The sequence below is a fragment of the Kinneretia sp. DJ1R-11 genome, assembly GCF_025717595.1.
Lineage (GTDB): Bacteria > Pseudomonadota > Gammaproteobacteria > Burkholderiales > Burkholderiaceae_C > Paucibacter_A.
Genome location: NZ_JAJIRR010000001.1, coordinates 340,540 through 455,882 on the forward strand (window position 1 = coordinate 340,540; position 115,343 = coordinate 455,882).

Genomic DNA, 115,343 nt, shown 5'->3' on the forward strand with positions numbered 1-115,343 from the left:
TGCGCGAGCAGCCACGCATCTCCACGCCCTTCTCGGCCAGCAAGGCGCCGATATGGGGCAGGAAGTCCGAGGCGCTCTCGGCATGGACCAGCAGGGATTCGGTGGCATTGCAGGGGCTGTACTTCTGGGTCTTGGCGTTCATGACCACGGTCAGGGCCAGGTCGAAGTCCACCTCGGCATCGACATAGCAATGACAGTTGCCATCGAGGTGCTTGATGACGGGAACCTTGGACTCGGCGCTGATGCGCTCGATCAAGCCCTTGCCGCCGCGCGGGATGATCACGTCGACATGCTGGGGCGCCGTGATCAACAGGCCCACCGCGGCGCGGTCGGTGCTGGCAATCAGCTGCACGCCCTCGGCCGGCAGGCCGGCTTCGCGCAGCGCGGCCGCCACCAACTCGGCCAGGGCCAGATTGGAATGAATCGCCTCGGAACCGCCGCGCAGGATGCAGGCATTGCCGCTCTTGATGGCCAGGGAGGCGGCCTCGATGGTGACATTGGGCCGGCTCTCGTAAATCATGCCGAACACACCCAGGGGCACGCGCATCTGGCCGACGCTGATGCCGCTGGGGCGGCGTTTGAGGCCGCTGATCTCGCCGACCGGGTCGGGCATGGCGGCGATCTGCTCGCAGCCCTGGGCCACAGTCTCGATCACCTCGGGGCTCAGCTTCAGGCGGTCCAGCATGGGGCCGTCCAGGCCGGCCGCGGCGGCTGCCTTCAAATCACGGGCGTTGGCGGCGGCCAAGGCAGGCCCGGCATTGCGCAGGCGCCGGGCCAGGCTCAGCAAGGCCTGGTTTTTGGCGGCGGTGGAGGCCGCAGCCATCAGGCGCGAAGCCTGACGGGCAGCCTGGCCCACGGTGTTCATATAGGCAGGCAGATCCTTGGCGGCCAAGGCGGCCAGAGGGGAAACAGTGGGTGTCGAGCTCATCCACTCATTCTCCGCGATGTGTTCGCAAGCCCCACGAAGGCGGCCTTCGACAGTCCCCATGCCATTGCTCACGGGTTGAGAAATCGCCAGGCGCACAAGGGTTGCACCTGATTGCCGAGGGCTTGAGATCACCGCCGGTTTGACGCCACCGTTCATCCCGCTGACCTGCAGATGGTCGCTTCGAACTGGAAGTTCATCGCGGCGCGCTGTCGCTTCTGCGGCGGACTTTCTACAGTGACTCCATCGACTTTCCACCCCGTGCCGGAGTCGGCACACAGCGCAGCAAAAGGCCCACACCATGAAGCACTTCAACACCGCACGCACCCTCACCGCCGCCAGCCTGCTGGCACTCGCCGCCTTCGGCGCGCAGGCCGCCGTGCCGAGCAGCGAAGAGAACGGCCCGGTCCGCCAGGTCTGCCCTCAGATCGACAGCAAGATGCAGCAAGCCCTGGACCGCGGCGTTCAGAAGCTCAACAACGGCACCCTGGCCCGCGTCGAATTCACCGTCAAGGGCGACAAGATCAGCCAGGTGCGCCAGCAGAATGTCCCGACCGAGATGCGCCGACAGGTGTACCAAGCCATGCGAGAACTCAAATGCCAGAGCAATGGCGAACAGGCGCTGGCCTTCAATCTCAATTTGCTGCCGAACTGAGCAACGGCAAATCCAAGACGCTGAGCTAATGAATTAGCCTGGCGCCTTGATCAATACACTAGAACTGGACATGGGCGGTCGAACCGCCATCGACATACCAGTTGGCGCCGGCCACAAAGCTGGCCGCCGGGCTGGAGACAAAGCAGGCCACCCGGGCGATTTCGTCCGGGCGGGCCAGCCGCTGCAGCGGGTTGCGTTGCAGCACCCGCGCATAGAGCTCGGGCTCCTGCTCCTGGACACGACCCCAGAGGCCACCTGCCACCCAGGTATCTCCCGGCGAGACCGTGTTGACACGCACCTCCGGCAGAACGCGTGCCGATAGCGATTTCATGTAATGCGCCAGGGCCGCCTTGGCGGCGCCATACGCCGCGGAGTTCGGTGCCGCCAGCGACCCGGCCTTGGACCCGATATAGGTGAGGGCGCCATGCTTGGAACGACGCAGCAGCGGCAGGGCGGCTTCGGCACAGCGCACGGTCGCACGCAGATCCACGTCCAGCGCTTGCGACCAGTCGCTCGACAGGGCGCTGACATTGAGCACCAGGATGTCCAGCGTGCCCAATTCTTCCAGCCAGGCCTCAAAGGCCCCGGGCTGGCAGACATCGAGTGCTCGGGCCTGCAGCGTGCCGGGCAGACCGGCCGATTGCAGCTCGGCCAGACAGGCCTGCAAACGCTCCGGCTGACGGGCACAGAAGGCCACCTCGCAGCCCTCGGCCGCGAGGGCACGCACGATGGCGGCGCCAATACCTGCCGATCCACCGGTCACCACGGCCCTCAAGCCTTTCAGTCCCAGATCCATGCGCACTCCCCAGCTTCAAATGCCGCGGCATGCGGCCTGCTGGCGCCATTCTGTGCCAGGTCGCGAGCCCGCCGGTACGCGCAGCGCACCAAGCCGCTTGCGCGGTTCGCAGCACTCAACTACATTTGTAGTACGACATCTGTAGTAGAGACCAAGTCCATGTCCGAAGACAAAAGCGAACTGAGCCTGAGCGAGCTGCAGCTGAGCCTGATGCGCGTGCTCTGGCAGCGCGGCCAGGCCAGCACGGCCGAGGTGGCCGAAGCCTTGCGCGCCGAAGGCCGGCCCCTGGCCCACACCACCGTGGCCACCTTGCTGCAGCGCCTGGAAAAACGCGGCCTGCTGGCCTGCGATCGCGATGCCCGCGCTTTGGTCTACCGCCCCTGCGTGTCCGAACCCGAGGTGCAGAAGTCCATGGTCAGCGGCCTGCTGTCCAGCCTGTTCGCCGGCAAGGCCAGCGCCCTGCTCAGCCATCTGCTGAAAGCCGGCGACATCGCCGACGAGGACATGGCACAAATGCGCCGCCTGCTGGCCAAGAGCAGCCCTGCCAAGAACAGCAAGGATGGCGGCCATGACTGAGCCCCTCAGCTTCAACGGCCCCCTGCTGCTGGCCGGCCTCAGCAGCGGCCTGCTCAACTACCTGCTGCACAGCAGCCTGCTGCTGTCCGGTGCCTGGCTGATCGAGCGCAGCGCCCACCTGCGGCCGCGCCTGGCCTCGCATCGCGAGACGTTGTGGCGCCTGGCTTTCTTCGGCCCGGTGCTGACGGCCGGCCTGGCCACGCTGCTGAGTTGGAGCCCGGCGCCGGCTCCGCCGGAGGCCGCGCCGCCTGCGCTTGCGAGCACTCAGATCAAAGACCTAGCCCTCCTTGCTCCGCGCGAGGTGCCGTCTGCCACACCGGTACGTGAACTCGCGCCCACCGCAAACCCGGTGATTCACGTGCAGAAGCCGCCGCAAGCACCACGCCAGCGACTGCAACTGGCCCCCGATGCCAGCGCCGCCGTGGCTGCCCTGGCGGCGGCCTGGGCGCTGTTGGCCGGGCTGGGCCTGCTGGCCACCGGCCTGGCCTGGTGGCGGCTGCGTGTGCTGGCTCGCCGTCTGCCGCGCCTGGACGATGCCGATCTGCACGGCTGCCTGCAGACGCTGGCCCGGTCCGCTGGCCTGCCGACCCCGCCTCTGCGGCTCAGCCGCGCTGAGTGGTCCAGCCCCCTGATCGCACCGGGCGGCGCCATCTGCCTGCCCGCCTGGGCCCTGCAGCTGCCTCACGCCCAACGCGAGGCCGTGCTGGCCCATGAACTGGCGCATTTGCGTCGGCGCGACCCTGCCTGGCGCCTGGCCGCCCAGTTGCTGAACCAGCTGGCCTGGCTGCAGCCCCTGAACCGCCTGGCCCTGAGCCGGCTCGACGCCCTGGCCGAACAAGCCTGCGACGCCTGGGCCACCGCCCGACCCAGCGATGCCGCCCGCGAGCAGGCGCGCCGCGCCTTGGCGGAAAGCCTGTACCGCTGTGCCCAAGAGCTGCAGCAGGCAGCGCGCCCGGCGCGGCGCCTGCAGCTGCTGAGCCGGATGGCGGCCACCGGCCGCTCGCCCCTGCTGGCCCGCATCGAAGCATTGATGAAACCTGCCCCCACCCCGCAAGGAGACCCAATCATGAGCCCCAACCCTGAGCCCTCCACCGCCCTGCCCCCACCCGAACTCTGGCGCAAGCGCCTGCTGGTCGGCGGCCTGACGCTGTGCGTCCTGGCCCTGCCCTTGCTGGGTGTGGGCCACAGCCAGCCCCTGGATTTGAGCCGCCTGCAGCACCTGGGCGAGCAATTCGAGCTGCATCTGGGCGTGGGCTCGACGTCCAGCATCCGCATCCGCAACAGCAGCGCCTCGCAGAGTCTGGACATCCGCCTCAGCGGCCAGATGCGCTTCAACGCCGACCAGACCGAGCTCGAAAGCCTCAGCAAGGGCCGACTGGTGATCGACGAGCAGCGCAGCGGCTGGCACCGGCGCGCGGTCTACGAACCCGGCGAGAAAGGCGGGGCACCGCGCCTGAGCTACAGCCTGGACGGCAAGGAGCAGGCGTTGGATGCTGAAGGCCAGGCCTGGCTACGCGAACGCATGGCCCTGGCCGGCGAGAGCCTGGAAGGCAGCGACAAGCGCATCCAGAACCTGCTGGCGCAAGGCGGGGTGACGCGCGTGCTGGCCGACATCCAGGCGCCGAACATCGAAGACCATCGCCGCCGCAGCCGCGTCCAGGCCCTGCTCAAGCAAGGCCCGCAGAGCGAGAGCACCTTGCAAGCCCTGATCCGTGTCAATGAAGGCATGGACTCGGATTTCGAACGTCGCCAGCTGCTGCAAAGCCTGATCGAGAAGCAGACCTTGAGCCCGGCCCTGCAAGTCCAGTTGCTGCAAAGCCTGCACAACTTGAGCTCGGACTTCGAACGCCGCCAGGTGCTGGAGACCCTGTCCGCCACGCTCAGCGCGGAGCCTGCCACGCTGCAGGCCTGGCTGCAGGCGGTGGACGGCATGGACTCGGACTTTGAAAAGCGCAGCGCCATCGTCGACATCGTCGAGCGGCAGTCGCCCGCGAGTGGCCTGCCCACCTTGGCCGCAGCCCTGCAGGCCAGCCTCAGCCTGAGTTCTGACTTCGAGCACCGCAGCGCCCTGGAGGCCGTGGCCCAGAAGCTGCCGCGTCAGGCTGCGCTGGACGCGCCCGCCGAGGCGGCGCTCAAGGCCTACAGCGAATCGGCCCGCCGCATCGGCAGCGACTTCGAACGCCGCATGGCCTTGAGCGCCCTGCTGGAAGCCGGCGTGCACCAGAAGGCCGCGCTGCTGGGCCTACTCGATGCGACACGCAGCATCGGCTCCGATTTCGACCGGGCTGAATTGCTCAGCGCCTTGGCAGCGCACTTGCCGGCCGATGCCGAGCTGGTGGCCAGTTATCGCCAGGCAGCCCGAGGCCTGAGCGAACATGAGCGTGGCAAGGCAGAGGCCGCACTCGACCCGGTGGTGGACCGTCTGGCCAAGGCCGTGCCCGCCCCCGCCGCCCCAGCTGCTGCCAGCACGCACCTCAAGCCGCCCAGCCCGCCGCGCCCGCCGGCCGCCCCCTCGCTGCCCTGAGGCAGGCGCCTCAAGCTTGGATGCGCTGCAACAGCGCCAGCCACAGCGGCGCCGTCAGCACAAAGACCAGGGTCGAGACCACCACGGCCGCGGTGGTCTCGCCCTCCTGGCAGCGGTAACGCTGGGCAAAGATCAGGGCGTTGGAGCCGGTCGGCAGGGCCGCCATCATGACGATGACGCCCAGCGGCATGCCGGCCAGGCCGAGGCCCCAATGCGCGAACACCAGCACCAGGGCCGGGAGCAGGAGCAGCTTGGCTGCCACCAGGCCGAGCACCGCGCGCCAGGTCCGTGGCCAGCCCAGATAGGCCAGGGACATGCCGATCAGGGTGAGGCACAGCGGCACCACGGCCGTGCCCAACATCTGCAGCACTTCGTCCAGCACCGCAGGCAGGCGCAGACCGAGGGCATTCCAGCCCAGGCCCGCCAACACCGGCAGCACCACCGGGTGAATGACCGTGTTGCGCACCGTGTTGAGCAGCAGCGCGCCCAGACCCGTGGGCGCTTGCTGGCTGCGTGCGCGCGCCAGATCCAGTTCCACCAGCAGGGTCAGCACGGTCAAGATGCTCAGCGCATGCAGGCTGACCACCGTGATGTGAATGGCCAGGCCGGCCTCGCCGAAGACACCGGCCGCCAAAGGCACGCCGACCTGCAAGGTATTGCCGAAGGTGGCGGTGATGGCCTGCACACTGGGCACGGCCGGGCCCTTCACGGCCGCACCGCGCCAGCGCTGGAAAGCATAGATCGCCACCAGCAAACCCAGCACCGGCAGGAAAAACGCTGCCAGGGTCAGCCAGGGCAGGCTTGCAAAGTCCACCCGCGCCGTGGTGCGGAACAGCAGGGCCGGCACGAAGATGTAGAAGGCGACATTCGACAGCACCCGGGCCGGGTCACCGCCGCTGCCGCCGGCGTCGGCATCGCCGAGCCAGCGCATGCGACCGACAAACCAGCCAATGGCCACCGCGATCAAAATCGCCAGCAGCTTGTTGAAAACGATCCAGCTCATGGTGGCCGAGTATGCCGCCGCTGGCCGCAGCCTCGCCCGGGCCCTTCAGCCTGAGAACTCCGTCAGTGGGTGGTCGGCAAGTCCAACTCGAACTCGAAGACGCTGCCGTGGCCCAGTTCGCTGTGCACGCGGATCTCACCGCCCATCTCCCGCACCAGCTGCTGGCTGATGGACAGACCCAGGCCCGTGCCACCCAGGCAACGCGCGTCTTCCGCGACCTGCTCAAAGGGCTGGAACAGGCGGTCCAGCATGCGCGCGGCGATGCCGATGCCGGTGTCGTGGACAGCAAAGCCGATGCGGACGCTGTGGTCCTGCGTCGAACGCAGGCGCACTTGCAGGCCGAAACTGCCGGTGTCGGTGAACTTGACGGCGTTGGAGAGCAAATTCATCAGCACCTGGCGCAGACGCTGTCCATCGACGAGCACGCGCGCGGGCAGTTGGGCGGCCACATCGACATCGAAGACCAGACCCTTTTGCTCGGCGCGCAAGCGCACGCTGTCTCCCACCATGTCCAGCAATGCGCGCAGATCCACCGAACTCGGTTGCAGGCGGACCTTGCCGGCCTCGATGCTGGCCATGTCCAGCACATCGGTGATCAGGCTGAGCAAATGCTCGCCGGCATCGCGGATCTGCCCCACCTTGGCCAGTTGCGCGGTGCTGAGGCTGTTGTCCATCTGCAGCAACTGGCCAAAGCCGAGGATGGCGTTCAGGGGCGTGCGGAACTCATGGCTCATGGTGGCCAGAAAACGGCTCTTGCTCTGGCTGGCGCTTTCGGCGCGCAGCTTGGCCTCGCTGAGCTCACGGGTGCGCTCGGTCACCACGTCCTCCAAGTGATCGCGGTAATGGGTGAGTTCCTGTTCGGCGATGCGGCGCTGGGTGATGTCGCTGACCATGCCTTCGATGCGCAGGCCTTGACTGCCGCCACCGGGCACCACATGGATGCTCAGCTCCACCCACAGCTGACGGCCCTCATTGGTGGCAACCAGCATGGGCACCTGCTGCAGCAGGCGGTGGCGCTGCAGGGCCATGGCGATGCGTTTGAACTCCTGCGCCTCGATTTGCACCAGGCTGCGCAAGCGTCGGCCGACGCTCAGGGCCTTGGCCGGCGTGCTGAAACCCAACATCTGGGCCAGGGCACGGTTGAGGCTGAGCAAGCGGCCGCGAGCGTCGGATTGGAAAATGCCTTCGGTGGCGTTCTCGAACAAGCTGCGGAAACGTTCTTCACTCAGTTGCAAGCCCTCGGACGAGGCCTGCAGGCGTGCGCTCATGAGGTTGAACTGCTCGGTCAGCAAGCCGATCTCGTCGCTCCGCTCGACCTCGGTGCTGGCGCCCAGCTGACCCTCGGCGACCTGGCGCGCCATCTGGCCCAGCCTTTGCACGGGGCGCTTGACCAGGCGGTAGACCAGCACAAAGCTGGCCACCAGAACCGCCGCCAACATGGCCGCCAGCAGGCTGGCGACAAAGCGACGCATCTGCGCCACCTGGGCGTGGACACGCTCGCGACTGAGCACCAGGGTGGCCTGGGCGACCACGGTGGGCGCCACATCGGGCGCCGCTTGGTAGCTGACGTCGAACTGCCGCCGCAGGGGGTCAAGCGCCGCCTCGCTGCGCTGCCGGCGCATGGGCTCAGAGTTGACGCCGACCGGGCGCAGCTCGATGGCATGAACTTCGGGGTCGGCCATCACCGCATCGAGCAGATGCTTGATGGCGATGTTGTCGAGATTCCAGATCGGCCCGGCAAAACCCAGGGCGACCAGGCTGGCCATGCGTTCCTGGCGTTGCGCCAGCGCCTGGTTGAGCTCCTGCTCCTCGCGCGCGGTCCAGTACCAACCCAGACCCAGGGCCAGCAGCCCTGCAGCCAGCGCAATGCCCAAGACCAGCCGAGACTGGATGCCGAAGCTCACTCGCACAGGGGCCATGCATTCACTCCTGACCAAGGCCGAACCGAGACCCTGCGCTGCACGCTCCCAAGCGTGCAGGCTGAGCCTAACTCAACTGCTCTGCGCATCAGCATAGCGCCTTTGCCTTGGCGCGCAGGAGAGGGGCGGCCCCAGGGGCCGCACGCACAAGTTGCAGAACCCGGCCTGTTCAGGCGCTCTTCTTGGCCGCAGCCTTTTTGGCCGGAGCCTTCTTGGCGGCCACTTTCTTGGCCGCGACCTTCTTGGCAGGCGCGGCGGCCTCGCTGGCGGCCGGCTTGGCCGCAGCGCGGGCCGGCGCACCCGGCTTGGCTGCGCGCGGCTCGAACTCGAACATCACCTTGCCGGCCTTGGCATCAAAAGCCAGGAAGGCCTTGAACTTGCGCCGGGTCTTGTTGGAGACGAAGTTCTCGAGCAGCGCGGTCTTGCCCTCGCTGAGCAGCTTTTGCATCTGGCTGATCTCGATGGGCTGCTGCAGGATGATCTTGCCGCTCTTGAAGTCGCAGGTGATGGCGGCGCCGACGGCATGCTCGCAGACGTAGTTGCTGCCATGCTCGAAGACCCGCCCCTGGCACTTGGGGCAGGCGCCCAGCGAGGTCTGGGCGCTGAAGTCCACCGCCTCGCCATCGCCCTCGCCGTTCTTGCCGTCGTCGCCGAAGTCGAACTCGAGCTTCCAGTTCTGGATCTCCTCGTCGAAGACCAGAGCCAGCTCGGCGGTGAAGGGCCAGCCGGCCTTGGAGCGGAAACCTTCCAGCGGGCCGATCTTCTTGTCGGCCAGGAACTGTTCCACCTCATGCAACTCGAAGCTGCGGCCACCGGGGATCTTGCCGATGGAGAAGCCGCAGCCCTCCGAGGCGCCATCCTTGCCGGTGCAGGTGAAGCGGCGGTAGTTCTCCTTGACCACGCCGCTGCACTTCGGGCAGGGCGTCTTCAGCGTGGCGTAATCGCCGGGGATGGTGTCACGATCGTATTCCTTGGCTTTTTGCACCACGCGCTCGGTCATGGCGGCGATCTTGGCCATGAACTCGTCGCGGTTCAGGCGCCCCTTTTCCATCTCGGAGAGCTGGAACTCCCAGTCGCCGGTCAGCTCGGGCTTGGTCAAGTCCTTGATGTCCAGGCCACGCAGCAGGGTCATCAGTTGGAAGGCCTTGGCCGTGGGGATCAGCTCGCGGCCATCGCGCAGCATGTATTTTTCGGTCAGCAGACCTTCGATGGTGGCGGCGCGGGTCGCTGGTGTGCCCAGGCCCTTTTCGGTCATGGCCGCGCGCAGCTCTTCGTCGTCGATCAATTTGCCGGCGCCTTCCATGGCCGAGAGCAGGGTCGCTTCGGTGTAGCGGGCCGGCGGCTTGGTGGCCAGGCTCTTCACATCGACCGACTCGGTACGCACCACCTCGCCCGGGGCCACGGCCACCAGATTGGCGTCATCTTCCTGCGCCTCCTTGCCGTACACAGCCAGCCAGCCCGGCTTGACCAGCACCTTGCCATTGGTCTGGAAGTTCAACTCCTTGCCCGCCGCCTTGACGGTGCTGATGCGGGTGGTGACCAGGAACTCGGCCGGCGGGAAAAACACGGCCAGGAAGCGCTTGACCACCAGGTCGTAGAGCTTGGCTTCGATGTCGGTCAAGCTCTTGGGCGCTTGCAGGGTCGGGATGATGGCGAAGTGATCCGAGACCTTGCTGTTGTCGAAGACTTTCTTGGTCGGCTTGATATAGCCCTCGTTGAGCGCCTTGCGGGCGTGGCCGGCCAGCTCGCGCAGCGGGCCGGGCAGGTCCTCGCTGGCGATCATCTCGGCAGTCTGCTTGGCCACGGCCAGATAGTCCTCGGGCAGGAAGCGCGAGTCGGTCCGGGGGTAGGTCAGCACCTTGTGCTTTTCGTACAGGGCTTGGGCCAGGGACAGCGTGGTCTTGGCCGAAAAACCGAAGCGCGAGTTGGCCTCACGCTGCAAGGTGGTCAGGTCGTAAAGGCCGCCACAGCTGCTGGTGGTGGGCTTGCTCTCCTCGCGCACGTTGGCCGGCTGGCCCTGGGCGGCGGCGGCGATGGCGTCGGCATCGGCGCGGTTCCAGATGCGGTCGGCGCGCGCTTCGGCGTCCTCGCCCTTCTTCCAGCTCGGGTCAAACCACTTGCCTTCGTACTGGCCGGCCTGGGCATCGAAAGTGCCGCGCACTTCCCAGTAGTCACGCGCCACATGCTTGCGGATCTTTTCTTCGCGCTCGACGACGATGGACAGGGTCGGCGTCTGCACCCGGCCCACGGTGGTCAGGAAGAAGCCGCCGTCGCGCGAGTTGAAAGCCGTCATGGCCCGCGTGCCATTGATGCCGACCAACCAGTCGGCCTCGGAGCGGCAGCGCGCGGCATCGGCCAGCGGCATCATCTGCGCATCGCTCTTGAGTTTGTCAAAGCCATCGCGGATCGCTTGCGGCGTCATCGACTGCAGCCACAGGCGCTCGACCGGCTTGTTGATCGCGGCCTTGGCCGTGCCGGCGTATTGCACGATCAGGCGGAAGATCAGCTCACCCTCGCGGCCCGCGTCACAGGCGTTGATCAGGTGGGTCACATCTTTGCGTCGGATCAGCTTGACCAGGGCATTCAGGCGGCCCTTGACCTTGTCGATGGGGTTGAGGTCGAAGTGCGGCGGGATCACGGGCAGATTGGCAAAGCTCCACTTGCCGCGCTTGACGTCGAACTCCTCCGGCGCCTTGATCTCCACCAGATGGCCGACCGCCGAGCTGACCACGAAGTCCTCGCTCTCGAAGTATTCATCGTGCTTGTCGAACTTCCCGGCCTTGGGGGTCAGGGCGCGGACGATGTCCTGCGCCACGGAGGGCTTCTCGGCAATGATCAGTGTCTTGCTCATGATGGTGATGAACTTCTCTACTCGTGTATTTCGACGCCGGCCGGAGCACCTGGCTCCGGCCTGCCTACAATCCGGCCTCGCGCACGCCCATGCACGTACATGCACGCGCGCACACCCATGAATTCAATGTAACCACAACTTCCGATGACGCAAGCCGCCCGCAAAAAGTCTGCCCCGGCCCCGGCCGTACTTGCCAAGCCCAGCGGCAAGGGTCGGCGCATCCAGGTCAGACATTCGGGCGTCCATGGGCGCGGAGTCTATGCGCTGGCGCCGATCAAGGCCGGCGAAGTCATCATCGAATACACGGGTGAGCTCATCAGTTGGGACGAGGCCATGGAGCGCCACCCCCACGATCCCAAGCAGCCCAACCACACGTTTTACTTCCATATCGAGGACGGCCGCGTCATCGACGCCCTCTACGGCGGCAACAGCTCGCGCTGGATCAACCACTCCTGCGAGCCCAATTGCGAGACCGACGAAAGCAATGGCCGGGTTTTCATCAAGGCCCTGCAAGACCTGTCCCCCGGTGAAGAGTTGTTTTACGACTACGGTTTGACCATCGACGAGCGCTACACGCCGAAGCTGAAGAAAGAGTTCGCCTGCTACTGCGGCAGCCCCTTCTGCCGTGGCACCATGCTGGCGCCTAAACGCTGAGTTATGTCGCTGAGTTATGTCCCGCCGCCCATGAACCCCACTGACAGCCCGCACCAAGACTGGCAAGCCGAGGCCCTCTGGCAAGTCCTGACCCCCTTGCTGCCCGGCATCAGCATCGAAGTGCTGGCCCGCACGGCCTCGACCAACAGCGCCTTGCTGGAAAGGGTGCGCCAGCAAACCCAACAAGGCAGCGAAGCGCGCTATGGCCGGCGCGCCCACGACATGCTGCCCTGCCTGCTGGTGGCCGAGCACCAAACTCATGGCCGCGGCCGCCAAGGCCGGGCCTGGCTGTCCAGCCCCGGCGCCTCGCTGACCTTCTCTCTGGGTCTGCCCATGGAGCTGAGCGACTGGTCGGGGCTGTCCCTGGCCATCGGTTGTGCCATCGCCGACGCGCTCGAGCCCGCCGCGGCCTTGGGCGGGCAAGCACTTCCGCGCCTGCAGCTGAAGTGGCCCAATGACCTCTGGCTCGATGGCCGCAAGCTCGGCGGCATCCTGATCGAAACCGTGCCGGCCGGTGCACAGCGCATGGCCATCATCGGTGTGGGCCTGAACATCCACAGCTTGGCCGCGGCCGAAGACGGCCACGGCAGCTCGGCCTTCAACACCGGCTTTGCGGCGTTGGAAGAGCTGGACCCCAGCCTCGACGCGCCGGCCGTGCTGGCGCGCATCGCGCCGGCCATGGCGCGCTGTCTGGTCGATTTTCCACACGGCGGCTTTGCCGGCTGGCTGACGGCCTACGCGCGGCGCGACCTGACCCTGGGCCAGGCCGTCAGCGCCGGCAGCCTGGAAGGGCTGTCGCGCGGCGTGAGCGCCGACGGCTGCCTGCTGCTGGAGACCGCACAAGGCCTGCAAAGCGTCAGTGCCGGCGAAGTCAGCCTGCGCCTGTCCAGCCCATCTTCCCCTTCAACCCTGACGACCTGAAGCCACACGCCTGCCCACACCATGCTGCGCGCCCTGCTTGCCCTCCTGCTGATCCTGAACGCCCTGTTCTTCTCCTGGACGCGCGGCTGGCTGGACGGCGTGGTCGGCGTCAAGGCCACGGGCGACCGCGAGCCGCATCGCCTGGCGGCACAACAGACGCCCGAACGCATCGAGTTGCTCAGCGCGCAGGCGGCCAAGTCCTTGCAGCAGCGCGCCTGCGTCGAGCTGGGGCCTCTGGAAGGCGATGCGGCCCTGCTGGCCGCACAGAACGTGTTGGCCGGCGCCGGCGTGCCGGCCAGCGAATGGCAGGCCCTGCACAATGAACAAGCCGGCATCTGGGCGGTGACCACGACCCGATTTGCCAGCAAAGACCTGCAGACCCGCAAGGAAGAAGTGCTGAAGAAGGCAAAAATCAGCTACGAGCCACTGAGCGGCGTGCCGGCCGAGATGCCGGCCCTGCTGCTGAGCCGTCATGCCAGCGAGAAGGCCGCCGCCCTGCAAATGGAGCGCCTGTCGCAGCGCACCATCAAAGCCTTGCAGGTCCTTCAGTTGCAGGCACCACTGAAACGCCACAGCCTGGTCTTTGCCCAGGCCGACGGCGCGCGCCGGGCCCAACTGCGCAGCCTGAAGAGCCCGGCCCTGGCGGCCGGCTTCAAGAACTGCAATGCGGCCGCCCTGGCTGCGGTCACCGCCGCTTCGGCTGCATCGGCCACTGCACCCGCTCCTCCGACCAGCGGCGGACGCTGAACTGAGCCAGGCCCTGAGGCCACGCTCAATCCTCCACTGTCCTCGTCAGCGAGGGCGCTGCGGGCCCGCCCGCAAGGCCCAAGCGGCCAGAGCCAGCAGACCCAACCACCAGACACTGAAGGCGCCACCGCCGCCACCGCCCGAATTGCTACCCGGGGTCGGCGTGACGACGACCGGCGCGGCGGCCACCGCAAAGCTCTGGCTGACCGGCGCGGCCGCAGCGAAGCTGCTGTTGCCAGCCTGGCTGGCCGTCAGCGTGCACGTGCCCACCGCCAAGAGCGACACGCTGTTGCCACTGACGCTGCAGACCGCCGTGCTGCCGGAGCTGTAGCTGACGGGCAAGCCGGAGCTGGCCGTCGCTGCCAAAGCCGGCGCGGCGGTGCCCAAGACCTGGTTGGCGATGGCGGGGAAGCTGAGGGTCTGCGGTGCCAGCGCCACATTGAAGCTGCGCGCCACATCGGCGGCGGCCTGGTAGCTGCTGTTGCCGGCCTGCTTGGCAAGCACCGTGCACACGCCTGAGCTGAGCAGACTCAGGGTCGTGCCGCTGACCGAGCAGACGGTGGGCGTGCTGCTCTCGAAGCTGACCGCCAAACCCGAGCTGGCCGTGGCACTGAGCGCCGGCGCCGCCGTGCCCATCTGCTGGTCGGCCAGCGCCGGGAAGCTCAGGGTCTGAGCGGCCGGACCGACCGTGAAGCTGCGGCTGAGCGAGGGCGCAGCCGCAAACACCGCGTTGCCGGGCTGGCTGGCCAGCACGGAGCAGATGCCGCCGGCCAGCAAGCTCAAGCTGCTGCCGCTGACCGAGCACACGGCCGGCGTGCTGCTGCTGAAACTGACCGCCAGGCCGGAGCTGGCCGTGGCCAGCAGCGAGCCAGGGGGCTGACCGAACACCAGGCCGGTCGGGGCCGTGAAGCTGATCGTCTGCGCAGCGCTGCCTAGCGCCGTGACACTGATGCTGCGCGTCAGGCTGTGGACCGTGCCGAGATCATCGGTCAGCTGCACGCTCACGCTGAAGCTGCCGGCGCCGCTGGGGGTCAAGGTCACCGTCTGCGTGCTGGCGCCCGAGCTGAAGCCGCTGACGATGCCGCCGCCGGCGCTCAAGCTCCAGGCGGCGCTGGCGATGCTGCGACCGCTGCCCAGCGTGCTGCCGCTGACGCTCAGGCTGAGCGCTTGGCCGGCCAGCGGTGCTGCCGGATTGCTGCTGATCTGCAGCGCTGCGCCGTTGGCGGCACGCGCTGCGGCCACGGCCGCGCCGGCGTCCAGCATGCCGGCACCGCAGGTGCTGGTCGTGCAATAACACTCATCCTGGGCGGTGGCGGTGGGCGCCGTGCATTGGGGAATGCCGGCGGTGCCGCCGCTGGTGGCAAAGGGCCGCGCGGTGCTGCGCAAGGCGCTCAGCACCTCGGCCGGCGTCATGCTCGGCCGCACCGACAGCATCAGGGCCACCGTGCCGGCCACCACCGGGGTCGAGAAGCTCGTGCCCACGGAAGCGCCGTTGTTGGTGTAGGACGAGTCCCCGACCACCGGCGTGGTGGTGCCGCTGTTGGTGGTGCTGAACATGGGGTAGAGGCAGGCGCCCGTCAAATTGACGCAGTTGCCGCCCGGCGCAGCAATGCCGACCTCGGGGCCGATGCTGGAGAAGCCCACCTTGCTGCCGACATGGCGCAGGCCGGTGACCGTGATCACGCCGGGGCAGTTGCCGGGCAGGCCGACGGCCAGGCCCTCGCTGTTGCCGGCGGCGACCACGATGCTGGCGCCGCGCGCCGTGACCTGGTTGATGGCGTCGCGGTAAAGCCCACCCGTGCCCGTGCTGCCACAGGCGCCGCTGCCGCCCAGGCTCATGTTCAGGACCTTGGCGACATTGGGATTGGCGGGCAGGCCCGGCACCGCGATGCCGGCCGACCATTTCATGGCAGCGATGATGTCGGAGTCATAGCCCCCGCATTTGCCCAGCACCCGCACTGGCAGGATCTTCACCCCCCAGGCGACACCGGCCATGCCCACATTGTTGTTGGCCGTGGCGGCGATCAGGCCGGCGACGCGCGTGCCATGCCAGGAGCTGTTGCCGATGTCCGTGGCGTCACAGGCGCTGCCCAGGGTGCCGCCGTTGATGTCGGCCTGGCTGACCCAATCGCCAGGGTCGGAGGCGTCGGCATCGGCGCCGTCGCCGTCATTGGCCGTCGCTGTGGCCTGGCTGGACGAGGAGCTCAGGCCCACCATGTCGTAGCCGCCGACGATCTGCCCGGCCAGCTCGGGGTGGTCTTTGCGGATGCCGGTGTCCAGCACGGCGACGATGATGCCGCTGTGGCCAGTGTTGATGTCCCAGGCGGCCGGCGCATTGATGCTGGACACCACCTCGCCGGGCACCGAGCTCGGCGTTTTCAGATACCACTGGCCGACGCTGGGGCCGCTGGGCAGGGCGGTGCTGTAGAACGGATCGTTCGGCACACGGGTGTGGCGGCGGCGTTGATCCACCACCGCCAACTCGACTTCCGAATCCAGCGCCAGTTGCTGGGCCAGCGCCGCCGAACTGATGCCGCTGGCAACGATGACATGGGTGCGCTCATCGAGGCTGCGCAGGGCGCGCAAACCCTGGCGGGTGCGCGAATTGAGGCCGCTGCGCATGCCCAGACCGGTGGCCCGGGTCTGCGCCACATCCTGGGCCGCTGCGCGGCTCATGGAGACCGACAGGGCCTTGGCGCGCACGCTGGCGGCGGCCGGCTTGAAACGAACGATCACGCGCGCCTGGGCTTCGTTGCTGGAGGCTGGCAATGTCGCCGCCAGGCTTTGCGCCGGCGCGCTGGGCGCCCAGATGCCGGCCAGCAAGATCAGGCTCAGGCCGAGCGTTGAGAGTTTCATCAAGGGCAAGCTCCAAGGCCGGGAAAGTCAAATGAAGAAGGCGGCCAGCCAGCAGTTTAGGGCGGGCAGTGCGGGGCAATCGTAAAGAATAGATTCCTGCAGCCCCGCTTGTCGACACATGGGAAAGCGGCAGCCGGCGCGCCGATCGGGCGCAAAAAAAAGGGCCTTGCTGTTGGCAAGGCCCTTTCCCTTGTGTCATGGCGAGCTGCACCGAAGTGCAGCCCCCCTCGCGCCCGCTTTACTTGGCGATCACGCGCACCATCTCGAGCACCTTGTTCGAGTAGCCCCACTCGTTGTCGTACCAGGCCACCAGCTTGACGAAGGTGCTGTCCAGAGCGATGCCGGCGTCGGCGTCGAAGATGGAGGTGCGGGCATCACCGCGGAAGTCGGTCGCCACGACCTTCTCTTCGGTGTAGCCCAGCACGCCCTTCAATGCGCCTTCCGACTGGGCCTTGAACTCGGCGCAGATGTCCTTGTAGGACGCTTCGCTGTTCAGCTCCACAGTCAGGTCCACCACCGACACGTCGGAGGTCGGCACGCGGAAGCTCATGCCGGTCAGCTTCTTGTTCAGCTCGGGGATCACCACGCCCACGGCCTTGGCAGCGCCCGTGCTCGAAGGAATGATGTTTTCCAGGATGCCGCGGCCGCCGCGCCAGTCTTTATTAGACGGGCCGTCAACGGTCTTCTGCGTCGCGGTGGCCGCGTGCACGGTGGTCATCAGGCCGCGCTTGATGCCCCACTTGTCGTTCAGCACCTTGGCCAAGGGGGCCAGACAGTTGGTGGTGCACGAAGCGTTGGAGATGATGGCTTGGCCGGCGTAGGTGTTGTGGTTCACACCGAACACGAACATCGGCGTGTCGTCCTTCGACGGAGCCGAGAACACCACCTTCTTGGCGCCCGCAGCCAGGTGCTTCTCGCCCGAGGCCTTGTCCAGGAACAAGCCCGTGGCTTCGACGACGATGTCGGCGCCGACTTCGTTCCACTTCAGGTTGGCGGGGTCACGCTCTTGGGTCAGGCGGATGGCCTTGCCGTTGACGACCAGGGTGTTGCCGTCCACCGAGACTTCACCGTCGAACTTGCCGTGCACGCTGTCGTACTTGAGCATGTAGGCGAGGTAATCGGGCTCGAGCAGGTCGTTGATGCCGACCACTTCGATTTCCTTGAAGTTGGCGATGGCTGCGCGGAACACCATGCGGCCGATGCGGCCGAAGCCGTTGATACCGATCTTGATCGTCATGTCAGTCTCCTAGAGAAAAAACAAAAAAACTCAAAACAAAGAAATCAAAAAGGGGTGCTCACGGCACCCCTTGTCATCACTTGCCGCTCTTTTTCACTTTCAGCTTGGCCACACCCAGCGCCACCTTGACGGTGTCGGCCACGTTCTCAGCGGTGAAGCCGAAGTGCTTGAACAGCACCGGGGCCGGGGCCGATTCGCCGTAGCTGTCGATGCCGACGACCGCGGCGCAGCCGTACTTCCACCAGCCGTCGGTCACGCCCATTTCCACGGCGATGCGCGGCAGGCCGTCCGGCAGCACGGACTTCTTGTAGGCCAGGTCCTGGCGGTCGAAGACATTGGTCGAGGGCATGGAGACCACGCGCACGCCGATGCCGTCCAGGGCCAGGATTTCCTGGGCGCGCATGGCCAGCTGCACTTCCGAGCCGGTGGCGATGATGACGGCACGGGCCTTCTTGCTCTTGATGCCGACGGTGGCCGGCTCGGCCAGCACATAGCCGCCCTTGGCAATGTCGTCGACCGCGGTCTTGGGCGCGTAGGGCAGGTTCTGGCGCGACAGGGCCAGCACGCTGGGGCGTTGGGCGTTGCCGATGGCCATGGTCCAGGCGACCACGGTTTCGGTGGTGTCGGCCGGGCGCCAGACGTCCAGGCCCGGGATCAGGCGCAGCGAGGCGACATGCTCGATCGACTGGTGGGTCGGGCCGTCTTCGCCGAGGCCAATGGAGTCGTGGGTGAACACATGGATGACGCGCTGCTTCATCAGCGCGGCCATGCGGATGGCGTTGCGGCTGTAGTCGCTGAAGGTCAGGAAGGTGCCCCCGTACGGGATGTAGCCGCCGTGCAGGGCCACGCCGTTCATGATGGCGGCCATGCCGAACTCGCGCACGCCGTAGTTGATGTGGCGGCCGCCGTTGCTGCTGCCATCGGCCTCGACGCGGAAGGCCGGGGTCGATTTCGTGTTGGTCAGGTTGGAGCCGGTCAGGTCGGCCGAGCCGCCCAGCAGCTCAGGCAAGGCGGCGGTGAAGGCTTCCAGCGCCAGCTGGCTGGCCTTGCGGCTGGCCACGGTCTCGGCCTTGCCATGGGCCGCGACGACGGCGTCGACGGCGGTCTGGGCGAAGTTGGCGGGCAGCACGCCGGCCATGCGGCGCTGGAACTCAGCGGCCAGCTCAGGATGGGCGGTGGCGTAGGCGTCGAAACGCTCGTCCCAGCTGCTTTCCAGTGCGGCACCGGCGGCCTTGGCGTCCCAGTCGGCGTACACCTCTTGCGGGATCACGAAGGGCTCATGCGCCCAGCCCAGCTGCTCGCGGGTCAGCTTGATTTCCTCGTTACCGAGCGGCTCGCCGTGGGCCTTGGCGGTGTTAGCGCGGTTCGGCGAGCCCTTGCCGATGTGGGTCTTGGCGATCACCAGGGTCGGCTTGACGCTGCTCTTCTTGGCTTCGGCAATGGCCGCATCGACGGCGTCGACATCATGGCCGTCGACCGGGCCGACCACGTTCCAGCCATAGGCTTCGAAACGCTGGGCGGTGTTGTCGGCGAACCAGGGTGCGACCTGGCCGTCGATCGAGATGCCGTTGTCGTCGTAAATGGCGATCAGCTTGTTCAGCTTCCAGGCGCCGGCCAGCGAAGCGGCTTCGTGGCTGATGCCCTCCATCAGGCAGCCATCACCCAGGAACACATAGGTGTGGTGATCGACGATCTGGTGCTCGTCGATATTGAATTCCTTGGCCAGCATCTTCTCGGCCAGGGCCAGACCGACGGCATTGGTGATGCCCTGACCCAGCGGGCCGGTGGTCGTTTCCACGCCCGGGGTGATGCCCACTTCCGGGTGACCCGGGGTCTTGCTGTGCAGCTGGCGGAAGGCCTTGAGCTCTTCGATCGGCAGCGCGTAGCCCGACAGGTGCAGCAGGGCGTAGATCAACATCGAACCGTGGCCGTTGGACAGCACGAAACGGTCGCGGTTGGCCCATTGCGGGTTGACCGGGTTGTGACGCAGATGGCGGCTCCACAGGGCCACGGCGATGTCAGCCATGCCCATGGGGGCGCCCGGGTGGCCCGAATTGGCTTGCTGCACGGCGTCCATGGCCAGTGCGCGAATGGCGTTGGCCATCAAGGTGGGGTTGCGAGCAGCGGTAGTTGCCATGTGCGTGCGGAAGTGAAGTTGCGGGGTAATCCCGGATTTTACTTGGCCGCTGCGCTTCCGGCGCTGGCGACCGTTCTCGCATGCGCATGGATCGCGCGCCGGCGGCGGTCGGACCATGAGCCGAAGGGATCAGATGCCAGGACGCCAGGGCGACATGGCCGCCACTTAGGCTGCGCGTGCTTGTGTGGGTCTGGTGTGACTTTGTTGGCAGCTCGTTCAGCCAACGCAATGATCGCGGATGGCCACGCAAACCCGAGATCCACCCACCCATCCGTCCTGGAGCATGTCCATGAATTTCCGCGTCAACACCATGAGCAGCCTCGTCGCTGCCGCCCTCGCCACGCTGTCGGTCGCTGCCAGCGCCCAGACTTACAACGGCAGCCTGACCCAAGGCGTCAGCAGCTCGCAATCGTCCTATGTCCAGGGCGCCACCGGCTTCAACATCACTTCCCTGCTGACTGCTGGCGACAGCATTGGCGGCTATCGCATGTCCGGCCTGCCGGACGGTCTGGGCGCTTTTGACAACGGCAACGGCACTTTCACCGTGCTGATGAACCATGAAATCGGCTCCGGCGCCGGTATCACCCGCGCCCACGGCGGCGCTGGCGCTTTCGTGTCGCAATGGGTCATCAACAAGAGCACCCTGGCCGTCCAGTCCGGTGGTGATTTGATCCAGCGCGTCTACGGCTGGGACGCCGCTTCGCAGTCCACCGGTGCCCAAGTGAGCGGCGCCGCCCTGTCCTTCCAGCGCTTTTGCTCGGCCGACCTGGCCGCCACCTCGGCCTTCAGCTACAACGGCTATGGCACCACCAGCCGCATCCTGCTGAACGGTGAAGAAGTCGGCAGCAGCGCCAACAGCCGCGCCATGGCCCATGTCGCCACCGGCGCCGATGCCGGCAGCAGCTTCGTGCTGGGCAAGTTCAATCTGGCCACCAACGGCAGCGGACTGAACCACTACTCGGCCTACGAAAACCTGGCCGCCAACCCCTTCGCCCAGATGAAGACCGTGGTGGTCGGCCAGAACGACGGCGGCACCGGCATCTCCAGCAACGCTGTGGCCGTCTACGTCGGTACCAAGACCAATGTCGGTAGCGATGTCGACCGCGCCGGCCTGACCAATGGCGTGATGAAGTACGTCAATGTCGCCGGCAATGCCAGCGAAATCGCCGACACCACCACCCGCGCCACCAATATCGCCAATGGCAGCCGCTTCACACTGAGCGCCACCGCCTCGACCACGTTCTCCCGCCCCGAAGACGGCGCCTGGGACAGCCGTGCCGGCAAGGAAAACATCTACTACTTCGTCACCACCGACCGCCTGGACACCACCGAGCTGGCTACCGGCACGCAAATCGGTGCGACCCGCCTGTGGCGCATGACCTTTGACGACATCGCCAACCCCGACGCCGGTGGCAAGCTGGACATCCTGGTGGACGGCAGCAAGATGACCGGCGGCCTGGGCAACAGCCGCGCCAATATGTTCGACAACATGTCGGTCAACAAGGACGGCACCATCACGATGCTGGAAGACACCGGCGGCGCCGACCACAACGGCAAGATCTGGGAGTACGACCTGAACACGGGTGCCCTGAAGATCGTCGCCAAGGCCGACACCACCCGCTTCGGCGATGTGGTCAACGGCGTGTTCACAGGCCCGGCCACCGGCAAGACCACACCCAACGGCAGCACCGGCTACCACACCAACGACGAAGAGACTTCGGGCGTCATCGACGTGACCGATCTCTTTGACGCCACCGGTACCAGCGGCAAGAAGTACCAGTTGTTCGTCACCCAGGACCATGCCAGTGCCGCCGGCCTGGACGCCGCTGGCCTGCTCAATGGCGGCAATCCGGCCGGCATCGTCGAAGGCGGCCAGTTGCAGCTGGCGGTCAGTGACATCACCGCGGCCGTGCCGGAACCGACGACCTATGCCCTGATGTTGGGCGGCCTGGGCCTGCTGGGCTTTGTTGCCCGCCGCAAGTCGGCCCGTTGATGCCCGCTTGAATGCCAGGAACAGGTGGTCGGCCCAGCGGCAGACCACCTGTCTCCCGGCTTTTTCTGCGCCTGAGCCGAGCGGCTTCGCTCGGCTCGGGCGTTCGCTTTTTCCGCCCGCCCGCATCCCATGACCCCGTCTTTGCAGCTTCGCCACGTCGAGCCCCTGTTTTTCTCGCCCTTGCTGAGCTTCGAGCTGAGCGCGGCAGGTCCGCTCAATGCCGGCCTGCTGAGCGAAGCCCTGGCCCGCCGCGAGGCCTCGCCGGGCCTGCAGCGCAGCAATCTGGAGGGCTGGCATTCAGAGGACGATTTCTTCGAGCGCCAGGAGCCCGCCTGTCTGGTCTTGCGGGCGCACATCCTCGAGGCGGTGCGCAAGGCCACTCTCCAGCTCTCGCCCGATTTTGATTTCCAGCAGATGGGCATTCAGGCGGAAGGCTGGATCAACATCCTCCCGCCAGGCGGCATGAACGCACCGCACGCGCATCCGGACTGGGTCTGGTCGGGCTGCTACTACGTGCACACGCCAGAGGCCCCAGGCCGCAGCGGCAGTTTGGAGTTCCTTGATGCCCGCACCCATGTGCGCGCCCTGAGCATTGAAGGCGCGACCTGCTCCGCAGGCAGCTACCGAGTGCAGCCGCGCGCTGGCGAATTGCTGCTGTTCCCGTCTCACCTCAAGCACTGGGTGGCGCCGAATCGCAGCGAGGAGTCGCGCGTGTCCATCGCCTTCAACGCCCGTTTCGCCCGCCGCCGCTGAACCCATCCCGCACAGGCTGGCCCCGGTTTGCGGGGGTTGGCCGGCACTGACAAGAAGCCGTCACATGCCCCAGGCAAGGTGAGCACCAAGCCCCCACATTCCCGGAGATCTCTCATGCCCCTTCGCTTCACCCTTCTGGCCGGCCTGATGGCCCTGGCCTTCAGCGCCAGCGACGCCGCCCAGGCAGGCAGCGCCAACCAGTACGACATGACCATCCTGGTGGCCAACGATGCCAAGTACAAACCGACCGTGATGGTCGACCCCGACTTGCTCAACCCCTGGGGCATCGCCTTGCGCCCTCCCGGTGCCGGCGGTCACATCTGGGTCAGCAACGCGGGCAGCGGCACCACCACCACCTACATCGGTGACGTCGGCGGCCAGCCGCTGTTCCAGGACGGCTTGAAGCGCATCCCCATCAGCCTGGCGCCGGGCGTCGAGGCCTACACGCCGCAAGTGACCGGCCAGGTCTACAACGCAGCCAGCGATATCGCCGGCCAGCCGACCGAGTTCCGCGTCAGCGGCAGTGCCACCAACTGGAACACCGGCGCACCGGCCGGATCCATCACAGGCTCGGCCAAATTCGTGTTCGTGACCCTGGACGGCACCATCAATGCCTGGCGCGCCGGCACCAACCCTGGCATGGACGAGGCCGTGGTGGTCAAGGACTTCTCGGGCGGCTGGGCTGCGGCCAATGGCTACACCTACACACCCAACTTCACCGGCGTGGCCATGAGCACGGCGGCTTTCCGGATCGATGCGCAAGGCAGCAAGGTGGCGGACAACCGCCTCTACGCCACCGACTTTGCCAACAATCGCATCATGACCTTCGACAACCAGTGGAACGACATCAGCGCACAAGTCCACTTCGAACGTCCGGCCGATCTGCAAAACGATTTCATGCCCTTCAACATCCAGGACATCGGCGGTCGTCTCTACGTGGCCTATGCCGCCAGTGAGTACGACCCGCTGATGCCCAGCGAGCCGGTGCGGGCCCCCGGCCATGGCCGCGTGATCGCCTACGACCGCGACGGCCACATCGTCCAGGACTTCAAGGACCAGTTGGACATGAACGCGCCCTGGGGCCTGGCCCTGGCGCCTGAGAGCTTCGGCGCCTTCGGCGGCAAGCTGCTGGTCGCCAATTTCGGTGATGGCAGCGTGGCCGCGCTCGACCCGGTCACCGGCGCCACCTTGGGCAAGCTCAAAGACGTCGATGGCAAAACCATCTTCATCGACGGCCTCTGGGGCCTGACATTTGGCAACGGCGTGAGCCTAGGCGATGCCAATGCCCTTTATTTCACCGCCGGCCCCAATCTGGAAGAAGACGGCATCCTGGGCAAACTCACCGTCAGCGCCGTGCCGGAGCCTGGCACCTACGTGCTGATGCTGGGGGGCCTGGGCCTGCTGGGCGGCCTGGCCCGTCGCCGCGCTCGCACCTGAGTCGCCCCCGCCTCAGAATGGACAGGCCCGGGCAATCCCGGGTTTTTCGAGCCTGCGCACTCAAGTTCGCTGATCGCCCAGCCGATACCTTCGTTCAAGCACCTTTGTTGTAAGGGTGTTGCCTCCTTTCCGAAAGGACGAACGATGAGCAAACTTCGCGCAGTCTCACTGCTTGGCCCCACCATCGCACTCGCCCTGGCGACGAGCGCCGCTCAAGCGGTGGACTTCAGCTACTCCGGCTTCGGCAACATCACGGCCGGCAAGGTCATCAGTGCCGGCGGCATTGACATCGGCTACCCAGACGGCACGCAGTGGAACTGCCCCTGCTTGATCGCCGATTTCTCACACGGCTCGGTCTACGAGCAGAAATGGTCGCTGGCGCCCGAGTCGCGAGTCGGCATCCAGGGCAACTGGACGTTCACCCCCGACCTGTCCTTCACCGCCCAGGGCGTCGCACGCCATGCAGCGCAGAAAGCCAAGGCCGACCTGGAATGGGCCTACCTGTCCTACAACCTGACACCGCAGCTGACCGTGCAGTTAGGCCGCAAGCGCCTGCCACTGTTCTTCTACTCCGACTACCAGGACGTCAGCTACGCCTACAGCTGGGTGCGTGTGCCTCCTGATGTCTATGGCTGGGCGGTCGTTAACTACAACGGCGCCAACCTGACCTACCGCGGCGATGTCGCAGGCTGGGCGGTCAAGTCCACCGCCTACGCCGGTAGCGAGCACACCAAAAAGAACCCGATCGCCAAGCTGGAAACCGCCTCGCCCTCGGACATCAACTGGGACAGCATGTGGGGTGTGGACCTGGAGATCAATCGCGACTGGTTCACCGCCCGTCTGGCACTGAACAAGTCCAAACAGCAGCAATTCCGTGATGGCGTGCAGACCTCGCCCAACCCGGCGAACGGCACACATTCACCGCAGACCTTTGCGGCCCTGTCCTTCGTCATCGACAAGGACAACTGGCTGCTGCGCAGCGAGATTTCCTACATCGACCGCTCGCCGGCACGCGGCAGCTACCGCGGCCGCATGTTCGGCGCCGGCTACCGCATCGACAAGTTCACGCCCATGATCACGGTCAGCCAGCTGAAGGCCTACAACTCGGCCTTCACCACCTTGGCCGAGAAAGACGCCATGACCAGCTTGAGCTTGCGCTACGACTTGACCGACACCAGTTCGATCAAGGCGCAGTACGACCGCAGCCGCTGGGACCTGCTGGACGGCACCGATGTCCGTCGCAAGCTGGTGACCGTGTCCTATGACTTTGTCTTCTGAACGGGGGCAAGCCATGATGAACACACAACAAGCAACGCTGCGCTTCGCTCGCCTCTTGCTGGCTGGCCTTGCAGCCCTGGCCCTGGCCGGCGCCGCACAAGCCGACATCGCCGTCATCGTCCACCCGAGCAATGCCACGGCACTCGATGACGAGCAGATCAGCAAGATCTTCCTGGGTCAGACCAAGACTTTCTCCGGCGGCGGCGAGGCCGTGCCGGTGGACCAGAAGGAAGGCGCCACGCGCGAGGACTTCGGCAACAAGGTGTTGAAGAAGAACCCGTCCCAACTCAAGGCCTTGTGGGCGCGCCAGATCTTCACCGGCGGTGCCAAGCCGCCGCGCGAGATGGGCGGTGACGACGAGGTGCTCAAATTCGTCGCGAGCACGCCCGGTGCCATCGGCTATGTCGATGCCGGCAAGGCCAACTCCAGCGTCAAGGTCGTCAAACGCTGAACGCGGGCGCAGACGGCCCTTGTGCCGGCTGCGCGGCCGGCGCCCGCCATGGGCGCCGCGCCTGAATTACGCATATTTCACGTTTTTATCATTTGAAAATGTGCGGTCGCCCGGATTCAGGCGCAAGCTCACGTCATGTATTGCCCCAATCCCCAGCCCGGCGCTTGCCGAGGGGCCGCGGGGCTGAGAGGGGCAGCCATGAATGACGAGGTAGCAAGCCCACCCACCATCCTGCTGGTGGACGACGAGCCGTCCATCCTGAGCGCCTTGCGGCGCTTGCTGCGGCCTCAGGGTTACAAGATCTTGATGGCCGAAGGCGGGGCCGCTGGCTTGGCCTTGATGGCGCTGGAACCCGTGGACCTGGTGGTCTCCGACATGCGCATGCCCGAGATGGACGGCGTGCAATTTCTGGAGCAGGTGCGTGAAGGCTGGCCGGGGACGGTGCGCATCTTGCTGACCGGCTACGCGGACATCAGCTCCACCATCGCTGCGATCAACCGTGGCGCCATCCACCGCTACATCTCCAAGCCCTGGGACGACAACGACATCCTGCTGGCCATCGGTGACGGCCTGCAAAGGCACAAGCTGGAACAGGAAAACCAGCGCCTGGCCCAGCTGACCCAGGTCCAGAACGAGCAGCTGCAAGACATGAATCTGCAGCTGCAGGACAGCAATGCCCAGCTGCACAGCGTCAATGATCAGCTCCAAGATGCCAACGGCCAGCTGGCCTCGGTCAACCAGGAGCTGCAAGACAGCAACGGCCAGCTCGGCAAAGCCAACGAGCAGTTGGCCGGCGTCAATGAAGAGCTAGAGAAGCGCGTGCAGGAGCGCACGCAAGAGCTTCAGCAGGCGCACGACGAGCTCAGCCGCTCCCATGCCGAGATGGCCCTGGCCCACGAGAAGCTGCAACAAGCCCATCTGCAGTTGGAAGAAAACTTCGCCTTGTCGATCAGCGTGTTCGCCGGCCTGCTGGAGCTGCGTGACGGCAGCGTCAGCGGCCACGGCCGGCGCGTCGCCACCCTGGCGGGCCGCATTGCCGAAGCCATGAACCTGGGTCCGGCCGAGGTGCTGGACATCCACAACGCCGGATTGCTGCACGAAGTAGGGAAGATCGGCCTGCCCGATGAACTGCTGCGCAAGACCGTATCGCTGATGAACGGCAGCGAGTTCGAGCTCTACAAACGCCACCCGCTGCAGGCCCAGGCGGCCTTGATGCCCTTGGCCCGTCTGCACCAAAGTGCTTTGCTGATCCGCTCGCAGCATGAACGCATCGACGGCAAGGGCTATCCCGACGGCCTGACCGGCATCGAAGTGCCACTGGGCTCCCAGATCATCAACATCGCCAGCACCTTTGAATCCTTGATCGCCGGCCGCCTGGCCGAGAAGGTCTTTTCCACCGATGACGCTTGCAAGGCCATTCATGAAAACGGCGAGCAGCACTATGACCCGGAGGTGCTGGCCGCCTTCGATGCCGTGCAAGCCGCACTCGCCCTGGAGAGCGCGGCCGACCAGGAGCTGAGCGCATCCGAGCTGCGCGGCGGCATGGTGCTGGCGCGAGATCTGCTCAGCCCGCATGGCAGCTTGCTGCTGCCAGCCGGCCATGTCTTCAGCAGTGCTTTGATCAAGCAGGTGCAGCTGATGGACCAGCGCGAGCGCCTGAGCCTGAGCTTCTTCATCAAGAAGCCGCAGGATCCGCGCCAAGCGGCTAAGAAAGCGCAACATGCTTGAGTTCGACACCCCACCGCGGGCGCCCGGCGGCCTGGCCCTGGCCTTGCAAGCCGCCCTGGGCGGCGCCACCGAGCTGCCGCCGCCGCCCGACATCCTGGACCCCAGCTGCACCGCTGCCTTGCAGGCGGTGAGCGCGCCCCTGCTCGTGCACGACGGCGTCCACATCGTCTTTGCCAACGCCGCCCTGCAACGCCTGTTCGGCTACAGCCTGGCCGAACTCTGCGTGGTGCCCCACTACGCCTGGGCCAGCGAAGCCAGCATGGAGTCGGTCAAAGCCTATGGCGCGCGCTGCCTGGACCTGAGGGAAGACCTGCCGGCGCTCGAGTGCGAGGCGCTGACCGCCAATGGTTCGGTGCGGCATCTCGAAATCAGCGCCAGCCGCATTGCCGGCCCGCATGGCCCCTTGGCCCTGATCACTTGCACCGACCTCAGCGATATGCGCCATGTGCAGAACAGCCTGTTCGAAGTCGGCCGGGTCATGCACCAGATCCTGGACAACAACCCGGTGGCCACCTTTGTGCTCGACGCGACGCACCAGGTCACCCACTGGAATGCCGCCTGCGTGCAGCTGACCGGCATCGAGGCCGCAACCATGGTGGGCAGTCAGACGCCCTGGCGCGCCTTTGTTCAAGAGCCGCGGGCGCTGCTGGTCGACCTGATCGTCGACGGCCGCACCGCCGACGAAGGCCCGCGGCTGTACGGCGACACCATCCGTCCTTCGCCACTGATTCCCGGCGCCTTCGAAATGGAGGACTTCTTCCCGCAGTTCGGCGAACATGGGCGCTGGATCTTCTGCACCGCGGCGCCGCTCTACGACACCCAAGGCAAGATCGTCGGCGCCATCGAGACCATGATGGACGTGAGCCGCCGTCATGCCGCCGAGAACGAGCTCAAGCGCCACCGGCAGGAGCTGGAAACCCTGGTGGCCGACCGAAGCGCCGAACTGCTGCGCAGCCACAAGGAGCTCGACGCCTTTCTGGAGAACGCCTCGGTCGGCATTCTCTGCACCAGCAAGCGCCAGATCCTGCGCAGCAACCGCAAGTTCGCGCAGATGTTCGAAATGGAAGGCATGAGCAATGCGGAGATGGCCCAGGCGCATTTCCTGGGCAATGCCGCGGCTTACCAAGAGCTGCGCGCCATCGCCGTACCGACTCTGAGCGCCGGTCAGTCCTTGACCCACGAGATGGAACTACGCACCCACAGCGGCCAGCCCCTGTGGATTCAAATGATCGCCTATGCCGGCAGCCCCGAGGACCCGGAAACCGGCGTCTGGTGGCTGCTTCAGGACCGCAGCGAGGTCATGCGCGCGCAGCGCGAGCTGGTCAACAACTACCGCCAGATCCAGCAAGCCAATTCCCGGCTCGAGGACGCGCAGAACCAGCTGCTGCAGTCAGAGAAGATGGCCTCGATCGGCCAGCTGGCCGCCGGCGTCGCCCACGAGATCAACAACCCGGTCGGCTTTGTCGCATCCAATCTGGGCACCTTGCGCCGCTATGTGGAGTCCTTGCTGCAGCTCAACGGCCTGTTCGAATGCGTGGACCTGCAAGGCCTGCCGGCCGACTTGCGCGAGCAGATCGCGCGCCTGCGCCAAGACGCAGACTTCGAGTTCATCCACGAAGACCTGCCCCAGCTCTTGCGCGAAAGCGACGAAGGCCTGGTGCGGGTCAAAAAGATCGTGCAGGACCTCAAAGACTTCTCTCGTGTCGACCACGCCGACTGGCAGGAGGCCGACCTCAACCAAGGCCTGGAGTCCACCCTCAATGTGGTCTGGCACGAGATCAAATACAAGGTCGAGGTCGAGCGCGACTATGGCCCGCTGCCACCCGTGCGCTGCCTGGCCGCCCAACTCAACCAGGTCTTCCTGAACCTGATCGTCAATGCCGCCCACGCCATGCCCGAGCGCGGCCGCCTCAAGCTCACCAGCACCGCCTCTGAAGGCTGGGTCTGCGTCAGTGTGCGCGACAACGGCAGCGGCATGAGCCCTGAGGTGCTGCGCCGCATCTTCGACCCGTTTTACACAACCAAGCCGGTGGGCCAGGGCACGGGCCTGGGCCTGTCGCTGTCCTTCTCCATCGTCAAGAAGCATGGCGGGCGCATCGAAGTGGAATCCGAGCTTGGCGTGGGCAGCTGCTTCAAGGTGTGGATACCGGTACAGGGGCCGAGTGAGGAGGGTGGGGGGCGCTGAGGTGAGCGGGGCAAGATGAATCAATGCCCGAGCTGCCTGCTGCGCAGTCAGATCCGGCACACAAGGAACCCGCTTAGTCAGTTGGTGCCCGAGCTGTCCGCTACGCGGCCAGGTCCGGCACACAAGGGCATAAGATTCCCTCATGCGAGCCATCATCCTCGCGGCCGGGCGCGGTGAGCGCATGCGGCCGCTGACCGACACCACCCCAAAACCGCTGCTCCTGGTCCAGGGCAAACCGCTGATCGTCTGGCATATCGAAGCCTTGGCGGCAGGCGGCGTGCGGGACATCGTCATCAACACGGCCTGGCTCAGCGAGCAGTTCCCGGCCACCTTGGGCGACGGCAGCCGCTATGGCGTGCGCCTGCATTTCAGCGATGAATCGCGCGAGCCGGGCGGCGCGCTCGAGACGGCCGGTGGCATTCGCAAGGCCTTGCCCTTGCTGCGCGACGGTGGAGCAGAGAGCTTCTGGGTCGCTTCGGCCGATGTCTTCGTGCCGGGCTTTCGATTCGACGCCGAAGCAGCGGCCCGTTTCGCAGCCGACCCGCAACTCGACGGTCACCTCTGGATGGTGGCCAACAGCCCCCACCACCCGAGTGGCGACTTCGCCATCGACGCCCAAGGTCTGGCCCTGAGCGAGCGCCACGGCGCCGCGCCGGACCAGCCACGCCTGACCTGGTCCTGCCTGGGACTGTTCAAGGCACGCCTGTTCGACGGCCTGCCTCTGGGCCAGGCCGTGCGCCTGCGCCATTGCCTGGAAGACGCCATCGGCCGCCAGGCCCTGGCGGCCGAGCCCTACCACGGCGCCTGGACCGATGTCGGCACGCCCGAGCGCCTGGCCCGGCTGAACCAGACTCCCTGAACACCCCCTGAGCGCGGCCCCTTGATTCGCGGTGGATGCGGACTTGCCCGCATCACGCAAACCCTGGCCTCGGTCAGAATCAGCGTGCAACTTCCGCTGAGACGCCCGTGTCCACCCTAACAACAGCCGGTTCGCCGGGCCGCAACACCGCCTTGATGTTTCTGAGGTTCAGCGCCGCCGCCCTGCTGCTGGCCTTGCTCTTGCTGCTGGTGCAGGCGCCACCAACTTGGGCGGCCCTGGCCGTGCTGGCCGCTCTGCTGGCCCTGCTGCCCTCGCTGCGCCGCCCCCAGCACAGCGACCGCGAGCGGCAGCTGCTGGAAGCGATCGAGGCCATGCCAGCCGGCTTCGACCTCTGGGACGCCGATGACCGCCTGCTGATGTGCAACCGGCGTGTGCGCGAGGACTACGCCCAGGTGGCCGAGCATCTGGTCGAGGGCCGCCACTTTGAAGATGTGGTGCGCCAGTCCCTGCAGGCCGGCTATGTCACCGAGGCGCGCGGGCGCGAAGAGGCCTGGCTGGCCGAGCGACTGGCCGGTCGAGGCCAGCAGTCGGGCCCGCGCTTGCAACAGTTCGGCGAACGCTGGCTGCACCTCTATGAGCAGCGCACCACCTCGGGTCTGCTCGTCTGCATCCGCCTCGACGTGACCGAGCTGGTCAAGACCCAGCAGGCCCTGGCCCAAGCCCAGGCCGCCGCGCACAGCGAGCGCCAGCTGCTCGAGCGGGCCATCGACGCCATGCCGGCCGGCATCGAAATCTACGACGAACAGGACCGTCTGCTGCTGGCCAACCGTCGCGTGGTCGGCTGGATGCCGCACCTCGATTACGAACACATGCGCGGCCAGAGCTTTGCCCACATGCTGGCGCTGACCCGCGAGGCCGGCGCCCTGCCCCTGGAAGCCCTGGGCGACGAAGACGCCTGGATCGCGACGCGCCTGGCCGGGCGCGGCCGCAACGAGCAGGCCCAGCTGCAGCAACTGGCCAATGGCATCTGGCTGCGCCTCACCGAGACCCTGACGCCCGAAGGCTATCTGGTCGCCGTGCGTCAAGACGTCAGCGACCTGCTGCTCAAGGAGCGCGAGCTGCAGGCCAGCCAGGCCCAGTTGCAGGCCATCATCATGACGGCAGGCGTGGCCATCGTCACCATCGACGCCCAGGGTCATATGCTCAGCTGCAACCCGGCCGTGGAGCGCCTGTTCGGCCACCGCGCCGAGGAGATGCTGGGCCAGAACGTGTCCCTGCTGATGGACGAACCCGACCGAGGCTCCCACGACCACTACCTGAGCCGCCGTGAAGGCAGCGAGGGCGCGCGCGAGCTGCCCCTGCTGGGTCGGACACGCGAATTCAATGCCCTGCACAAAAGCGGCCGGGCGCTGACCGTGCAAGTCTCGGTGTCCGAGGTCAAGGGCCCGCAGGGCAAACTCTATGTCGGCGTGATCAACGATCTGACCGAGCGCAAGCAGTTCGAGATCGAGCTGCAACATGCCAACGAGCAGCTGCTGCGCCTGTCCACCACCGATGCACTGACCGAGCTGGCCAACCGTCGCCTGCTGATGCAGAAGCTCGAGGAAGAATGGCGGCGCGGCCTGCGCCTGGGTACGCCGCTGAGCCTGCTGCTGATCGACGTCGACCATTTCAAGCTCTACAACGACCACTACGGCCACCAGGCCGGCGACGCCTGCCTGATCCGCGTGGCCGAGGCCTTGCGCACCAGCGCTGGCCGGCCCACCGATGTGGTGGCGCGTTATGGCGGCGAAGAGTTCGTGCTGCTGCTGGCGCAGACCGATTCCGTCGGCGCCCTGGCCGTGGCCGAGCGCTGCCGCAAGGAGATTGCTCGGGCCGCGATCGAGCATGAGGTCTCGCCATTGGGCCCCGAGCTGACCATCAGCATCGGCGTGATCAGCGCCGTGCCCCTGCGCGGCGGCTCGGCCTCACAGTGGTTGGCGCAAGCCGATCTGGCGCTCTACCAGGCCAAGGCACAGGGCCGCAACCGCGCCGTGTCGGCGCCCATGTTCAGTCCGATCTGAGCGCCGAGCTGACACGCAGCACGCCCTCGTCTTGCAGCCAGTCGGCGGCCGCGCGTTCGCGCAAGTGCTGGGCCGTGCCGCGGCTCGCCTGCAGCACACCCATCCAGCCGTCGCGGCCACCGCGCTTGACGGCGTAGAGCATGGCATCGGCCACGTCGACGGTGCGGTTCCAGTCCAACGCCCGCGGATGCTGCTGCGAAATCGGGAAGCAGGCAAAGCCGATGGAGCAGGTCTTGTGCAGGACCAGACCGTCCGCATCGAGCACAAACGGTTGCTCGGCCACCAGGGCGCGCATGCGCTCTGCCAGCTCCGGCGCATGGCTGCGCGGGCTGCCGCGGGCGACGATCAGGAATTCCTCGCCGCCCCAGCGCACCAGGTAGTCGGTGTCGCGGAAGACCTGGCGCAGGCGGTCGCGCATCTGCTTCAGCATGCGGTCGCCGGCGGCGTGGCCGAAGCGGTCGTTGATGTCCTTGAAGTGGTCGATATCGATCAGAAAGAAAATCAGGTCGGCATCCTCGGGCAGCGGACCGCCCTGCCGGGCTTGCGCCTCATGGCGGCGCAAGGTCAGGGCGACATCGGCCTCGATGTGCTGGGCCAGGAAGCGCCGGTTGCGCAGGCCGGTCAGCGGGTCGGACAAGCTCAGGTCCTCCAGCGCCAGCGACTTCTCCTCCAGCGCTCGCGACTTTTCCTGCAGCGCGGCCGACAAGTCCTCAAGCTCGGCCGTGCGCTCGCGCACGCGCTGCTCCAGCCCCAGCTGGCGGCGCTCCAGAAAGCCGGTGCGCCAGCGCACCAGGGCATAGAGCAGGCCGGCGCCGCCCAGCGCCAGCGCCAGGCGAGACCACCAGGTCTGCCACCAGGCCGGATGGACTTGGATCGGAATGGCCAGCTCATGGGGACTCCACAAGCCGCTGCGGTTGCTGGCCCGCACGCGAAGCAGATAGCGGCCGGGACTGAGGTTGCTGTAGCTGGCCAAGCGCTGGGTGGCGCTGGTGTTGATCCAGCTGCTGTCATAGCCTTCGAGTTGGTAGGCATAGCGGACCCGACCCGGGTCGCTGTAGTCCAGGGCCGCGAATTCCAGGCTGAAGCTGCGCTGCCGCGGCATCAGATGCAGGCCCTGAGGCGCCAGCACACCGGCATTGACCCGCTCGCCATTGATGCGCAGCTCGCTGGCCACCACCGGCGGCTGGTAGGCCCAGGCTTCGAAACGTTCAGGGTCCACCACCATCAGGCCGCGGCCAGCGCCGAACAGAAAGCGGCCATCCTGCATGCGTACATAGGAGCGGAACCAACTGGTGCCGGCATCGGCGCCGTCGGCCGGGGTCAGCTCGTAGAGATGGTCGCGGTTGGGGTCGTAGATGTAGTTCTGGCTCCAAATGCGGCCCCGTTCGTCATCCAGCAGATTGGCACCGAAGGCTCGGCCGCCAATGCCTTTGCGCTCGCTGATGGCGTCGAAACTGGCCTGGCGGCCGTCCCAACTGGTCATCTGATGCAGGCCGGTGGCGGTGTCCACCCAGAGGCGTTGACGGCGGTCGATCAGGAGGCCGGTGACGATGCCATTGCGCAGGCCCTGGCCGGCCACCGTGGGCACGCTCTGAAATTCACGCGCGCCGGCCGGGCGCAGGAACAGGCCGGCCTCGCCGCCCACCCAGAGCGCGCCGTCCTCGGCCTCGACGATGGCGTTGAGTTCGCCCCTGAGCGCCGCGCCGCCGGCCAGGTGGTGGCGCAGCGCCGGCCCCTGGCCGCCCAGCAGCTGGTACAGGCCGTCCTGGGTGCCAACCCAGAGGTCGCCGTTGCGGGCAAGCACCGTGCGCCTCAAGCGCCCATGGGCCACATCCAGGCTCTGCAAAAGGCGCCCCTGCGCGTCGACACGCAGCAGCTGTGAGTCCACGCCCACCCAGACCGTGCCGTCCCGAGCCCGTGCCAGAGTGGAGACCCGCACAGGCTCATCCGCCCGGCGCTTGAGCGCGCTGCGCAGATCGATCTGCCGGTGCAAGCGCAGCTGGGCATCGAGCACCCCCAGGCCCTGAGCCGTGGTACCGACCCAGACCTCGCCCCCGTCCAGCTCCAGCAAGGCGCGGGCGCTCGGGTCTTCGAAGACAGCATCGCCATGCTCGTCGAGCTTGCGCACGCCGATGCTGAGCTGGTCGGCATCGTGGCGCTGCAGGCCGCCACCAAAGCCACCGACCCACATCCAGCCGCCCCGGTCGAGCAGCAGGCAGCGCACCTCGTTGCCACCGAGGCTGCTGGGGTTGCGAGGGTTGTGGCGCAGGATTTGCTGCAGGCGACCATCAGCGGCGCGCAGCTCCACACCACCGGCTCGGCCCACCCAAATCAGGCCCGGGCTTGCCTGGGTCAGGGCATAGACCGCGCCGCGCGGGCCGTTCTGCTCCAGCACGCTGACGCGTCGGCTGCCGGGGTCCACCAGGGCCAGATCGCCTTGCTGCGTGCCGACCCAGATCTGCCCGTCCTCGGCCTGGGCCAGTCGCAGCACGATGGGCTGGGCCGGTCTGGCACTGCCCGCGCGGGCCCGTGTTGGCAGAGGCACGGGCTCGAACTGCTCGCTGCCAGCCGCCTTGCGCGCCAGGCCACCAAGACCACCGACCCAGAGCGTGCCCTCGCGGTCCAGCAGCAGGGCTTGCACGCTGTTGTCGGGCAGACTGCCGGCCCGCCCGGGCTCGTGGCGGTAATGCACAAAGCTTTGGCGCGCCGGGTCGAAACGGCTCAGGCCATGGAGCGCCGTGCCCAGCCAGAGCTGCCCGTCGGGCGCCTCGGCCAGGGCCAGCACGGTGCCCTCGGGCACACTGCGGTCGGGCTGCGCCGGCTGGTGGCTGTAAAGCTGGGTGCGCTCGCTGGCAGGGTCGTGAACCGCCAGGCCACCGGAATCACTGCCGATCCACAGGCGCCCATCTCGCCCCACCAGCAGCACCCGCACAAAGCCGAGACTGCGGTGGCCGCCCTCGGCCGCAGTGTCCAGCTGCAGCTGGCGAAAGCTGTAGCCGTCGAAACGCAAGAGTCCGGCGGCCGAGCCCACCCACAAAAAGCCCTGACGGTCCTGCGCCAGGGCCGACAGCACATTGTTGGGAATGACGCCGTTCTGGCCGACGGCTTCGAATCGCAAGGCCAGCTCAGCAGGGCCGCGGCCGGAGGTGGCCATGGCCGGCGCCGGCGCGGCTCGCGCCAGGCCAAGCAGCAGCCAGGCCAGGCCGAGAATGAAGCAAAAACAAAAAGGTCGAGAAGGGCTTCGCATCACGCCCGATGGTAGGACAAGGACGCGGGTGGCCGGGCGCGGAACAGCGCTGCCCGGCCCGCGCTGATCAACGTGCCAGCGGCTGGGTGATGGCGTCGATACGCGCCAGCACCTCGGGCGTGAGCTTGGGCGTCAGCGCCAGGGCGCCCAGGTTGTCCTGCAATTGGGACAGCTTGCTGGCGCCGAGGATGACGGTGCTGACCTGCGGGTTGCGGTTCGCCCAGGCGATGGCCAGCTGGGCCACATTGCCGCCCAGGTCGGCCGCCACCTTCTCCAGCTCGGCCACAGCCTTGTTCTTGGCCGCATCCTGCAGCTGCTCGCGCATCCAGGCCATGTTTTCAAGGGCGCCGCGGCTGCCATCGGGAATGCCGGCCTTGTACTTTCCGGTCAGCAGACCCGAGGCCAGCGGGCTCCAGGTGGTCAGGCCCAGACCGATGTCTTGGTAGAGGCGGGCATATTCCTGCTCGACACGCTGGCGGTGAAAGAGGTTGTACTGCGGCTGCTCCATCACCGGCTTGTGCAGATGGTGACGCTCGGCAATCTCCCAGGCGGCGCGGATGTCGGCGGCCGACCATTCGCTGGTGCCCCAATACAAGGCCTTGCCCTGGGTGATCATGTCGCTCATGGCATGCACGGTTTCCTCGATCGGCGTGTGCGGGTCGGGGCGATGGCAGTAGACCAGGTCGATGAAATCCAGCTGCATGCGCGTGAGCGCGCCGTCGATGGCCTGCATCAGGTATTTGCGGTTGAGCGTGTCCTTGCGATTGACCGTGTTCTTGCCTTCGCCGCTCAAGCCCCAGAAGAACTTGGTCGAGACCACATACTGCAGGCGCGGCCATTTCAAGGCCTTGAAGGCCTCGCCCATCACCCGCTCGCTCTGCCCTTGGGCGTAGACCTCGGCGTTGTCGAAGAAGTTGACGCCGGCATCAAAGGCGGCAGCGAGCATCTCGGTGGCGGACTTGGTGTCGACCTGGTTGTGGTACGTGACCCAGGAACCCAGGGACAACTCTGAAACTTGCAGGCCGCTGCGGCCCAATCGACGGTATTGCATGGTGGTGTTCGCCTGTTTGTATTCACTGCGGCTAAAAGTGCAGAGTAACCGAGAGCGCCACAGGCCAGCGCTCAGCTCAGCGATACCCCCACAAGGCCGGCCCGGAGCGACCAGGCACTCGACGGTGAAGTCCTTGCCTAGGCTCACACGAGTCGCCTAGGCGACAGCTCGTGTCGCACAGATGTCACCGTGCATACGCACACTGCGCCGCTTGCCCCATCTACCCTGGCCTTGAAGCCGGCGCACTTCCATGAGTTCTCCCAGCAAACTGCACAATTTCTTCCACTCCGCGGCGACACCCGCGGATGACACAGCCGATGCCGGCCGACGCAGCTTTGTGCGCGGCTCGGTCGCGCTGGCGGCTGGCGCAGCCGGCCTGGGAGCGCTGGGCCTGAGCGGCTGCGGTGGCGGCGACCTGGCGGTGATTCCGGTCAGCTTCAGCCACGGCGTGGCCAGCGGCGACCCGCAAGCCGAACGCGTGATCCTGTGGACCCGTGTGCGCGCCAAGGACAGCGCCGATCTGCGTGACCTGGACGTGCACTGGGAAGTGGCCAGCGACGCCGACTTCAAGACCATCGTCGCCTCGGGCGATGCCCAGGCCGCTGCGGCCCGCGACTACACGGTCAAGGTTGACGCCACCGGCCTGCAAGCCGGCCAGAAGTATTTCTACCGTTTCAGCTGCGAGAGCCAGTACTCGCCGGTCGGTCGCACCAAGACCCTGCCCACCGGAGCCTCGGTCAGCCAGGTGAAGCTGGCGGTGTTCTCCTGCGCCAACTACCCGGCCGGCTACTTCAATGTCTATGCCGAGGCAGCCAAGCGCGAGGACATCGATGTGGCCGTCCATCTGGGCGACTACATCTACGAATACGGCCGCGGCGGCTATGCCAGCGAACAGGCCAAGACCTTGGGTCGTGAAGTTGAGCCCGCGGGCGAGATCATCGCCTTGAACGATTACCGCCGCCGCTACGCGCAGTACCGCGACGACGGCGACCTGCAGCGCCTGCACGCCAACGTGCCCATGATCGCCATCTGGGACGATCATGAGGTTTGCAACGACGCTTGGACCGATGGCGCCGAAAACCACCAGCCCGCCACCGAGGGCGACTACGCCAAGCGCAAGGCCGCAGCCATCCAGGCCTATCACGAGTGGATGCCGATCCGCAGCCAGCAAAGCGCCGAGCTGATCTACCGCAGCTTCGCCTTCGGCAATCTGCTGTCCCTGCATATGCTGGACACGCGCTTGATCGGCCGCGAAGAACCGCTGGATTACGCCAAGTACACCAGCGCCAGCGGCTTCAATGCCAGCGCCTTCGGCGCCGATCTGGCCAAGCCCAACCGCCAGCTGCTGGGCACCACCCAGACCGGCTGGCTGCAGCAACAGCTGAGCGCCTCCAGCGCCACCTGGCAGGTGCTGGGCCAGCAGGTGCTGATGGGCCGCATGAACATCCCCGCGCCCATCTTGTTCGAAGCCAACAACCCAGGCAGTGGCGTCAGCGTCTCGGCCTACGGCGCCATCGTCGCCAAGGCCCAGAGCAACCCAGCCAGCCTGAATGCGCAGGAGCGCGCCATCCTGGCCCAGCCCAGCATCCCCTACAACCTCGACGCCTGGGACGGCTATGCCGCCGCACGCGAGACTGTGCTCGCCACCGCGCGTCAGCTCAACAAGAACCTGGTCGTACTGGCCGGCGACACCCACAACGCCTGGGCCAGCGATCTGCAGGACATGGCCGGCAACCAGGTCGGCGTGGAGTTCGCCACCAGCTCGGTCACCTCGCCCGGCTTCGAGGTCTATCTGCCCAAGGAGAACCCGGCCCAGCTGGCCGGCGCCCTGACGCAGCTGATCGGCCCGCTGGAATACGCCGACACCTCGCGCCGCGGCTTCATGGTCTTGACCGTCACGGCTCAGGAATGCCGCTCGGACTGGGTCTTCGTCAGCACCATCACCAGCCGCGACTACACGGCCAGCGTAGGCAAGTCGCTCAAGGTCTTGCCGGGCCAAGGCCAGCGGAAGTTGACGGCGGTCTGAGCGCGGCGGCCCGCTCGCAGCCGCACCTGGCTTGCTGTGAACCCGCAATGCCACGCCGTGATTCACAGCGCATGGCGGGTTTCGGCACGAAGCGGAAATTCAATTGCAACCACAGAGGCACGGAGGCACAGAGCAAAAACCAATTCGGCTTTGTATTTCTCTGTGCCTCTGTGCCTCCGTGGTTGCCTTTTGTATTCGGCTGCTTTGTGCCGCTTGCAGCCGAATGCCAAGCATGGCTCGCTATAGTCCCAGCTTGACCGCTCTCGCCAGGCTCTGACGCCATGCCTTCCACCTCTCCCGACTCCGCCCTCACAGCGAGCCAAGCACCACTGCGCCTGGCCATCATCGGCGCCGGCCCGGCCGGCCTGAGCCTGGCCTTGCTGGCGGCGCAGCGTCTGCCGCAAGCGCAGATCACGCTGTTCGATGCGCGGCCGCTGGACAAAGATGTGTCGGGCGACCCGCGCACCCTGGCACTGGCCCTGGGCAGCGTGCAGCTGCTGCAGCGCCTGCAGGCCTGGGATGCCGACGCGGCGCAGGCAATTCTGGAAGTCAGCGTCAGCCAAGCGCCGCCCACACTGAACTACCCCTTGTTCGGCGCCAGCCAGGAGCCCGAGGTGCGGCTGAGCGCGACCGAGCAAGGGGTCAGCCTGCTCGGCGCCGTGCTCAGCTACGGCCAGTTGGTGGCGCCCATGCAAGCACGCTGGCAGGCCCGCGTGCAGGCCGAACCCACCCGCCTCTTCAGCCGCTTCGGCACGCCTGTGCAAGGCCTCAAGCCGCTGGCGCCCGGCGTCGAGGTCGATGCCGGCGTGGCGGAAAGTTTCGACCTGGCCGTGGTGGCCGAAGGCGGCGTGTTCGCCGAGCAGGCGCGCAAGGCCGTTTCGCACGATTACCAGCAGAACGCCTGGGTCGGCAGCGTCATCCTGGCCGAGGACAGCCCGCCGGGCCTGGCCTTCGAGCGCTTCACCCGCAACGGCCCGCTGGCCCTGCTGCCCCTGCGCCCGCGCGACGGGCAGCGCCGCGCGGCCCTGGTCTGGTGCATGCCCCAGGCCGACGACGACATCGCCTCGCTCAGCGACGCGCAGCGCTTGGCCGTGATCCAGAGCCTGCTGCCGGCGCGCGTGGGCACGCTGCAAGGCATCAGCCCGCTCAAATGCTTTGCCCTGGGCCTGAATGCCGAGCGCAGCCTGGTCGAGGGTCAGGTCGTGCGCATCGGCAATGCCGCCCAGACCCTGCACCCGGTGGCTGGCCAGGGCCTGAACCTGGGCCTGCGCGATGCCTATGCCTTGGTCGACGCCCTGGTGAAGGGCCAGGCGCGATCGAGCGCCCCCGATGTAGCCGCGCTCTGGGTCAGCCAGGCTCTGCGCCGCGTCGAGTGGCAGCGCGCGCCCGACCGCTGGAGCATGATCGCCGCCACCGATTTCCTGGCCCGGACCTTTGCCTGGCGATGGCCCGGCCTGCCGGCCGCGCGCGGCTTGGCGCTGGCAGCGCTGCAGATGGCGCCGCCGCTGAAGCGGGCCGTGGCGCGGCAGATGATGTTCGGGCGGCGCTGAGCGCCTGCTCCTGCCCCCATTTCACAGACCGCTGGAAATCACCGTTATTGATTCAGTTTGGCGCCTGCCCCCCGCGCTGGCCCGACGGAATCCCTTGCGGCACAGCCCTTCCTGTAAGAGCTTGCAGGCGGGTTAACACGCAAATGCCATGGAAACCCTCAGCCGGGAGGCAGAGGAGCCTGCCGATACTTTGCGGCAGGCGCACAAGCTGTTGGAGTGTGCGCATCGACGGCCCTGCCCATCGGGCGCGGCCACTTTCTTTGCTCCTCAGCTTGTGAGAACTCCCACCATGAAGAAGACCACCTGCCCCCACGTATTGGCCCTCAAAGCCTCGGCCACCCTGGCGCTGGCCCTGAGCCTGCTGCCCGCTGGCGCTGCCACGGTGAACAACACCTACATCCAAAACTCGGCCAACGAGATTCGCGGCCAGCTCGGCGGCTACGCCCGGCCCACGGTGTACGTGAACCAGCGCGCCTGCGGTGAACCCTCGCCCAACGCCATGGCTTGCGGCCCCTACACCATCAGCGTCGGCACCTCCTTTCTGCAAGGTCAGGAGAACAACTACGGCAACTACGTGGCCAAGTTCATCCTGGCTCATGAGTGGGGTCACTCGATCCAGTTCACTCGCGGCATCAACAAACGCGCGCCCATGCAAGAGTTGCAGGCCGATTGTGTCGGCGGCACCTTCGCCAAGTACGCCCAGACCACCCTGCGCTATCCCAGCTTCATCGAGTCGGCCGTGCGCTCGGCGCGCAATGCCGCGGACTATGCAGAGCACGGCACGCCCTCGCAACGCGACTACTACTCGCGCTACGGCTACGCCAACGGCCTGGGCGCCTGCTTGAACAATATCTGATGAAAACGGCCATGACCGCCACACGCTGGGGCATGGCCGTCGCCCTGCTGGCCACCGGACTGTTTGCCTGGTGGCAGTGGGACGAGGCCGCCACCGAACAGCAACGCTTGGCTGCCGAGCAGGCAAAAGAGAAAGCCGACTTGGCCGCAGCGCAAGCTGGCCAGCCGGCCTACGGCCTGCGTGATCTGTTCACCGCAGTCGACCAGCCGCTGCCACGCGGCCCGGCCGCCAGCGCTGCCACAAGCAGCAGCAATCCCTGGCAGCTGGCGCAAGCCTCCACGGCCATGGCCGAGACGGGTGGCAGCGAAGCCCCCGAGCTCAGCCCCGAGGACCGGGCCTTGAACGAACAGCTGCGCCGCTTGGGCTACCAAATCGACGAGCGCTACTACCGCATGCCGCTGGGCCAGCTGCGCCAGGCTGCCGCCGCCAAGGATGTGCAGGCCCTGACCCATCTGGCCGAGCGCTATTTGTTTGCCCTCGACGGCAAACCGCAAGAGGCCGAGCATGAGCCCGGCTTCCCCTACCGCGAGGCGGCGCGCAGCGCACTGACCGAGGCCTATTTGCGCGGCAATCGGCACGCTGCGGCCATGATCTCCGAGACCTTTCTGCTGGAGAAAAAGCCGCTCGACGCGGCCGCCTGGAACCTGATCGCCCGCCGCGCGGGCGATGAGCTCAGCGCCGACTGGTTCCTCAAGACCCAGGACTATCTGCAGCTCGGTGATGCCGGCCGCCAGCAAGCGGCCGAGAAGGCCGAGGCGCTCTGGGCGCAGCTAGAAAGCCGCAAGAAGAACGGCGCTTGAGCCGTCCTTACCAAGAACCCGTATTCGGCATGGACGCCCAGGGCTCGGCCGGTGCCAGCGCCGGGCCGTCCTGCAGCAGCTCCACCGAGATGCCGTCGGGCGAGCGCACAAAAGCCATGCGGCCGTCGCGTGGCGGGCGCAGCACGGTCACGCCATGGTCGGCCAGGCGCTGGCAGGCGGCGTAGATGTCGGGCACGGCAAAGGCCAGGTGGCCGAAGTTCCGGCCGCCGCTGTAGACCTCGCCCTGGCCATTCGCGTCGGGCCAGTTGTAGGTCAGTTCGACCTGGGGCTGGTACTTGCCGGCCTCGTCGCCCGGGGCTGCGAGGTAGAGCAGGGTGAAGCGGCCGGCTTCGTGCTCGCTGCGGCGCATCTCAACCAGGCCCAGGGCATCGCGGTAAAACTTCAGCGAGGCGTCGAGGTCGGTCACGCGGACCATGGTGTGCAGATATTTCATCATTGAGGACTTTTCGCATCGACAGTGGCAAGGGCTGCGATTGTCGCGGCTGCCCGGCCGGCTTGCGGGTCTGGGGTCTTGGCGCCGTCCACGCCCAGGAGCAAGGCCAGCGGTGCCGGCAGCACCCGGCGAGCCAGGCCATAGACCAGCGCGCACAGCATCCAGGTCATCAGCACCAGCATCAACCCTTCGAGCAAGGGCGTCAGTTGCAAGGGTGCGAGCAACTGCGTCAGCAGCACGATCACCGTCTGGTGCAAGATGTAGACGCAGAACACGGCGGCACCCAAGCGCCGACGCCAGGCCGAATCGGCATTGAGGTGCAGGTAAGCAAAGCCGCAGGCCGCCGCCGTGGACCACCACTGCATCAGGCCCCAGACGCCTCGCATCAGCACCCGCAAGGTCTCGGGCGGTGTGGCGCCGTCGTAGGCGTCGAAGTACACCAGCAACAAGGCCCAGGCCGCCAAGGCGCCGACCAGGGCCGGCCAGCGCACGGCACTCAGACGCGCCCAGAAGGCCGAACCGGCGTGAGAGGCCAGCATGCCCAGCAGGAAGAGGCTCAGGTATTGGGCGTGGTTGTACCAGTCCCACTTCAGATTGTGGGTGGACGGAAAAGCGAGCGCCAGCTGGCGAGCCAAGATCAGTGGCACGGCCAGACCCAGCAGCAAGCCCCAGGGGCCCAGAGCAGCCAGGCGCCGGCCGCACTGCGCCAAGACGGCGGGTGCCTGGTGCAGCAGCAGCCAGCCGATCAGGCCGTAGACCCAAAGGTAGGGCAGGAACCAGAGGTGGTTCCAGGTGGGCAGACTCAGGCATTGCCGGCTGCCTTCTTCGATGCGGCAAAAGCCCTCATAGCCCTGCAGATACTGCTGCATGAATTCGAAGTAACTGCCCGAGTAGGCCAGCTTCTGCACCACCTCAAAATAGCTCTGCGGCGGCACGATGACGAGCATGCCAAACACCAAGGGCAAGAGCAGACGCGCACTGCGACGGCGCAGCAAGCGGGCCGGCGTGTGGCCCTGCGCCTGCGCGCGCACCCAGGCCTGGGCCAGAGCCGCTCCGCCGATGAAGAACAGCAGGCCCAGGCGCCAGGGCGCGCTCAACAGCATCAGCGGCTCCAGCGTAGAACTGGCCGCCGGGCTTTTGACATGCCAGCCCCAAGTCACGTAGTACATGCCCACGTGGTAGGGCACGAGCAGGCCAAAGGCGAGGATGCGCAGCCAGTCGAGGAAAAAAAGGCGGGGGTTATGTGTAGCTTGTTTCATGCCGCCAGCATCGCTGCCCGCCCTGCCCCGGCCAAGCGATCTGGGGCGAACCGAGTCAGGCCCGTGGCGAAGTGGAATGCCCATTCACCATTCACCATTCACCATTCACCATTCACCATTCACCTGTTCACCCATTCACCTGTTCACCCCCCACCCACCTTTGCCACAATCCGCCCGTCAACCCGGAGACTTTCACCCATGAAACTGCGTCGCCTTGCCATCGCCCTGTGCTGCAGCCTGAGCCTCACCGCTGCGGCCGTAGCCCAGATCAAGATCGGCCAGACCGCGGGCTTCAGCGGTCCGGTGGCGGCTGGGGTCAAAGAGACCACCGAAGGCGCCAAGCTCTACCTGAACGCCATCAACGCCGCCGGCGGCATCAATGGCCAGGCCATCGAGCTGATCTCGCTGGACGACAAGTTCGAACCCACGCTGGCCGCCGAGAACGCCAAGAAGCTGATCGATCAAGGCGTGCTGGCCCTGTTCCTGAATCGCGGCACGCCACACAGCCAGGCCATCCTGCCCCTGCTGGCCGAACACAAGCTGGCCCTGGTCGCGCCCTCGACCGGCGCCATGCTGCTGCACAAGCCGGTCAACCCCTATGTCTTCAATGTGCGCGCCACCTACCAGCGTGAGGCCGAGCGCTCGATCCAGCATCTGGTCGGCATGGGTATCAGCCGCATCGCCTTGGTCCAGGTGGACGACAGCTTCGGCGCCGATGCGGCCACCGGCGCACTCAAGGGCTTGCAGACCGCCAAGTTGCAGCCCTTGGCGCATTTGAAGTTCCCGCGCGAGAAGCCGGACATGACGGCAGTGGTGGCCCAGCTGGTCAAAGCCGATGCCCAGGCCCTGCTCTTCATCGGCGCCGGTGCGGCCGTGGCCGACGGCGTCAAGGCCTTGCGCGCCGCGGGCTCCGGGGCACAGGTCGTGACCCTGTCCAACAATGCCTCTTCGGGCTTCGTCAAGCAGCTGGACACACTCGGCCGCGGCATTATCGTCAGCCAGGTATTCCCGTCCGAGCGCTCGCTGAACACGCCCATGATCCGCGAGGCTCAGGAGCTGGCCAAGGCGGCCGGCCTGAAAGAACTCACGCCCTCCAATGTCGAGGGCTTCGCCGCCGCCAAGGTGCTGGTGGCCGGCCTGCGCAGGGCCGGCAAAGACCTCAATCGCGCCGGCCTGCTGCGCGCGCTCGACGGCCTCGGCAAGATCGATCTCGGCGGACTCGAACTGCGCTTCAGCAGCAGCGATCACACGGGCATGGACTATGCCGATTTGGCCATCATCGGACCCGACGGAAAGTTTTGGCGCTAGGCCGCCAGCTCAGCCTTCACCGCCGCGCCAACCACACCCCTGCCACCGCCACCCCCATGCCGGCCAGCGCCAGGCCATGCAGAGTTTCGCCAAACAAGGCCCAGGCGAACACGGCCGTGGTGGGCGGCACCAGGTAGAAGAGGCTGGCCACATGGACGGCGCTGCCCTGGCGGATCAGCACATTGAGCAGGCTGACCGCGCCCAGCGAGAGCACCAGCACCAACCAGCCCAGGGCAAAGAAGAACTGCCCGCTCCAGTGCACCTGCAGGCTCTCGCCGCCGGCCCAAGCCGCCAGCAAGGTCAAGAACAAGCAAGGCAGGAACTGGATCAGTGAGCCGGTGCGCAGGTCAAAGGCCGGGCAGAAACGTTTTTGATAGAGCGTGCCAGCCGTGATGCCCAGCAGGGCTACAAACGCCGGCAAAAGCATGGCCAGCAAGGCGGCGCCGCCGAGACCTGCCGCCACCTTGTGCGCCAGCACCAGGCTCACGCCAGTCAGGCCCAAGAGCAAACCCAGCCACTGCGCCGGCCGCACCCGCTCGCCGAGAAGCAGGCCGGCACCCAGCGCCGTCAGAAGCGGCTGCAGGCCCACCAGCAAAGCCGTGATGCCAGCGGGCAAGCCATGGCCTATGGCCATGAACACGCCGCCCAAATACACGCCATGGACCAGCAGGCCGGACACCGCGATATGGCCCCAGGCCCGGCTGCCCCGCGCCGGCCAGGGCGCCCGCGTCCACAGCACGATGGCGCCCATCAGCAGCAACACCAAGGCATAGCGCAGACTCAGAAACGTCAGCGGCTGCGCATCAGGCAGGCCGTACTTGGCGCCAATGAAACCCGTGCTCCAAAGGGCGACGAAGAGCCAGGGGTAAAGCTGGGGAAAGAAGCGCGTGGCAACAGGCATGAGGCAGTATCGCTGTCATAGGCGGAGCCGACGCGAAGCGGTCGGGCGGGCGGGCATCAAGACGCAGATCACCTCACCGCGTCCCGCATCCATGTTCTTCACACATCAACCCGCTGCTCATACCGGGACGCTGGCTTGTGCGGTTATGGGCGGCAAGCGGCGCAACATGGCGGAGGCTGGCGACCCACAGGAGGCTTTTTGGCTGGCAGCTGACAGCAAGTAATAAGGTCCGTCGGACTTGAACAAGGTCGGTCGAGCATGGTTGGCGACGCGCCCCTTGCCTTGGGGTCGTTGTCGGCATCATTGGGTGGCAGTTCGTTCGCGCTCGCCGACATCGCAGCGGAGCCGCCGGTCTCGATCCATTGCAGGCCCATTCGTCGCGGGCGGCAACAAAGTGCCCGGAGCGGAAGTTCAAGCTCAAGAGCGGTAACCGATGAGGCAGCGGAAACTTTTGTGTGACCGCATTCCAAAAAGGACAGTGGGTTTAAATTTGCCAGCCCATTTCTGGGCCATCAAAGCTCAGCGGATACACGGGGACTTCGCTCATTCCGGCAACCCTGCCTTACGCCACTCGGGAAGGTAGTGTTCGTTGTAATACTTGACGTAGGCGGGCGACTCGGAGCCGTCAATTTTTTCAAATCCGATACCGGTATTTTGACTAGTTTTAATAAGTCGTTTGTATTCGTCGACGTACTGCCTCGCTTTGTCCATTTGCCCCAAATTTGCGTAAGCCATGGCGAGATTTGAAAAGCCAAAATTATATGTCGGATCAATATCAATCGCCCTTTGCCCCCAGGCAATTGCTGCGGCATTATCCCCAAGCATCAGGAAACAGCGCGACATATTTACATTAATATTGTAATAGGGTGCTTTCGGATAAAGGGATATTGCCTTTTCTAGAAGTTCAATTGCCGCCTTGGGTTGCCCGTCATAGAAATACCATATGGCCAAATTATTGTAGCTCTGGGGATTTTTGGGTGCGAGCTTTAAGGCCACCTCGTAATAACGCAACATTTCGGCATTGTCATTGTCGATTGAATTGGCAACACGCGCCAGCGCGGAGTAAATATCCGGCAATTGAGGGTCGATAGTCTTGCCCTTTAGAGCGAGTGCTTTAGCCTCCATATAAATGTGCGGAAATCTAGGGCTCTTTTCGTCGAGAAAGTTGTCCGCATAGGTGGCCAAAAGGTACGCCAGCTGGGCTGTTGCAACGGCGTTGTCTGGCTCCAGCTTGATGATGGCGCGCAACAAGGTTTCACGCTGATTAAAGGTGTCTTCACTTAGCGGTTTTAGCTCCAAGCCGCGTTGTCGCATATTCAGATCAGCCACCTTCGGGCTACTCTTGCGCTTTTCACTTTCTCTAGCCGCCACAATCACCATCTCAATGCCGATGCTATTGCCAATGCGCGCGGTCACTAGGTCTTGCAGTTCGAAAAGATTGGTCGTTTCGCCCTCGAATACTTCATTCCATAACTGCTTGCCGCTTTGTGTGTCCGCCAATTGCGCGCTGATACGCAATTTGTCACCGCTGGCTACCACGCTGCCTTGCAGCACAAAGCGTACACCTGCGTCTTTGCCCACCTGGGCCACAGTGAGATTCTTCTCCTTGTAAGTGAAGGCCGTGGCGGTGGGCACTACAAATGCATCACGAATGCGGCTCAAGTCAGCGCTGATACTGCTAGTCAGGGCGTCTGCAATATAGCCTTTGCTTGCGTCACCGGTCTGGTTGGTGAAGGGCAGCACGAGAATGGACAGCGGATTAATCGCATCGGCATTCTGCGTGGGAGTGCTTTGAACCGTTGGCGTGGCTGCGATGGCTTTATAGGTCGTGTACCAGCCCACAAAACCACTGAGCACGGCGCCGACACCGGCGATAGCAACGATGGGCCCTTTGAAGCGGGCAAGCCCGCGTGCCAAGGCAGTTAGTACGGACCGCGCACGCTCGCGAACTTGTCCGGCCCCTGACGGAGGTGTCGGTGAAACCATCCCTGAAGCCCTTGTCTTGTTGTGCTGGGCATTCTAGTGAGGACCGGCTTTTGCGGTGGTGCTCACATCGGATCGTTTGCAAATTCAGCGCGAAACCCGAGTGTGTAAATTACCCAAACTGAACTGTTATCCAAGGCATGGCAGCAAAAGGCAGGTTTGGCTCACTCAGATTGAACGCTACTGAGCAATCCGCAGCCGCCGTTCAAAAAGTGAACATAGCTGCTGGCCGGCGAACTTCAGCTTTGGGCACTTTGCTGCCATCTAGTCTGTACTGAAGGGCCTTGCCTTGTGGCCGGGACCAGGTCCTGCCGCGGCCACGGGACGCTGCCTTCAGTCGCTACCGCACCCGACGGACCTTATTTGTTGCCGAGGGTTCACGGTGGTCGATTCGGTGGTTTCCGACGGACTTTGCTCCGCATCGGACACCCAACAAAATCAAGCTCTTGGAAGCGCCGACTCCGACCGACCTCATGACTTGAAGTCACAGCCATGGCCTTTGGCTGGCCGGCAGGCGACGCCGATACTGCCGCCCATGCGCCTCCCCCTGCTTTTCTCTATGTCCAGCCACCCTTCCAAGCCCCTCGTGCCTGCAGCCCTGAGCCTGCTGCTGCTGTTCGGCAGCGGCAGCAATCAGGCCGCCGCCGCAGAGCCGATGCCGCCTGCCGCCGCCGCGATCGAGCCCTTCATCGCCCGCTACAGCCAGGTCCATCGCGAGCTCGGACTGGGTGGCGAGATGGAGCTGTCCTTCCTGAAAAGCCTCAACAAGATCGACAAGGAGACCGATCTGCCCGCGCAACGCCAGCAACTGCTGGCCTTGAACCAGGCGCTGCACGCCCTGGAACGGCCCGCCGCCACCACTTGCCAGCGCCTGCAGCTGGAGCAAATCGACTTCGAGTTGGACCTGCATCTGCACAAGCTCCAGGTGCTGGAGCGTTTCCGGGCACTGGGCAGCGGCGCGCAGCTGTCGGAGCAAGGACTGGCGCAGAGTGCGCTGGGCAAGGACTGGTACCGCTGGTTGCGCAAGGCCTGGTTGACGCAAGAGCGCAGCGCCTCGGACCTGATGGCCATGGGCCGCGCCGAGCTGGTGCGGGCGCAGGGCCGCTATCGCGTGCTGCAGGCGCGCATGGGCTATGCCGGACGCGATGCGGACTTCACTGCCTATCTGGCCGGCCCGGACTTCCGCTACCCCGAGGGCGCCACGCCGCAGGCCGATTACGAGGCACGCCAGGCCATCGTCGAGCGCCATATGGCCAAGCTCTTTCCGGACACCGGCATCACCGGCCCGGCGATCAAGGCCTCCACCTTGGGCGCGGCGCTGCCAGTCGATGGCTATTACGAACCGGACGAAGCGACCTTCTATTTCAACAAGGCACGCGAAGGCTATGGCCGCCGCAATGTCGACTGGCTGCTGCTGCACGAGAGCACGCCGGGCCACCACTACCAAAGCCGTTATGCCCAAGCAGGGCGCGGTTGCCCGCTGGGCCTGCCCCATGGCTTTTACTCCGCATTTGCCGAAGGCTGGGGCGCTTACGTCGAGGAGTACGGCGCCGAGCTGGGCCTGTTCCAGCAGGACGGCGATGCGCTCGGCGCGGTCGAATGGGACTTGGTGCGATCCATACGCGTGGTGCTCGATGTCGGCCTGAACGAGCTGGGCTGGAGCGAGGCCGAGGCGCAGGCCTTCTGGCGCGAGCAGCTGCCCATGCTGCCGGCCCTGGCCGAGCGCGAGATCCGGCGCGTGCGCCAGTGGCCGGCCCAAGCCATCACCTACAAGCAGGGTGCAGTGCTGTTGCGCCAGCTGCGCAGCGAGATGCAGGGGCGCGATGGCGCGCGCTTTGACATCCGCGAGTTCCATGACCGCGTGCTCAAGCATGGGCCGCTGCCCCTGTCGCTGCTGCGCGAGCGGGTGCTGGCTGCGCCTGAGGCTCCAGCCCTAAGCTCGAGCCGCGGCGCAAAATAGCGCCCATGAATGACAAGCGACTGCAACAGGATCTGCAACGCCTCTACGGCAGCCACGCCACGGCCCTGAGCGCGCCGCCCCGCGCGGCCGCTCTGGAATTGGCCAGGCCGGCCGATTGGAGCGCGCTGGGCGCCGTCTGGCGCGGCGTGCAAAGCGATCTGGGCCTGCCGGCTCCGGCGATTGCGGTCAACGGCCACGACGGCTTCCAGCTCTGGTTTGCACTGGCCGAAGTCGGCATGGCCGCGCAGGCCGCCGAGCTCTTGCCTGCGCTGTGCCGCGCCTATCTGCCCGAGCTGCGCCCGACGCGGCTGAGCCTGTGGTCCGCCGCCATGGCCACGGCTGCCCCCGCGCTGCCGCCTCAGCGGCAACAACCGGTCGCGGGTGAGCAGTGGTCGGCCTTTGTGGCCCCCGATCTGGCACCGGTCTTCAGCGACGAGCCCTGGCTGGACACCGAGCCTGGCCCCGAGGCGCAGGCCGAAGTGCTGGGCCGCCTTGTTTGCATCAGCCCGGCCCAACTTGCGGCGGCTTTGGAGCAGTTGGGCGCCAGGGCCGGTAGCACGGCGCCCCCACCAACGCCGAGCGCCCAGCCGGCACGGCCTATGGCTCCCGTGGGGCTCGCAACACAAGGTGCCGATGAAACCGACCCGCGCCGTTTTCTGCTGGGCGTGATGAACGACGAAGGCGTGGCGATGGCGCTGCGCATCGAAGCGGCCAAGGCCCTGCTGTCAGCACCGGCGAAGCCGTAGCCTGCTTTTCTTCTGCAAGCGGCACATGGCAGCCTTCTTGTTCTCCCTCGTGAGGCCCTGCAGTCCGGGCCGCCGCCGGGCTCATGGTTCCGGGGTCGGCCCTGGCGGGCCGACTGCCTTGCGCTGCTCGCGCCTCGGGGCTGGCGCATAACTCACTTCACTCACTGCGTTCGTTCCGTTCAGACAGACGCGCCAAGTCAGAGCTTGAAGCGCGCGGGTACGCGCGCGCCCCGAGCCGCTGCGCTGCTCAGCCCTTCACAAATCGCCCGGCAGCGGCCCGAACTGCAGGGCGCTTGCATCGCGAACGATGTGCCCCTCGTCGGTGGAACACGCCATCTTCGGAGGTGGCTCGGCCCGCCGACGGGCGATTTGTGCGCGGCCGAGAGCGCAACGGAGCGGATCAGGCGCGCGCTGAAGCTTGCTTCAAGCGCGCCTCAAGCACTGACTCGGCGCCAATGTTTGACCACAGTGAGCGCAGCGAACGGAGGGAGCTTGGCGCCGCTGAGCCGCGCAGTGAGCAGCGAGGAGAGCCGGCTCGCAGAGCCGACCCGGGCACCATGAGCACGGCGGCGGGCCGAGTCACCGCAGCGCGGAAACCAGACCATCGAATTCAAGCTTGGTTCCGTCGGCAGCCATCAGCTGCCTGCACACCCCAAAAGAAAAGGGCGCCGTCAAATGACGGGCGCCCTTGTCTCATCGCAGGGTCCGGCCGAAGCCGGATCCTTTTTGTCTTACTTACTTCTTGACGTTCACAGCGTCTTTGAGTGCCTTGCCCGGGGTGAACTTGGGCACGGTGGCAGCGGCGATTTCCAGCGCTTCACCAGTGGCGGGGTTCTTGCCGGTGCGGGCAGCGCGCTCGCTGACCTTGAAGTTGCCAAAGCCGAGGATGGCCACGGCATCGCCGGCCACCAGGGCTTCGGTGATCGAGCCGAGCGCAGCGTCCAGGGCCGAAGCGGCTTGGGCGCGGGTCAGGCTTGCCTTGGTGGCGATGCTTTCGATCAATTCACTTTTGTTCATCAGATATCCAGTGGGTGCGGAAAAGAAAATCCCATTGCGGGGAGCGCGATTATCGTTGTGTCCGAGGCTGCGGCCGCCACAAGCCCCGAAAACAGGCGCTTGAGGCCTCGCAAAGGCTCGCTTTGCTTGCAATTGCTGACACTTTTCCCGCCTCAAGCGAGCTGCGCGCGGTGGCTGCGCGAGACCCGCAGGCGCGCGCCCGAGCGCATCAACAGCTCGGCCTCACCGCGCGGCAAGGCCGTCAGGCCCAGCACATGAGCCGGGTTGATGGCATGGCTGCGATGCACGCGCAGGAAGCGGCCTTGCACACTGGCATGGGCCAGAAAGTCAGCCAGGGTGCAGCGGTCGAGATGGGCGGCCGGAGGGGCATGCAACTCGATGTAGTTGTCGGCCGCGGCCACCCATTCGACATCAGCCAGCGGCAGCTTGAACAAGCCCGCGCCGCCCCGCTGCGGCACCAGCCAGTGGCCGGGCACCGGCTGGATTTGCTGCAAGGCGCTGAGCCAAGCCTGACGTGGAACTTCAGCGGACACCGGCGCTTGCGCCCGCCTTCGCTGCAGCAGGCGCTGCACGCTCTCGGCCAAGCGCTCAGGCGTGAAAGGCTTGAGCAGATAGTCCACCGCATGCAGATCAAAGGCACGCACGGCATGCTGATCAAAGGCAGTGCAGAAGACGCAGAGCGTGCCCTCGGGCAAGTCCAGGGCCAGCTCCAGGCCGCTGCGGCCCGGCATCTGGATGTCGAGAAATACAGCATCGGGGCGCAGGGCCTGCACCAGGCGAAGGGCTGCTTCGGCATCGCCGGCTTCCTCGGCCAAGAGGCTGATGCCGGGCTGGGTGGCCAGCAGGCGGCGCAGCTTGGCGCGCGCCGGCGGTTCGTCGTCGACGATCAGAACGCGCAGCGGCGCCGGCCCGCCTGGCGCTTCCACGCTCATGCGCGCTGCTCCGGCAACTCGAGGTCCAGCACCGTGCCGCCGGCGCCATCGGCGGCCAAGTTCACGCGCGCGGCCTCGCCGTAGAGCACGCGCAGACGTTCGCGGGTGTTGGCCAGACCGACCGCGCCCTCGCGTTCGAAGGCCGCCGGCGCCCGGCCGCTGTTGTGCACGCGCAGGCACAGGCGGCCCGCGCGCAGCTCGGCGCTGAGCCGCAGCCGCACCGGCCCGGCGCTGTGCGCCACATCATGGGTGATGGCGTTTTCGACCGGTGCGATCAGCAAGAGGCTGGGCAAGAGGCAGGCCCGCGCCGCCTCGCTGGCCTCGATCTCCACCTGCAGGCGTTCGCCAAAGCGCGCCTGCATGATGGCCAGATAGGGCTGGATCAAGTCCAGCTCCTGGGCCAGGCTGTGACGGCCGTTTTCCTGGGCGTTCAAGGCCTGGCGCAGCAGGGCCGCCAGATCGCAGACGATGCGGTCGGCGCGCGCCACGTCCTCATACATCACCGAGGAAATCAGGTTCAGGGTGTTGAACAGAAAGTGCGGCTGGATCTGCTCGGCCAGGCGCGTCAGCCGGGCCTCGGCCAGCTCGGTCTGCAGGCGCAGCAGGTCTTGCTCGCGCTGGCGGCTGGCCTCGTGCAGCTGCAGGCCATGGCAGAGGCCGACGATGAAGCCATAGCTGACGACATCCTTGCCGGCCTCGTAGATCACGATATCGCCCGGGCTGCCGGGCTCATAGGCCACGCCCGTCAGCGCGTACACGGCAAAGCGCAGGCCAAACATGCCGCCCACATGCAGGGCGGTGTAGCCGAGCGCACCGCCCAGATGCAGGGCCAGCGCCGGCGGCCACCCGGGCAGGCGCAGGCTGCGCGCATGCAGACGGTAGATCAGCGGCGCCAGCAAAGCCGTGCACAGGGTCGAGCTCAGCTCCCAGAGAAATGGCTCCCAGGGGTGCTGCCCGCCATGGGCCCGGTACTGCTGCAGCTCGGACAGGCTGTGCAGCAGGCCCACGGCCAACATCACGGCGGCAAAGCCCAGGCTGAAACGGCGCTGGGCGGCGGCGGGCGAGAAGGAAAAAGAAGGAGAGGGAGAGGAGCTCAAGGGCATGGCGACACCTTAGCGCAGCCGGCCTCCGCCCAGCACCTTCCCTGCGCCATTTCGCCCCAGCGCAGACTCAGCTCAGCCCAAAGCCGGCGCGGCGCCCTCACCTTGCACGCCGAGCACGCCCTCGGCGACCAGGGCCTCGATGGCCGCGTCCTCATAGCCCAGGCCGCGCAAAAGTTCGCGGCTGTGCTGCCCCAAACGCGGCGGGTCGCGGCGCAGGCCCAGGCGTTCGCCGTCCAGGCTCAGGGGCAGCAAGGGCACGCGTGTCGCGCGGCCATCGGGCAGGGTCATGGGCGCCAGGCCGCCGGTGGCGAGCAGATGCGGGTCGTCCATCAGCTGCTCGGGCCGGGTGATGGGCGCAAAGGGCAGGCCGGCCGCTTCGAACACGGCCGCGATCTCGCCCGCAGTGCGCGGCTGCAGGCGGCGGCGCAGCTCGGGGATCAACCAGGCACGCTCCAGCACGCGCAGATTGTTCGTCAGCAGGCGCGGGTCGGCCTGCAGATCGGCAAAGCCAAAAGCCTGGCAAAAAGTGGCCCACTGCGTGTCGCCGACCACGGCCAGAAAGATCTGCTCGCCATCGGCCACGGCGAACACGTCGTAAACACCCCAGGGCGAGATGCGCTCCGGCATGGGCGCGGCCGCCTTGCCGGTAACGGCGAACTGCATCATGTGCTGGGCGACCAGGAAGATGTTGTTCTCGAACAGGCTGGCCTGCACCTGCTGGCCGCGGCCGGTCTGCTGACGCTGCTGCAGCGCCGCCAGCACGCCGATGGCGCCGAACATGCCGCCCATGATGTCGTTGACGCTGCTGCCGGCGCGCAGCGGGTCGCCCGGGCGGCCGGTCATATAGGCCAGGCCGCCCATCATCTGCACCACCTCGTCGAGCGCGGTGCGGTGCTCGTAGGGGCCGGGCAGAAAGCCTTTGTGCGAGACGTAGATCAGGCGCGGGTTGAGGCGGCTCAGGGCCTCATAGCCCAGGCCCAGGCGCTCCATGGTGCCGCTGCGGAAGTTCTCGCTGAAGGCATCGGCGCCGGCCACCAGCTTGAGCACGATTTCCAGGCCGCGCGGGTCCTTGACGTCGAGGCTGAGGCTGAGCTTGTTGCGGTTGAACAGGGGGTAGAAGCCGGCGCCCGAGCCGAGCAGCTGGCGCGTGCTGTCGCCATCCAGGGGCTCGACCTTGATCACCTCGGCGCCCAGATCGGCCAGCACCATGCCGCAGGTCGGGCCCATGACCATATGGGTGAACTCGATCACGCGCAGGCCGGCCAGCGGCAGGCCCGGGGCATCGGACACAGAGAGCGTATTGATCATCATCATCGGCCGGCCCGGCAGAGGCGGCTGAGCAAGGGAGGCAAGAAGGAAGCAGTGGCGCGCATTGTCGCAAGCGGCCCCCTCTTCATCGCCCAGTCTGGCTTCGCGTCGCAGCAGCTGTCGATTCGTCGAATCAGGGCCAGACGCCACGGCCGCGGCCGGCACCATGGCGGCACCTTGGTTTCTTCATCTCCCACCGCCATCTAGGAGCCCCGCCATGACCCCGCAACAAGACCTCAGCGCCGGCCGCCGCAGCTTGGAAGTCCAGCGCGAAGAATTCAGCCGCCGCCGCGGCCTGGCCATGCCCCTGGCCGGCACCCTGGCCTGGTCGGTGATCGGCCTGGTCGGCTGGCTGGGCACGCCCTTCCAGGCAGTGATGACGCTTTACTTCGCCACCGGCTCGATCTTCTACCTGGGCATGGGCTTGTCGCGCCTGACCGGCGAGAACTTCTTCGCCAAAGGCCGGCCCAAGAACGAGTTCGATCGCCTCTTCATGTCCGGCATGCTGATGAGCTTGCTGGTCTTCACCATCGCCCTGCCCTGGGCGGCGCAGAACCATGAATCGCTGCCGCTGACCCTCGGCGTGCTGGCCGGCCTGATGTGGCTGCCCTACAGCTGGATCATCCAGCACTGGATCGGCGCCTTCCATGCCATCGCCCGCAGCCTCCTCTGCGTCGCCGCCTGGTACGCCTTCCCGGCCCAGCGCTTTGTGCTGATCCCAGCGCTGATCGTGGCGGTCTATGTGATCACCATCGTGGTGCAGGAACGTCGCTGGCGGCAAGGCCGGAAGGCAGCAGCCCCGGCGGCCATGGGCCAGGCCTTGGCGGCCTGAGCGGCGGCTACCCCCGCGCAGGAATCCGGCGTCGGCGCTGTGCGAGACTGCCCCGTTCTCAGCTCGGCTTCTCCGGGCCTTCCTCGGGCCTTCTCCGGGCCTTCCTCGAGTTTCCTCATGACCAAGAAAATTTGCATCGTCGGCGCCGGCGCCATCGGCGGCTGGTTCGCCGGCCATGTCGGCCACCAGCTGGGCGCCGAAGTCGAACTCAGCGCCCTGGCCCGCGGCGCCACCCTGGCCGCCTTGCGCCAACATGGCCTGCGCATGGACCAGATCGGCGGCGAGCGCATCACCGTGCCCATTCACGCCAGCGACAAGCCCGAGGAACTGGGCCAGCCCGACCTGATCGTGCTGGCCGTCAAAGGCCCGGCTCTGGCCAGCGTGGCGCCGGCGGTGAAAGCCTTGCTGGGCCCACAGACGCGTGTGCTGGTGGCCATGAACGGCGTGCCCTGGTGGTTCTTCCAGGGCTTGACCGGCGAGGCTGAGGGATTGCAGCTGGAATCGGTGGACCCGGGCGGTGTGGTGGCCGGCCTGATTCCGGCGGAGCGGGTGATCGGCTGCGTGGTGCACGCCAGCTGCACGACGCCCGAGCCGGGCCTGGTCCGGCATGTGATGGGCATGGGGCTCATCCTCGGCGACCCGGCCGGCGGTCAGCCGGCGCACATCAACGAGCTGGCCGCGCTGCTGGGCCGCGCGGGCTTCAACGCCACCGTGTCCGAGCGCATCCAGCGCGACATCTGGTTCAAGCTCTGGGGCAATATGACCATGAACCCGATCTCGGCCCTGACCGGCGCCACCTGCGACCGCATCCTCGACGACGAACTGGTGCGCGGCTTCGTCACGAACGTGATGCTGGAGGCCGCGGCCATCGGCGCGCGCATCGGTTGTGCCGTCGAGCAGACGCCCGAGCAGCGCCACGCCGTCACACGCAAGCTCGGCGCCTTCAAGACCTCGATGCTGCAGGACGCAGAAGCCGGCCGGCCGCTGGAGCTGGACGCCCTGGTCGGCGCCGTCAGCGAGATCGGCCGCCACCTGAAGTTGCCCACACCCTTCACCGACGGCATGCTGGGCCTGACGCGCTTGATGGCGCAGACGCGCGGCTTGCTTTGAGCGTGCCTGTCAGCGCGCCGCCGGGCGCCCGTAGCGCGCGCTGAAACTGGCCGTGGCCAGGGTGTTGGCGCGGATCATGTAGCCGGCCAGAGCGGCCGTGGCATCGGCCGGCAGGTCCAGCTTCGCGACCTTGAGCGCATGCACGGTGAAGATGTAACGGTGCGGGCGATCGCCCGGCGGCGGGCACATGCCGCCCCAGCCGGCCACGCCGTAATCGATGCGCACCTGGCGCGCACCCGCCGGCAAGAGCGCGTCGCCCACGGCGCCGGCACCGGCCGGCAGGGATTGCGTATCGGCGGGCACATTGACCACCGACCAATGCCACCAGCCCGAGCCGGTGGGGGCGTCGGGGTCGTAGACGGTGATGGCATAACTCTGAGTGCCGGCGGGCGCGCCCTGCCAGCTCAGGGCCGGTGACTGGTTCTCGCCCGAGCAGCCAAAGCCCTGGAACTCGAAGCGCGGGGCGATGCGGCTGTTGGCCGGGATGTCGGGGCTGCGCAGCTGGAAGCTGCCGGCCTGGCTGAGGCCGGTGGTGGCCAAGAGCGCAGCGGCGATCAGGAGGTGAAAGCGGGGCTGGGAATGCATGAGTGAAGGCCTTTCTTCTGAGAGAAGGAATGGTGAAAAGGGCAAGGCCTCATGGTCGCGCTCGCCCGAGCGGCGCGTCAGCCCGCCGGCGTCAATCACTGTGCGCGGCACTTCAATCGCGGCTCGGTCGCCGCCAGCCCGCTCACGTCGGCCGCAGATGCGAGGGCGCGAATCCGTAGCGCTTACGGAATGCGGCGCTGAAACGGCTGTGGGACTGATAGCCGCAGCGCGCCGCGATCTCCGAGACGGGCAGCTCATTGCCCTGCAGCAAGGCCATGGCCAGCTCCATGCGCAGCTCGCGCAGGCAGGCACTGACCGAGCTGCCTTCCTCGGCCAGGCGCCGCTGCAAGGTGCTGGCGCTGACATGGAAGGCATTGGCCAATTCGGCCAGCGTCCAATCTGCCTGAGGGCGCTGGCCGACCAGGCGCTGCACGCGCTCACTCCAGCTCAGCTCGCTTGCGAGCGCAAAGACCAGACCTCGCTCGGCCAGCAAGAGCAAAACCTCCAGGGCCCGGTGCTCGCGCAGCGCCTCCGAGGCCTGCTCGTCCTGCAGCGCCGTCACCGCCTGCCGAAAGCTGGCAGCCAGGGCCTCGTCTGCCCGCGTGCCGGCACAGCCCGCCAGCGCGGCCTGACCGCCAAACTGCGGGAAGCGCTGGTGGAAACGCTCGACCAGCTGCGGTGTGAACAAGAGCATGTGCGCTTGGTAGGCCGCACCGGGCGGGGCTTCGTTGACCATGTCCCACTGGGTGCCGCGTGCGATGCAGAACAGCTCGCCGGCATGGAACGGCGTCTCGCTCTGCGGCCCGACCAGACGCTTGTGGCCCGCGAGCAACCAGCCCACCATATCGTCGCGCACGGTCACGGTTCGCACTCGGTGCGACACCGGGGTGTGGATCAATTGCAGGCTGGCGTTTGGAATGAGTTGCATGGTCATGGGGACCTGGGCGGATAAGGAGAGGGTAGCCGCGCCGATGAGGGCGCCGGGCAGCGAAACGAAAGCCTCCACCGCGCGCTGCTGTCGATTGTCGACAGAGCTTGCCGCAGAGCGCCCCGGCGGCACTGCGAACGCTCAAGTTAGCCGGCGCCGCAGCCGATCACAGGGGTCTGACAGTGCGCCGAGCGCTGGGCATTCCCGTCCTCAGGCGCTAGAGTGTTCGCAGGGAGCGAGCAAAACACACACCCAAAAATCCGCAGTTAGAACTGCGAAGGAGACACACCCCATGCTTGCTCTCGTGCAATCAATGCGCCTGAAGGCCCGCGTCCTGACGGGCTTTGCCCTGGTGATGAGCTTGTTGCTGGCCGGCTCGGCCCTAGGCATCTGGCGCATCCAGCAACTCAATGACCGGATTGAGCGCCTCGTCAATGTCGATATGGAAGCCCTGGATCTGGCGCGCAGCTGGGCCGGTTTGACCGAATCGAACATCCAACGCCGCATCATCACCATCTGGTCTGACGATGCGGACTTCGTCAAGGCCTTCACCGCCAAGTCCAAGGCAGTCAGCGCCCGGATCGACAAGATCCAGGACGCCCTGGAACAGCTACCCAAGTCCGCCGAGAGCGATCGCATCAAGGACAGGATCGACGAGGCTCGCAAGCGCTACCAGGAGCTGCGCGATGACATCGGCAAACAAAAGTCCGCCGGCAGCGATGTGCGAGCCCGCGTGGTGACCGAGCTGATCCCGGCCATGGAGGCCTATCTCGGTCCCATTCAGGACTATGCCGAGCAAAGCCGCAAGGAGCTGCAGCAGGCCCGCGATGTGGCTGAGGACCAAGCGCGCTCCGCCTTCCGCCTGATCACCGGCTTGCTGATCGGCGCGGCCACCTGCGGCGTCTGGATCGCCTTGTCCATCACCCGCAGCATCACCGCGCCGCTGGACCAGGCCCGAGAGATGGCCGCCCGCATCGCCGAGGGCGACTTGAGCCAGGCAGTCGTGGTGCAAGGCCGCGATGAGCTGGCCGAGCTGGCCGAGTCGCTGGACCAGATGCGCGCACAGCTGGGCGCCACGATTGCCGATGTGCGCCATGTGGCCGAGCAGGTGGAAATGGCCTCCAGCGAGATCGCCAGCGGCAATATGGACCTGTCCAACCGAACCGAACAGGCCGCCAGCAGCCTGGAGCAGACCGGCGCGGCCATGATGCAGCTGCGCGAAGGCGTGCAGGCCAATGCCTTGGCCGCCCGTCAAGCCGACGAGCTGGCCAAATCAGCTGCGGCCGTGGCCGACCGTGGCGGCGCCATGGTGCAGCAGGTGGTGGACACGATGACAGACATCCAGCAGTCGTCGGCCCGCATTGCCGACATCACCAGTGTCATCGACAGCATCGCCTTCCAGACCAATATCCTGGCCCTGAATGCGGCCGTCGAGGCGGCCCGTGCCGGCGAGCAGGGGCGCGGCTTCGCCGTGGTGGCCAGCGAGGTGCGAGCTCTGGCTCAGCGCTGTGCGCAGGCGGCGCGTGAGATCAAGAGCCTGATCGGCGCTTCGGCCGAGAAGGTCGAGGCCGGTGGCAAGCTGGTCAGCGCCACCGGCGCCACCATTGCCGACGCGGTGCAGAGCGTGCAGCGCGTCACCCACATCGTGGCCGAGATCTCCAGCGCCACCAGCGCCCAGGCCAACACCCTGGGCGAGATCGGCCAGGCGGTCGGCCAGTTGGACCAGATGACGCAGCAAAACGCCTCCCTGGTCGAGGAATCGGCCGCTGCCGCCGAAGGCCTGAAGCAGCAGGCGCAGAGCCTGGTCAGCCATATGGCCAAGTTCCGCCTCGCGGCCACACGGCGACGGGACTGATCCCCATGGTCGCAGGACGTCGGGCCACTGCGCAGCGACCCAGGCCGACCAGGCCCCGCGGCATGAGCCTGGGCCTGGCTTGGCTGGCCGCCCTCCTGATGCTGGGCGGCCCAGCCGACTCGGCACATGCGGGCTCGGGCACAGCCCACACCCTCACCCTGCGCACGGCCGCCGAGCAAGGCGGCGCCCCGAAGTGGCTGCAGCATGGCCCGCGCACGCAGAGCGGGTTTTGCGCCGATGTGATCGCGGCGCTGAATCGCCTGGACCTGGGCCTGCGCATCGAGCTGCTTGCGGAGGCCTTGCCGCAGAAGCGGCTCATGCAACAGGTCAAATCGGGCGAGCTGGATCTGCTGTGCGCCCTCACCCACACTGAGGAACGCAAGCAGGACTTCGTCTTTGTGCAGCCCGAGCTCTACAACATGCCCTATGTGCTGCTGGCGCGTGCCGAGGACCCGGTCGAGATTGGCAGCTGGGATGCGCTGAGAGCCTTGGGCGAGCAAGGCCTGGTGCTGCTCAACCACGACAGTTCGCGCCTGCCCCTGCTGCAGGCCATGGGCGGCCTGCATCTGCATGCGCGTGGCCTGAACACCGAGGCCAATCTACGCATGCTGCTGGCCGGCCGCGGCCGCTTTTTCTATTTCCCGCTCAGCAATGCCTGGTACACGATGCAAAGCATGGGCGTGCAGGACCGCATTCGCGTGCTGCTGCCGCCCCTGCAGGTCGAGCCCTACCACCTCCTGGCCCGCCGCAACCTTCCCCCAGCAGTACAAGAACAGCTGAGCCAGGGCTTGCAACAGCTGCGCCAGCAAGGCCAGCTGGGGCGCTTGACGATGCAATGGTTTGGCGCCGAGCTCCCGACCGAACTGCGTCAGGCTTTGCCCCAGCCCTGAGGCCGAGAGCGCTTTTTGATTCAGAGCTCGCCGGTCTGCAGCCGCCAGAGCGCCGTATAGGCCCCGCCCTGCGCCAGCAGCTGCTCATGCGTGCCGCTCTCAACGATGCGGCCGTGTTCCAGCAGGTGGATGCAATGGGCTTGGCGCACGGTGGACAAGCGGTGGGCGATGACCAGGGTGGTGCGGCCCTGGCTGACCACGTTCAGCGAGCGCTGGATGGCGGCCTCGGTCTCGTTGTCTACGGCGCTGGTCGCTTCGTCCAGGATCAGCAGCGGCGGGTTCTTGAGGATGGCACGGGCCAGGGCCAGGCGCTGGCGTTGGCCACCGCTGAGCTTCTGGCCGCGTTCGCCGACGCGGGTGGCAAAGCCCAGGGGCAGGCGCTCGATGAATTCCAGGCTTTCGGACAGGCGCGCGGCCTCATGGATCTGCGCGTCGCTGGCCTCTGCCATGCCGTAGGCGATGTTCTCGGCGATGGTGCCGTCGGTCAGGAAGCTGTCCTGCGCGACATAGCCGATGCAGCGGCGCAGGTCCTGCAGGTTCAGCTCCGAGATCGGCCGGCCATCAAACAGGATGCGGCCTTGCTGCGGCTCATAAAAACGCAGAAGCAGCTTGACCAGGGTGGACTTGCCGGAGCCGGTGCTGCCGACGAAGGCCACGGTCTGGCCGGCCGGCACGTCCAGGTTCAGGTCCTGCAGCGTGGGCTGCTCGGCGTAGGCAAAGCCGACGTTCTCGAAGCGCAGGGCCGCGCGCGCCTGCGCCACCGGGAAATGCTCGCCCTCGTAGGCGATGCGGATGGGCGTGTCCAGCAGGCCCAGGGCGCGCTGGGTGGCGGCCATGGAGCGCTGGTACATATCGGCCACCTCGGCCAGACGGGTCATGGGCCAGAGCAGGCGCTGGGTCAGAAACACCAGCACCGAGTAGGCGCCGACGGCGAGGTCGCCATGAATCGTCAGCCAGCCGCCGTAGACCAGGGTGGCGGTGAAGCCGGCCAGGATGCCCATGCGGATCACCGGGGTGATGGCCGAGCTCAGGCGGATGGCGCGGGCGTTGGACTCCAGATAGCCCCGGCTGGCCTGGGCGATGTGGTCGGCCTCCAGCTTCTCGGTGGCAAAAGCCTTGATGGTGGCCAGGCCCAGCAGATTGTTGTTGAGCCGGGCCGAAACATCACCGGCCGCCTCGCGCACCTCGGCATAGCGCGGCGCCAGACGCTTCTGGAACCAGAAGGTGCCAAACAGAATCGCTGGCACCGGCAGCAGGGCCACCACGGCCAGGCCCGGCTGCAGGGCGAAGAAGACCGCGCTGACCATCAGCGAGGAACAGACCACCTGGATGATCTGGTTGGCGCCGCCGTTGAGGAAGCGCTCGAGCTGGTTGATGTCGTCGTTGAGGATGGACATCAACGATCCAGTGCGCTGATTTTCGAAGTAAGCCAACTCGAGCTTCTGCACATGGCCGTAGGTATCCAGGCGCAGCTCATGCTGGATGTTCTGGGCCAGGCCGCGCCACTTCAGCTCGAGCAGGAACTCGAACCAGGACTCGCCCATCCAAACCAACATATTCAGCGCACCGAGGAAGAGCAGCTGCTGCCAAGTGTCGGTGATGCCGACGCCGACCAGGATGTTCTTGGCCAGAAAGCTCTGCTCCCCACGCACCACCACATCGACCGCGGCGCCAATCAGCACCTCGGGCAGGATGTCGAAGAACTTGTTGAGGATGGAGTAGAGCGTGGCCGCGCGGATCTCGCGGCGGTGGCCCTGGGCGTAGGACAGCAGGCGTTTCAGTGGATGCATGGGGCGAAAGAACGGCAAGTGGGATGGTATGGGCGTCAGTATCGGCGCATAGGGCTGAATGGGTGAACAGGTGAACGGGTGAACAAGTGAGGCCCCTGCCGCACACCGACTCACGACTCACGACTCACGACTCACGACTCACCCATTCACCTGTTCACCTGTTCACCTGTTCACCCAACAACCCCACACCCACCCGTAAGCCGTTCGGTCCATTGGCACTCACACCCGCGTCATTGCCCGCTTGCATGCTGCCGGCTTAACCCTTCCTACTTCACCGTCCGGAGTGCCTCCATGAAGATCTCGACTCTGAGCCTGGCCGCCTTGCTGAGCCTCGGCGCCACCCTGCCCGCGCAGGCCTGGAATACCTTGAGCGGCGACGCCCCTATCGTTATCGGCCACCGCGGCGCTTCGGGCTACCGCCCCGAGCACACGCTGGAGTCCTACAGCCTGGCCATCGCCCAGGGCGCCAACTTCATCGAGCCCGACCTGGTCATGACCAAGGACGGCGAGCTGATCGCCCGCCACGAGCCCCTGCTGGCCCGTGTGGACCTGAACGCCGACGGCAGCATCAAGCTCGTCAACGGCGCCCCGGTGCTGAACCGCACGGACAGCAGCACCAATGTCTGGGAGCTGAGCAAGTACTCCGACCGCCTGACGGTCAAGACCGTTGACGGCCAAAAAGTAGGCGGTTGGTTCGCCGAGGACTTCACCGCCGCCGAGATCCGCAGCGACATCCGCGCCCAGGAGCGCCTGCGCGACCTGCGCCTGGGCAACAACAGCTACAACAACCAGTTCGTGATCCCAACGCTGCAAGAGGTGATCAACCTGGCCAAGGCAAAGTCCATCGAGACCGGCCGCACCATCGGCATCTATCCCGAGACCAAGCACCCGAGCTACTTCAAGAACTTCACCGATGCCACCGGCCTGAAGCGCATGGAAGACAAGCTGGTCGAGACCCTGCACGCCAATTACGGCAATGACCGCAATGCGCCGGTGTTCATCCAGTCCTTCGAAGTGCACAACCTCGAGTACGTGAACGGCAAGACCGACATTCGCATCGTCCAGCTGCTCAATGGCAGCGGCAATCCCTTTGACGACAGCCGCAGCTATGCCGAGCTGGCCTCAGCCGCCGGCCTCGATTTCATCAAAGGCTATGCCGACGGCGTCGGCTCCAACACCAATCTGATGATCCCTCTGGTCGGCGGCAAGCTCGGAACGCCGACTCAGTTGATCTCAAACGCTCATCAGCGTGGCCTCGTGGTGCATGGCTGGACCTTCCGCGCCGAGAATGTCTTCCTGCCCAATGAGTTCGACAGCAGCGCCGACCCGGCCGCTTTCGGCAATATGGCCGGACAAGTTCAGGCCTTTGTGAATCTGGGCTTGGACGGCGTCTTCTCCGACCAGCCCGATCTGGCCGTCGCCGCCATCGCCGCCATCCCCGAACCGCAAACCTATGCATTGATGCTGACCGGTTTGGCTGGCCTGGGCGCCTGGGTGCGCCGTCGCAAGCAGCAGTCCGCTTGAACAGGCTGTCTTCCAAGCCGTGAACACCAGGGGCCGTGAGGCCCCTTTTTCATGGGCGTGTTCCGCGCCATGTCCAGGCGGATTTCGGCACAAAGCAGCCGAATGCAAAAGGCAACCACGGAGGCACAGAGGCACAGAGAAATACAAAGCCGAATTGGTTTTTGCTCTGTGCCTCCGTGCCTCTGTGGTTGCAATTGAATTTCCGCTTCGTGCCGAAGTCAGCCGCTCACCCCAAAGGTCGCACGCCGATCCAGGCCGCATGGGCCCAGAACGCGAAGCCGGCCCAGGCTGCGGTGCCGATCAGCACGGTCAGTGTCGTGCCTGCAGCCGAGCTGGCCAGGGCCGCCGGCGGATGGGCCCGGTCGCGCTGGCGTGCGGCGCGGAAGCACAGCACGGCCCAGATCAGGAAGCCGCCGAACAAGAGCAGCTCGGCCACGGTGTTGTTGGCCAGCAGATGGGCCAGGGCCCAGAGCTTGACGCTCAGGATCATGGGGTGGCGCAGCCGTGCCTTGAGCGCATTGCGCGGCACATAGGCAGCCGCCAGCAGGATGAAGGCCAACAAGGTCAGCAAGGCGGCCAGGTGATTCATACCCTTGGGCACGGCCCACAGCAGCTGCGGCGCCAGACGCGCCTGGCCAAAGCCCCAGACGATCAGGCCGAAACCGAGCAGGGACAGCACGGTGTAGATCAGCTTCCAGCGCGCCTCGCCCAGGCGAGCACACTGCGCACTGCGCCAGTCCTCGGCCACGATGCGCACCGAATGCACACCCAGAAAAATCAGCAGGCCCAGAATCAGTTCAAGCATCAAAGAAACTCCTCATCGTTAGGCTTGACGCTGGCATGCGATGGGCCGCGTCCTTGGCCCGCTTTGTACGCGATAGACCCAGACCGCCGCGGCTTATCGGGCTTTGCGGTTAAAGTATTCTTTAAATATATTTATTGACTGACTTGCAACGGAGTTCAACGATGACACGAGGCGTGGGCGGCAGCACCGCATCCGAAGCCCTGGCCGAACTGGCCCGGCAATTCCAAGGCCAGGCGCCGGTGACACCGATCGGCCTGGACGAGTACCGCCAGCGCGTGGCCGCCGCGCAGGCCCTGCTGCGCCAGCAAGGCCTGGCCGCTCTCTACGCCCATGCCGGCACGAATATGCGTTACTTCAGCGGCACGGTCTGGCACCCGAGCGAGCGCCTGGTCGGCCTGATCATCCCAGCCGAAGGCGAGCCGCAGTACATCGCCCCGGCGTTTGAAGAAGGCACGCTGCGCGAGTACATGGTGCTGCCCGGCGCCTTGCATGTCTGGCAGGAGCACGAGAGCCCCTACGCCCTGTGCCGCCGCGTGCTGGCCGGCTTGGGCCTGGGCGCCAGCGCCAGCCGCCTGGCCATCAGCGAGGACACGCCGCTGTTCGTGGTCGACGGCCTGCAGCGCGAGGGCCTGGCCTGGGTCAATGCCAAAGCGGTGACGGCAGCACTGCGCATGCGCAAGTCCAGCGCCGAGTTGGCCTTGATGCAGCGTGCGCACGACCTGACCCTGGCCGTGCATCAGGCCGCCGCCAGCATGCTGCATGAAGGCATCAGCACGACCGAGGTCGAGGCCTTCATCGCCGCGGGCCATCGCGCCGTCGGTGCGCGCGGCTCTTACTTCTGCATCGTGCTGTTCGGGGCCGCCACGGCCTTTCCACATGGGGTCAAGGAGGCGCAGTGCCTGCGCGAGGGCGATATGGTGCTGATCGACACCGGCTGCCTGGTCGAAGGCTATATGTCCGACATCACGCGCAGCTATGTCTTCGGCACGCCCAGCGCGCGCCAACGCGAGATCTGGAATCTGGAGCAAGCGGCGCAGGCCGCGGCCTTTGCGGCCGCGCAGATCGGCACGCCCTGCTGCGAGGTGGACCGCGCCGCACGCCGCGTGATTGCGGCCGCCGGCCTGGGGCCGCGCTATGAACTGCCCGGCCTGCCCCACCGCACCGGCCACGGCTGCGGCCTGGACATCCACGAGTGGCCCTATCTGGTCGACAACGACGACACCCCCTTGGCGGCCAGCATGTGCTTCAGCAATGAACCCATGATCTGCGTGCCCGGCGAGTTCGGCGTGCGCCACGAAGACCATGTCTACATGACCGAGGCCGGCCCGCGCTGGTTCAGCCAGCCCGCGCACTCGATCGACGACCCCTTTGGTCTGGCTTGATTGATGGCGTCAGGCGCAAGGGGCCTGACGACTACTCAGGCCATTTGAGTTCCAGCAACTCGCGCAGCAAGGTATTCAAATTGCTGCGGATCGCGGCCTCGCTGGCCATGCGCATGCGCTCATTGGGGTCCAGCATGGCGGAGCCGAATTCGGTGGTGTGCAGGGTGCGCAGCTTGCGCTCATAGACCGTGCGGCCGCCGCGCGATTCGACCACGGTGTAGCTCAGCGTCACCGCCACCTTGGCATCGAGCACGGCCACCATCGGTTGATCGAGTTGCACCAGGTTGACGCGCAGCTCATAGCGCGCCTCGGCTGGGCGCGGCGCATACAGACCGGTGTCGCGCAACGATTCCTCCAGCGCTTCCTGCAAGGAACTGTTGCTGATCTTGGCGCCCCAGAAGCGTCCGGTCGGCTGGCCGCCGGACACCGGCATCAGCTGCATCTGCGCGCGCAGGCCGTTCGGCACCCAGCTGCGCAGCTGCAGACTCTCCGCCTGGCCCAGGCGCATGGCCGGCGCATCGGCCGGTGTGCCGCAGGCCGCCAGCAGGGCAGCCAGGCCACAGGCCAGCAGGCAACGTCGCGTCAAATGCAGAGACGGAATCGAAAGCATGGCGATGGAGACGACAAAAGGTCAGAGCCGGCGGTGCTGCAGCGCCGGCAGCTGCGCGCGCACGTCCGCCAAGCGGCTCGTGTCGACATCGGCCAGCACCAGACCCTCGCCTTCCGGCAGGCAGCCCAGCACCTCACCCCAGGGGTCGACGATCATCGAGTGGCCCCAGGTCCTACGGCCATTCTCATGCCGGCCACCCTGGGCCGGTGCCACGATATAGGCCTGGTTTTCGACCGCACGAGCGCGCAGCAGCAGCTCCCAATGGGCCTGGCCGGTGGTGTAGGTGAAGGCCGCCGGCACGCAAAACAGATCACAAGGCGCCCGCCCAGGCTGAAAGCTCATGGCGCGATAGAGCTCCGGGAAGCGCAGGTCGTAGCAGACGCTCAACCCCATATGCAAATCGCCCGCTTGCACGGTCACCGGCTCGCTGCCGGCCTCCAGCACCCGACCCTCGTCATAGGCCTCGCGGCCGTTGTCGTAGCGAAACAAATGAATCTTGTCGTAACGCGCGGCGCGTCGGCCATCGGGCGCGTAGACACAGCAGGCGTTGCGCACCCGGGCCGGGTCGGCCGTGCGCAGCGGCAAGGTGCCGCCAACCAGCCACAGGCCCAGTTCGGCCGCGGCCTCGCTGAGCGCCCGCTGGATCGGTGCCTGCACATCGCCGTCACTCTCGGCCAAGGCCAGCTTGTCGCCGTCCTGCCGGCCCATCAGGCAAAAGTACTCGGGCAGGGCTGCCAGCTGCGCGCCCTGTGCCGCCGCCTCGGCCAGCCAGTGGCGGGCCCGGGCCAGGTTGGCGCCCACATCGGGGCCCGACACCATCTGAATCGCAGCAATCTTCATGGCTTCATCTTCGTTCTACGTGTATTCGGCGGCAGGCTGCTGTCGGCACATTGCTGAGATTCAAATGCAACCACAGAGGCACGGAGGCACAGAGCTAAAACCAATTCAGCTTTGTATTTCTCTGTGCCTCTGCGCCTCTGTGGTTGCCTTTTGTATTCGGCTGCTTTGTGCCGATCGCTGAAGCTCACGGCTGGCGGGCCCCGCCGCTGGCCGGGACGGCGGCTTCATCGGGCTTGTGCTCGACCTTCTCCACCTTGGGCTCCACCCAGGTGCCGGTGATGTGGAACTCGCGTGTGCTGGCTGCGGCCAAGGGCCGGCTCAGCAGAAGCTGAGCGAGGAAGGTGCCCAGGCCGATGGCCGGGTTGATCGCTGCATAGGCCAAGGAGGCGCCGCCGGCGTTCAGGTCGGGCACCACCAGCACGCGCAGGTTCTGGGTTTCTGCGGCAAGGTCGGCCCGCCCTTCAAGCAGCACTGAAGCCTGCACGCCCTGGGTGCGCAAATTGCTGCTGCTGGCCACACCCTGCTCGATCTTGACATCGCCCTGGATGCCATCGAAGGTGAAACCCTCGGCAAAGACATCACGGAAGTCGAACAGGAAGCGCCGCGGCAAAGACTGCAAGCTGAGCACGCCAAGCAGGCGGCCGACCCCCGGCTCCACCGTCAGGAACTGGCCCGACTGCAAGGCCACATGGAGCTGGCCACTCATGCTGGCGTAATCGGGCGACAGAGGCGAACCCGCCCAGCCGATCTGGCCGGTCAGCTCACCGCGGCCGCCACGCAAGACCCGACCCTGGCCCATGCGTTCGAGCAGGCTGCCGGCATCCAGCAGCTCCAGCTTCCAGTCCAGCTCGGTGCGGCGCTGCGGTCGCCCGGCTTCGTTGTTGACCCAGCGACCGCTGCCATTGAGCACGGCATCGGCAGACTTGAGCTGCAGCTTGTTGAGATGCCAGTCTCGCTGTGGCCCGCTGGCACGCGCCTGCACCTCAAGCCGACCCAGCTGCTTGCCGCGCAGCTCGAACTCGTCCACCACGATGTCGAGATCGGGCACGCTGGTGTCGGCCGGGCCGTCCTCCGCCCCGGCGCTCTTGCCGGCCAAGAGCTGGCTGACCGAATCGGCCTCCTGGCGTGGCAGGGAAAGCCGGCTCAGGCGTGCATGGACCAGGCCGCTGGCACCACCGCGCAGCTCGACCTGGCCGCTCATCTGCTCGGCATCAAGATTGAAGCGCCAATGCCGGGCATCGACACCAGGCACGCGGCTGGCCCCCAGCAGCAAGCGATTCAGGGTGCGCCCGGACAGCTGCAGTGCGGTCGCACGCATGGCGATCTGATTGGGCAGGTAGGGCGAGTCCAGCGCCCCGACATCGCCGGGTGCCGCAGTGGCGGCGCCATTCGGGCGGCCCAGGGCCTGGCGCCAGGCGTCGAGGTTGAGGCTGTCGAAATTGGCGCTCAGCTGCACACCGCTGGCCGGCAAGGGCGGCAGGTTGTCCTGCACGGCCAGGGCGCCGCGCAGCACGCGGGCCGGCTCCACGGTCAGGTCTCGCTGGTAATGGGCCAAGACGGTATTGCCCAGCTCCAGCCGAAGTTCATCGCGAGCGGATTGGGTGGCCGCGCCGGCCAGGGGCGCCAGCACGGTCTGCACGCGCAGGGCCAGCATGCTGTCGGCGTCCTTGCGCAGCGGTGCCGGCAAATTGAGCGCCAAGCCTTGCAGATTGCTGCTCAGATTGAACTCGGGCTGACCATGGCTGATGCCCAGCTGCAGGCGATAGGCCGCCTGGCCGCTGGCTGCCTGCAAAACCGGCGCCAGCGCATTGAACTCGGGAAGGCGGCGCAGCGCTTCGGCCGTGGCTACCCCTTGCGCACTGAAGCGCAAGCTGCCGTCACTCTGGGTGCCGCCCTCAATGGCCGCATCACCGCCAGCCACGCGGGCCTGGGCGCCGATCACCTTGACACCGACCTGGTCGAATTCGACCCGCCCGCGGGCATTGCCCAGCAGCGGAATGGACGGCCGGATGCGCAGCTCATTGCCTCCGAGCTGCACGGCACCGCGCACCCTGCTATGGGACAGGTCGTGCAGCGGCAGGCTCAGATTCAGCTTGAGCGCGGCCGGGCCCGTGGCCGTGGTCTGCGCCAGCATGCCACCGGTCCAGCCATGGACCGGCGAGCTGCGCACATAACGCAGCAGCTCCTGTGCCGGGCCGCTGCCGCTGCCCTCGATCTCGAGCACCTGTTTGTGCAGCAGATCCTTGATGCCACCGCTGATGCCGCTGAGCTCGTAGCCCAGCACACGGGCCTGCCCGCGGCGGATGGCCATACCGCCGCGCTCGAACACCAGCTCGGCGCTGACATGCTCAAGCGCCGGCCAGCTCAGCGCCTGGCCCGGTTCGGCCGGGGGCACATAGGCGAGGTCGATGTCGCGCGCCTGCGTGCTGATGCGGAACTGGCCGCTGCGCTCGTTCTCGAACGGGAACTCATGCAGGGGGCCTCGTACTTTGAAGTTGATGGCCCGGGCCTCGCCGCCGCGGATGGCGTCACGCACATAGTGCAAGGCATGATCGCCGACGGCCAGGGGCAGGTAGGCGACCACACGGCGCGCGTCCACACGATCGATCTTGCCGCTCAGGTCCAGCCAGCCCGGGGAGTGCACCTCGCTGCCGGCGCGCCAGGTGGCGGAGAACTCGCCGCGCAGGTCGGCGTTGGCCAAGGCCAGGTCCTTGACCTGCAGCTCGAAGCGGCGGCCCGGCTTGGCCGCCGGGTCGATCAGCCAGCTGAGCTGCGCGCTCAGCTGCTTGAAGGGGGGCAGCGGGGCTTGGAAGATGCCGGGGAAGTCCAGGCGCCCGCCTTCAGCCAGGCTGAGCGTCGCCCGTCCGCCGCGCTCATGGGCCTCCAGCTTCAGGCTCAGCCCATCGAAACCAGGCCGGCCCGGGTGAACCACAGAAGGGGCAGTGGGCAAGGCCAGTCCGGGCTGCGAGGCTGCGGCTGCGGGGCTGTCCGGCGCGGGCCGGGCGGCCATGCGCAGGCCGTCCAGCTGCGCCTTGATCTGGTAGCTGCGAGGCGCTTCCAGCGGGCCGTCCCAGCGCGCCGACAGCTCACTGAGCACGCCCTGCGGTGCCAGATCGGCCAGGCGGGCCCGCGCCGCCTCACCGACCGGCAAGCGCTGCAGCAGCTGGGCCAGCAAAGCCATGTCCAGGCGCTGCACCTGCAACTCGCCACCCACGGGCGCTGCCAGCGCGGCACTGGCGGCCGCGGTGCTGCTGGCTGCGGCCAGCTGCGGCTTGGCCAGACGCAGGCGCAAGCCCCAATCTGAGCGCGGCCAGACCGTGCCGTCGCCGCTGACAAAACCGAGCTGGCGCGCCTGCAGTGAGAGCAGCTGCGCTTCATTGAGCAGTTGCAGACGGCCTTCGATGCGGGTCAGATCGAGCAGCTCGGCCTTGGGTTCCAGGCGCAGCTTGACCGAGCGCAGGGCCAGGTCCACGGTCACGCCCTGGGACTCGCCCTTTTTGTAGTCGAGCCAGGCGCGCAGGGCGCCGTCACCCTCGCTGAGCTCGAAAGGCAGGTCGACATGGCGGCGCAGCTGGTGCAGGTCGGCGCGCGGCAAGTCGGCATAGAGCTGGCCGCTCCAGCTGCGCAGCTCGGACGGGCGCTTGAGCAGTTGCTGGCGGAACTGGCCCTGCAGGCTGAAACGCTGGCCCCAGTCGGCGGGCGGTGTCGCGTCGAGACGGAAGTTGTGCTCGCGCAAGCCATTGCGCAGCACCAGGTTCAGGTCGGCCAGCTCCAGCGGCGGCGCGGCTCGGCGCTCGTCCACCCAGCGGATGCGGCCCTTAAGGATGACAAGCTCGTGCTGGCTGAGCAGCCAATCCGCCCAGGCCTCGGCCATATCGGCGGTCTGCACCTGGGGGGCGGCGTCCATGCTGAGGCCGGCGACAAAGATGCGGCCCTGGCGGTCGCGACGTATCTCCAGCTGCGGCGTGTCGATCAGCAATTGCTCGAAACGCAGTTGCAGGGCCAGCACCGAACGCGCCGACAAGGCCGCGGCCACCTTGGGCAGGCGCAGGGCTTCGCGGCCTTGCGGGTCGAGCAAGCGCACATCGCGCATCTCCAGGGCCGGCACCCAGCCACCCGAAGTGACGGTGATGCTGCCGATGCGCAGCGGCACGCCCAGGGCAGCCGAGGCCCGCTGCTCCAGCTGCGGGCGCCAGTCGTCAATATGCGGCAGCACCAGCCAATGCAGGGCGAGCCAGGCCAGCAGCACCAGACCCCAGGCCAGCAAGAGCAGGCCCGCCGACCAACGCGCGGCCCGCAGCAGCCAGCGCGCCGGGCGACGCCACCCGAAGTGGCCAGTAGGACGGACTCGGCTGAGCTCGGGCATGAACGGTTATCGGGTCCGGCTCACCGGCGCAAGGCTTGGAAAAGACAAAACAAACGACGGCACAAGGCAGGCGCGGCGGGGCTGGCAAGGCCGGCAAACGGGCAAGTTTTGACGCTTGCCGTACCAGGGCTTTTCTCGGACTTTTCTCGGGCATTGAAGTTTCTGCATACTTCAGCCCTTCTCGCCCGCAAAGCAGCCCTGCCAAGCCCCGCCGAATCTAGCACAGCCATCTGTTCCATCCACCCATGACCGAGCCTCAATCCGACCGCATGGCCACTGCCGCTGCTCCGGCCAGCCCTGGCGCTCTTGCCGAGCACAGCCGCTTTGTCCAGCGCGTGCGGCGACGCTATGAGCGGGAACTGCCCCTGCTGCCGGTCGGCCTGCCCACGCGCGAGGGCATGCAGTCCCTGGTCAGCGCCCTGCAAGCCCAGGGCCGCAGCCTGGCCGGCGCCCTGCGAGTGGCGCGCCATCTGGTGCTGGAACGTTTGGCCGTGCTCGACATCGAAGCTGGCGCGGCCATGCACGAGATCACCGAGGCCATGACGCACCTGGCCGAGGTCAGCCTCTGCCTGGCCCTCACGGCAGCGCGCGCAGAACAAGACCTGGTGGCCGGCGCCCCGCGCAACGAGGCCGGTGAAGTGATCGACTTTTGGGTGCTGGGCATGGGCAAGCTGGGCGCCCGCGAGCTCAATGTCTCGTCGGACATTGACCTGATTTACGTCTACGAGGACGAAGGCCAGACCGACGGCCCGCGCCCGGTCTCGGCCCACGAGTACTTTGCCGGCGTGGCCAAGAAGCTCTACGCCTTGATCGGCGAGGTGACGGACGACGGCCAGGTCTTCCGCGTCGACCTGGCCCTGCGCCCCAATGGCAACTCGGGCCCGGCCGCCGTCAGCATGGCCATGCTGGAAGAGTATTTCCTGGTGCAAGGCCGCGAGTGGGAGCGCTTCGCCTGGCTCAAGAGCCGCGTCGTGGCGCCGCTGGAATCGGTGCAGAACGGCCGCGCGCTGGCGCTGCGTTCGCTCGTGACGCCTTTTGTTTACCGCCGCTACCTGGATTACGGCGTGTTCGAGGGCCTGCGGCAACTGCACCGCAAGATCCGCGACGAGGCCCAGCGCCGCGCCGTCGGCCGGCCCGAGCGGGCCAATGATGTGAAGCTCTCGCGCGGCGGCATCCGCGAGATCGAGTTCATCGTCCAGCTATTGCAGGTGGTGCGCGGCGGGCATTTCCCCGAGATCCGCACCCGCTCCACCGTCAAGGCCCTGAGCCGGCTGGCCAGCCTGGGCTTGATGAAGCCGGACACGGCCGCCAAGCTCAGCGAGTGCTACGAGTTCCTGCGCCGCGTCGAACACCGCATCCAGTTCCTGGACGACCAGCAGACCCACTGCCTGCCCTCAGCCGACGCGGACCTGCTCTGGATCGCCAACAGTCTGGGCATGGTGTGCCGACCCGAGGGTTGTGAGCTGCTGGAACGACTCTGCGAGGTTCGCGAAACCGTCGCCAATGAGTTCGACGCCCTGCTGCACGACAGCCAGGCCCCCGGCCCGGCTGGCGGCCCCAAAGGCTGCCGCAGCTGCAATGGCCCGGCCCTGCCGGTCGATGCCGAGGAGTTCCTGGCCAAGCTGCAGCCCGAACTGGCCGTGGCCGTGCGCCGTTGGGCCAGCCAGGCGCGGGTGCAGAACCTGCGCGAGGACTCGCGCCTGCGCCTGGCCAAGCTGGTCGGACGCGCCGCCATGGCGGTGCGTGACGAAGGCTGCAGCCTCGACGCCGCCCTGCGCTTTGTCGACTGGATGGAGCCGCTGCTGCGGCGCGAGAGCTATCTGGCCTTGCTGGTCGAGCGCCCCTCGGTGCAGACCCGGCTGCTGCGCCTGCTGGGCCTGGCGCGCTGGCCCATGCGCTATCTGATGCAGCACCCGGGCGTGATCGACGAGCTGGCCGACAACCGCCTGCTCAGCGAGCGCTTCGACGGCCCCAGCTTCCTCAGCGATCTGCAGGCCCGCCACGAGGCCTGGGAGCGCAGCGGTGAAGCCCACGAGGAAGCCCTGCTGGACACCTTGCGCCGCGCCCACCATGCCGAAGTCTTCCGCACCCTGGTGCGTGACATCGAAGGCCAGATCACGGTCGAGCAGGCCGCCGACGAGCTCTCGGCCCTGGCCGACGCGGTGCTGCAATGCACGATTGACTGGACCTGGGCCCGCCTCAAGCAGGCCCACCGGCCGCAGCCGCGCTTCGCCGTCATCGCCTACGGCAAGCTGGGTGGCAAAGAGCTGGGCTATGGCGGCGACCTGGACGTGGTCTTCCTCTTCGACGACGAGGACGAAGCCGACAAAGACCTGGTGCCCGAGGTCTACGGCGCTTTTGTGCGCAAGCTCATCACCTGGCTGACGGTGCGCACCGCCGCCGGCGAGCTCTTCGACATCGACACCGCCCTGCGGCCCAATGGCAACTCGGGCATGTTGGTCACCTCGCTAGCCTCGTTCGAGAAGTACCAGACCGGCCGCGGCAGCAACACCGCCTGGACCTGGGAACACCAGGCCATCACCCGCGCCCGCTTCTGCGCCGGCGATGCCAGTCTGGCGGCCCGCTTCGAGGCGGTGCGCAGCCATGTGCTGACCGCGCCGCGCGACCATGCCGCCCTGCGCGAGGAAGTGAAGGCCATGCGCGAGAAGGTGCGCGCGGCCAAGCCGGTGCGCGCCGGTTGGTTCGATCTCAAGCACAGCGCCGGCGGCATGATGGATGCGGAGTTTGCGCTGCAGTACCTGGTGCTGGCCCATTCGGGTGCCCACCCCGAGCTGATCCCCAACCTCGGTGTCATCGCCCTGCTGCAAAGGGCCGAGGCCGCCGGCCTGCTGCCGGCCGGTGTGGGCCGCGCCGCTGCGGACGCCTACCGCGAGCTGCGCCGCGCCCAGCACCGCGCCCGTCTGGACGAGCAAGCCACCACCTTTGACGAGGCTCACCTGGACGAGCTGGGCTTGCGCGCCCAGCGCGAAGCCATGCTGGCGCTCTGGCGCGCCGTGTTCGAGGCCGCTTGAATTCGGCGTTCGCACAGGCCCGCGCCTGGCTGGGCCTGTGCGCCCTGCTGGCGGCCGGCGCCCTGATGGCCGGCGTCCTGCCCAGCGCCACGCTGGACTGGCAGCCCGGCCTGGCCGCGAGCGAACCCTGGCGCGCCTGGAGCGCCGCCTTCGTGCACTGGAGCCTGTTGCACCTGGGCGCCAATCTGGCCGGCTGCGCCGTGCTCGGCGCCCTGGGCCTGAGCGCCCGCCTCGGCACGCCCTGGGCCCTGGCCTGGTTCGCCGCATGGCCAATGACGCAATGGGGGCTGCTGCTGCAGCAAGAAGAGCTGCTGCACTTTGGCGGCCTCTCTGGCGTGCTGCATGCCGGCGTCGCCGTGGCCGTCATCGCTTTGCTGCAGCGCCCCGGCCGCGAGCGCCACATCGGCCTGGCCATCGCCGCCGGCCTGATCACCAAGCTCTGGCTCGAACAAGCCTGGACCGGCCCGGCCCTGCGCCAGGTGCCGGGCTGGGACATCGCTGTGGCACCGTTTTCGCATTTCAGTGGGGCGGTGGCTGGTGGAGCCTGCGCAATGATGGCCACGTGGTGGACTCGGGTGAGCACTAAGTGAACAGGTGAACAAGTGAACGGGTGAAGCAATGCGTCGCCCTCCACCATTCACCATTCACCATTCACCATTCACCATTCACCATTCACCTGTTCGCCTGTTCGCCTGTTCACCTGTTCACCTGTTCACCTGTTCACCTGTTCACCCGTTCACCCCCACCCATGCCCCGCCACACCCACCTCGACTCCCGCGCCATCGTCCTGCTGCTGATCTGCTGCGTCATGTGGGGTCTGAACCAGGTGGCGGTGAAGGCGGCGATGAGTGAGATGGGGCCGCTCTGGCAGGCCGGGCTGCGCTCCTTGGTGGCGACGGTGCTGGTGGCGCTGTGGGCGAAGTGGCGCGGCATTGCGCTGTTCCAGCGCGATGGCAGCTTGCGTGGCGGATTGCTGGCCGGCGCCTTGTTCGGGCTGGAGTTCGCCTGCATCTTCATCGGCCTGCAGTACACCAGCGCCTCGCGCATGGTGGTGTTCATCTACCTGAGTCCCTTTGTCGTGGCCCTGGGCATGCCCTTCATCTCGGCCAGCGAGCGCCTGGCGCCGCGCCAGATCGCCGGCCTGGTGATGGCCTTCGCGGCGGTGGCCTGGGCCTTCTCGGAAGGTTTCCATCAAGAAGAAGCCAGCCGCCCTTTGCAATGGCTGGGCGACAGCCTGGGCGTGCTGGCGGCTCTGCTCTGGGGCGGCACCACCCTGGCCATACGAGGCAGCCGCCTGTCCAGCGCCAGCGCCGAGAAGACCCTGCTCTACCAGCTGGGCATCTCCGGCCTGGGCCTGAGCCTGGCCGCACTCTGGGTCGGCGAGCCGCTGCCAGCCGAATGGACGCTGCGCCTGAGCGGCCTGTTCTTCTTCCAGGCGGTGATCGTCAGCTTTGCCAGCTACCTGCTGTGGTTCTGGATGATCCGCCACTACCCGGCCACCCGCCTGGCCAGCTTCACCCTGGCCACGCCCCTGTTCGGCCTTCTGGCCGGCGCCTGGCTGCTGGGCGAAACCATCAGCCCACGCCTGGGCCTGGCCTTGCTGGCCCTGGCGGCGGGGGTGGCCTTGGTCAATCGAAGGGCGCAATAGGGGACAGGCCAGGCAGCGCGACGCCTCGCCCCCGTACGAGCCCGAATTGCCGGGCGCTGCGGCTGACCGCATGCTGCATGGCCGCGCACCTCGGAACGTCGGAGCCCGCCCATGAACAAGTTCTTTCGCCTTCTCTTGCCCACCCTGCTCGGCTTTGCCCTGGGCAGCGCCGTCAATATGGGGCTGATCATGGCGGGTGGCTCGCTGATCCCGCCGCCCGAGGGCGCCGATGTCAAGACCATGGAAGGGCTGCAGGCCTCGCTGCACCTGTTCGAGCCACGGCACTTCCTGATGCCATTCTTGGCCCACGCACTGGGTACGGGCGCCGGCGCCCTGTTGGCCGCCTGGCTGGCACCCAATGCCTCGCGAGTGCCTGCTTTTGTGGTGGGGTCAGTCTTCCTGCTGGGCGGCATCGCCAATGTCCTGCTGCTGCCTGCACCAGTCTGGTTCAACACCTTGGACCTGCTGCTGGCCTACTTGCCCATGGCCTGGCTGGCGCAGAGCCTGGTGACGCGCCTGCGCCGAGCCGAGGGGCAGGGCTGAGGGTGCGCAGCCCTTTCCTGACGGCCTTCGATTTCGGCGAACGCCCGCTCCAGCCTAGGGTCGGCCAGTTGCTGGGCCTGGCCTGGCTGTAGCGGCAGGGTCGCCGGCGGGCGCGTCGCGCGCAGACAACAGGGGGCCGATCGAGCACAAGCGCCTGAAAGCCTGGGCGCCCATAGTTCTCGGTCCGACGCTCAAGTTTGGTGCGCGGCCGGCCGATAGCCCCTATTTGCAATCCTTTGCAATACCATTTGACGCCAGCGCCTTCGCGCTCTGCCGCTCCTGTGCGCCCGCAAGCTTCGCTACCACCACACTTCATCCAGCCACGCTCATGCGCCCACAAACTTCATCGCAAACTGACTCGGTCCCCAGCACCCCAGCCTGGGCCCGCCCCGGCGTGAATTGGTTCCGCAAGATGATGTTCCCGGCCAAGGCCGCGGTGATCTTGCTGCTGCTGGTACTGCCCTTGTTGCTGACCCTGGCCGCGCTGATCTCTGACCGGCAGTCCGCCAGGGAGAGCACCGCGGCCGAGCGCACGGGCCTGGCTGCGATCCAGGCCATTCTGCCGGCCATGGAGGCGACCCAGCTGCTGCGCCGTGGCTTGGTCGACCGCGCCAATGGGGTGGAACGCAGCGATCTGCCGGCCCTGCAAGACAAATTCAAGCAGGCCATCGAGCTGCTGCACAAGGAAACCAAACCGCGGCTGGACGGCTTCGCCGACAAGGGCGATGAGCATTGGAAGCCCTTGATGGCCGTCGTGGACAGCGTCACGCGCCAGAGCAGCCAGGGCTTGAGCGCCGCCGAGGTGCGCAAGCCCTATGTCGAGATCAGCGGCCATCTGGGCGACCTGGTCAAGCATGTGGTGGACGCCAGCGGCCTGGCCCTGGACCCCGAAGGCGACAGCTACTACATGATGATGGCGGCCACCATCCACCTGCCCCAGCTGATGGAAAACCTGGGGCTGACCCGCGGCGCCCTGGCTTCGTATGTACAGGACCCGAAGTCGCAGCGCCTGGCCACGGCCGCCGCCAGCCTGGCCGTCGACAAGGCGGAGCTCGCCAATCTGAGCGAGGGCCTCGCCCACGCCATGGAGTTCAACCCCGCCCTGGCCAAGCTCAAGCTGGAAGAAAAGATGGCCGGAGCGCAGGCCTTCGTCACGCGCTACGAGGCCATGCTGCAGCAGGACGAGGTCAGCGATCGCAAGCCCGGCGACATCGTCCAGGAAGCCACCGCGGTTCTGGTTGAACTGAGTGCCATGCAGAAGACCATTGCCAAACAATTGGACCAGTTGCTGGAAGCACGCCAGCAACGCTTGTTCCATGCCATCGTCTACGGTGCCAGCAGTGCCCTGGCCCTGCTGCTGGCCGGGCTCTACTTCTTCTACTGCTTCTACCGCGTCATGAACTCGGGCATCCGCACCCTGATTCTGCGCATGCGCGCCATGGCCGGCGGCGATCTGACCGACACCCTCACCCCCAAGGGCAGCGACGAAACCGCCATGCTGATGGGCGCGCTGGCAGAGATGCAGCAATCACTGCGGGCCACGGTCCGCGAGGTGCGCGAAGCGGCCGATGTGATCAAGCTCTCGGCCGATGAGGTGGCCACTGGCAGCATGGACCTGTCGCAGCGCACCGAGCAGGCCGCCGCCAATCTGGAGGAAACCGCCTCGGCCATGGAGGAGATCAGCTCCACCGTCAGCAACACCACCGACGGCGCCGCACAAGCCGCCGGCGTCGCCGCGCAGAACGTCAAGCTGGCCGACCAAGGCGGGCAGGTGATCGAGCAGGTGGTCACCACCATGTCCGAGATCCAGGACTCCAGCCGCCGCATCGGCGAAATCATCGGCGTGATCGACAGCATCGCTTTCCAGACCAATATCCTGGCCCTCAATGCGGCGGTCGAAGCCGCCCGGGCCGGTGAGCAAGGCCGCGGCTTTGCTGTGGTGGCCAGCGAGGTGCGGGCCCTGGCCCAGCGCAGCGCCGAGGCCGCGCGCGAGATCAAACAACTGATCGTGGCCAGCGGTGAACGGGTCGAGGTGGGCAACCGCATCGTCAGCGAGGCCGGCACCACCATGCGCGCCATCGTCGAGAGCACCAGCAAGGTCGGCAGCCTGCTGCAAGGCATCTCCAGCGGCGCGCGCGAGCAGGCCCAGGGCATCGACCAGGTCGGCAAGGCCATCCACGAACTCGACCAGATGACGCAGCAAAACGCCGCCCTGGTCGAAGAAACGGCCGCCGCCTCCAGCGGCATGCGCCAGCAGGCCGATCAGCTGGCCCGCGCGGTCAATACCTTCAAGCTGCCCTGATCGACCTAGGGCGCCGTAGCGGATGCCGGCGCCGAGGTGCTTGCGGACGGCGGTGGTGTCAAGCGCGCCGCATGCATCAGCCGGATCACCTGCACCAAATCCCGCGCCGAGAAGCGGCTGCCCGCCTCGGTGTCGACCCGGTGCACCATCACCAGGCGCTGCAGCGGATAAACGCCCAACATATGCACATCCAGCCCGGTGTGAAAGAAAGCCGGCGGGTCTTCCGGCCGAGCTGGCAGCAGCACATCCCAAAGCCAGCCATAGGCCAGACCCCACTGCGGCTGCACCAGGGACACGGGCTGGGTGCTTTGCCGAATCCAATCGCGAGGCAGCAGCTGTCGGCCTCGCCAGGCGCCGCCCTGCAGATAGAGCTGGCCATACAAGGCCAGATCATGGGCACTCAGGCGGAAGTGCTGGGCGGGGTAGCGCGAACGCGAGGGCTCGTGCTGCGTGAAGCCGTCCAGCTTTGCCAACCAAGTCAGCCCGGGCTCAGCTTCGCCTTCGATCCATTGGCCGATGCGCGCCTGCCAATCCAGCATGCCTAGCGGCTTGGCAATGTCGCGATCGAAAGCCTCGAACACCGGCCCGCAGGCGCGCTCCAGCACGGCCGCCGCGACATTGAAATCCCAGTTGTTGTAGTGCCAGTGCGTGCCCGGCGCATGGCTGCCGCGCGGCGGCTTGGCCGCCTGCATGCCCTCGCTCTCGGCTGCGGCCGGGTGGTAGATGCCTGAGCGCGACTGCAGCAGCTGCAGCACCGTGGCGCGGCGCTCCTCGGCCGAGAGCGCGGGCGGCACATCGTCAATACCCAGCTCGGCCAGCGTGGCCTCGAGCCGCAAACGCCCTCGCGCCACACATTGCCCGACCAGGGAGTTCAACACTGCCTTGCGCATGGAATGCAGCAACAAGGGCTTGCGCACATCGCCCCACTCGAAGAACACCCGGCCCTCGTGCAACAAGAGCATGGACGAAGAACCCGAGCGCGCGAGAAAGGCGGCCAGTTCCTCCAGGCGCTGTGCGTCATACCCGGCCTGAGCCGGGCTGACACGCGAAAAGGCATCCTCGGCCCGGACTGCGGCGACCGGGCCGAGCAGCGCTGCCGCCAGGCCGAACCCCGAGAATCGGCGGCACCAGCACGGAGTGAGTTTGCGATGAAGTGAGCGTTCGGGCATGGGTCGAGCACGGGCGATGCGCAGGCACATCCAAGGTGAACGACAGGCTAGCATGCCTATGAAGAAGGGCTGTGGGCAGCGGCCAAGCCGCCAACACAGCGAGCTGCCCTAGTGACCTGTAGCGCAGAAATCAGAAGTGCCCTGGCTCGCGATATGCGCCGCCTATCTGCCTTGCAAATGCTTGCGATGCCGCAGGGCATCGCTGTGCTTCGCGCCTTGCCAGTCAGCCCATCTCGCAAGCCTTTCCACTCCCATGTCAATGTTACGGGCCACTAGCCTGCATTCGCGCCGCTGGGCCCTGGCCCTGCGCTGCGCACCTGATTGCGCCCGGCCTGCTTGGCTTCGTAGAGCGCGTGGTCGGCTTGTGCGATGAGGTCTTCCAACTTGCTGCCACTTTCCGGAAAAGTGGCAACGCCCAAGGACATGGTCACGTGCAGGGACTGCGCCTCATGAATGATCAATCGTTCAGACACGGCCTGACGCAGCTGCTCCGCTCGCCGCAGCGCGCTGTCCAAGCTGGTACGCGGCAGGAGCAGCAAAAACTCCTCGCCCCCGTAGCGACAGGCCACATCACTGTCACGACAGACGGACAGCAAAAGCTGGCCGATCTCGCGGATCACGGCATCGCCAGCCAGGTGGCCGTGGCGATCGTTGATGTGCTTGAAGTGGTCGATGTCCAGCAAGATGAAGCTGACCGGCTGGCCGGCGCGGCGCGCCTCCGACAGCTGGCGTTCGGCCATGTTCTGGAGGCCTCGGCGGTTGAACAGCCCCGTCAAGGCATCATGCGCCGCCAGCGAGACCAGCAATTCATTGGCTGACGCCAATTGGGCCGTGGACGCCTTGTGCTCGCTGATGTCTTGATGAACGGCCACCCAGACTGAGCCATAGCGCTGATGCGGTAGCACCGACACGGCCGCATGGCTCCAGAAGCGCCCCCCGTCTTTGCGCAGGTTCTCGACGTCTCCCTGCCAAGCGCCATGCTGCGTCAGCTCCGCCATGATTTCGGCCGCCAGCTGTTCCGGCGTGGACACCGAAGGCGCGTTCAGCACACTGACCGCGCGGCCCAGCAGCTCACCCTCGGCGTAGCCAAACAGCGCATCAAATTTGGGGTTGGTGAAAACGATCTGCCCTGTTTCGACCTGCACCAGGCACACGCCCCCCTGCATGTTCTGCAGGACGGCGCCACTGACTCGCAGCTCGTCTTCGCGGCCGGCGGCCACTTCCAGCATGTGATTGAAGCCATCGATCAACTGCCCGACCTCATCGCGCACCTCGATGGCCAATGCCTTGGGCGTGGTGGCTTCTGCATTGAAGGACGCCACCTCTCGGGCCGCGAGCGCCAGGGGTCGCAAAAGGGCGCGCAAGCGCCAGCCCATCAGCAGCACTGCCGCCAGCATCACCCCCATCGCGGACCAGAGCACGCTGCGCTCCATGGCGCGCACCGGCGCGAAAGCCTCGGCGGTTGGCAAGGTGGCAATCACGATCCAGCCCGCGAGCGGAATCCGCCCCGAGGCGGTGAGCACTTCGACCCCGAGAGAGCTCACATTGACCGCGGGTCCATCAAAGCCCAGCAAGCGTCGGTCCAGCACCGCGTTGACCCCAGGCGCTGGCAAGGGCTGCATGATCAGCTTGCGATTGTTGGCGGTGGCGCTGACAAACAAGCGGCTCTGGGGGTCGACGATCAGATAGCCCCCCGTGCGCCCGTAATGGCTGGCGGTGAAACTGTCCAGAAAATTCGGGCGGCTGAGGTCGATCACCCCGGCGATGGCCCCAATCACCTGTCCTTGCGCGTCCTTGATGGGCACGGTGATGGCAAAGCTCGGGGCCATCACCCGCTTGCCGATCACGGGCTTGCCCACCGCCACCCGGCCCGCGCGCAAAGCGGCGGCAATGTGGTCTCGGTCCAAGTAATTGACGCCTGTGCGGCCCATCTTCGGCAGCTCAGCCAGAGCCAGCCCGTCCCGGTCCGTCACAAAGATGCCTGCATTGAACAAGAGCATGGTCAGCTTGCGCTGCTCCAGCAGTTGTTGCAGCCGCTCAGGCTGCTGCAAGGTGGCACTGTCAATGCTTTGCGCCAGCAGCTGCAAAGCCTCGGTCCGCTCGCGGAAGCTCTCAACAATCTCGGCGCTGACCAGAGACACCGTCGCCACCTGCTGATCACCGAGTACGCGCTCCATTTCGGCACGCAGGATGTAGCTGGCCGTCATTGCCAGCAAAGCCAGGCTGAGCAGCACGACGGCCAAACCACTGATCAAGATTCGGCGTTTGAGACTGGCAACGGTCTTCACAACGCAAAAGTGGGGGTGACCATGCTTGCAGTGGGCCACATCAACATGATGCACGCCACCTATTTATTCAGGCCCATGGTGCCGGCATGATCTCGCGCAAACCGTCGGAGACGGCCGAAGCACGACCACCTCGTGCGGCTTGCCGAGGCTCTCAGAACAGACACTGCTGCGCCGGGTTGGCCGGTTTGGGTGCGCTCTTGCCCCGGAGCTTGGCGGTCGAAGGCAAGCCACTCTTGCGCGAGCCATGTTTGTCCTGGATGCGCTCGGCCTCGGCCTGCGCCTCGGGGCTGCGGCGCTGGCCGTAGAGCGCCTCCTTGGCGAGGGCCAGAGCGGCGCGTTCGTCGACGATAGGCGCGGGGTAGGCCGCCGTGCCCAACTCGGGCAGCCAGCGGCGCTGGTACTCGCCCAGCGGGTCGTGCTCGCGCGCCTGCTTGGCGGGCGAGTAGATGCGCAAGGTGTTGATGCCGGTGGTACCCGACTGCATCTGCATCTGGCTCCAGTGGATACCGGGCTCGAAGTCGAGGAACTGGCGCGCCAGGAACAGGCCCGGTTCGCGCCAGTGCAACCACAGGTGATAGGCCGCAAAGCTGACCAGCATGGCCCGCATGCGGAAGTTCAGCCAGCCGGTGGCGCGCAGCTGGCGCATGCAGGCGTCGACCATGGGGTATCCGGTACGACCTTCACACCAGGCCTCGAAGCGCTCGCGGTCGGCGCCCTCCAGCGGCGTGCGCTCACCGGGTCGCAAGCCATCGACGGCGCGAGCCAGATTGCGCCATTCCAGCGCCGGCTCATCCTCCAGCTTCTGCATGAAATGGCAGTGCCAGCGCAGCCGGCTGGAGAAGCCGCGCAGGCCGTAGGCCAGACTGCGGTCCTCCGTGCTGGCGATGCGCCGCTCGGTGGCCTGGTGCACCAGGCGCATGGAGATGGTGCCGAAGGCCAGGTGGGCGCTGAGCCGGCTGCAGCCCTCGGCCGCGGTGAGCGGGCTGGACAGCGCGCTGCGGTAGTCGCGCCCGCGGCCCTCGAGAAAGCTGCCCAGGGTCTGCCAGGCGGCACGCTCGCCGGCCGGCGTGGCCGGCACGGCGCTGGGTGTGAAGCCCAAGTCATGGAGCCCGGGCAGCGGCGCGGGCCGCGGATCCAGCCAGGGCTTGAAGCCCAGGGGCCGCGGCAGCGGCGCCGCATCCATGCGCTGGGCCCAGAGAGAGGCCCAGCCGCTGCGCGACTTCAGGCGCCGCACCACACCGGTTTGCGGCCACTCCTGCCAGGCCACGCCGCGGGCGCGGCACCAGCGGGCGACCTCGATGTCACGAACATAACTCCAGCCCGTGCCGGTTTCCTCGTGGCTGAGCAGGTGGCTGAAAGCCAGTTCCTGGCGCAGCTGTTCCAGCACCGCCACGGCCGAGCCCACGCGCACAATCAGGGGCAAGCCGATGCGGGCCAGGTCTTGCTGCAGCGCCTCGGCACAGGCCAGCAGGAACTCGACATGCCGAGCCTCGCACTCGGGGCTCTGCAGCCACTCGGGCTCGATCAGCAGCAGGGCCGCCGCGCGCTCAAACTGCGTGGCTTCCACCAGCGGCGCATGGTCGCGCAAGCGCAGGTCGCGCTTGAACCAGACCAAGGCGGTAGGGGTGGAAGGGTGGGAGGATGCGGTCAGGGGCCTCATGCGGGGCTGCGCGGGCGGCGTTCGTGCCACCCCCACAGCGGCCCGCAGACTAGCGCGAAAGCCAAGGCCTCGGGGCCGGCGGGGCTTCCGCGGCGCCAGCCGTCAAGGCAGGGGGTAGACGTAGCTGGCACCCACGCCCAGAGGGAAGCCCAGAGCCCAGAAGCCCAACAGGAAGGCCGTCCAACCGACCAGCAGGGCCAGCGAATAGGGCAGCATCAAGGCCATCAGCGTGCCGATGCCGGCGCCCTTCACATACTTCTGGCAGAACACCACGATCAAGGGGAAGTAAGGCATCAGGGGCGTGATGATGTTGGTGGAGCTGTCGCCGACACGGTAGGCCGCTTGCGTCAGATCGGGCGAGATGCCCAGCTGCATCAGCATTGGCACCATGATGGCGCCGATCAGCGCCCACTTGGCCGAGGCGGAGCCGATCAGCAGATTGACCACGCTGGTCAGCAGCACCATGCCGATCAAGGTGATGCCCGTGGGGAAGGCCATGTCCTTGAGCCAGCTGGCGCCCTTGATGGCCAGCAAAGCGCCCAGGTTCGACTGACCAAAGGCGTAGATGAACTGCGCGCAGAAGAAGGCCATGACGATGTAGTAGCCCATGCCGCTCATGGCCTTGCTCATGCCCTTGACGATGTCGGCATGGCTCTGGATGCTGCCCGAGGCATAGCCGTAGACCACGCCCGGGATCAGGAAGAACACAAAAATCAGCGCGACGATGGACTTCATCAGCGGAGCCGCGGCCGCCGCCAGCTCGCCCGCCGGGCTGCGCCAGGCCGAATCCGCCGGCAGCACCGCCGCCACGAACAGGCCCGCGGCCACCAGCGTGACCAGGCCGGCCATCAGCAGGCCGCGTTTTTCCTTGGCGCTCAGGGGCTCGATCTTGGGCAGCTCGGCCGGGTCACCATCCACCGCCGTGCTCTTGCGCAGGCGCGGTTCGATCAGCAGATCGGTCACTGCCCAGCCCAGCAGCACGATCATCAGGGCCGAGGCGGAGGTGAAATAGAAGTTGTTGAGCGGGTTGATGACGATGGCCGCCGCGGCCGGGTCGGCCGACAAACGGGCCGCCACCTGGGTCAGGCCGGCGAGCAAGGGGTCCAGGCTGGACGGGATGAAGAAGGTGGCCGAGAAACCGCCCGACACTCCGGCAAAAGCCGCCGAAATACCGGCCAAGGGGTGGCGTCCGGCGGCATAGAACATCACCGCGCCGAGCGGGATGACCAACACATAACCTGCATCCACCGCGACATGGCTGAGGATGCCCACCGCGATCAGCACCGGCGTCAGCAAGGCGCGTGCAGTGACGGCCAGGATGGCCCGCAAGCCGGCGTTGATGAAGCCGGTGTGCTCCGCCACGCCCAGGCCCAGCATGGCCACCAGCACCACACCCAGCGGTGCGAAGCCGGTGAAGTTGGTGACCAGGCCCGAGGCAAACGCGGCCAGGGCGGCACCCGAGAGCAGGTTCTTGATGGCGATGGGTTGCTGGCTGCGCGGGTCGATGTCTGTGAACTGCATGTCCGACATCCACCAGGACAGCAGCCAGACCAGCACCATCAGCAAGGCAAACAGAATGGCCGGATCGGGCAGCTTGTTGCCCAGACGCTCCACGGCGTTGAGGCAGCGTGCGGCCCAGGGCAAGGCAGCCTGGTCCTTGTGCTTGTCGTTGCTGCTGCTGTTGTTGTTGCGAGCGGTGTTCATGGGATCAGGGTTCGCTTTCGTGTCGAGATTCTTTTTCTCAGGCCAGCGCATCCGCCCACAGCGGCGCGAGTTTTCTCCAGCCGCGGGCATTGGGGTGGATCTCATTTTTCCAGTCGCCGCTGCTGCCGGTGCTGCCTTCCGCAGCGGGCTGCAGTTGGCCCGAGGTGGGCACGGCCTGGACGCCGGCATGCGCCTGGGCCCAGCCCTGGACCACCGCCTGGATTTCTTGGAACAGACCGCGGGTGAGCGTAGGCCAAAGTACGGGGTCGATCTGGTTCTTCACATAGGCCCGGTAGAGCCAAGGCCCGATCGCGCCGTCCAGTGCCGGCGCATTGCGCGCCGTGGGCGTGTCGTAGCCATTCAGAAACATGGGCGTGTCGGCATTGAGCGGGCTGTCGCGCAAGGCCTGGACCATGGCGCTGAAATTGACGTCCAGGTAATGCCGCAGCAGGCTCAAGGCCTCGGGCCGAACGCAGGCATAGCCATCGCTCGGCAAGGGCTGGCCGGCCATCTCGCGCAGCAAGCCCTCGCCCGGCTTGGGGTCGCGTGCCGCGTCGATGAAATCATTGCCTCCGGCGCTGAAAAGCACGCCGTCAAAACGCTGCTGGCGCAACCACCAGACGTAATCGCCTTGCATGGTCTGCTCGATGCGCTGCAGGGTCTGGCCCGAAGTGGAGACATTGATGATCAGGCAGCTCTGGCCGCGCCGATTGAACTCCTGTACCAGGTAATAGGGCAGCGAGCCCTGGGCCAGGGCGCTGGCGTCCATCCAGGAATCGCCCTCCGCCAGGTAGGTACGCTCGAAGGGGCCTTTGCGATCCACACGCTCGGGGTGGGCCAGGTACTGCGCGCCGCTGATGAGAACTGAGCTCATAAACACTCCTCCTCGTCGGGCCGCACAGGCCCTGTTTGTTCGGAGCGCACAGCCTCCGGCAAGCGCCATGGCGGCGCCAGACGGGCTTTCCCCAGGTCTGGGCCGCGGGCTCCTCAGCCGCCGCTGAGTGCCAGCACCACGGCCACGAAGTCGTCCGCCGCCAGCCCATGCTGCATGTCGCGCACGCCCTGGCCGTTGACGAAGATCCGCATATTGGCGCGCAGCTGCCCCTGCTCATCGACCACCCGGAAACGCAGGCCCGGGTAGCGCCGGTCGAGGTCGGTGAACAAGGCGTCCAGCGTCTCGCCCTCGGCCTCGACCTGCAGATCGCGCGTGTAAGAGCGCAGCGCGGCCGGCACCATGACCCTCATGCGAGCTCGGCCACTTCGACCGCGTAGATCTCCGGCAGATGGCGGGCGAGGTTCTGCCACTTCGCACCTTCCTCGCGGCCGATCCAGAGCTCGCCGCTGGTGGTGCCAAGGTAGAGCGCCGGTTTCGCCTGCGCATCCACCGTCATGGCCTGACGCTTGATCGTCCACCAGGCCTGGCTCTCGGGCAGGCCCTGGTCCAGGCGCTGCCAGGTCTTGCCGGCATTGCGGGTGATGTAGGCCGCAGGCTGGCCGCCCGGGGCGGTACGCGGCCAAACGTCTTGCCCGTCCATGGGGAAGACCCAGGCCGTGTCCGGGTCGCGCGGGTGCACCACCATGGGAAAGCCGATATCGCCCACGCGCTTGGGCATCTTGCGCCCGATGCGCTGCCAGACATCCTCTTCAGCCCGGCCCCTGCGGTCCAGGCGGTAGATGCCGCAGTGGTTCTGCTGGTAGAGCCGGTCCGGTTGTGTGGGGCAGATGCGCAGGCAATGCGGGTCATGGAAGGTGATGGTGTTGGGGTCAAAACCGCCGACGACTTCCATGCCCTGGACCAAGGTGCTCCAGCTCGCCCCCCCGTCGCGCGATTCATGCACGCCGCCGCCCGACATGCCGAAGTAGAGATGCTGGGGGTCGCGCGGGTCGACGATCACCGAATGCAGCTTGGGGCCGTCCGGCGTGCCGTCCTGGGCCGAGCCCATCCATTCGCGGAACTGCGCGCTGTCGTTGACCGAGGCCAGCGGCGCCCAGCGCTCACCGCCATCGTCAGAGCGGAACAGGCCTTGCGGCGAGGTGCCTACATACCAAGTGCCCGGCTCGCTGGCATGGCCGGGCGTCAGCCAGAAGCTGTGATCGACCGAGCGAGCGGGCAGGCTGCTGCCAGCCGCTGGCGCTGCAAAGGCGGGCGGCTGCACGGCCTCCTTCCAGCTGCGGCCCAGGTTGGTGGAGCGAAAGATCGTCGGGCCGAGGTGGCCGGTCTTGGCGGCTGCCAGCAGGGTGCGGCCATCTCGTGGGTCCAGCATCAAATGGCTGATGATGTGGCCCAGGAAATGCGGGCCGTCGACCGTCCAGCTCTTGCGCTTGGCATCGCTGTGGAAGAACCAGGCGCCTTTGCGGGTGGCCACCATGAGCAGCAAGCGGGTGGCCGGGGCGGCGGCGGATCGGGCGCGGGCCGATCCTGGTTTCTTGGCGGTGGCTGCGGCAGACGTTCGACTCATGGCGGGGCTCCGTTTCTCTTTCCGGTGATGTAGCGGGCTGCGTGACAGGAATAGCCGCAGGCAAAGCTGCGGTCAGACCACGACGAACGGCCGGGAGCAAGATCGACAGGCCGCCAGAGAAAGAATGAAGGAAAGAAGAACAAGGAAAGCCGCGCGTCACGCGCCGAGCAAGTAGCCCCATCAGCTCATTTTGGGCGCCTTCCGAGGGCACCGTCATGCGCGTTTGTGCCAGTGCCTGACCGCGTCACTCGCCTTTCAATCAAGCCCGGGCTTCGAGCTGAACCCGCAGTTCAGCACCAAAAGCGGCGCCTGCTTGGTCTGGAGCGAAGCCATCCACACCATGCTGATCAGCCACGCCAAATGGCGCAGCTTCACCGAGCTGCACCTGCCACCCGGCGGCACTGCCGGCCACATGCTCAAGTGCTCACTCGCCAGCCACGAATCCGTGGACGCCATGAGCGAAGCCGCCCTCGTCCACGGCGGCCGGGCCGACGTCAACCCGGTGCAGGATTTGGGTTTCATGTCTACCCGCGATCTGACGGCCCCGGACGGCAACCTGCGGGGGGTTGGATGGATACGGAAAGGGCGTTTGGAGCTGTGGCCCCGCGAGTGAGTGAGTTGCGAAGGCTGGAGTGACAGCCAAAGCGATCACGGCCTGACCAATCTTGACGAAGTTGAGCGCTAGAGGCCCAGAGGCTCCACGCCTGGCTGGCTGGAAGACCTCAGGGCAAAACGGAAACCCAGATCGCGCCTGCGAACGCCCAAACGCGCCTTGCCGCGGTAGGCCGAACGCGAATGGGCGGGATGGTTGATCCACGAGCCGCCCCGCACCACGTGACTGGCTCCGCCCAGCTCAGCCTCCGGCTTGTCCAGACGAGGTTGCCAAAGGTCCGCGCACCACTCCAAGACATTGCTGTGCACATCAAACAGCCCCCAAGGGTTGGCCGGGTAGCGTTTAACTGGGGTAGTTCCGCCTTGCTCCCAACTAGCCATGACACTGTCAACCCTATCGCCCCACCAGTAGGCCGAGCGACTTCCGGCACGGGCCGCGTACTCCCATTGCCGCTCGGTGGGCAGGCCCAGGAGGTCTTCGCAAGCCCAGTCCGGCGTGGCGGCGAAGCGCAGGATGAAGCGCTCTATTTCATGCCATGACACTTGCTCTACAGGCAGTTGGTCGGCATTTGGCTGATCGCTGAAACGACTGGGCTTGTCGCCCATCACAGCCAGCCAAAATGCCTGGGTACACGGCGTATCGGCCAGCCAGAAACCCGCATCAAGCACGACGCGAAACGGTTCGCTTTCGTGCTCATTGGCCCAGCGTTGAACGTCTGCCTGCTCGATTGCATCACGCTCTTTCTGCGGTGCGCCCATCCAGAAACCCTCGGGCCCGCTGGGTTCGATCCAGCGCAGGCGCTGGGTCACACCCTTGACGGTCAGATCGGCCCACAGGCCAAACTGGTCATCGCCCCAGGCGCTGGCCCAGGGCGGGGGGAAATCGCCGACGGGGGCGCGCCAAGCTTGATCGGAGGGCCACATCACGAAAAACCCCTCGGTTTTGTCTGCTCGCTCAAAGGAGCGCTAGCCTTGCCCCTAACGCCCGCCTCCCCTTCATGCCGGTCTATGGGCACTTCTGGCAGGGAAGCTTCACGCCGTCGCTTGCCAGGAACAAGGGCAACACGAAAACCTTGAAAGTGTCCTCCAACATTCCGGAATCTCCAGTCACGACATGCCGACGTAGCTCTGTCAGGACCAAGGAACCAAGAGCCACCTCGAACAGCACGGAGATTGGCCTCAGTAGTGCCATCCGGGTCAAGAGAAGCGACAGGTTCATCGACTTGCCGTCCATCTGAACACCATTCCCAAACATTGCCGTGCATATCGTGCAGTCCCCATGGACTAGGTAAATAACGGTCCACTGCACTTGTACCTACTGGATCGCTTAACTGCTTCGTGCCATGAACATCAAAATTTGCCCTGTTCTCATCTGGCGCATCTCCCCACCAAAAGGTACTGCTAGTGCCGGCTCGGCTGGCGTATTCCCATTGCACTTCGCTGGGTAGCACGGCCTCCCAACCGTCGGGCAGAACGGAATTTAGCTGAGCCAGGAAAAGATGCACTTCGTCCCAGGATACGTTTTCCACCGGCAGCCGAAATGACTCTTGACCATGGATGAAGTGGCTAGGGTTCTCATCCATAAATTCCAGCCACAAATTTTGAGTGCAAGGCGTTTCAGCCAACCAGAATCCTTGGCCGATGGTGACCGAGTGTTGAGGGTGTTCGTCCTCTTCGCCTCCTTCCTCAGGCGAGCCCATTAGAAAGGTAGCTGGCGGCATGTACCGGAAGGCCAGGTCGCTTGCACCGGCCGAATTAGGCCTAAGAGCGACGTGGTCACACCAAAGCCTGGGTCCGAAACGATCCATATCCAGGCGGAAGTCCTGTGTCAAAGAATGCTGTAGAGCACCTTCATGCTGCGATGGATTCAGCCAATATTCGGCGCCGCATGGAAGGTGGATCAAAGCCCTAAGCCCCTGAGAAGTCTGAGCAAAACTGGCCGCCCAATGCGGCCGCTGGACACGCTGCACTTGGACCGATTGCCGCCCAAAGTCAAGTTCCAGGGTTTCGGCTTCAGGCCCCAGCGCATGACACACCATGCCGGCCTGCAAAGGCCCAATCCAACGCGAACGGCCGCTCTCCAGCAGCGACAGGCCGTGGGCGGGGGAGACGGGGCCCAAAAGCGGCGCGATGACCCGCGCTTGCACTGGCTCAGCACCCACGTCTGCGGCTTGCTGCAAGCGAATGCCAGCGGCATCGATCTGCAAAGACCAGAGCTGCTTTTCGCCATCAGTCTCGCCCATGTCCTGAGCGCGCTCGGGCAGCAGGATCCCGAGTTCTTCCCACTGCGGGATGTCCTCGCCGCGTTCCAGATTGTCCCGGTAGGCCCGGCTGGCGACTTGCCGGAACAAGCCTCTGTGGGCCGCCCGCAGCGAGGGCGGAGCCTTGTTCACCATGCGCGCAGCCTTGGCCGCCTCCAAGAGGCGAGCGGCGCCAGGACCCGCTGGCTCCATTTGTGTCGCCACCTGGTGCAAAAAGAGTTTGGCGGCCTGAACCTCGGCGGCCAAACTCTCTGCCATTTGAGGTGCCGCCTCGGCGATGCGTAGGGTAGTGAGGTGCAGGTCGGCATCAGACACGCCATGTTGGAAAATCTGCTGAAGTCGACGAGCATCCTCCAGCAAGGATCTTGGGAGACTCGTCAACAGATACCGCACGATTGCTGAGCCCATAGCCCCGTGGGTGGGCGTCAAGTAGCTGCCGCAGCGTTCCATTGCAGGACTGTTCCACACCGCCCATTCAACAGCCGCAGCCAACGGGCGGGCCGTTGCGAGCTGACACAGCGCCCTCAAAAGCAGGGAAGACACCTGGCCCAACATCAAGACCAACGCCTCAACGACATAAGCATCGGGAGGCGCCATATCAAACCACGTTCCTCGGCGAGCCTGGCCCAGCACGGCACGTGAGCTGGACCAACTACGCCCCACCATGCCCATGGGCAGCTCAGGCAGGGCCCGATTGGACAAGGGGCCGATCAAGTGCACCTGGTTCTGTGCACGCATCATGCGCTTGACCCAAGCCGCAAAGATGTCGGGAGTACCGAGGGCATCGAAGCGCTTTTCGATCTCACCGACCCGCCCATCGCCCAGCACCAGCCACTTCTGGCCCATGCTGGCCCGCCCCAAGGACCGTGGCCCCTGCAGCTCGGTCAAGGCGGGCCCGACGCGATGGACCACCAGGCCTGTCGCCCCCATGGCTCGCTTCAAAGACGCGAGCATGGCCTCGATGTCATGCCTGAAGGACGCCACGCTGGGCGACTCGCTGTCCACCAAAACATGAAGCTGCGCCGGCCAGCGCGGCGCCCGGCGCCGGGGCAGCTGAGCCAGCCATTCGCCCTGGGCCAATTGACGCACCAGCTGGGACCAATCCACCGAGCCCTGCCACGGCAGAACATGGCAGATGCTGGCCCGCAAGCGGGCGCGGGCGAGATGCGCAGATTCAGGCGCATCGACCCTGCGCTGCAAGGCCTGCGCCGCCTCGCGGCTGGGGCGCTGCAATTCAGGGACGGGGCTTGACGGCAAATCGAGACCCTCATCGTCCCCCGGGCCCTCGTCGTGGTGCAAAACCATGTCGCCATACCAGCCCGTGGGCATACGCAGTGGCAGGCGATGCGACGTTTGAGCTCTTGGAGGGAGCCCACCTCCATCAATGCCACCCTTGCCTTCAGGTTCAGCCTGCCTTTGCTGCCGCTGAAATGCGAGCGCGAGCTGCTCGACCTCGGGCAAAACCAAGGCCTGGCAATCTGCTGAGAGCTGCAAAGCCCAGAGCAAATCGGTGCGGGAAACTGCGCTGCGGGACATGAGCGAATGGCTAGGTCTGAGCTGTGGAAGCGCGCTGCTGGTCTTGCTCTCGGTGCTTCACCAGGGCAAAGGCGGACAGTTGATTCAACCAGGGCCAGGCCTTGCTGGGCACGCCGCCACTGAGGTTGTAGAGGGCGTAGAGCAAATCGATGTATTCCGCCAAACCCACGGAGGGGTAACCCGCCTGCTCGGCGGCCTGGCGATCGGCCCAGACCTGCTTGGCAGCGGCGACGAGCAAGGTGTCCCCTTGCTTGTCACCGGGCGCCGGGCGATTCAAGCGGGCCAACGGCGCATGCACCCGCGCCCGCTCGATCAACCAGGCGATGAATTCCTGCTCGTGCGATGGCGGCTTGATGTTGAGCACCGCACAGCGGCGCACAAAGGCTGCGGGCAGTTCCCGGTCTTCATTGGTGGTGATCAAGACCAAGGGGGCATGTTCGCTACAGCACAAGGCCTCATCCCGCCCCGGCACCTTGAAACTGCGCGAACCCAGCACGCCCAGCAGCGAGTTCGGCAGGTCAGAGTCGGCCTTGTCGATTTCATCGATCAAAACCACCGCGCGCGGCCAATGCGGGGAACGACCTGACAGGCTCTGAGCGTCTGTTTCAAAGGCTTGCATCAGGACGCCTTCTTGCACGTAGCGGCTTTCGGGAAGCTCTGCTTGCGTGAACTTCTGAATGCCGGCGGCATCCAGCGGGGCTTGATCTGGGCCCTTCAAGCGAGAGGCCAAAGCGCCGAGCATTTGCGCATCGGCCAAGCGGCGAACATGGTCGATCTTGAACAGCAGGTCGGTGGCTTCAAAACGGGGGTGAATGACTTCGGTGAGCAGAGGCACTTGGAGCGCCTGACTCAAGGCCTTGGCCAGCTGGCTTTTGCCGCAGCCCGCTTCGCCACGGATGAGCAAGGGCCGCCGGCTGGCCCAGGCCTGGGCAATGGCCAACACTTCGTTCTCAGACCAGAGGTGAGCGGCATCCAACTCGGGATCAGAGTGCTCGGCACTGATGTTTGACGGGCTGCGCAGGCTGGCCTGGCTTGGCTGGCGCAACTGCTTGGACAGCACATCAAATGGTGCAGGCAGATTCAAGGGCTTGGTCTTTTTGCTGCTCACTTGCGCACTCCTCCACGCTTGGCGGTTTTGTCCAACTGCAACACGACATCAGCCACGCCCTTGGATCCGTTTGCGGCTAGATAACTGGCCAGGAAGGGATGAAGCTCACTGACTTGCTCAATGCTGACATCCAGGAACACAGGCAACACACGCTTCTCTCCCAAGCTGGTTTGGCGGTTCAGCACAGCTTCCCACTCGGCATCCACCCAGCCTGGCTTGGTCAAGGACTTGGGGCTCACCACGAACACCACGTAACGAGAGCGGCGGAGGCCTTGCTCGATGCTTCCGATCAGGCTGTCTCCCACCATGAGTTGCTGTTTGTCATACCAGATGCGCCAACCCAGATCGGAAAGGCCTTCAGCAAGCGGATCGACAAAACCGGCTTTGTCCTCGGAGGCATGGCTGAGGAAAAAGTCGAACTCGAAGCTCTCAGTCTCGTAAGCAGCACTGGGCTGCTTGCGGGCCGAGGCGGGCCCGGTTACCTGTTTGAAAATTTGCTCCAGCTGATAGCTGATGTCCTCGGGCGTGAGCAGTGTTTCGGCGCGCGTCAGCGCTTTGTCACTCTTGCTTTCGTAGCCAACGACATGGGCTTTCAAACGCTGAGACACGGCCTCCAAGATGGCAGCCCACTGATCGTCAGGTAAGGCTTTGGGCCGCCGCACGCAAACCCCGCCGGCCACGGATTGGCGAATTGCGTCACCAAACTGAGCCCTGGCTGGCGCCAACAATCGATTCAAGTCTTCAGCCTCAATCGGGTCGTCCGGGTTGCGACGCGCGGCGCCTGCTTGGGCGGGGAGCTTGTCCACCAAAGCGCTCAAGATGGAATGGACCGCGTCGGTGCCATCCGAGAACTGAGGAAGATCCAGCCAATTCCCCTTCCAACCGTGTTCACTGCCTTGAAAACGCAGACCCAAGACGAGTTGAGAGTAGGCCATGCTCGCCAGCAAGGAACTGTCGATCGGCATGGCTGAATGCCCCAGACGCGCAGGACGAGCTTGCTCGAATGGCGCTGCATGGCGGCGCACGAAATCAGGCTGCAAGGTTCTCAAAAACGCAAAGCATGCGAGCTCATTGAGCCAGTGCCTCTCATCTTCTGAAACCGGCGGCACTTTGGCGACGGCCTCACGAAGTGCTTGGTACAGAACTTCAACGTCCGACGCATCAATCTCGGCAAAGCATGTCACGACGCGCCGAGGCAGCTGAAGCTCGTCATCCATATGCTCACGGACCAGGGCTTCAAGCCGCTTCACCAATGCATCACACCAAGGGCCTCGGAAAGGTGGCTGAAAGGTACCGGCGCTCAACAAGCGATTCTTGGCTCTGCTCAGGAGCTCCTGGCAGATATCCGGTTCGGTATTGCTCGTCATTGGTCCTCCAAGTCACGGTGGGCCGGGTCGATGGCGCACAGTTCGGAAATCAGGTGTTCGAGGTGCGTGGGCAGCCTCATACCGTTGTAGAAGTCCCGGGCCCAGCTCGGCAACACGCGATGGTCGGCCTCGTCAGCGATCAGGACCGGAATCAGGCGGCCGAATTGCAAGTTGCGTGCCTCAGATTCAGCCAATACCAAGCCGCTGTAGTGTGCAGCGCATTCTGTTGGGGCCTGGCTTGCCTCGATATAGCGTGGGCCGCAGAAAACAATGACGCTATGGGCTTGTGCCACTGCATCCTGCCTCCAATGGGACCACCCCTCTCGCGGCGCCATATGGCGGGTTCGGAAGTCAAGGTCAGAGAGCAAAGGGATACCCGCCTCACCCAAAGATGAATGAACGCGCTTCACGATGTCCTGAACGCCCGTGTCGTCCCAGTGATAGCTCAGAATCACATGCCCCGTCTTGCCGGCGGCTTGCCAAGCCTTGCTGCACAGCGCTTGGCACAAGGCCCGCAGTTGACGAACCCGGTCGTCGTTCTCATCCTTCACCTTGCACATGCTGACATGGTCTTCGCCGGCGAGATCCACGACCTGCACCAAGTCGCCCAAGGCAGGATCTGCACTGTCCTTGGGAACCACCATCTGGCCGAGATAGGGCTGGGTTTCCCTGAATGCCAGCACGCCGGTGCACGATTTGTCGGTGTTGAGCCAATAGCCGAAGGCTTTGTTGAGGTTCTCCAAATACGGAGAGCCTCGCCTCAGCTCATAGAGATGGGTTTGCTTGATATCGATAGATTCGCCGGCCCAATCCGCCAGCCGCTGTACAACATCTGCGCCCCAATGTGGCGTACCGAAGAACACGACTGATGCGCAGGCTGTGCGAAGAGGTTGCGCGTAGCGATCTGGGAAGCGCCCTTGAGCAATCATCTCCTTGGCAACAAGCCCACCCATGCTGTGCGCCACAAAGACCAACGGTCGTTCACCAATACCTTGTTGGCGCAGCGCAAACGCAATGCTGTTGGCGAGTTGCGGGAGGGTGAGTTTGTGTTCACCCGTCCAATCGGTCACGAGCGTGGGGTAGTCAACGGACCACACACTCAGCTTGGAATCCTGGGCGATCCACTCAGGCCAGAACTTGGAGCTGATCAGCCCAGTCGACCAGGTCTTCTTTGCATCGCCTTGCAGACCATGCAGAAAGATCACATCCAATCGCGTGGCCTGCGAGCTGCCTGGCCCTACTCGTTTGACTGCAACTTTCTTCATATCGCTGTCAAACGGATTCGAGAACTTGACGCGCCTCCTGTGTACGCCATTTCCATCGACACCCTCAAGAGTTTCGTTATGGCGACAGTCTAGCTGCCTGAGACTCGGGAAACTTCTACGGGCATTCTCGCGAGTGGCTGCGCAAGCTCGACCAAGGCAAGCGCAGCCGAGCCGATCCACAGGGCGATGGGTTAAAGCAGCCGGTCAAGGCGCAAGACCTGACCCCGTGTCACTGAGCCCGTTGCTTCTTGCAACGGGCCAGATCAAGACTTCAAACCGCGCCGCGATTCCGGCCTGGCACATGACGGCGGGCCACCACGCCGAGCAAGCCGGCCAGCATCAGCGCCCAGCTCTGGGGCTCGGGCACGGCGCTGACTTCAAAGGCCATGAACTGGGTGCTTTGGTTGGCGGCAAAGTTGTTGTCCACCGCCAGCACCAGGGTGCGATTGCCGTTGTCCAGGGTCTTGCCCCAGCTGATGGCCTCGACGTTGTCCAGGGTGATGCCTTGGTATTGAATCGCCATCTCCAAGAGCACTTCGCGGCTCATGGGCGAGATAGCACCGCTGGCACCATCCAAGCTGGCGATGCCGCTCACGTCGGTGGCGCCGGTGGTGTCGGTCAGCACCAGGCGAATGGTGTTGCCCACGCCCGAGGCGAAGGCGCGTTCCACGGCCAAGAAGCGGGTGTCTGACAGCGCCAGCAACTCGGGCAGGCCGTTGTCGGGGCCGAAGGGGGCGCCAGGGGCGGCATCCAAGGGAATGGGGGGCAGCTGGTAAGCGTATTGCGCGCCGGACTGGCCAGTGAGCGGGTTCAGCGCGGTGACGCGCACCGTGCTGCCGTTGTTGAGCGAGGTGATCTTGCCGTCTTGGATCAGGGCGTCTTCATTGGCGGTCCACACCGTGCCATTGGGGGCCACGGTGAGGGCCTCGAACAGCTTGTTGCTGCGGCCGCCCGTGGTGGCGTTGTCCACGTAATTGAACATGGCGGGCGTGCTGAACTCGCGCACAAAGCTGCCGTCGCTTGTCATCTCGCGCACAAAGGGCTGGAAACGAAGCTTGGGGTCGGCGTTCCAGTTGCCTTCGCTTGACCAATAAAGATTGCCATTGGGGGCCACGCGGATGCTCTCGGGGTCCACGGTGCGGGCGTTGGACGGGAAGGCGCTGCCATCGGGGCGCTTCATATAGATCTGGCTGTTGATGGTCACGGCCTTGAAGCCCGTGGCGTCGTAGTCCAGGTTCATTTGGTAGAAACGCGGCGTGCCGCGCTCGCCGCCACGGTCGTCCGAGATGGCGACGTAGCTGCCATCGGCCGCGCGATCCAGGCCCGAGATGCCACCGAACTCCACTCCCTGAAACTTCGTGCCCGTGGGCAAGGCGGTGCTGCCAATCAGGCGCAGTTGGAAGTCAGCCGCCTGGCAGCTGAACACGCTGCAAGCCAAGGCCAAGGGGAAGAGCGCGCGGTACTTCATGATGAGGAGGCTTTCTGTGGGCAGGAGGGATGCCACTCAGGCTATCGGCCGCCGATGAAGGTTTGGCCACGCCCCATGGGTCGAACAGATCAGGCAGGATCAAGGGTCGGGTCTCGCGGGAGGGCAGCGACTTGCCTTCCGCTTCATCCTCCCTTTTCTGCAGTCTGTCGCGCCCGGCTTGGGGCACCCCGGTGGCCTTGTTATGGTGTGCTACATCAGCAACACACCGGCTACGGCCTCCACCGATATGCAAACCTGGAACGACTCAGCTCCCATCTACCAGCAGTTGGCCGATCGCCTGGCCGTGCAACTGCTGGACGGTTCACCGCCCGAGGGCGAGGCCCTGCCTTCGGTGCGCCACTTGGCCAGCCAGTATGTGATCAACCCCCTGACGGTCACCCGCGCTCTGCAGGCCCTGGTCGACACCGACCTGATCGAGAGCCGGCGCGGCCTGGGCATGTTTGTGCGCAGCGGCGCCCGCGAACGCCTGCTGCAGGCCAAGCGCGAACAGTTCCTGCACACCGAATGGCCGCAGCTGCGCGACAAGCTGCGCCGCCTGGGCTTGAGCGCCCAAGATTTGAACTGGGAGGCGAAATGAACATGAACGCCACAATCGCCAGCCCCGCCCCTTCTTTGACCACTTTCACCTCCACGCCGACCATGAGCCACCTCATCGAAGCCCGCGACTTCAGCCTTCGCTATGGCCGCAAGACGGCCGTCGACAACATCAGTTTCAGCATTCCCAAGGGCCGCGTGGTCGGCTTGCTGGGCCACAACGGCGCCGGCAAGACCTCGCTGATGAAGGCCATGGTGGGCCTGATCGGCGGCACGGGCGAGCTGAAGGTGCTGGGCCTGGACCCGCGCAATCAGCGCGGCGAGCTGCTGGAGTCGCTGTCTTACATCCCGGATGTGGCGGTGCTGCCGCGCTGGGCGCGCGTGCATGAGCTGATCACGCTGATGAGCGGTCTGCAGCCCCGGTTCTCGGCCGAGCGCGCCCGCACTCTGCTCAAGCGCACCAGCGTGGGCACGCAGGACAAGGTCAAGAGCCTGTCCAAGGGCATGGTCACCCAGCTGCACCTGGCGCTGATCGCCGCCATCGACACGAAGCTGATGATCCTGGACGAGCCCACGCTCGGCCTGGACGTGATGTCACGCAAGAGCTTTTACGAGATGCTGATCGACGAGTGGTGCGACGGCGAGCGCAGCGTGATCATCTCGACCCACCAGGTCGAGGAGATCGAGACCCTGCTCAGCGACGTGATGATGCTGGACGAGGGCAAGCTGGTGCTCAACATCAGCCTGGAGGCCATGGACTCACGCTTCGTCGCCCTGTCGCACGACGCCTCGGCCGCGGACGCAGTGGCCTCAGCCCACCCGCTGCTGCGCTACCGCCAGCAAGGCCGACCGGCCGCGCTCTTCGACGGCGAACCGCCCGAGCATCTGCAGGCCCTGGGCCAGCGCTTCCGACCCAGCCTGGTCGATCTGTTCATGGCCCTGACCCGCAAGCCCGAGCTGCGTGCCCGTCAAGACTGAAAGCAAGCCCAAGGAAATCACCATCATGTCTACACATTTCCAAACTCGCTTCAAGACCCTGCTGCAACGCGAATGGATGCAGCACCACATGGGCTGGCTGATCGCCATGTTGATCCTGCCCGTGATCGCCTTGGTCGCCCTGCCATTTGGCGGCGTGCAGCTGGGCGAGGCCCGCGAATTGCCGGCCACCGAGCTGGCGGGCGCAGTGATCGGCCTGACCACGCTGGCGGTCTGGGGCATCACTCTGCTGATGACCGGCTTCTCGCTGCCCGGCCTAGCCCGGCGTGACCACCAGGACCGCTCGATCGAGTTCTGGCTGTCCCTGCCGGCCAGCCACAGCGAGAGCCTCGTCGCCACCTTGTTCATGCACACCTTGTTCGTGCTCGGCCTGGCCCTGTGCGTGGGCATGTTGTCGGGCCTGGTGATGGCCTTGGCCATCACGCTCAAGCTGGGCGGCTTCGGCATCTGGCTGCAGGTGTCCTGGTTCCAGCTGGTGTTGCCGGCCCTGGCCGTGCTGGCCCGCTTGGCTCTGGGCACGGTGCTGTTCACGCTGTGGATGGCGCCGATCTTCATGGTCTTCATGGTGGCCGCAGCCTGGCTCAAGCGCTGGGGCGTGCCGGCCGTCATCACGGCCGTGGTGGCCACCGGCATCACCCTGAAGCAGGTTTACGGCAACCCCATCGTCTGGACCCTGCTGGGCGAACAAGTGACGGGTGCCGGTTCGGCCTTCTTTGATTCCATGCACCTGATCGGCGACAAGAACCCCCCGGTGCAGATCGAACTGAAGGGCGTCGGCGACGTGCTGGGCTGGGCCGCTCGCGATGCCACAGAAGCTCTGGCGCAAATCGCCTCGCCCCACTTCATCGGTGGCCTGGTGGTGGCGGGGATCTGCTTCGCCCTGCTGGTCCTGCATCGCCGCAACTCTCACTGAGCCGGCTGCCGAAAGCTCGGCGCCCCAAGAAAAAGCCCGCCGATTGGCGGGCTTTTTTATGGCGGCCGTTCAGGCCAAGGTGGGGTCTCAGGTCGCAGCCGGGGCGCCGCCAAGACCGCCTGCGGCGGCGGCCGCAGAGGCGGCAGAAGCCACAGCGCCGGCCATCTCCTTCCGGTAGCGGTTCAGTTCCTGCACGCTGGCGAAGCTGCGTTCCATCAGCAAGCTCATGTTGTGAAGGATGCGCTCGACCACTTTGTTTTCCCAGACCGAATCAAACTGGATCTGCTTGTCCAGCCAGTGCTCCAGCCACTCGGGGTCGGGCAGGCGGCTCTGGATGGTGTCGCGCGGGAACAGCTGCACGTTCACATGAAGATTGGTGGGATGCAGGGCTTGGGCGGTGCGGCGCGCACTGGCCATCAGGACGCCGACCTTGGCAAAGGCGGCGCGTGCCTCATCGCCAAACTTGACCATGGCACGCTTCATATAGCGCAGATAGGCGCCGCCATGGCGGGCCTCGTCGCGGGCCAGGGTTTCGTAGATGGCACGGATGACCGGCTCGGTGTGCCACTCGGCGGCGCGGCGGTACCAGTGGTTGAGCCGGATCTCGCCGCAAAAATGCAGCATCAAGGTTTCCAGCGGCGGGGCCGGGTCGAAGTCGAAGCGCACCTCATGCAGCTCCGCTTCGGTGGGGACCATGTCCGGGCGGAAACGGCGCAGGTATTCCATCAGCACCAGGGAATGCTTCTGCTCCTCGAAGAACCAGACGCTCATGAAGGCCGAGAAGTCGCTGTCGTCTTTGTTGTCGCGCAGGAACATCTCGGTGGCCGGCAGCGCCGCCCACTCGGTGATGGCGTTCATCTTGATGGTGCGGGCTTGGTCATCGCTGAGCAGGCCGGGGTCGAAGGCATCCCAGGGGATGTCCTTGTCCATATTCCAGCGCACCGCTTCCAGCTGCTTGAAAAGTTCCGGGTAAAGCATCATCGATCCTCGTTTGCTCTGGCGAGCTTATGCACTGAGTATGACAAGCCATAGACCGTTTGGCAGGCATGGCCCGCAGCGGCCCCTGGTCTTCACGCGCTTGTCGCAGGGCTTCAGGCGTTTTCTGGCTTCGGCAGCTGATGCGTCCGGCGCCAATCGGCCACCGCTGGGGCCAGTTGTTCCAGCTCGGTCAGATGCTGCAGGCCCGCCAGAGGAGCGCGCTTTTGCAAGGCCGCCGCGCGGCCGCCCGCCCAGAGCGCAAGGCCCTCGGGCAACTCGGCGCGGAGCTCACGCAGCTGGCGCTGCACCTGACCGGCACTGAGCAGGCCGCTGAAGCTCAAGGCCAGCACATCGCTGCCATGGGCTCTGGCAGCCTTGACCAGCTCGCTGGCGGGCGTCTGCACACCCAGGGACAGGCATTGGCAACCCTCCAAGACCAGCAAGGCCTCGACCATGAGCAGGCCCAGGCCGTGCGGCTCGCCCGGCAAGGTGCTAAGCAGGACCCGCGGCCGCTCGCCCAGGGCCAGCGGCGGAATCGCCTGAATGGCCTGGCGCAGCACCTGCTGCAAGGACTCGCTGTAGCAATGTTCCTCGAACACCTCGAGCTCGCCGCGCATCCAGGCCTCGCCGATCATGACGGTCAGCGGCGCCGCGACTTCGCGCACAAAGGCGCCCAGACCCAGGCGCAACAGGCCCTGAGCCAGCTGGCGGCGCAGGTCCTGGACCTCATGGCGGCGCAACAAGCGCAAGAACTCCTGCAGATCGATGCCATGGGCGGCGGCAGCGCTGGCCTCGGCCGGCCCGCCGCGCGACTGGCCCAGCAGGTCCTGCAGGCTCGACTCACTGGCGGCCACGATCCGCCCGGGTCGGTGGCCCGCATCAAGCAAACGCTTGAGCAGACGCAGACGCTGCACCTGCTCGGGCGGGTAGACCCGTTCGCCCTGCGCGTCGCGCGAGGGCTGAGGAAACCCGTAGCGACGCTCCCAGATGCGCAAGGTATCTTTGCTGATGCCGGTGTCGCGCTCCACCGCGGCAATGCCGGGCCAAGCCGAAGGGGCCGGTGCCTGAGCAGCCGCGACCTCGTCGGGCACGGCGCCGGCATGCAAGTCGGCACTCGGCGGCGCCTCAACCACAGTGGGGCTCCAGGCTCATGCAATCACCGCGAACTTTGTATTGGACAAACATAGGACAAAAATCTCTAGATGGCCTAATATAGTGAAATAACAAAGTTTTGACTAGGACAAACTATGGACACTCGCTCCTGCAATCGCCCACAGCACCGCCCCGGCCTGCTCGGTGCCTGCGCCTTGGTCGGCACCCTCTCCGCCGCTCTGCTTGGAGCGCCCGCCCAAGCAGCGCCGGCCCCAGCCAGCCCGACCGCATCTGCCGCCGCCGCTTGTCCTGAGCTGCTGCAACGCGAATTCCCGCGCCTGCAAGACGAGAAGCCCCAGCCCCTGTGCCAGTACAGCGGCAAGGTCCTGCTGGTGGTGAACACGGCCAGCTTCTGCGGCTTCACCTCGCAGTACAAGGCACTGGAGACCCTGTCCACCCGTTACGCGGCACGCGGTCTGGTGGTGCTGGGCTTCCCTTCGAACGACTTCGGCGGCCAGGAACCCGGCAGCAACAAGGAAATCGCAGAGTTCTGCGAGAACACCTTCAATGTGAAGTTCCCGATGTTTTCGAAGTCAGTCGTCAAGGCCGGCCAGAGCGGACTGAACCCGCTCTACGCCGATCTGGGCAAGCGCACCGGACAGACGCCGAAGTGGAATTTCCACAAATATTTGATCGCGCGTGACGGCAGCGAGATCAAAAGCTTCGGCTCCATGAGCGACCCTTTGGGCAACTCCTTCACCCAGGAATTGGAACGCCTGCTGGCCAAACCCTGACGTTCAACTGACTGTTTGACTTTTCTGCATCACCGCCATGCCCCACTCTGTTGTCTCCAGCCTGCGCTCTGTCCCTTTTTCAAGCGACAGAAATTGGGCGTTTTTTAGCCAAACTACAGAGCTGCTGAGTCGTTTGTCCCAGGGCGGGCGGGGTGTTTGTAAAGCTTTGCAAACGGCGGTCTTGGCTTCCTCGCCTGCAAATACTTCGGTACGATGCAACCGATTCCAGTCGCAAGATCTCCCCTGTGTAGGGGCTGAAATCTCGGAGCCGTTTTCCTCCTCCTCCCTCCCTCCCTCGTTGGCTTCGAGGCATCTTGCGACTTCTTTTATTCCTGGGGCTTCCGGCGCAGCCGGAAGCCCTTTTCTTTTGCGTCAAGCTACGGGCTCGGCGGACGGTCACGCCGCTGACTTGCTGCCGTGGTTGCGTCAACTCGGCGCACCGCAATTCCCCGAAGCCCTGCCCCCGAACGCACGCCGCGTGGCCGTGGTCGGCTCCGGCATCGCCGGCCTCTCGGCCGCCTGGGCGCTGAGTTCGCAGGCCCGGGTCACGCTGTTCGAGGCCAATGACTACTTCGGCGGCCACACCCACACCGTCGATGTCGAGTTGCAAGGCCAGCGCCACGGGGTCGACACCGGCTTCCTGGTCTTCAACGAGCGCACCTACCCGCTGCTGATCCAACTCTTCGAGCAGCTGGGGGTGGCGGTGGCCGCCAGTGACATGTCCTTCTCGGTACAGGCGCCGGGCAGCGATCTCGAGTGGAGCGGCAGCAATCTCAACACCGTGTTTGCCCAGCGCCGCAATCTGCTGCGGCCGGACTTCTGGCGCATGCTCAGCGACCTGACCCGCTTCAATCGCCTGTGCACCGAGCTGGCCCGCAGCGGCCAGGAACGCGCACTGGCCCAGCCCATCGGCGAGTTCCTCGACGAGCAGCGATTCAGCGCGGCCTTCCGCGACTGGTACCTGCTGCCCATGGTCGCCTGCATCTGGTCCTGCCCGACCGCGCAGATGCTGAGCTTCCCGATCAGCACCTTGATCCGCTTCTGCCACAACCACGGCCTGTTGCAGGTGACGAACCGGCCGCAGTGGTTCACCGTGCGCGGCGGCGCACGCCGCTACGTCGACAAGCTGCTGCCCCGCATTGCCGACACGCGCCTGAACTGCCCCGTGCAAGTCGTCAGCCGCCAGGCCGACGGCAGCGTGCTGGTGCATTCCAAGGCCGGCAGCGAGCGCTTTGACGCGGTGGTGATGGCCAGCCACAGCGACCAATCGCTGCGCCTGCTGGATCAGCCCAGTGCGCTGGAACGCCAGGTGCTGGGTGCCATCGCCTACCACCGCAACCGCGCCGTGCTGCACACCGACGCCGGCCTGCTGCCGCAACGCCAGCGCGCCTGGGCGGCCTGGAACTACGAACACGGCGGCAGCCGCCCCGGCGCGGAGCAAAGTGCGGTCTGCCTGCACTACCTGCTCAACCGCCTGCAGCCTCTGCCTTGGCAACAGCCAGTGATCGTTTCGCTCAACCCGGTGCGCGAGCCCAAGGCCAGCCATGTGCTCGGTGAATTCGACTACGCCCATCCGGTGTTTGACCGCGCCGCCGTGGCCGCGCAAGGCCGCGTGGCGCAAATGCAAGGCGAAGGCCAGATCTGGTTCTGCGGCGCCTGGACGCGCTACGGCTTCCATGAAGACGGCCTGCTCTCCGGCCTGGGCGTGGCGCGGGCGCTGACGCAGCGCTGGGCGGAGCAGAAGGCATGAGCTCAAGGGCTGCTGGCACCCTGGCTTGGCCGCAGCAGGCCCTGATCGGCCGTGGCGTCGTGCGCCACAGCCGCTTGCGCCCCAGCCGCCATGCCTTCGCCTACCGCAGCTATTTCCTGATGCTGCCGATGCGTCAGCTGCGCGCTGCGCCCTGCCCGGCCCTGCACCGCAATGGCTTTGGCTGGCTCAGCTTCCACGACGCCGACCACGGCGAGGGTGGCCACGACGCCCTCGCCTGGCTGGACGAGCTGCTGGCGCGCGAAGGCGTGAACGATGCCGACGGCGAGGTCTGGCTGCACTGCATTCCGCGCGTGCTGGGCTACGCCTTCAAGCCGGTGAGCTTCTGGTATTGCCAGCGCCGCGACGGCAGCCTGGCCGCCATCGTCGTCGAGGTGAACAACACCTTCGGCGAGCGCCACTGCTATTTGCTGCAAGGCGAGGGCCTGGCCTATGGACGCGAGCTGCAAGCGCGCAAGGTCTTCCATGTCTCGCCGTTTTGCCGTGTCGCCGGCGGCTATCGCTTTCGCTTCATGCACAGCAGCCAAGGCGGCGCGCGCACGGTGGCCCGAATCGACCACGAGGACGAGACTGGGCCCTTGCTGCAGACCAGCGTCAGCGGCCGGCTGCAGCCGCTCAGCGAGGCCAGCGCCCGGGCCGCCTTCTTTGCCATGCCGGCACTGAGCCTGATGCTGGTCTGGCGCATCCACTGGCAAGCCCTGCGCCTGGCGCTCAAACGCGTGCCCTTCTTCGGCAAACCCGCCGCCCCTGAAACTCTGGTGACCCGTTGAAGGTTGCCTTGCTCACGATGAACTCAAGCACGCTCCCGCAAAGAATCACCTTGCCCAGCGACGCGCCAGCCACCGCGCGCACCGTGTTCCGCCTGCTCGGACATCTGCGCCAGGGCAGCCTCGATGTGCAGCTGCCCGACGGCAGCAGCGCCCACTTCGGCGGCAGCGAGGGGCCACGCGCGGCCCTTCGCATCCGCGACTGGGCCGTCTGCAGCGCAGCCCTCCGCTCCGGCGACATCGGCTTTGCCGAGAGCTTTGTGGCCGGCCACTGGAGCACGCCCGACCTGCGCGCCTTGCTCGAACTCTTCGTTCGCAACCGCGAAGCACTCGACGAAGTGATCTTCGGCTCTTGGTGGGGCGCCCTGCTGCACCGTGTGAAGCATCTGCTCAACCGCAACAGCCGCGCCGGCAGCCGCAAGAACATCCACGCGCACTACGACCTGGGCAATGCCTTCTACCGGCTCTGGCTGGACGAGAGCATGAATTACAGCAGCGCTTGGTTCGACAGCGACAAGCAGGGCAGTCTGGCCGAAGCACAAGCCGCCAAGATGCGGCGCGCGCTGGAGGAATGCCAGGTCGTCGCCGGCAGCCGCGTGCTGGAAATCGGCTGCGGCTGGGGCGCCGTGGCCGAGACCGCCGTGCGCGACTTCGGCGCCCATTTGACCGGTGTGACCCTGTCCAGCGAGCAGCTGGCTTGGGCGCAGGAACGCCTGGCCCGCGCCGGCCTCGCTGACGGCGCCGACCTGCGATTCCAGGACTACCGCGACATCAGCGACCCGGCCTTCGACGCCGTGGTGTCCATCGAGATGTTCGAGGCCGTGGGTCGTGAATACTGGGACGGCTACTTCCAGACCGTGGCCGCCAAGCTCAAGCCCGGTGGCCGCGCCTGCATCCAGACCATCACCATCCGCGACGATCTGTTCGAGCGTTATGCCCGCTCGAGCGATTTCATCCAGCAGTACATCTTCCCCGGCGGCATGCTGCCCAGCCCCAGCCAGTTCCGCGCCCATGCGGCCAAGGCCGGCCTGCGCGTGGTCAATGAACTGGCCTTCGGGCAGGACTACGCCCGCACCCTGCACCAGTGGCGCGAGGCCTTTTTGCGCCAGGAGGGCCCGGTGCGCGAGCTCGGTTTCGACACCCGCTTCATGCGACTCTGGGAGTTCTACCTGGCCTACTGCGAAGCGGCCTTTGCCGCCGACAACACCGATGTGATGCAGTTCACCCTGCAGCGCGAGGGCTGAGACCATGCAACGCCGCCACCTGCTTCTTGCGATGCCCGGGCTGCTGGTCCTGCCGGTCCAGGCGCAGCGCAAGCGTCCGGCCGAAGTGCCGGAGGCACTGCGCCTGCAAGCGGAGGCGCAGATGCGCTTTTTCGGCCTGCGCATCTACGACATCCGGCTTTGGGTGGCGGAGCACGTGAACGCGGAGAACTGGGCGCGCCAGACCCTGGCGCTGGAACTGGAGTACGCCCGCAGCCTGAGCGGGCGCGAGATCGCCAAACGCTCGCTGGTGGAGATGCGCCGCCAGGCCGAGATCAGCGAGGACACGGCACAGCGCTGGCTGGGCGAGATGGAAGCAGCCTTCCCCGACGTCAAAGCCGGCGACCGCATCAGCGGCCTGTTCGAGCCGGCGCGCGGCGTGCAGTTCTTCATCAACAGCCAGCCGCGCCGGCAAATCGCCGACAGCGAATTCGCGCGCCTGTTCAGCGGCATCTGGCTGGCACCGCAAAGCTCAGAGCCCGGCATGCGCGAGCAACTCCTGAAACGCTCGGCCGACAGCAGCCAGGCGCGTGGCGAAAACCGTGGCCCACGCAGCGAAGGCTGAAACCCTGAGCGCCGGCCTGGGCCGCGGCCGTGCGGCCGGCCTGCGTTACGGCGGCCTGGGTTTCCCGCTCGCCTTTGTCGCCCTGCCGCTCTACGTCAGCCTGCCGGCCCACTATGCCCAAAACTACGGCATGCCGCTGGCTTGGCTGGGCGCCCTGCTGCTGGCAGCACGCCTGCTCGATGCCTTGGTCGACCCCTGGATCGGCCGCCTCTGCGACCGCTGGCTGAACGAACACCCGCGCCGCGTGCTGCCACTGATGGCCGGGGCCGCAGCGGCCCTGGGCGGCGGTTTCTACGCCCTGTTCTTCCCGCCGCTGCGCGAGCCGCAGGGCTTGCTGCTGTGGTGCGGCGCTTTTCTGCTGGTCTGCTACGCGGGCTACAGCCTGCTCAGCGTCATGCACCAGACCTGGGGCGCGCGCCTGGGCGGCAGCCCGGCCCAGCAAACCCGGGTGGTGGCCTGGCGTGAAGGCCTGGCTCTCGCCGGCGTGATCGCCGCCAGCCTGCTGCCCGCCTGGATCGGCCTGGCCGGCACCGCAGGCGTGCTGGCGCTCTGCCTCGCCCTGAGCCTGCTCTTGCTGCGCATCGCACCCAGGGCCAGCCCAGGCGGCCGAGCGAGCCAGGCCCGCCCGGTGCAGGTCTGGGCCTACCGTGGCTTTCGTCGCCTGCTGGCGGTGTTCCTCCTCAACGGGGTCGCGGCAGCGATTCCGGCCACGCTGCTGCTGTTCTTTGTGCGTGACCGGCTGCAAACGCCGCAAGCCGAAGGCCTGTACTTGGCCTGCTACTTTCTGGCCGCGGCCTTGTCTCTGCCGCTCTGGCTGCGCCTGGTGGCGCGCTGGGGCCAGGCGCGCAGCTGGGGTCTGGGCATGGTGTTGGCCGTGGCGGCGTTCGCCTGGGCGGCGGCGCTAGGCGCAGGCGATCAGGCCGGCTTTGTGGCGGTCTGCCTGGCCAGCGGCGCCGCCCTGGGCGCGGACCTGGCCATTCCCGGCGCCATGCTGGCCGGAGTGATCCAGCGCGCCGGTTTGCATGCACGCGCTGAGGGCAGCTTTTTCGGTTGGTGGAACGCCGCCAACAAGCTCAACCTGGCCCTCGCCGCTGGCCTGGCTCTGCCGCTGCTGCAAGTGCTGGGCTACACGCCCGGCGCCCGCGACGCCCAGGCACTCAACGCCTTGACTCTGTCTTACTGCCTGCTGCCCTGCCTGCTCAAGCTGGCCGCTGCGGCACTGCTTTACCGCAACTGGATACGCCCGCAAGGGGAGGACATGCCATGAACACGACCCAATCCCGTCGCCGACTGCTGCTGGCCGGCGCCGCCACTGGCACGCTGAGCTTGCTCGCTGGCTGCGCCTCGGCGCCGCAACCCGAGGACTATGCGAAAGAGACACCAACCCTGGACCTGCGCCGTTACTTCAACGGCCCCCTGATCGCTCACGGCATTTTCACCGATCGCGCCGGCAAGGTGCAGCGCCGATTCATCGTCAAGCTGGTAGGCCGATGGGAAGGCGACACCGGCGTGCTGGAGGAAGACTTCGAATACAGCGACGGCAAGCGCGAGCGCCGGGTCTGGACCCTGAAGGATCTGGGCCAGGGTCGCTACACCGGCACTGCAGCCGATGTGCTGGGGCAGGCCCAAGGCCAGGCAGCCGGCAATGCGCTGCGCTGGGCTTACACGCTCAAGCTGCCGGTCGACGGCACGGTCTACGAGGTGCAGTTCGACGACTGGATGTACCTGGTGGACGAGCGCACCTTGCTCAACAAGGCGAAGATGAGCAAGTTCGGCTTCGCCCTGGGCGAGGTGACCTTGTCCTTCCAGAAACTCTGAGCACCGGCCTGCGATGTCACTGAACCCCAAGATCCAGGACTGGCACGGCCTCACGGTCTGGCTGGTCGGCGCGTCCAGCGGCATCGGCCGGGCGGTGGCGGCCTCACTCCACGCCGCCGGAGCGCGCGTGATCGTCTCGGCCCGGCAGGCCGATCTGCTCAATGACTTCGCTGCGCAACATCCAGGCGCGCAGCCCCTGCCGCTCGACGTGATGGATGCGCAAGCGCTGCAGCAGGCGGTGCGTCAGATCGTGCGCAACCACGGTCGCATCGACCTCTGCCTCTATTGCGCCGGCTACTACCAGCCCATGCGCGCCCAGCAGTTCTCGCTGGACGAAGCGATGCGTCACCTGGACATCAATTACGTCGGCGCGCTCAAGCTGCTGCAAGCGCTGCTGCCCCAGATGCTGCTGCAGGCTCACCAAGGGCAGCCCGGCCATATCAGCCTGGTGTCCAGCGTGGCGGGCTACCGCGGCCTGCCCAAGTCCCTGGCCTACGGCCCCTCCAAGGCGGCGCTGAGCCATCTGGCCGAGGCTCTCTATCTGGACCTGTCGCCGGAGAAGATCGGTGTCTCGGTCATCAACCCAGGTTTTGTCGCCACACCGCTGACGGCTCAGAACGACTTCGCCATGCCGGCCCTGATCACGGCCGAACAGGCCGCACAGGAAATCCTCAAAGGCTGGGCGCGCGGCGAGTTCGAGATTCATTTCCCCAAGCGCTTCACCCTCTGGTTGAAGCTCTTGCGCCATCTGGGCCACGGCCTTTACTTTCGCGCCGTTCGACGCGCGACCGGACTATGAGCATCAGGCATTCCGACCCGCGCGTGCAGGCGGTGATCGACTTCTTCGAACAGCTGCAGCCGGCCGATGTGGTCGGCCTCGGTCGGCTTTACACCGAGCAGGCCTTCTTCAAGGACCCCTTCAACGAGGTCCGCAGCCTGGCCGGCGTGCAACAGGTGTTCGCCCATATGTTCGAAACCCTGGAGCAACCGCGCTTCCTGGTTCTAGACGCACTGGCTCAGGGCGACCAGTGCTTTCTGAGCTGGGACTTTGTCTTCCAGAGGCAGGCGCAGAAAGAACCCATGCGCATCCATGGCAGCAGCCATCTGCGCTTCGCCGTCGACGGCCGTGTCGCCTACCACCGCGATTACTGGGACACAGCGGAGGAGCTGTATGAAAAGTTGCCCTTGCTGGGCGCCCTGATGCGCTGGATCAAGCGGCGCCTGCGCGCCAGTTGATCAGCAACAGCGCCAGGATCAACGCAACCAGCCCTTGCGGCGGAAGTAGATGAAGGGCGCCGCCACCGAAGCCAGCATCAGGCCAAGGGCGAAGGGATAGCCGAACTGCCAGTCGAGCTCGGGCATGAACTTGAAGTTCATGCCGTAGACGCTGGCGATCAGGGTCGGAGGCAGCAAGGCCACGCTGGCCACCGAGAAGATCTTGATGATCTTGTTCTGGTTGATGTTGATGAAACCGACCGTGGCGTCCATCAAGAAATTGACCTTGTCGAACAAGAAGGCGGTGTGCGAATCGAGCGAATCGATGTCACGCAGAATCTGACGCGATTCCTCGAACTGCTCGGCGCTGAGCATGCGGCTGCGCATCATGAAGCTGAGCGCGCGCCGCGTGTCCATGACGTTACGGCGGATGCGGCCGTTCAAGTCTTCCTCGCGGGCGATCGCGGCCAGCACTTCGCCGGCCTCGGTGTCGTTGACGTCCTTTTTCAGGACCCGCGCACTGACCTTCTCGAGGTTGTCGTAGATACCTTCCAGCACATCGGCGGAGTACTCGGCATCGGCGTCGTAGAGCTTGAGCAGCACATCCTTGGCATCCTCGATCAAGGCCGGAATGCGTCGTGCGCGCAGGCGCAGCAGGCGGAAGACGGGCAGGTCCTCGTTGTGGATTGAGAACAGCACATTGTTGTAAAGGATGAAGGCCACCCGCACATTGCGCGGCGCCTCATCGTCGTCGATCAAGAAGTCCGAGCGAATATGCAACTCGCCGTTGTCTTCCTCGTAGAAGCGGGCCGACTCTTCCAGATCTTCATCAACGATGTCTTCCGGAATCACCAGGCCGAAGCGGTCACGAATCCAGCCCTTTTCGACCGCGGTGGGATCTTCCAGATCCACCCACACCGGCCGCGACAGGGCCAGGTCTTCGGCGGATTCGATTTCTTCCTGAAACAGGCCGCCCTTCAGGCGCCCGTTGTCCAGCGTGAACACATTCAGCATGCAAAAAACCTCCAGCGCTCGTGCGCCGTCTCTTGTTCTTTTTTCAGACAGGACGGGCACTGAGGCCGTCCGGGTGTGGGCGTTTGGGGACCCGTCTCACTCCGGACAAGCGGCGCGAACCGGCACAAAGGCAGCGGTATCGGCGCAGTTGGCGAGGGAGTGGACGGTCACCGAGGGTGGTCGCTGTCCAAGAAATGCTCCGTAGCTGGTATTCCGCGATTATCACCTCGGTGCGCCCTGCTTTTTGCCCAATCCTTCACGCTCTTTGCCAAGCCTCAAAGTCAAATGGACTATGACCCTTGTTCCGGCCGTCAAGCACTTGTCACAACTGCACTTCGGGTGCAAACTGAATTCGCCGATCCACTCAAGAAGAGCCCAAGACAGCACCCAGCGATCCGTTTTTTTCGTTCTTTTCCTGACCCCAGTACTTTCGACTTTCTTTTCGTGAAAGGCCGTTTTATGAATCTGACAATCAGTGGCCACCATTTGGAAGTAACGCCGTCTCTGCGTGAGTATGTGCTCACCAAGCTAGACCGAGTGACCCGCCATTTCGATCAAGTCGTTGACATCAATGTCTTGCTCACCGTGGAAAAGCAGAAGGAAAAAGAACGCCGGCAAAAGGCCGAGGTCACTGTGCATGTCAAGGGACGCGACATCTTCGTCGAGCAATCCAGTGAGGATCTCTACGCCGCCATTGATCAGCTGATGGACAAATTGGACCGCCAAGTGGTGCGCCACAAAGACCGTCTGCAGGATCACCACCACGCCTCCGCCAAGCGCCTGGACATGCCAGCCCCCTGAACTTCGGCCGCTGGCCCAATCAAACGCAAGGCGACCTTCAGGTCGCCTTTTTTCTTGCCCAAGATCCGCTCCGCACATCGCCCACTCCTTGGTCCGCATTCGTTGCTGCACCGCAGCAATGCGCGTATTTGTGCACTGCCACCAGACCCGGGGGCCCCCAGAAGGGGGTGAGCTTTCTATAATTCTCCAATTCGACACCGACAAGCGTCCCGCCCAAGGCCCACCCAGCCGTATGCGACGCTTAGACACCATGAACCGTCTCGCCGCCATCCTTCCCGCCGACAACGTGCTGGTGAATGTGGATGCCTCCAGCAAGAAACGCGTTTTCGAGCAGGCTGGCCTGCTGTTTGAGAACCATCACGCGATCTCCCGTGCGATGGTGGCGGACAATCTTTTTGCGCGCGAGCGCCTCGGTTCCACCGGCCTCGGCCACGGTGTGGCCATTCCGCATGGCCGCATCAAGGGCCTGAAAAACCCGCTGGCCGCCGTGCTGCGCGTGCAGCAGCCGATCGGTTTCGATGCGCCGGACGACGAGCCTGTCAGCCTGCTGATCTTCCTGCTGGTGCCCGAGGCCGCCACGCAGCGCCATCTGGAGATCCTCTCCGAGATTGCTGAAATGCTGTCGGATCGCGACTTGCGCGAGCAACTCAAAACAGATCCCGAGGCTGGCACGCTGCACCGTCTGATCGCGGCCTGGGAGCCGCTGAAGTCGGTCGCCTGAGTTTCCGGAATCCCCCTCCTTTTTCTCAACGCGCCGCCTTCCGATCAGTGAAACCCACCTCCATCAGCGCCGACCGGCTTTTCGAAGAACACCGTGAACGCCTGCGCTGGGAGTGGATTGCCGGCCATGCCCATCCGGAGCGCCGCTTCGACGAAGCCGCGGTTCGCGACGCCCAGTCCTCCGCCGACCTGGTCGGTTACCTGAACTACATCCATCCCTATCGGGTGCAGCTGGTTGGACGCCGTGAAGTGGCCTACCTGAGTCAGGCCTCGGGCGAGGTGCTGGACCGCCGCATCTCGCGCATCGTCACGCTGGAGCCTCCGGTCATCATCGTCGCCGACGACCAGCCGCCGCCTGACCGCCTGGTGGCCATGTGCGACCGCGCCGAGATTCCGCTTTTTGTGACCAAGGACTCGGCCGGCCATGTCATCGACGTAGTGCGCGCCTACCTGGCCCAGCTGTTTGCCAACCGCACCACCCGCCACGGCGTCTTCATGGACATCTTGGGCCTGGGCGTGCTGCTGACCGGCGAATCGGGCCTGGGCAAGAGCGAGCTGGGCCTGGAGCTGATCTCACGCGGCCACGGCCTGGTGGCCGACGACGCGGTCGATCTGTTCCGCATCTCGCAAACCGCCATTGAAGGCCGTTGCCCAGAGCTGCTGCTGAATCTGCTGGAAGTGCGCGGCATCGGTCTGCTCGACATCAAGGCCATCTTTGGCGAGACGGCCGTGCGCCGCAAGATGCGGCTCAAGCTGATCGTGCATCTGGTGCGCAAGGAAACCATGGAGCGCGACTTCGAGCGCCTGCCCTACGAGCCGCTGTACGAAGACGTGCTCGGAATGCCGGTGCGCAAGGCCATCATTGCCGTGGATGCCGGCCGCAACCTGGCCGTGCTGGTCGAGGCGGCCGTGCGCAACACGGTCTTGCAGTTGCGCGGTATTGACACCTACCGGGAGTTTGTCGAGCGCCACCAGCGGGCGATCGAACAAGGGCAGCACAGCGACGACTGAGGGCCGCTGCGGGGCTGATCGCCCGAGTGCTCAGCTGCCGCGGTGCGGGCAGTCGGTCTTCACGCAGGCCGCGTACAAGGCCAGGGAATGGTCCTGCAGCTTGAAGCCCCGCTCGCGGGCGATGG

Annotated in this window: 89 protein-coding genes and 3 pseudogenes (2 of these 92 only partly in view); 50 read left to right on the forward strand and 42 right to left on the reverse strand. The window is 66.0% G+C overall.

Annotated elements, in window-relative coordinates; all coding sequences use genetic code 11:
- Positions 1 to 865 carry the 5' portion of a glutamate-5-semialdehyde dehydrogenase gene (locus LNV23_RS01460; RefSeq protein ID WP_411910532.1) on the reverse strand. It extends 389 nt beyond the left edge of the window, so only the first 865 of its 1,254 coding nucleotides appear in the window; the start codon lies at positions 863 to 865; its stop codon lies off the left edge, out of view.
- A 361-nt stretch (positions 866 to 1,226) separates the two neighbouring features.
- Here LNV23_RS01460 and LNV23_RS01465 point away from each other — a divergent pair, with 361 nt between their 5' ends.
- Positions 1,227 to 1,580: a hypothetical protein gene (locus LNV23_RS01465; RefSeq protein ID WP_263561311.1), complete on the forward strand. Its 354-nt coding sequence runs from the start codon at positions 1,227 to 1,229 to the stop codon at positions 1,578 to 1,580.
- Positions 1,581 to 1,638: 58 nt separating this feature from the next.
- Here the strand turns inward: LNV23_RS01465 and LNV23_RS01470 are convergent, their stop codons facing one another.
- Positions 1,639 to 2,376, reverse strand: a complete 738-nt coding sequence (locus LNV23_RS01470; RefSeq protein WP_263516514.1) for an SDR family NAD(P)-dependent oxidoreductase — start codon at positions 2,374 to 2,376, stop codon at positions 1,639 to 1,641.
- Between the two features lie 159 nt (positions 2,377 to 2,535).
- Between LNV23_RS01470 and LNV23_RS01475 the strand changes: the two genes are divergently transcribed.
- Both LNV23_RS01475 and LNV23_RS01480 read left to right on the forward strand, forming a co-directional pair.
- A complete protein-coding gene (locus tag LNV23_RS01475) occupies positions 2,536 to 2,952 on the forward strand; it encodes a BlaI/MecI/CopY family transcriptional regulator (RefSeq protein WP_263561312.1) in 417 nt (138 codons plus the stop codon).
- Entirely contained in the window at positions 2,945 to 5,476 is a 2,532-nt protein-coding gene (locus tag LNV23_RS01480) for a M56 family metallopeptidase (RefSeq protein ID WP_263561313.1), read from the forward strand. The genes LNV23_RS01475 and LNV23_RS01480 overlap by 8 nt, the downstream gene beginning before the upstream one ends.
- Before the next feature lie 10 nt (positions 5,477 to 5,486).
- Here LNV23_RS01480 and LNV23_RS01485 read toward each other — a convergent pair whose 3' ends face one another.
- The 3 genes from LNV23_RS01485 to LNV23_RS01495 all read right to left on the reverse strand — a co-directional run bounded on the left by LNV23_RS01485 (position 5,487) and on the right by LNV23_RS01495 (position 11,249).
- A complete protein-coding gene (locus LNV23_RS01485; RefSeq protein WP_263561314.1) occupies positions 5,487 to 6,479 on the reverse strand; it encodes an AEC family transporter in 993 nt (330 codons plus the stop codon).
- Between the two features lie 62 nt (positions 6,480 to 6,541).
- Complete coding sequence (locus tag LNV23_RS01490; protein WP_263561315.1) at positions 6,542 to 8,398, reverse strand: ATP-binding protein; 1,857 nt, start codon at positions 8,396 to 8,398, stop codon at positions 6,542 to 6,544.
- Positions 8,399 to 8,567: 169 nt separating this feature from the next.
- Positions 8,568 to 11,249 (reverse strand): DNA topoisomerase III, encoded by a 2,682-nt coding sequence (locus tag LNV23_RS01495; protein ID WP_263561316.1) that lies wholly within the window; start codon positions 11,247 to 11,249, stop codon positions 8,568 to 8,570.
- A 144-nt stretch (positions 11,250 to 11,393) separates the two neighbouring features.
- Here LNV23_RS01495 and LNV23_RS01500 point away from each other — a divergent pair, with 144 nt between their 5' ends.
- The 3 genes from LNV23_RS01500 to LNV23_RS01510 are packed head-to-tail and all read left to right on the forward strand — an operon-like array spanning position 11,394 to position 13,571.
- Positions 11,394 to 11,903: an SET domain-containing protein gene (locus LNV23_RS01500; RefSeq protein WP_263561317.1), complete on the forward strand. Its 510-nt coding sequence runs from the start codon at positions 11,394 to 11,396 to the stop codon at positions 11,901 to 11,903.
- Positions 11,904 to 11,933: 30 nt separating this feature from the next.
- Positions 11,934 to 12,824: a biotin--[acetyl-CoA-carboxylase] ligase gene (locus LNV23_RS01505; RefSeq protein ID WP_263561318.1), complete on the forward strand. Its 891-nt coding sequence runs from the start codon at positions 11,934 to 11,936 to the stop codon at positions 12,822 to 12,824.
- Positions 12,825 to 12,845: 21 nt separating this feature from the next.
- On the forward strand, positions 12,846 to 13,571 hold the full coding sequence (locus LNV23_RS01510) for a hypothetical protein (protein ID WP_263561319.1): 726 nt from the start codon (positions 12,846 to 12,848) through the stop codon (positions 13,569 to 13,571).
- A 45-nt stretch (positions 13,572 to 13,616) separates the two neighbouring features.
- Here the strand turns inward: LNV23_RS01510 and LNV23_RS01515 are convergent, their stop codons facing one another.
- The 3 genes from LNV23_RS01515 to tkt all read right to left on the reverse strand — a co-directional run bounded on the left by LNV23_RS01515 (position 13,617) and on the right by tkt (position 19,801).
- Entirely contained in the window at positions 13,617 to 16,427 is a 2,811-nt protein-coding gene (locus tag LNV23_RS01515; protein WP_263561320.1) for a S8 family serine peptidase, read from the reverse strand.
- Between the two features lie 238 nt (positions 16,428 to 16,665).
- On the reverse strand, positions 16,666 to 17,664 hold the full coding sequence (gene gap, locus LNV23_RS01520; RefSeq protein WP_263561321.1) for a type I glyceraldehyde-3-phosphate dehydrogenase: 999 nt from the start codon (positions 17,662 to 17,664) through the stop codon (positions 16,666 to 16,668).
- A 76-nt stretch (positions 17,665 to 17,740) separates the two neighbouring features.
- Complete coding sequence (gene tkt, locus LNV23_RS01525) at positions 17,741 to 19,801, reverse strand: transketolase (RefSeq protein ID WP_263561322.1); 2,061 nt, start codon at positions 19,799 to 19,801, stop codon at positions 17,741 to 17,743.
- A 1,903-nt stretch (positions 19,802 to 21,704) separates the two neighbouring features.
- Here tkt and LNV23_RS24025 point away from each other — a divergent pair.
- The 10 genes and pseudogenes from LNV23_RS24025 to LNV23_RS01570 all read left to right on the forward strand — a co-directional run.
- Positions 21,705 to 21,794, forward strand: a pseudogene (locus LNV23_RS24025) (PEP-CTERM sorting domain-containing protein); the annotation flags it as partial.
- 129 nt (positions 21,795 to 21,923) lie between these two features.
- On the forward strand, positions 21,924 to 22,547 hold the full coding sequence (locus LNV23_RS01535; RefSeq protein WP_263561324.1) for a TIGR02466 family protein: 624 nt from the start codon (positions 21,924 to 21,926) through the stop codon (positions 22,545 to 22,547).
- 207 nt (positions 22,548 to 22,754) lie between these two features.
- Positions 22,755 to 23,879, forward strand: a pseudogene (locus tag LNV23_RS01540) (TIGR03118 family protein); the annotation flags it as partial.
- Between the two features lie 6 nt (positions 23,880 to 23,885).
- A pseudogene (locus LNV23_RS24030) lies at positions 23,886 to 23,984 on the forward strand (PEPxxWA-CTERM sorting domain-containing protein); the annotation flags it as partial.
- A gap of 144 nt (positions 23,985 to 24,128) precedes the next feature.
- On the forward strand, positions 24,129 to 25,262 hold the full coding sequence (locus LNV23_RS01545; RefSeq protein ID WP_263561326.1) for a TonB-dependent receptor: 1,134 nt from the start codon (positions 24,129 to 24,131) through the stop codon (positions 25,260 to 25,262).
- 13 nt (positions 25,263 to 25,275) lie between these two features.
- Entirely contained in the window at positions 25,276 to 25,713 is a 438-nt protein-coding gene (locus LNV23_RS01550) for a type 2 periplasmic-binding domain-containing protein (RefSeq protein ID WP_263561327.1), read from the forward strand.
- A gap of 198 nt (positions 25,714 to 25,911) precedes the next feature.
- A complete protein-coding gene (locus LNV23_RS01555) occupies positions 25,912 to 27,441 on the forward strand; it encodes an HD domain-containing phosphohydrolase (protein WP_263561328.1) in 1,530 nt (509 codons plus the stop codon).
- A complete protein-coding gene (locus tag LNV23_RS01560; RefSeq protein WP_263561329.1) occupies positions 27,434 to 29,626 on the forward strand; it encodes an ATP-binding protein in 2,193 nt (730 codons plus the stop codon). Before LNV23_RS01555 ends, LNV23_RS01560 begins: the two co-directional genes overlap by 8 nt.
- A gap of 142 nt (positions 29,627 to 29,768) precedes the next feature.
- Positions 29,769 to 30,485: an N-acetylmuramate alpha-1-phosphate uridylyltransferase MurU gene (gene murU / locus LNV23_RS01565; protein ID WP_263561330.1), complete on the forward strand. Its 717-nt coding sequence runs from the start codon at positions 29,769 to 29,771 to the stop codon at positions 30,483 to 30,485.
- A 107-nt stretch (positions 30,486 to 30,592) separates the two neighbouring features.
- Positions 30,593 to 32,509: a sensor domain-containing diguanylate cyclase gene (locus LNV23_RS01570; RefSeq protein ID WP_263561331.1), complete on the forward strand. Its 1,917-nt coding sequence runs from the start codon at positions 30,593 to 30,595 to the stop codon at positions 32,507 to 32,509.
- Here the strand turns inward: LNV23_RS01570 and LNV23_RS01575 are convergent.
- Together LNV23_RS01575 and LNV23_RS01580 are read right to left on the reverse strand one after the other, a co-directional pair.
- Entirely contained in the window at positions 32,496 to 35,756 is a 3,261-nt protein-coding gene (locus LNV23_RS01575) for a ligand-binding sensor domain-containing diguanylate cyclase (RefSeq protein WP_263561332.1), read from the reverse strand. The two genes, LNV23_RS01570 and LNV23_RS01575, sit on opposite strands and share 14 nt — an antisense overlap.
- A gap of 67 nt (positions 35,757 to 35,823) precedes the next feature.
- The gene (locus LNV23_RS01580; RefSeq protein WP_263561333.1) at positions 35,824 to 36,807 is read right to left on the reverse strand and encodes a potassium channel beta subunit family protein; all 984 of its coding nucleotides are present in this window, start codon (positions 36,805 to 36,807) and stop codon (positions 35,824 to 35,826) included.
- A 250-nt stretch (positions 36,808 to 37,057) separates the two neighbouring features.
- Between LNV23_RS01580 and LNV23_RS01585 the strand changes: the two genes are divergently transcribed.
- From LNV23_RS01585 to LNV23_RS01600, 4 genes are all read left to right on the forward strand, one after another.
- Positions 37,058 to 38,833 carry an alkaline phosphatase D family protein gene (locus tag LNV23_RS01585; RefSeq protein WP_263561334.1) on the forward strand — a complete coding sequence of 592 codons (1,776 nt, stop codon included), beginning with the start codon at positions 37,058 to 37,060 and terminating at the stop codon, positions 38,831 to 38,833.
- A 281-nt stretch (positions 38,834 to 39,114) separates the two neighbouring features.
- Positions 39,115 to 40,383 carry an FAD-dependent monooxygenase gene (locus LNV23_RS01590; RefSeq protein WP_263561335.1) on the forward strand — a complete coding sequence of 423 codons (1,269 nt, stop codon included), beginning with the start codon at positions 39,115 to 39,117 and terminating at the stop codon, positions 40,381 to 40,383.
- A gap of 289 nt (positions 40,384 to 40,672) precedes the next feature.
- Positions 40,673 to 41,239, forward strand: a complete 567-nt coding sequence (locus tag LNV23_RS01595; protein ID WP_263561336.1) for a neutral zinc metallopeptidase — start codon at positions 40,673 to 40,675, stop codon at positions 41,237 to 41,239.
- Between the two features lie 11 nt (positions 41,240 to 41,250).
- Complete coding sequence (locus LNV23_RS01600) at positions 41,251 to 42,039, forward strand: hypothetical protein (protein ID WP_263561337.1); 789 nt, start codon at positions 41,251 to 41,253, stop codon at positions 42,037 to 42,039.
- A gap of 7 nt (positions 42,040 to 42,046) precedes the next feature.
- Here LNV23_RS01600 and LNV23_RS01605 read toward each other — a convergent pair whose 3' ends face one another.
- A complete protein-coding gene (locus LNV23_RS01605; RefSeq protein ID WP_263561338.1) occupies positions 42,047 to 42,475 on the reverse strand; it encodes a VOC family protein in 429 nt (142 codons plus the stop codon).
- 17 nt (positions 42,476 to 42,492) lie between these two features.
- Positions 42,493 to 43,752 (reverse strand): acyltransferase family protein, encoded by a 1,260-nt coding sequence (locus tag LNV23_RS01610; protein ID WP_263561339.1) that lies wholly within the window; start codon positions 43,750 to 43,752, stop codon positions 42,493 to 42,495.
- 198 nt (positions 43,753 to 43,950) lie between these two features.
- On the opposite strand from LNV23_RS01610, the gene LNV23_RS01615 reads away from it, so the two are divergent.
- Positions 43,951 to 45,060, forward strand: a complete 1,110-nt coding sequence (locus LNV23_RS01615) for an ABC transporter substrate-binding protein (RefSeq protein ID WP_263561340.1) — start codon at positions 43,951 to 43,953, stop codon at positions 45,058 to 45,060.
- A 16-nt stretch (positions 45,061 to 45,076) separates the two neighbouring features.
- Here the strand turns inward: LNV23_RS01615 and LNV23_RS01620 are convergent, their stop codons facing one another.
- Both LNV23_RS01620 and LNV23_RS01625 read right to left on the reverse strand, forming a co-directional pair.
- Positions 45,077 to 45,961: a DMT family transporter gene (locus LNV23_RS01620; protein ID WP_263561341.1), complete on the reverse strand. Its 885-nt coding sequence runs from the start codon at positions 45,959 to 45,961 to the stop codon at positions 45,077 to 45,079.
- A gap of 543 nt (positions 45,962 to 46,504) precedes the next feature.
- Entirely contained in the window at positions 46,505 to 47,878 is a 1,374-nt protein-coding gene (locus tag LNV23_RS01625) for a tetratricopeptide repeat protein (RefSeq protein ID WP_263561342.1), read from the reverse strand.
- A 625-nt stretch (positions 47,879 to 48,503) separates the two neighbouring features.
- Between LNV23_RS01625 and LNV23_RS01630 the strand changes: the two genes are divergently transcribed.
- Positions 48,504 to 49,904 (forward strand): DUF885 domain-containing protein, encoded by a 1,401-nt coding sequence (locus LNV23_RS01630; RefSeq protein ID WP_263561343.1) that lies wholly within the window; start codon positions 48,504 to 48,506, stop codon positions 49,902 to 49,904.
- A 5-nt stretch (positions 49,905 to 49,909) separates the two neighbouring features.
- The gene (locus LNV23_RS01635) at positions 49,910 to 50,650 is read left to right on the forward strand and encodes a hypothetical protein (RefSeq protein WP_263561344.1); all 741 of its coding nucleotides are present in this window, start codon (positions 49,910 to 49,912) and stop codon (positions 50,648 to 50,650) included.
- Positions 50,651 to 51,385: 735 nt separating this feature from the next.
- Here LNV23_RS01635 and LNV23_RS01640 read toward each other — a convergent pair.
- The 4 genes from LNV23_RS01640 to LNV23_RS01655 form a co-directional block, all read right to left on the reverse strand.
- Positions 51,386 to 51,667 (reverse strand): HU family DNA-binding protein, encoded by a 282-nt coding sequence (locus LNV23_RS01640; protein ID WP_263516479.1) that lies wholly within the window; start codon positions 51,665 to 51,667, stop codon positions 51,386 to 51,388.
- Between the two features lie 152 nt (positions 51,668 to 51,819).
- Positions 51,820 to 52,599 carry a LytR/AlgR family response regulator transcription factor gene (locus LNV23_RS01645; RefSeq protein ID WP_263561345.1) on the reverse strand — a complete coding sequence of 260 codons (780 nt, stop codon included), beginning with the start codon at positions 52,597 to 52,599 and terminating at the stop codon, positions 51,820 to 51,822.
- Positions 52,596 to 53,702: a sensor histidine kinase gene (locus tag LNV23_RS01650; protein WP_263561346.1), complete on the reverse strand. Its 1,107-nt coding sequence runs from the start codon at positions 53,700 to 53,702 to the stop codon at positions 52,596 to 52,598. Before LNV23_RS01650 ends, LNV23_RS01645 begins: the two co-directional genes overlap by 4 nt.
- Positions 53,703 to 53,774: 72 nt before the next feature.
- The gene (locus LNV23_RS01655; protein ID WP_411910533.1) at positions 53,775 to 55,010 is read right to left on the reverse strand and encodes a CaiB/BaiF CoA transferase family protein; all 1,236 of its coding nucleotides are present in this window, start codon (positions 55,008 to 55,010) and stop codon (positions 53,775 to 53,777) included.
- A 217-nt stretch (positions 55,011 to 55,227) separates the two neighbouring features.
- Between LNV23_RS01655 and LNV23_RS01660 the strand changes: the two genes are divergently transcribed.
- Both LNV23_RS01660 and LNV23_RS01665 read left to right on the forward strand, forming a co-directional pair.
- Positions 55,228 to 55,842 carry a DUF7010 family protein gene (locus LNV23_RS01660; protein ID WP_263561348.1) on the forward strand — a complete coding sequence of 205 codons (615 nt, stop codon included), beginning with the start codon at positions 55,228 to 55,230 and terminating at the stop codon, positions 55,840 to 55,842.
- 117 nt (positions 55,843 to 55,959) lie between these two features.
- Complete coding sequence (locus LNV23_RS01665) at positions 55,960 to 56,952, forward strand: 2-dehydropantoate 2-reductase (protein ID WP_263561349.1); 993 nt, start codon at positions 55,960 to 55,962, stop codon at positions 56,950 to 56,952.
- 9 nt (positions 56,953 to 56,961) lie between these two features.
- Here LNV23_RS01665 and LNV23_RS01670 read toward each other — a convergent pair whose 3' ends face one another.
- A complete protein-coding gene (locus tag LNV23_RS01670; RefSeq protein WP_263561350.1) occupies positions 56,962 to 57,537 on the reverse strand; it encodes a YbhB/YbcL family Raf kinase inhibitor-like protein in 576 nt (191 codons plus the stop codon).
- Positions 57,538 to 57,679: 142 nt separating this feature from the next.
- Positions 57,680 to 58,465: a helix-turn-helix transcriptional regulator gene (locus LNV23_RS01675; RefSeq protein WP_263561351.1), complete on the reverse strand. Its 786-nt coding sequence runs from the start codon at positions 58,463 to 58,465 to the stop codon at positions 57,680 to 57,682.
- 292 nt (positions 58,466 to 58,757) lie between these two features.
- Here LNV23_RS01675 and LNV23_RS01680 point away from each other — a divergent pair, with 292 nt between their 5' ends.
- Positions 58,758 to 60,320, forward strand: coding sequence for a methyl-accepting chemotaxis protein (locus LNV23_RS01680; protein WP_263561352.1), 1,563 nt, complete (start codon positions 58,758 to 58,760; stop codon positions 60,318 to 60,320).
- 62 nt (positions 60,321 to 60,382) lie between these two features.
- The gene (locus tag LNV23_RS01685; protein WP_263561353.1) at positions 60,383 to 61,210 is read left to right on the forward strand and encodes a substrate-binding periplasmic protein; all 828 of its coding nucleotides are present in this window, start codon (positions 60,383 to 60,385) and stop codon (positions 61,208 to 61,210) included.
- 20 nt (positions 61,211 to 61,230) lie between these two features.
- On the opposite strand, the gene LNV23_RS01690 is transcribed toward LNV23_RS01685, so the two are convergent.
- Positions 61,231 to 63,000: an ABC transporter ATP-binding protein gene (locus LNV23_RS01690; RefSeq protein WP_263561354.1), complete on the reverse strand. Its 1,770-nt coding sequence runs from the start codon at positions 62,998 to 63,000 to the stop codon at positions 61,231 to 61,233.
- Between the two features lie 291 nt (positions 63,001 to 63,291).
- Here LNV23_RS01690 and LNV23_RS01695 point away from each other — a divergent pair, with 291 nt between their 5' ends.
- Positions 63,292 to 64,524, forward strand: a complete 1,233-nt coding sequence (locus tag LNV23_RS01695) for a glycerophosphodiester phosphodiesterase family protein (protein WP_263561355.1) — start codon at positions 63,292 to 63,294, stop codon at positions 64,522 to 64,524.
- Positions 64,525 to 64,750: 226 nt separating this feature from the next.
- On the opposite strand, the gene LNV23_RS01700 is transcribed toward LNV23_RS01695, so the two are convergent.
- On the reverse strand, positions 64,751 to 65,329 hold the full coding sequence (locus tag LNV23_RS01700) for an NnrU family protein (RefSeq protein WP_263561356.1): 579 nt from the start codon (positions 65,327 to 65,329) through the stop codon (positions 64,751 to 64,753).
- 161 nt (positions 65,330 to 65,490) lie between these two features.
- On the opposite strand from LNV23_RS01700, the gene LNV23_RS01705 reads away from it, so the two are divergent.
- Positions 65,491 to 66,711 (forward strand): M24 family metallopeptidase, encoded by a 1,221-nt coding sequence (locus LNV23_RS01705; protein ID WP_263561357.1) that lies wholly within the window; start codon positions 65,491 to 65,493, stop codon positions 66,709 to 66,711.
- 31 nt (positions 66,712 to 66,742) lie between these two features.
- On the opposite strand, the gene LNV23_RS01710 is transcribed toward LNV23_RS01705, so the two are convergent.
- From LNV23_RS01710 to LNV23_RS01720, 3 genes are all read right to left on the reverse strand, one after another.
- On the reverse strand, positions 66,743 to 67,321 hold the full coding sequence (locus LNV23_RS01710) for a hypothetical protein (protein WP_263561358.1): 579 nt from the start codon (positions 67,319 to 67,321) through the stop codon (positions 66,743 to 66,745).
- 21 nt (positions 67,322 to 67,342) lie between these two features.
- Positions 67,343 to 68,161 carry a carbon-nitrogen hydrolase family protein gene (locus tag LNV23_RS01715; RefSeq protein WP_263561359.1) on the reverse strand — a complete coding sequence of 273 codons (819 nt, stop codon included), beginning with the start codon at positions 68,159 to 68,161 and terminating at the stop codon, positions 67,343 to 67,345.
- A gap of 184 nt (positions 68,162 to 68,345) precedes the next feature.
- Positions 68,346 to 72,527, reverse strand: coding sequence for a YhdP family protein (locus tag LNV23_RS01720; RefSeq protein ID WP_263561360.1), 4,182 nt, complete (start codon positions 72,525 to 72,527; stop codon positions 68,346 to 68,348).
- Between the two features lie 245 nt (positions 72,528 to 72,772).
- Between LNV23_RS01720 and glnE the strand changes: the two genes are divergently transcribed.
- The 5 genes from glnE (at position 72,773) to LNV23_RS01745 (ending at position 80,052) form a co-directional block, all read left to right on the forward strand.
- The gene (gene glnE, locus LNV23_RS01725; protein WP_263561361.1) at positions 72,773 to 75,559 is read left to right on the forward strand and encodes a bifunctional [glutamate--ammonia ligase]-adenylyl-L-tyrosine phosphorylase/[glutamate--ammonia-ligase] adenylyltransferase; all 2,787 of its coding nucleotides are present in this window, start codon (positions 72,773 to 72,775) and stop codon (positions 75,557 to 75,559) included.
- Positions 75,556 to 76,149: a rhombosortase gene (rrtA, locus tag LNV23_RS01730; RefSeq protein WP_263561362.1), complete on the forward strand. Its 594-nt coding sequence runs from the start codon at positions 75,556 to 75,558 to the stop codon at positions 76,147 to 76,149. Before glnE ends, rrtA begins: the two co-directional genes overlap by 4 nt.
- Positions 76,150 to 76,307: 158 nt before the next feature.
- Positions 76,308 to 77,207, forward strand: coding sequence for a DMT family transporter (locus LNV23_RS01735; protein ID WP_263561363.1), 900 nt, complete (start codon positions 76,308 to 76,310; stop codon positions 77,205 to 77,207).
- A 111-nt stretch (positions 77,208 to 77,318) separates the two neighbouring features.
- Positions 77,319 to 77,750, forward strand: coding sequence for a hypothetical protein (locus LNV23_RS01740; protein ID WP_263561364.1), 432 nt, complete (start codon positions 77,319 to 77,321; stop codon positions 77,748 to 77,750).
- A gap of 328 nt (positions 77,751 to 78,078) precedes the next feature.
- On the forward strand, positions 78,079 to 80,052 hold the full coding sequence (locus LNV23_RS01745) for a methyl-accepting chemotaxis protein (protein WP_263561365.1): 1,974 nt from the start codon (positions 78,079 to 78,081) through the stop codon (positions 80,050 to 80,052).
- 5 nt (positions 80,053 to 80,057) lie between these two features.
- Here the strand turns inward: LNV23_RS01745 and LNV23_RS01750 are convergent, their stop codons facing one another.
- The 7 genes from LNV23_RS01750 to LNV23_RS01780 form a co-directional block, all read right to left on the reverse strand.
- Positions 80,058 to 81,221 (reverse strand): serine hydrolase domain-containing protein, encoded by a 1,164-nt coding sequence (locus tag LNV23_RS01750; protein WP_263561366.1) that lies wholly within the window; start codon positions 81,219 to 81,221, stop codon positions 80,058 to 80,060.
- 272 nt (positions 81,222 to 81,493) lie between these two features.
- The gene (locus tag LNV23_RS01755; protein ID WP_263561367.1) at positions 81,494 to 83,509 is read right to left on the reverse strand and encodes a sensor domain-containing diguanylate cyclase; all 2,016 of its coding nucleotides are present in this window, start codon (positions 83,507 to 83,509) and stop codon (positions 81,494 to 81,496) included.
- Positions 83,510 to 83,660: 151 nt separating this feature from the next.
- The gene (locus tag LNV23_RS01760; protein WP_263561368.1) at positions 83,661 to 85,169 is read right to left on the reverse strand and encodes an FAD-binding domain-containing protein; all 1,509 of its coding nucleotides are present in this window, start codon (positions 85,167 to 85,169) and stop codon (positions 83,661 to 83,663) included.
- A 102-nt stretch (positions 85,170 to 85,271) separates the two neighbouring features.
- The gene (locus LNV23_RS01765) at positions 85,272 to 86,873 is read right to left on the reverse strand and encodes an AbgT family transporter (protein ID WP_263561369.1); all 1,602 of its coding nucleotides are present in this window, start codon (positions 86,871 to 86,873) and stop codon (positions 85,272 to 85,274) included.
- A gap of 37 nt (positions 86,874 to 86,910) precedes the next feature.
- On the reverse strand, positions 86,911 to 87,747 hold the full coding sequence (locus tag LNV23_RS01770) for a GDSL-type esterase/lipase family protein (protein ID WP_263561370.1): 837 nt from the start codon (positions 87,745 to 87,747) through the stop codon (positions 86,911 to 86,913).
- 113 nt (positions 87,748 to 87,860) lie between these two features.
- Entirely contained in the window at positions 87,861 to 88,118 is a 258-nt protein-coding gene (locus LNV23_RS01775) for a MoaD/ThiS family protein (RefSeq protein WP_263561371.1), read from the reverse strand.
- Positions 88,115 to 89,332 (reverse strand): beta propeller repeat protein, encoded by a 1,218-nt coding sequence (locus LNV23_RS01780; protein WP_263561372.1) that lies wholly within the window; start codon positions 89,330 to 89,332, stop codon positions 88,115 to 88,117. The genes LNV23_RS01775 and LNV23_RS01780 overlap by 4 nt, the downstream gene beginning before the upstream one ends.
- A 340-nt stretch (positions 89,333 to 89,672) precedes the next feature.
- On the opposite strand from LNV23_RS01780, the gene LNV23_RS01785 reads away from it, so the two are divergent.
- Entirely contained in the window at positions 89,673 to 89,945 is a 273-nt protein-coding gene (locus LNV23_RS01785; RefSeq protein WP_263561373.1) for a VOC family protein, read from the forward strand.
- A 68-nt stretch (positions 89,946 to 90,013) separates the two neighbouring features.
- On the opposite strand, the gene LNV23_RS01790 is transcribed toward LNV23_RS01785, so the two are convergent.
- The 6 genes from LNV23_RS01790 to LNV23_RS01815 all read right to left on the reverse strand — a co-directional run bounded on the left by LNV23_RS01790 (position 90,014) and on the right by LNV23_RS01815 (position 98,949).
- Positions 90,014 to 90,868, reverse strand: coding sequence for a formylglycine-generating enzyme family protein (locus LNV23_RS01790; protein WP_263561374.1), 855 nt, complete (start codon positions 90,866 to 90,868; stop codon positions 90,014 to 90,016).
- Positions 90,868 to 93,741: an SUMF1/EgtB/PvdO family nonheme iron enzyme gene (locus tag LNV23_RS01795; protein ID WP_263561375.1), complete on the reverse strand. Its 2,874-nt coding sequence runs from the start codon at positions 93,739 to 93,741 to the stop codon at positions 90,868 to 90,870. The genes LNV23_RS01790 and LNV23_RS01795 overlap by 1 nt, the downstream gene beginning before the upstream one ends.
- A gap of 10 nt (positions 93,742 to 93,751) precedes the next feature.
- Positions 93,752 to 94,849, reverse strand: a complete 1,098-nt coding sequence (locus LNV23_RS01800) for an AAA family ATPase (RefSeq protein ID WP_263561376.1) — start codon at positions 94,847 to 94,849, stop codon at positions 93,752 to 93,754.
- Positions 94,846 to 96,216 carry a toll/interleukin-1 receptor domain-containing protein gene (locus LNV23_RS01805; protein ID WP_263561377.1) on the reverse strand — a complete coding sequence of 457 codons (1,371 nt, stop codon included), beginning with the start codon at positions 96,214 to 96,216 and terminating at the stop codon, positions 94,846 to 94,848. Before LNV23_RS01805 ends, LNV23_RS01800 begins: the two co-directional genes overlap by 4 nt.
- On the reverse strand, positions 96,213 to 97,481 hold the full coding sequence (locus LNV23_RS01810; protein ID WP_263561378.1) for an alpha/beta fold hydrolase: 1,269 nt from the start codon (positions 97,479 to 97,481) through the stop codon (positions 96,213 to 96,215). The genes LNV23_RS01805 and LNV23_RS01810 overlap by 4 nt, the downstream gene beginning before the upstream one ends.
- A gap of 271 nt (positions 97,482 to 97,752) precedes the next feature.
- On the reverse strand, positions 97,753 to 98,949 hold the full coding sequence (locus LNV23_RS01815; protein WP_263561379.1) for an esterase-like activity of phytase family protein: 1,197 nt from the start codon (positions 98,947 to 98,949) through the stop codon (positions 97,753 to 97,755).
- Between the two features lie 202 nt (positions 98,950 to 99,151).
- Here LNV23_RS01815 and LNV23_RS01820 point away from each other — a divergent pair, with 202 nt between their 5' ends.
- The 3 genes from LNV23_RS01820 to LNV23_RS01830 all read left to right on the forward strand — a co-directional run bounded on the left by LNV23_RS01820 (position 99,152) and on the right by LNV23_RS01830 (position 101,413).
- Positions 99,152 to 99,547: a GntR family transcriptional regulator gene (locus tag LNV23_RS01820; protein WP_263561380.1), complete on the forward strand. Its 396-nt coding sequence runs from the start codon at positions 99,152 to 99,154 to the stop codon at positions 99,545 to 99,547.
- Between the two features lie 62 nt (positions 99,548 to 99,609).
- Positions 99,610 to 100,482: an ABC transporter ATP-binding protein gene (locus LNV23_RS01825; protein ID WP_263561381.1), complete on the forward strand. Its 873-nt coding sequence runs from the start codon at positions 99,610 to 99,612 to the stop codon at positions 100,480 to 100,482.
- A gap of 25 nt (positions 100,483 to 100,507) precedes the next feature.
- The gene (locus LNV23_RS01830) at positions 100,508 to 101,413 is read left to right on the forward strand and encodes a hypothetical protein (protein ID WP_263561382.1); all 906 of its coding nucleotides are present in this window, start codon (positions 100,508 to 100,510) and stop codon (positions 101,411 to 101,413) included.
- Positions 101,414 to 101,500: 87 nt separating this feature from the next.
- On the opposite strand, the gene LNV23_RS01835 is transcribed toward LNV23_RS01830, so the two are convergent.
- Both LNV23_RS01835 and LNV23_RS01840 read right to left on the reverse strand, forming a co-directional pair.
- Positions 101,501 to 102,391, reverse strand: a complete 891-nt coding sequence (locus tag LNV23_RS01835; RefSeq protein WP_263561774.1) for an acyl-ACP desaturase — start codon at positions 102,389 to 102,391, stop codon at positions 101,501 to 101,503.
- 113 nt (positions 102,392 to 102,504) lie between these two features.
- Complete coding sequence (locus tag LNV23_RS01840) at positions 102,505 to 103,524, reverse strand: MerR family transcriptional regulator (protein WP_263561383.1); 1,020 nt, start codon at positions 103,522 to 103,524, stop codon at positions 102,505 to 102,507.
- A gap of 114 nt (positions 103,525 to 103,638) precedes the next feature.
- Here LNV23_RS01840 and LNV23_RS01845 point away from each other — a divergent pair, with 114 nt between their 5' ends.
- From LNV23_RS01845 to LNV23_RS01885, 9 genes are all read left to right on the forward strand, one after another.
- Positions 103,639 to 104,277: a glutathione peroxidase gene (locus LNV23_RS01845; RefSeq protein ID WP_263561384.1), complete on the forward strand. Its 639-nt coding sequence runs from the start codon at positions 103,639 to 103,641 to the stop codon at positions 104,275 to 104,277.
- Positions 104,278 to 104,734: 457 nt separating this feature from the next.
- Positions 104,735 to 106,027 (forward strand): NAD(P)/FAD-dependent oxidoreductase, encoded by a 1,293-nt coding sequence (locus tag LNV23_RS01850; RefSeq protein ID WP_263561775.1) that lies wholly within the window; start codon positions 104,735 to 104,737, stop codon positions 106,025 to 106,027.
- Entirely contained in the window at positions 106,024 to 106,815 is a 792-nt protein-coding gene (locus tag LNV23_RS01855) for a DUF1365 domain-containing protein (RefSeq protein WP_263561385.1), read from the forward strand. Before LNV23_RS01850 ends, LNV23_RS01855 begins: the two co-directional genes overlap by 4 nt.
- Positions 106,816 to 106,832: 17 nt before the next feature.
- Positions 106,833 to 108,056 carry an SAM-dependent methyltransferase gene (locus LNV23_RS01860; protein ID WP_263561386.1) on the forward strand — a complete coding sequence of 408 codons (1,224 nt, stop codon included), beginning with the start codon at positions 106,833 to 106,835 and terminating at the stop codon, positions 108,054 to 108,056.
- A gap of 4 nt (positions 108,057 to 108,060) precedes the next feature.
- On the forward strand, positions 108,061 to 108,639 hold the full coding sequence (locus LNV23_RS01865) for a chalcone isomerase family protein (RefSeq protein ID WP_263561387.1): 579 nt from the start codon (positions 108,061 to 108,063) through the stop codon (positions 108,637 to 108,639).
- Positions 108,617 to 109,906, forward strand: a complete 1,290-nt coding sequence (locus LNV23_RS01870; protein WP_263516435.1) for an MFS transporter — start codon at positions 108,617 to 108,619, stop codon at positions 109,904 to 109,906. Before LNV23_RS01865 ends, LNV23_RS01870 begins: the two co-directional genes overlap by 23 nt.
- On the forward strand, positions 109,903 to 110,457 hold the full coding sequence (locus tag LNV23_RS01875; RefSeq protein WP_263561388.1) for a DUF3833 domain-containing protein: 555 nt from the start codon (positions 109,903 to 109,905) through the stop codon (positions 110,455 to 110,457). Before LNV23_RS01870 ends, LNV23_RS01875 begins: the two co-directional genes overlap by 4 nt.
- A gap of 13 nt (positions 110,458 to 110,470) precedes the next feature.
- Positions 110,471 to 111,256: an SDR family NAD(P)-dependent oxidoreductase gene (locus LNV23_RS01880; protein ID WP_263561389.1), complete on the forward strand. Its 786-nt coding sequence runs from the start codon at positions 110,471 to 110,473 to the stop codon at positions 111,254 to 111,256.
- Positions 111,253 to 111,693 carry a nuclear transport factor 2 family protein gene (locus tag LNV23_RS01885; RefSeq protein WP_263561390.1) on the forward strand — a complete coding sequence of 147 codons (441 nt, stop codon included), beginning with the start codon at positions 111,253 to 111,255 and terminating at the stop codon, positions 111,691 to 111,693. Before LNV23_RS01880 ends, LNV23_RS01885 begins: the two co-directional genes overlap by 4 nt.
- A gap of 18 nt (positions 111,694 to 111,711) precedes the next feature.
- On the opposite strand, the gene corA is transcribed toward LNV23_RS01885, so the two are convergent.
- Positions 111,712 to 112,686: a magnesium/cobalt transporter CorA gene (gene corA / locus LNV23_RS01890; protein WP_263516431.1), complete on the reverse strand. Its 975-nt coding sequence runs from the start codon at positions 112,684 to 112,686 to the stop codon at positions 111,712 to 111,714.
- A gap of 459 nt (positions 112,687 to 113,145) precedes the next feature.
- On the opposite strand from corA, the gene hpf reads away from it, so the two are divergent.
- From hpf to hprK, 3 genes are all read left to right on the forward strand, one after another.
- Positions 113,146 to 113,487, forward strand: a complete 342-nt coding sequence (gene hpf / locus LNV23_RS01895; protein ID WP_263516430.1) for a ribosome hibernation-promoting factor, HPF/YfiA family — start codon at positions 113,146 to 113,148, stop codon at positions 113,485 to 113,487.
- A 250-nt stretch (positions 113,488 to 113,737) separates the two neighbouring features.
- On the forward strand, positions 113,738 to 114,208 hold the full coding sequence (gene ptsN / locus LNV23_RS01900) for a PTS IIA-like nitrogen regulatory protein PtsN (protein ID WP_263561391.1): 471 nt from the start codon (positions 113,738 to 113,740) through the stop codon (positions 114,206 to 114,208).
- A 47-nt stretch (positions 114,209 to 114,255) separates the two neighbouring features.
- The gene (hprK, locus tag LNV23_RS01905) at positions 114,256 to 115,218 is read left to right on the forward strand and encodes an HPr(Ser) kinase/phosphatase (RefSeq protein WP_263561392.1); all 963 of its coding nucleotides are present in this window, start codon (positions 114,256 to 114,258) and stop codon (positions 115,216 to 115,218) included.
- A 30-nt stretch (positions 115,219 to 115,248) separates the two neighbouring features.
- Here the strand turns inward: hprK and fur are convergent, their stop codons facing one another.
- Positions 115,249 to 115,343, reverse strand: partial view of a ferric iron uptake transcriptional regulator gene (gene fur / locus LNV23_RS01910; protein WP_263561393.1) — the 3' end only. It continues 334 nt past the right edge of the window; 95 of the gene's 429 nt are visible here — the last part of the coding sequence; its start codon lies beyond the right edge, outside the window; the stop codon is at positions 115,249 to 115,251.

Bases quoted from the DNA above. Each gene is read 5' to 3' on its own strand.
- LNV23_RS01470 (WP_263516514.1), bottom strand. From the start codon at position 2,376: ATGGATCTGGGACTGAAAGGCTTGAGGGCCGTGGTGACCGGTGGATCG.
- LNV23_RS01600 (WP_263561337.1), top strand. From the start codon at position 41,251: ATGACCGCCACACGCTGGGGCATGGCCGTCGCCCTGCTGGCCACCGGA.
- LNV23_RS01610 (WP_263561339.1), bottom strand. From the start codon at position 43,752: ATGAAACAAGCTACACATAACCCCCGCCTTTTTTTCCTCGACTGGCTG.
- LNV23_RS01795 (WP_263561375.1), bottom strand. From the start codon at position 93,741: ATGTCCCGCAGCGCAGTTTCCCGCACCGATTTGCTCTGGGCTTTGCAG.
- LNV23_RS01665 (WP_263561349.1), top strand. From the start codon at position 55,960: ATGACCAAGAAAATTTGCATCGTCGGCGCCGGCGCCATCGGCGGCTGG.
- LNV23_RS01785 (WP_263561373.1), top strand. From the start codon at position 89,673: ATGCTGATCAGCCACGCCAAATGGCGCAGCTTCACCGAGCTGCACCTG.
- LNV23_RS01765 (WP_263561369.1), bottom strand. From the start codon at position 86,873: ATGAACACCGCTCGCAACAACAACAGCAGCAGCAACGACAAGCACAAG.
- LNV23_RS01780 (WP_263561372.1), bottom strand. From the start codon at position 89,332: ATGAGTCGAACGTCTGCCGCAGCCACCGCCAAGAAACCAGGATCGGCC.
- LNV23_RS01640 (WP_263516479.1), bottom strand. From the start codon at position 51,667: ATGAACAAAAGTGAATTGATCGAAAGCATCGCCACCAAGGCAAGCCTG.
- LNV23_RS01875 (WP_263561388.1), top strand. From the start codon at position 109,903: ATGAACACGACCCAATCCCGTCGCCGACTGCTGCTGGCCGGCGCCGCC.
- LNV23_RS01825 (WP_263561381.1), top strand. From the start codon at position 99,610: ATGAGCCACCTCATCGAAGCCCGCGACTTCAGCCTTCGCTATGGCCGC.
- LNV23_RS01715 (WP_263561359.1), bottom strand. From the start codon at position 68,161: ATGAAGATTGCTGCGATTCAGATGGTGTCGGGCCCCGATGTGGGCGCC.
- LNV23_RS01710 (WP_263561358.1), bottom strand. From the start codon at position 67,321: ATGCTTTCGATTCCGTCTCTGCATTTGACGCGACGTTGCCTGCTGGCC.
- LNV23_RS01590 (WP_263561335.1), top strand. From the start codon at position 39,115: ATGCCTTCCACCTCTCCCGACTCCGCCCTCACAGCGAGCCAAGCACCA.
- LNV23_RS01740 (WP_263561364.1), top strand. From the start codon at position 77,319: ATGAACAAGTTCTTTCGCCTTCTCTTGCCCACCCTGCTCGGCTTTGCC.
- LNV23_RS01505 (WP_263561318.1), top strand. From the start codon at position 11,934: ATGAACCCCACTGACAGCCCGCACCAAGACTGGCAAGCCGAGGCCCTC.
- LNV23_RS01675 (WP_263561351.1), bottom strand. From the start codon at position 58,465: ATGCAACTCATTCCAAACGCCAGCCTGCAATTGATCCACACCCCGGTG.
- LNV23_RS01585 (WP_263561334.1), top strand. From the start codon at position 37,058: ATGAGTTCTCCCAGCAAACTGCACAATTTCTTCCACTCCGCGGCGACA.
- hpf (WP_263516430.1), top strand. From the start codon at position 113,146: ATGAATCTGACAATCAGTGGCCACCATTTGGAAGTAACGCCGTCTCTG.
- LNV23_RS01670 (WP_263561350.1), bottom strand. From the start codon at position 57,537: ATGCATTCCCAGCCCCGCTTTCACCTCCTGATCGCCGCTGCGCTCTTG.
- LNV23_RS01575 (WP_263561332.1), bottom strand. From the start codon at position 35,756: ATGCGAAGCCCTTCTCGACCTTTTTGTTTTTGCTTCATTCTCGGCCTG.
- LNV23_RS01880 (WP_263561389.1), top strand. From the start codon at position 110,471: ATGTCACTGAACCCCAAGATCCAGGACTGGCACGGCCTCACGGTCTGG.
- LNV23_RS01645 (WP_263561345.1), bottom strand. From the start codon at position 52,599: ATGAGCGTGGAAGCGCCAGGCGGGCCGGCGCCGCTGCGCGTTCTGATC.
- tkt (WP_263561322.1), bottom strand. From the start codon at position 19,801: ATGGCAACTACCGCTGCTCGCAACCCCACCTTGATGGCCAACGCCATT.
- LNV23_RS01815 (WP_263561379.1), bottom strand. From the start codon at position 98,949: ATGAAGTACCGCGCGCTCTTCCCCTTGGCCTTGGCTTGCAGCGTGTTC.
- LNV23_RS01865 (WP_263561387.1), top strand. From the start codon at position 108,061: ATGCAACGCCGCCACCTGCTTCTTGCGATGCCCGGGCTGCTGGTCCTG.
- LNV23_RS01535 (WP_263561324.1), top strand. From the start codon at position 21,924: ATGACCCCGTCTTTGCAGCTTCGCCACGTCGAGCCCCTGTTTTTCTCG.
- LNV23_RS01550 (WP_263561327.1), top strand. From the start codon at position 25,276: ATGATGAACACACAACAAGCAACGCTGCGCTTCGCTCGCCTCTTGCTG.
- LNV23_RS01495 (WP_263561316.1), bottom strand. From the start codon at position 11,249: ATGAGCAAGACACTGATCATTGCCGAGAAGCCCTCCGTGGCGCAGGAC.
- LNV23_RS01805 (WP_263561377.1), bottom strand. From the start codon at position 96,216: ATGACGAGCAATACCGAACCGGATATCTGCCAGGAGCTCCTGAGCAGA.
- LNV23_RS01790 (WP_263561374.1), bottom strand. From the start codon at position 90,868: ATGTGGCCCTCCGATCAAGCTTGGCGCGCCCCCGTCGGCGATTTCCCC.
- LNV23_RS01475 (WP_263561312.1), top strand. From the start codon at position 2,536: ATGTCCGAAGACAAAAGCGAACTGAGCCTGAGCGAGCTGCAGCTGAGC.
- LNV23_RS01775 (WP_263561371.1), bottom strand. From the start codon at position 88,118: ATGAGGGTCATGGTGCCGGCCGCGCTGCGCTCTTACACGCGCGATCTG.
- LNV23_RS01465 (WP_263561311.1), top strand. From the start codon at position 1,227: ATGAAGCACTTCAACACCGCACGCACCCTCACCGCCGCCAGCCTGCTG.
- LNV23_RS01485 (WP_263561314.1), bottom strand. From the start codon at position 6,479: ATGAGCTGGATCGTTTTCAACAAGCTGCTGGCGATTTTGATCGCGGTG.
- LNV23_RS01830 (WP_263561382.1), top strand. From the start codon at position 100,508: ATGTCTACACATTTCCAAACTCGCTTCAAGACCCTGCTGCAACGCGAA.
- LNV23_RS01635 (WP_263561344.1), top strand. From the start codon at position 49,910: ATGAATGACAAGCGACTGCAACAGGATCTGCAACGCCTCTACGGCAGC.
- LNV23_RS01745 (WP_263561365.1), top strand. From the start codon at position 78,079: ATGCGCCCACAAACTTCATCGCAAACTGACTCGGTCCCCAGCACCCCA.
- LNV23_RS01580 (WP_263561333.1), bottom strand. From the start codon at position 36,807: ATGCAATACCGTCGATTGGGCCGCAGCGGCCTGCAAGTTTCAGAGTTG.
- LNV23_RS01680 (WP_263561352.1), top strand. From the start codon at position 58,758: ATGCTTGCTCTCGTGCAATCAATGCGCCTGAAGGCCCGCGTCCTGACG.
- LNV23_RS01650 (WP_263561346.1), bottom strand. From the start codon at position 53,702: ATGCCCTTGAGCTCCTCTCCCTCTCCTTCTTTTTCCTTCTCGCCCGCC.
- LNV23_RS01510 (WP_263561319.1), top strand. From the start codon at position 12,846: ATGCTGCGCGCCCTGCTTGCCCTCCTGCTGATCCTGAACGCCCTGTTC.
- LNV23_RS01685 (WP_263561353.1), top strand. From the start codon at position 60,383: ATGAGCCTGGGCCTGGCTTGGCTGGCCGCCCTCCTGATGCTGGGCGGC.
- LNV23_RS01845 (WP_263561384.1), top strand. From the start codon at position 103,639: ATGGACACTCGCTCCTGCAATCGCCCACAGCACCGCCCCGGCCTGCTC.
- LNV23_RS01855 (WP_263561385.1), top strand. From the start codon at position 106,024: ATGAGCTCAAGGGCTGCTGGCACCCTGGCTTGGCCGCAGCAGGCCCTG.
- LNV23_RS01490 (WP_263561315.1), bottom strand. From the start codon at position 8,398: ATGGCCCCTGTGCGAGTGAGCTTCGGCATCCAGTCTCGGCTGGTCTTG.
- LNV23_RS01545 (WP_263561326.1), top strand. From the start codon at position 24,129: ATGAGCAAACTTCGCGCAGTCTCACTGCTTGGCCCCACCATCGCACTC.
- LNV23_RS01760 (WP_263561368.1), bottom strand. From the start codon at position 85,169: ATGAGGCCCCTGACCGCATCCTCCCACCCTTCCACCCCTACCGCCTTG.
- LNV23_RS01595 (WP_263561336.1), top strand. From the start codon at position 40,673: ATGAAGAAGACCACCTGCCCCCACGTATTGGCCCTCAAAGCCTCGGCC.
- LNV23_RS01655 (WP_411910533.1), bottom strand. From the start codon at position 55,010: ATGATCAATACGCTCTCTGTGTCCGATGCCCCGGGCCTGCCGCTGGCC.
- gap (WP_263561321.1), bottom strand. From the start codon at position 17,664: ATGACGATCAAGATCGGTATCAACGGCTTCGGCCGCATCGGCCGCATG.
- LNV23_RS01705 (WP_263561357.1), top strand. From the start codon at position 65,491: ATGACACGAGGCGTGGGCGGCAGCACCGCATCCGAAGCCCTGGCCGAA.
- LNV23_RS01515 (WP_263561320.1), bottom strand. From the start codon at position 16,427: ATGAAACTCTCAACGCTCGGCCTGAGCCTGATCTTGCTGGCCGGCATC.
- LNV23_RS01820 (WP_263561380.1), top strand. From the start codon at position 99,152: ATGGTGTGCTACATCAGCAACACACCGGCTACGGCCTCCACCGATATG.
- glnE (WP_263561361.1), top strand. From the start codon at position 72,773: ATGACCGAGCCTCAATCCGACCGCATGGCCACTGCCGCTGCTCCGGCC.
- LNV23_RS01615 (WP_263561340.1), top strand. From the start codon at position 43,951: ATGAAACTGCGTCGCCTTGCCATCGCCCTGTGCTGCAGCCTGAGCCTC.
- LNV23_RS01700 (WP_263561356.1), bottom strand. From the start codon at position 65,329: ATGCTTGAACTGATTCTGGGCCTGCTGATTTTTCTGGGTGTGCATTCG.
- LNV23_RS01660 (WP_263561348.1), top strand. From the start codon at position 55,228: ATGACCCCGCAACAAGACCTCAGCGCCGGCCGCCGCAGCTTGGAAGTC.
- corA (WP_263516431.1), bottom strand. From the start codon at position 112,686: ATGCTGAATGTGTTCACGCTGGACAACGGGCGCCTGAAGGGCGGCCTG.
- LNV23_RS01750 (WP_263561366.1), bottom strand. From the start codon at position 81,221: ATGCCCGAACGCTCACTTCATCGCAAACTCACTCCGTGCTGGTGCCGC.
- LNV23_RS01560 (WP_263561329.1), top strand. From the start codon at position 27,434: ATGCTTGAGTTCGACACCCCACCGCGGGCGCCCGGCGGCCTGGCCCTG.
- LNV23_RS01555 (WP_263561328.1), top strand. From the start codon at position 25,912: ATGAATGACGAGGTAGCAAGCCCACCCACCATCCTGCTGGTGGACGAC.
- LNV23_RS01770 (WP_263561370.1), bottom strand. From the start codon at position 87,747: ATGAGCTCAGTTCTCATCAGCGGCGCGCAGTACCTGGCCCACCCCGAG.
- LNV23_RS01630 (WP_263561343.1), top strand. From the start codon at position 48,504: ATGTCCAGCCACCCTTCCAAGCCCCTCGTGCCTGCAGCCCTGAGCCTG.
- LNV23_RS01480 (WP_263561313.1), top strand. From the start codon at position 2,945: ATGACTGAGCCCCTCAGCTTCAACGGCCCCCTGCTGCTGGCCGGCCTC.
- LNV23_RS01695 (WP_263561355.1), top strand. From the start codon at position 63,292: ATGAAGATCTCGACTCTGAGCCTGGCCGCCTTGCTGAGCCTCGGCGCC.
- LNV23_RS01500 (WP_263561317.1), top strand. From the start codon at position 11,394: ATGACGCAAGCCGCCCGCAAAAAGTCTGCCCCGGCCCCGGCCGTACTT.
- LNV23_RS01860 (WP_263561386.1), top strand. From the start codon at position 106,833: ATGAACTCAAGCACGCTCCCGCAAAGAATCACCTTGCCCAGCGACGCG.
- LNV23_RS01720 (WP_263561360.1), bottom strand. From the start codon at position 72,527: ATGCCCGAGCTCAGCCGAGTCCGTCCTACTGGCCACTTCGGGTGGCGT.
- LNV23_RS01810 (WP_263561378.1), bottom strand. From the start codon at position 97,481: ATGAAGAAAGTTGCAGTCAAACGAGTAGGGCCAGGCAGCTCGCAGGCC.
- ptsN (WP_263561391.1), top strand. From the start codon at position 113,738: ATGAACCGTCTCGCCGCCATCCTTCCCGCCGACAACGTGCTGGTGAAT.
- LNV23_RS01735 (WP_263561363.1), top strand. From the start codon at position 76,308: ATGCCCCGCCACACCCACCTCGACTCCCGCGCCATCGTCCTGCTGCTG.
- murU (WP_263561330.1), top strand. From the start codon at position 29,769: ATGCGAGCCATCATCCTCGCGGCCGGGCGCGGTGAGCGCATGCGGCCG.
- LNV23_RS01835 (WP_263561774.1), bottom strand. From the start codon at position 102,391: ATGCTTTACCCGGAACTTTTCAAGCAGCTGGAAGCGGTGCGCTGGAAT.
- LNV23_RS01605 (WP_263561338.1), bottom strand. From the start codon at position 42,475: ATGGTCCGCGTGACCGACCTCGACGCCTCGCTGAAGTTTTACCGCGAT.
- LNV23_RS01620 (WP_263561341.1), bottom strand. From the start codon at position 45,961: ATGCCTGTTGCCACGCGCTTCTTTCCCCAGCTTTACCCCTGGCTCTTC.
- LNV23_RS01885 (WP_263561390.1), top strand. From the start codon at position 111,253: ATGAGCATCAGGCATTCCGACCCGCGCGTGCAGGCGGTGATCGACTTC.
- LNV23_RS01690 (WP_263561354.1), bottom strand. From the start codon at position 63,000: ATGCATCCACTGAAACGCCTGCTGTCCTACGCCCAGGGCCACCGCCGC.